Annotated in this window: 89 protein-coding genes and 1 pseudogene (2 of these 90 only partly in view); 47 read left to right on the top strand and 43 right to left on the bottom strand. The window is 36.5% G+C overall.

Translation table 11 applies throughout. The annotated features are described in order from the left end of the window. The 5 genes from WH188_RS09540 to WH188_RS09520 all read right to left on the bottom strand — a co-directional run. Positions 1–98 carry the 5' portion of a RagB/SusD family nutrient uptake outer membrane protein gene (locus WH188_RS09540; protein ID WP_168127393.1) on the bottom strand. The gene continues 1,432 nt to the left of window position 1, outside the view, so only the first 98 of its 1,530 coding nucleotides appear in the window; its start codon is at positions 96–98; the stop codon falls past the left edge of the window. 52 nt (positions 99–150) lie between these two features. Continuing rightward, entirely contained in the window at positions 151–3,273 is a 3,123-nt protein-coding gene (locus WH188_RS09535; protein ID WP_206368463.1) for a SusC/RagA family TonB-linked outer membrane protein, read from the bottom strand. Positions 3,274–3,565: 292 nt separating this feature from the next. Further along, positions 3,566–5,956, bottom strand: coding sequence for a PDZ domain-containing protein (locus WH188_RS09530; protein ID WP_168127392.1), 2,391 nt, complete (start codon positions 5,954–5,956; stop codon positions 3,566–3,568). Positions 5,957–6,312: 356 nt separating this feature from the next. After that, entirely contained in the window at positions 6,313–6,477 is a 165-nt protein-coding gene (locus WH188_RS09525; protein ID WP_168127391.1) for a hypothetical protein, read from the bottom strand. Further along, the gene (locus WH188_RS09520; protein ID WP_168127390.1) at positions 6,464–6,787 is read right to left on the bottom strand and encodes a hypothetical protein; all 324 of its coding nucleotides are present in this window, start codon (positions 6,785–6,787) and stop codon (positions 6,464–6,466) included. The genes WH188_RS09525 and WH188_RS09520 overlap by 14 nt, the downstream gene beginning before the upstream one ends. A gap of 219 nt (positions 6,788–7,006) precedes the next feature. On the opposite strand from WH188_RS09520, the gene WH188_RS09515 reads away from it, so the two are divergent. The 4 genes from WH188_RS09515 to WH188_RS09500 all read left to right on the top strand — a co-directional run bounded on the left by WH188_RS09515 (position 7,007) and on the right by WH188_RS09500 (position 8,695). Continuing rightward, entirely contained in the window at positions 7,007–7,144 is a 138-nt protein-coding gene (locus WH188_RS09515) for a hypothetical protein (RefSeq protein ID WP_168127389.1), read from the top strand. A gap of 147 nt (positions 7,145–7,291) precedes the next feature. Beyond that, entirely contained in the window at positions 7,292–7,549 is a 258-nt protein-coding gene (locus WH188_RS09510) for a hypothetical protein (RefSeq protein ID WP_168127388.1), read from the top strand. Between the two features lie 332 nt (positions 7,550–7,881). Further along, positions 7,882–8,388, top strand: a complete 507-nt coding sequence (locus WH188_RS09505) for a MauE/DoxX family redox-associated membrane protein (RefSeq protein ID WP_168127387.1) — start codon at positions 7,882–7,884, stop codon at positions 8,386–8,388. A 10-nt stretch (positions 8,389–8,398) separates the two neighbouring features. Next, positions 8,399–8,695 (top strand): hypothetical protein, encoded by a 297-nt coding sequence (locus WH188_RS09500; RefSeq protein ID WP_132842028.1) that lies wholly within the window; start codon positions 8,399–8,401, stop codon positions 8,693–8,695. Positions 8,696–8,738: 43 nt separating this feature from the next. Here WH188_RS09500 and WH188_RS09495 read toward each other — a convergent pair whose 3' ends face one another. From WH188_RS09495 to WH188_RS09485, 3 genes are read right to left on the bottom strand one after another with little or no spacing between them, the layout of a single operon-like run. Beyond that, a complete protein-coding gene (locus WH188_RS09495; RefSeq protein WP_168127386.1) occupies positions 8,739–10,208 on the bottom strand; it encodes a TlpA family protein disulfide reductase in 1,470 nt (489 codons plus the stop codon). 5 nt (positions 10,209–10,213) lie between these two features. Then, positions 10,214–11,557 carry a RagB/SusD family nutrient uptake outer membrane protein gene (locus tag WH188_RS09490; RefSeq protein WP_168127385.1) on the bottom strand — a complete coding sequence of 448 codons (1,344 nt, stop codon included), beginning with the start codon at positions 11,555–11,557 and terminating at the stop codon, positions 10,214–10,216. Positions 11,558–11,573: 16 nt separating this feature from the next. Continuing rightward, positions 11,574–15,113, bottom strand: coding sequence for a SusC/RagA family TonB-linked outer membrane protein (locus WH188_RS09485; RefSeq protein ID WP_168127384.1), 3,540 nt, complete (start codon positions 15,111–15,113; stop codon positions 11,574–11,576). A gap of 962 nt (positions 15,114–16,075) precedes the next feature. Here WH188_RS09485 and WH188_RS09480 point away from each other — a divergent pair. From WH188_RS09480 to WH188_RS09460, 6 genes and pseudogenes are all read left to right on the top strand, one after another. Continuing rightward, complete coding sequence (locus WH188_RS09480; RefSeq protein ID WP_168127383.1) at positions 16,076–16,624, top strand: hypothetical protein; 549 nt, start codon at positions 16,076–16,078, stop codon at positions 16,622–16,624. A 615-nt stretch (positions 16,625–17,239) separates the two neighbouring features. After that, a pseudogene (locus tag WH188_RS26325) lies at positions 17,240–17,578 on the top strand (MgtC/SapB family protein); the annotation flags it as partial. Between the two features lie 167 nt (positions 17,579–17,745). Next, positions 17,746–18,540 carry an SGNH/GDSL hydrolase family protein gene (locus WH188_RS09475; RefSeq protein ID WP_339423888.1) on the top strand — a complete coding sequence of 265 codons (795 nt, stop codon included), beginning with the start codon at positions 17,746–17,748 and terminating at the stop codon, positions 18,538–18,540. A gap of 83 nt (positions 18,541–18,623) precedes the next feature. Continuing rightward, positions 18,624–18,863 carry a discoidin domain-containing protein gene (locus WH188_RS09470; protein WP_168127380.1) on the top strand — a complete coding sequence of 80 codons (240 nt, stop codon included), beginning with the start codon at positions 18,624–18,626 and terminating at the stop codon, positions 18,861–18,863. Between the two features lie 644 nt (positions 18,864–19,507). Next, positions 19,508–19,702 (top strand): cold-shock protein, encoded by a 195-nt coding sequence (locus WH188_RS09465; RefSeq protein ID WP_132841998.1) that lies wholly within the window; start codon positions 19,508–19,510, stop codon positions 19,700–19,702. A 335-nt stretch (positions 19,703–20,037) separates the two neighbouring features. Continuing rightward, positions 20,038–21,102 carry a fatty acid desaturase gene (locus WH188_RS09460; protein WP_168127379.1) on the top strand — a complete coding sequence of 355 codons (1,065 nt, stop codon included), beginning with the start codon at positions 20,038–20,040 and terminating at the stop codon, positions 21,100–21,102. A 165-nt stretch (positions 21,103–21,267) separates the two neighbouring features. On the opposite strand, the gene WH188_RS09455 is transcribed toward WH188_RS09460, so the two are convergent. Next, entirely contained in the window at positions 21,268–22,221 is a 954-nt protein-coding gene (locus WH188_RS09455) for a heavy metal-binding domain-containing protein (RefSeq protein ID WP_237682800.1), read from the bottom strand. A gap of 283 nt (positions 22,222–22,504) precedes the next feature. On the opposite strand from WH188_RS09455, the gene WH188_RS09450 reads away from it, so the two are divergent. Further along, a complete protein-coding gene (locus tag WH188_RS09450) occupies positions 22,505–23,071 on the top strand; it encodes a hypothetical protein (protein ID WP_168127378.1) in 567 nt (188 codons plus the stop codon). Positions 23,072–23,150: 79 nt separating this feature from the next. Here the strand turns inward: WH188_RS09450 and WH188_RS09445 are convergent, their stop codons facing one another. Next, the gene (locus tag WH188_RS09445; protein ID WP_339423887.1) at positions 23,151–24,194 is read right to left on the bottom strand and encodes a fatty acid desaturase; all 1,044 of its coding nucleotides are present in this window, start codon (positions 24,192–24,194) and stop codon (positions 23,151–23,153) included. Between the two features lie 326 nt (positions 24,195–24,520). On the opposite strand from WH188_RS09445, the gene WH188_RS09440 reads away from it, so the two are divergent. Continuing rightward, on the top strand, positions 24,521–24,880 hold the full coding sequence (locus tag WH188_RS09440; RefSeq protein ID WP_339423886.1) for a lipocalin-like domain-containing protein: 360 nt from the start codon (positions 24,521–24,523) through the stop codon (positions 24,878–24,880). Positions 24,881–25,189: 309 nt separating this feature from the next. Here WH188_RS09440 and WH188_RS09435 read toward each other — a convergent pair whose 3' ends face one another. Continuing rightward, positions 25,190–27,700: a hypothetical protein gene (locus WH188_RS09435; protein WP_339423885.1), complete on the bottom strand. Its 2,511-nt coding sequence runs from the start codon at positions 27,698–27,700 to the stop codon at positions 25,190–25,192. Positions 27,701–27,890: 190 nt separating this feature from the next. On the opposite strand from WH188_RS09435, the gene WH188_RS09430 reads away from it, so the two are divergent. Continuing rightward, positions 27,891–29,204, top strand: coding sequence for a hypothetical protein (locus tag WH188_RS09430; protein WP_168127375.1), 1,314 nt, complete (start codon positions 27,891–27,893; stop codon positions 29,202–29,204). Between the two features lie 104 nt (positions 29,205–29,308). Here WH188_RS09430 and WH188_RS09425 read toward each other — a convergent pair whose 3' ends face one another. Beyond that, positions 29,309–30,358, bottom strand: coding sequence for an alpha-L-fucosidase (locus WH188_RS09425; RefSeq protein ID WP_168127374.1), 1,050 nt, complete (start codon positions 30,356–30,358; stop codon positions 29,309–29,311). Between the two features lie 309 nt (positions 30,359–30,667). Between WH188_RS09425 and WH188_RS09420 the strand changes: the two genes are divergently transcribed. Together WH188_RS09420 and WH188_RS09415 are read left to right on the top strand one after the other, a co-directional pair. Then, on the top strand, positions 30,668–31,654 hold the full coding sequence (locus WH188_RS09420; protein WP_132841978.1) for a PliI family lysozyme inhibitor of I-type lysozyme: 987 nt from the start codon (positions 30,668–30,670) through the stop codon (positions 31,652–31,654). Positions 31,655–31,722: 68 nt separating this feature from the next. Next, positions 31,723–32,214, top strand: a complete 492-nt coding sequence (locus tag WH188_RS09415; protein ID WP_132841976.1) for a hypothetical protein — start codon at positions 31,723–31,725, stop codon at positions 32,212–32,214. Positions 32,215–32,406: 192 nt separating this feature from the next. On the opposite strand, the gene WH188_RS09410 is transcribed toward WH188_RS09415, so the two are convergent. From WH188_RS09410 to WH188_RS09395, 4 genes are all read right to left on the bottom strand, one after another. Next, on the bottom strand, positions 32,407–34,236 hold the full coding sequence (locus WH188_RS09410; RefSeq protein WP_168127373.1) for a right-handed parallel beta-helix repeat-containing protein: 1,830 nt from the start codon (positions 34,234–34,236) through the stop codon (positions 32,407–32,409). Between the two features lie 179 nt (positions 34,237–34,415). After that, on the bottom strand, positions 34,416–35,321 hold the full coding sequence (locus WH188_RS09405; RefSeq protein WP_206368459.1) for an alkaline phosphatase family protein: 906 nt from the start codon (positions 35,319–35,321) through the stop codon (positions 34,416–34,418). A gap of 403 nt (positions 35,322–35,724) precedes the next feature. Next, the gene (locus WH188_RS09400) at positions 35,725–38,958 is read right to left on the bottom strand and encodes a sugar-binding domain-containing protein (RefSeq protein ID WP_339423884.1); all 3,234 of its coding nucleotides are present in this window, start codon (positions 38,956–38,958) and stop codon (positions 35,725–35,727) included. Between the two features lie 264 nt (positions 38,959–39,222). Next, positions 39,223–41,553 carry a GH92 family glycosyl hydrolase gene (locus WH188_RS09395; protein WP_132770259.1) on the bottom strand — a complete coding sequence of 777 codons (2,331 nt, stop codon included), beginning with the start codon at positions 41,551–41,553 and terminating at the stop codon, positions 39,223–39,225. Between the two features lie 227 nt (positions 41,554–41,780). On the opposite strand from WH188_RS09395, the gene WH188_RS09390 reads away from it, so the two are divergent. Beyond that, entirely contained in the window at positions 41,781–43,091 is a 1,311-nt protein-coding gene (locus tag WH188_RS09390) for a hypothetical protein (RefSeq protein ID WP_132770261.1), read from the top strand. Between the two features lie 54 nt (positions 43,092–43,145). Here the strand turns inward: WH188_RS09390 and WH188_RS09385 are convergent, their stop codons facing one another. Next, positions 43,146–43,883 carry a GntR family transcriptional regulator gene (locus WH188_RS09385; protein WP_231576925.1) on the bottom strand — a complete coding sequence of 246 codons (738 nt, stop codon included), beginning with the start codon at positions 43,881–43,883 and terminating at the stop codon, positions 43,146–43,148. Positions 43,884–43,976: 93 nt separating this feature from the next. Between WH188_RS09385 and WH188_RS09380 the strand changes: the two genes are divergently transcribed. From WH188_RS09380 to WH188_RS09370, 3 genes are read left to right on the top strand one after another with little or no spacing between them, the layout of a single operon-like run. Continuing rightward, positions 43,977–45,299 (top strand): sugar porter family MFS transporter, encoded by a 1,323-nt coding sequence (locus WH188_RS09380; protein WP_132770263.1) that lies wholly within the window; start codon positions 43,977–43,979, stop codon positions 45,297–45,299. A 41-nt stretch (positions 45,300–45,340) separates the two neighbouring features. Then, a complete protein-coding gene (locus tag WH188_RS09375; protein WP_132770265.1) occupies positions 45,341–47,092 on the top strand; it encodes a class I mannose-6-phosphate isomerase in 1,752 nt (583 codons plus the stop codon). 17 nt (positions 47,093–47,109) lie between these two features. Next, the gene (locus tag WH188_RS09370) at positions 47,110–48,405 is read left to right on the top strand and encodes an amylo-alpha-1,6-glucosidase (RefSeq protein WP_168127370.1); all 1,296 of its coding nucleotides are present in this window, start codon (positions 47,110–47,112) and stop codon (positions 48,403–48,405) included. Positions 48,406–48,541: 136 nt separating this feature from the next. Here the strand turns inward: WH188_RS09370 and WH188_RS09365 are convergent, their stop codons facing one another. Next, the gene (locus WH188_RS09365; RefSeq protein WP_132770269.1) at positions 48,542–49,228 is read right to left on the bottom strand and encodes a hypothetical protein; all 687 of its coding nucleotides are present in this window, start codon (positions 49,226–49,228) and stop codon (positions 48,542–48,544) included. Positions 49,229–49,537: 309 nt separating this feature from the next. Between WH188_RS09365 and WH188_RS09360 the strand changes: the two genes are divergently transcribed. Together WH188_RS09360 and cydB are read left to right on the top strand one after the other, a co-directional pair. Beyond that, complete coding sequence (locus WH188_RS09360) at positions 49,538–50,875, top strand: cytochrome ubiquinol oxidase subunit I (RefSeq protein WP_132770270.1); 1,338 nt, start codon at positions 49,538–49,540, stop codon at positions 50,873–50,875. A 6-nt stretch (positions 50,876–50,881) separates the two neighbouring features. Continuing rightward, positions 50,882–51,958 carry a cytochrome d ubiquinol oxidase subunit II gene (gene cydB / locus WH188_RS09355; RefSeq protein ID WP_132770272.1) on the top strand — a complete coding sequence of 359 codons (1,077 nt, stop codon included), beginning with the start codon at positions 50,882–50,884 and terminating at the stop codon, positions 51,956–51,958. 195 nt (positions 51,959–52,153) lie between these two features. Here the strand turns inward: cydB and WH188_RS09350 are convergent, their stop codons facing one another. The 6 genes from WH188_RS09350 to WH188_RS09325 form a co-directional block, all read right to left on the bottom strand. Then, a complete protein-coding gene (locus tag WH188_RS09350) occupies positions 52,154–53,662 on the bottom strand; it encodes a SusD/RagB family nutrient-binding outer membrane lipoprotein (protein ID WP_339423883.1) in 1,509 nt (502 codons plus the stop codon). 50 nt (positions 53,663–53,712) lie between these two features. After that, positions 53,713–56,946 (bottom strand): SusC/RagA family TonB-linked outer membrane protein, encoded by a 3,234-nt coding sequence (locus WH188_RS09345; protein ID WP_168127368.1) that lies wholly within the window; start codon positions 56,944–56,946, stop codon positions 53,713–53,715. Positions 56,947–57,114: 168 nt separating this feature from the next. Then, the gene (locus WH188_RS09340; RefSeq protein WP_168127367.1) at positions 57,115–57,999 is read right to left on the bottom strand and encodes an AraC family transcriptional regulator; all 885 of its coding nucleotides are present in this window, start codon (positions 57,997–57,999) and stop codon (positions 57,115–57,117) included. 597 nt (positions 58,000–58,596) lie between these two features. Further along, the gene (locus WH188_RS09335) at positions 58,597–59,883 is read right to left on the bottom strand and encodes a Gfo/Idh/MocA family protein (RefSeq protein ID WP_168127366.1); all 1,287 of its coding nucleotides are present in this window, start codon (positions 59,881–59,883) and stop codon (positions 58,597–58,599) included. A 347-nt stretch (positions 59,884–60,230) separates the two neighbouring features. Next, positions 60,231–60,815, bottom strand: a complete 585-nt coding sequence (locus WH188_RS09330; RefSeq protein ID WP_168127365.1) for a porin family protein — start codon at positions 60,813–60,815, stop codon at positions 60,231–60,233. A 278-nt stretch (positions 60,816–61,093) separates the two neighbouring features. Continuing rightward, complete coding sequence (locus WH188_RS09325; RefSeq protein WP_168127364.1) at positions 61,094–63,904, bottom strand: NPCBM/NEW2 domain-containing protein; 2,811 nt, start codon at positions 63,902–63,904, stop codon at positions 61,094–61,096. 421 nt (positions 63,905–64,325) lie between these two features. Here WH188_RS09325 and WH188_RS09320 point away from each other — a divergent pair, with 421 nt between their 5' ends. Further along, the gene (locus WH188_RS09320) at positions 64,326–65,012 is read left to right on the top strand and encodes a phosphoribosylaminoimidazolesuccinocarboxamide synthase (protein ID WP_168127363.1); all 687 of its coding nucleotides are present in this window, start codon (positions 64,326–64,328) and stop codon (positions 65,010–65,012) included. 61 nt (positions 65,013–65,073) lie between these two features. Here WH188_RS09320 and WH188_RS09315 read toward each other — a convergent pair whose 3' ends face one another. From WH188_RS09315 to WH188_RS09305, 3 genes are all read right to left on the bottom strand, one after another. Continuing rightward, entirely contained in the window at positions 65,074–66,525 is a 1,452-nt protein-coding gene (locus WH188_RS09315) for an efflux transporter outer membrane subunit (RefSeq protein ID WP_339423882.1), read from the bottom strand. Positions 66,526–66,657: 132 nt separating this feature from the next. Then, entirely contained in the window at positions 66,658–69,813 is a 3,156-nt protein-coding gene (locus WH188_RS09310) for an efflux RND transporter permease subunit (protein WP_168127362.1), read from the bottom strand. Between the two features lie 10 nt (positions 69,814–69,823). After that, positions 69,824–70,948 (bottom strand): efflux RND transporter periplasmic adaptor subunit, encoded by a 1,125-nt coding sequence (locus tag WH188_RS09305; RefSeq protein WP_168127361.1) that lies wholly within the window; start codon positions 70,946–70,948, stop codon positions 69,824–69,826. Between the two features lie 459 nt (positions 70,949–71,407). Here WH188_RS09305 and WH188_RS09300 point away from each other — a divergent pair, with 459 nt between their 5' ends. Then, on the top strand, positions 71,408–72,016 hold the full coding sequence (locus WH188_RS09300; protein WP_237682797.1) for a helix-turn-helix transcriptional regulator: 609 nt from the start codon (positions 71,408–71,410) through the stop codon (positions 72,014–72,016). Between the two features lie 138 nt (positions 72,017–72,154). Here the strand turns inward: WH188_RS09300 and katG are convergent, their stop codons facing one another. Continuing rightward, positions 72,155–74,437 (bottom strand): catalase/peroxidase HPI, encoded by a 2,283-nt coding sequence (gene katG, locus WH188_RS09295; protein ID WP_168127360.1) that lies wholly within the window; start codon positions 74,435–74,437, stop codon positions 72,155–72,157. Positions 74,438–74,984: 547 nt separating this feature from the next. On the opposite strand from katG, the gene WH188_RS09290 reads away from it, so the two are divergent. Further along, positions 74,985–75,536 (top strand): hypothetical protein, encoded by a 552-nt coding sequence (locus WH188_RS09290; RefSeq protein WP_168127359.1) that lies wholly within the window; start codon positions 74,985–74,987, stop codon positions 75,534–75,536. A 257-nt stretch (positions 75,537–75,793) separates the two neighbouring features. Here the strand turns inward: WH188_RS09290 and WH188_RS09285 are convergent, their stop codons facing one another. Further along, entirely contained in the window at positions 75,794–77,269 is a 1,476-nt protein-coding gene (locus WH188_RS09285; RefSeq protein ID WP_168127358.1) for a tetratricopeptide repeat protein, read from the bottom strand. A 224-nt stretch (positions 77,270–77,493) separates the two neighbouring features. Further along, positions 77,494–78,687 (bottom strand): FAD-dependent monooxygenase, encoded by a 1,194-nt coding sequence (locus WH188_RS09280; protein ID WP_168127357.1) that lies wholly within the window; start codon positions 78,685–78,687, stop codon positions 77,494–77,496. Positions 78,688–79,163: 476 nt separating this feature from the next. On the opposite strand from WH188_RS09280, the gene WH188_RS09275 reads away from it, so the two are divergent. The 9 genes from WH188_RS09275 (at position 79,164) to WH188_RS09235 (ending at position 92,378) form a co-directional block, all read left to right on the top strand. Beyond that, positions 79,164–80,120 (top strand): hypothetical protein, encoded by a 957-nt coding sequence (locus WH188_RS09275; protein ID WP_132770293.1) that lies wholly within the window; start codon positions 79,164–79,166, stop codon positions 80,118–80,120. A gap of 784 nt (positions 80,121–80,904) precedes the next feature. Beyond that, on the top strand, positions 80,905–84,123 hold the full coding sequence (locus WH188_RS09270) for a SusC/RagA family TonB-linked outer membrane protein (protein ID WP_339423881.1): 3,219 nt from the start codon (positions 80,905–80,907) through the stop codon (positions 84,121–84,123). Between the two features lie 14 nt (positions 84,124–84,137). Further along, entirely contained in the window at positions 84,138–85,628 is a 1,491-nt protein-coding gene (locus WH188_RS09265) for a RagB/SusD family nutrient uptake outer membrane protein (RefSeq protein ID WP_165902403.1), read from the top strand. A 36-nt stretch (positions 85,629–85,664) separates the two neighbouring features. Next, positions 85,665–86,618 (top strand): DUF4465 domain-containing protein, encoded by a 954-nt coding sequence (locus WH188_RS09260; protein WP_339423880.1) that lies wholly within the window; start codon positions 85,665–85,667, stop codon positions 86,616–86,618. Between the two features lie 17 nt (positions 86,619–86,635). Continuing rightward, the gene (locus WH188_RS09255; RefSeq protein WP_132770301.1) at positions 86,636–87,757 is read left to right on the top strand and encodes a TlpA disulfide reductase family protein; all 1,122 of its coding nucleotides are present in this window, start codon (positions 86,636–86,638) and stop codon (positions 87,755–87,757) included. A gap of 498 nt (positions 87,758–88,255) precedes the next feature. Continuing rightward, positions 88,256–88,810 carry a hypothetical protein gene (locus WH188_RS09250; RefSeq protein ID WP_132770303.1) on the top strand — a complete coding sequence of 185 codons (555 nt, stop codon included), beginning with the start codon at positions 88,256–88,258 and terminating at the stop codon, positions 88,808–88,810. A gap of 102 nt (positions 88,811–88,912) precedes the next feature. Next, entirely contained in the window at positions 88,913–89,827 is a 915-nt protein-coding gene (locus WH188_RS09245; protein ID WP_168127355.1) for a helix-turn-helix domain-containing protein, read from the top strand. A gap of 107 nt (positions 89,828–89,934) precedes the next feature. After that, entirely contained in the window at positions 89,935–91,128 is a 1,194-nt protein-coding gene (locus WH188_RS09240) for an MFS transporter (protein WP_168127354.1), read from the top strand. A gap of 191 nt (positions 91,129–91,319) precedes the next feature. Continuing rightward, positions 91,320–92,378, top strand: a complete 1,059-nt coding sequence (locus WH188_RS09235; RefSeq protein ID WP_168127353.1) for an FUSC family protein — start codon at positions 91,320–91,322, stop codon at positions 92,376–92,378. A 127-nt stretch (positions 92,379–92,505) separates the two neighbouring features. Here the strand turns inward: WH188_RS09235 and WH188_RS09230 are convergent, their stop codons facing one another. Continuing rightward, positions 92,506–93,486 carry a helix-turn-helix transcriptional regulator gene (locus WH188_RS09230; RefSeq protein WP_168127352.1) on the bottom strand — a complete coding sequence of 327 codons (981 nt, stop codon included), beginning with the start codon at positions 93,484–93,486 and terminating at the stop codon, positions 92,506–92,508. Positions 93,487–93,737: 251 nt separating this feature from the next. On the opposite strand from WH188_RS09230, the gene WH188_RS09225 reads away from it, so the two are divergent. The 11 genes from WH188_RS09225 to WH188_RS09175 all read left to right on the top strand — a co-directional run bounded on the left by WH188_RS09225 (position 93,738) and on the right by WH188_RS09175 (position 101,607). Then, the gene (locus WH188_RS09225) at positions 93,738–94,559 is read left to right on the top strand and encodes a siderophore-interacting protein (RefSeq protein WP_168127351.1); all 822 of its coding nucleotides are present in this window, start codon (positions 93,738–93,740) and stop codon (positions 94,557–94,559) included. A 163-nt stretch (positions 94,560–94,722) separates the two neighbouring features. After that, entirely contained in the window at positions 94,723–95,577 is an 855-nt protein-coding gene (locus tag WH188_RS09220) for a helix-turn-helix transcriptional regulator (protein WP_168127350.1), read from the top strand. Between the two features lie 11 nt (positions 95,578–95,588). Next, positions 95,589–96,359, top strand: coding sequence for an MBL fold metallo-hydrolase (locus WH188_RS09215; protein ID WP_168127349.1), 771 nt, complete (start codon positions 95,589–95,591; stop codon positions 96,357–96,359). 152 nt (positions 96,360–96,511) lie between these two features. Further along, a complete protein-coding gene (locus WH188_RS09210; RefSeq protein ID WP_168127348.1) occupies positions 96,512–97,204 on the top strand; it encodes an O-methyltransferase in 693 nt (230 codons plus the stop codon). A gap of 61 nt (positions 97,205–97,265) precedes the next feature. Further along, complete coding sequence (locus tag WH188_RS09205) at positions 97,266–97,535, top strand: GNAT family N-acetyltransferase (protein WP_237682796.1); 270 nt, start codon at positions 97,266–97,268, stop codon at positions 97,533–97,535. 561 nt (positions 97,536–98,096) lie between these two features. Then, positions 98,097–98,720 (top strand): superoxide dismutase, encoded by a 624-nt coding sequence (locus tag WH188_RS09200; protein WP_339423879.1) that lies wholly within the window; start codon positions 98,097–98,099, stop codon positions 98,718–98,720. A gap of 31 nt (positions 98,721–98,751) precedes the next feature. Further along, complete coding sequence (locus WH188_RS09195; RefSeq protein ID WP_168127346.1) at positions 98,752–99,249, top strand: DUF2480 family protein; 498 nt, start codon at positions 98,752–98,754, stop codon at positions 99,247–99,249. Positions 99,250–99,262: 13 nt separating this feature from the next. Further along, complete coding sequence (locus WH188_RS09190) at positions 99,263–99,832, top strand: NADPH-dependent FMN reductase (protein WP_339423878.1); 570 nt, start codon at positions 99,263–99,265, stop codon at positions 99,830–99,832. A gap of 497 nt (positions 99,833–100,329) precedes the next feature. After that, positions 100,330–100,674, top strand: coding sequence for a DUF4870 domain-containing protein (locus tag WH188_RS09185; RefSeq protein ID WP_168127344.1), 345 nt, complete (start codon positions 100,330–100,332; stop codon positions 100,672–100,674). 200 nt (positions 100,675–100,874) lie between these two features. Continuing rightward, a complete protein-coding gene (locus WH188_RS09180) occupies positions 100,875–101,378 on the top strand; it encodes a hypothetical protein (RefSeq protein ID WP_168127343.1) in 504 nt (167 codons plus the stop codon). Positions 101,379–101,430: 52 nt separating this feature from the next. Continuing rightward, positions 101,431–101,607 carry a hypothetical protein gene (locus WH188_RS09175; RefSeq protein WP_021189353.1) on the top strand — a complete coding sequence of 59 codons (177 nt, stop codon included), beginning with the start codon at positions 101,431–101,433 and terminating at the stop codon, positions 101,605–101,607. A 190-nt stretch (positions 101,608–101,797) separates the two neighbouring features. Here WH188_RS09175 and WH188_RS09170 read toward each other — a convergent pair whose 3' ends face one another. Continuing rightward, the gene (locus tag WH188_RS09170; RefSeq protein ID WP_168127342.1) at positions 101,798–102,322 is read right to left on the bottom strand and encodes a GNAT family N-acetyltransferase; all 525 of its coding nucleotides are present in this window, start codon (positions 102,320–102,322) and stop codon (positions 101,798–101,800) included. Positions 102,323–102,478: 156 nt separating this feature from the next. On the opposite strand from WH188_RS09170, the gene WH188_RS09165 reads away from it, so the two are divergent. Continuing rightward, positions 102,479–103,339, top strand: a complete 861-nt coding sequence (locus tag WH188_RS09165; RefSeq protein WP_206368457.1) for a LysR family transcriptional regulator — start codon at positions 102,479–102,481, stop codon at positions 103,337–103,339. Here WH188_RS09165 and WH188_RS09160 read toward each other — a convergent pair. The 6 genes from WH188_RS09160 to WH188_RS09135 form a co-directional block, all read right to left on the bottom strand. Continuing rightward, complete coding sequence (locus WH188_RS09160) at positions 103,336–103,791, bottom strand: GNAT family N-acetyltransferase (protein ID WP_021189351.1); 456 nt, start codon at positions 103,789–103,791, stop codon at positions 103,336–103,338. The genes WH188_RS09165 and WH188_RS09160 overlap by 4 nt on opposite strands. Before the next feature lie 957 nt (positions 103,792–104,748). Then, positions 104,749–105,180, bottom strand: a complete 432-nt coding sequence (locus WH188_RS09155) for an Hsp20/alpha crystallin family protein (RefSeq protein WP_021189350.1) — start codon at positions 105,178–105,180, stop codon at positions 104,749–104,751. A 16-nt stretch (positions 105,181–105,196) separates the two neighbouring features. After that, a complete protein-coding gene (locus WH188_RS09150; RefSeq protein ID WP_021189349.1) occupies positions 105,197–105,487 on the bottom strand; it encodes a hypothetical protein in 291 nt (96 codons plus the stop codon). A gap of 179 nt (positions 105,488–105,666) precedes the next feature. Then, on the bottom strand, positions 105,667–106,035 hold the full coding sequence (locus WH188_RS09145; protein WP_168127341.1) for a hypothetical protein: 369 nt from the start codon (positions 106,033–106,035) through the stop codon (positions 105,667–105,669). 16 nt (positions 106,036–106,051) lie between these two features. After that, positions 106,052–106,597: an RNA polymerase sigma factor gene (locus tag WH188_RS09140; protein ID WP_237682795.1), complete on the bottom strand. Its 546-nt coding sequence runs from the start codon at positions 106,595–106,597 to the stop codon at positions 106,052–106,054. Between the two features lie 456 nt (positions 106,598–107,053). Next, entirely contained in the window at positions 107,054–108,391 is a 1,338-nt protein-coding gene (locus tag WH188_RS09135; RefSeq protein ID WP_168127340.1) for a M60 family metallopeptidase, read from the bottom strand. 353 nt (positions 108,392–108,744) lie between these two features. Between WH188_RS09135 and WH188_RS09130 the strand changes: the two genes are divergently transcribed. Next, entirely contained in the window at positions 108,745–109,047 is a 303-nt protein-coding gene (locus WH188_RS09130) for a hypothetical protein (RefSeq protein WP_021189346.1), read from the top strand. Between the two features lie 20 nt (positions 109,048–109,067). Beyond that, on the top strand, positions 109,068–109,571 hold the full coding sequence (locus tag WH188_RS09125) for a hypothetical protein (RefSeq protein ID WP_339423877.1): 504 nt from the start codon (positions 109,068–109,070) through the stop codon (positions 109,569–109,571). 319 nt (positions 109,572–109,890) lie between these two features. Here WH188_RS09125 and WH188_RS09120 read toward each other — a convergent pair whose 3' ends face one another. The 5 genes in view from WH188_RS09120 to WH188_RS09100 are tightly spaced (at most 14 nt apart) and all read right to left on the bottom strand, a layout consistent with a single transcriptional unit that may run on beyond the window. Beyond that, entirely contained in the window at positions 109,891–111,321 is a 1,431-nt protein-coding gene (locus WH188_RS09120; protein WP_168127339.1) for a phytoene desaturase family protein, read from the bottom strand. A gap of 14 nt (positions 111,322–111,335) precedes the next feature. Further along, on the bottom strand, positions 111,336–112,751 hold the full coding sequence (locus WH188_RS09115; protein ID WP_021189344.1) for an MBL fold metallo-hydrolase: 1,416 nt from the start codon (positions 112,749–112,751) through the stop codon (positions 111,336–111,338). Further along, a complete protein-coding gene (locus tag WH188_RS09110; protein ID WP_031287890.1) occupies positions 112,741–113,139 on the bottom strand; it encodes a rhodanese-like domain-containing protein in 399 nt (132 codons plus the stop codon). Before WH188_RS09110 ends, WH188_RS09115 begins: the two co-directional genes overlap by 11 nt. Next, positions 113,129–114,598 carry a hypothetical protein gene (locus tag WH188_RS09105; protein WP_168127338.1) on the bottom strand — a complete coding sequence of 490 codons (1,470 nt, stop codon included), beginning with the start codon at positions 114,596–114,598 and terminating at the stop codon, positions 113,129–113,131. The genes WH188_RS09110 and WH188_RS09105 overlap by 11 nt, the downstream gene beginning before the upstream one ends. An 11-nt stretch (positions 114,599–114,609) precedes the next feature. Further along, positions 114,610–115,343, bottom strand: partial view of a beta-carotene 15,15'-monooxygenase gene (locus WH188_RS09100; protein ID WP_168127337.1) — the 3' portion only. 598 nt of this gene lie beyond the right edge of the window; the window shows 734 of its 1,332 coding nt (coding positions 599–1,332); its start codon lies beyond the right edge, outside the window; its stop codon occupies positions 114,610–114,612.

Raw genomic sequence — 115,343 nt, 5'->3', positions numbered from 1 at the left:
GTAGTCGGATCTTTATCCAGAAAGTCTTTGTTACAAGAGCTAAGCATACCGATCACGAAAACTGCGATCAAAGATATGCTGGTATATTTTGCTTTCATTGTTGCTATTTTTATATCAATATTCGTTTTTTTATTATCTCAAGAGGCTAGATTAGTATTTAATCTTGATTCCCGCTGTATACATCTTAAGCTGCGGAAATTGCGCAAATCTTCCAGAACCCGATCTTTCCGGATCATTACCTTCGTATTTTGTCCAGGTGATCAAATTGTCGCCCGATACATACACCGTAATTCCTTTAGCGGCTATACGTTTGGTAATGGACTCAGGAAAAGTATAAGATAGGTATAGATTTTTCAACCGTAAGTAAGATGCATCTTGCAAGAAGTAGGTTGACGGGTATCCCGATACGCCGGCATAACCTGACAGGTACACTGCCGGAACGGTGTTACTCGGATTGGTCGGTGTCCATGCATCCAAAAATCTCGTCGGTGGTGCTGACCCCTGCATAAAAGGATCGTAACCCCATTGGCTAACCTGCACCTTTTGTCCTTGTACGCCCTGAAAGAATGCACTTAGATTAAATCCTTTCCAACCTGCATAGACATTGAAAGAATAACTGTAATCCGGGAATCGACTGATCCGTATACGATCTTCTGGACCGATACTTCCATTACCGTCCACATCTCGCATCTTCAGGTCACCAGGTTTAACTGCACCAGAATTTGGCTGTTTCGGTGAATTGTCGATATCAGCCTGACTCTGAAAGATGCCGATCCAATCGTATAGGAAGAAATTATTATAAGGTTGACCAATTTCAATCGTTCCTAAAGTCTCGGCCAATCTATTAGTCACTTTATTGCGGTAACGGTTGAAGATCACATTAGCACCGTAATTGAATTCACCTATCTGATTCTGATGTCTCAGCTCAATTTCTATTCCTTTATTCACCATAGCCCCTGCATTGATGATCGGAGGCATTAAACCCATACTAGCCGGAACATCCGTTCTTGTTTCCAAGATATCCGTCGTATTTTTATTGTACCAGTCAATGGTTGCACCAAAGAGCCCTTTGTAAATATCAACATCTAAACCAATGTCGGTAATCGCTGTTTTCTCCCAGCGTAAATTATTCTCAACAAGACGCCTCTTCATAACACCAGCTTCTAGATCTGCGAATGTATAGGTTGTACTGGAAAGGATATTCTGGTAAGGATAATAATCGAGATTCCCATCTCTTGTTATTTCCTGATTTCCCAAGGCGCCATAAGATGCACGCAGTTTCAGATTATCCAGCCAAGTTGCATTATTTTTAATAAAATCTTCTTCTGAGATGCGCCAGGCGGCAGACCCTCCACCAAATGTTCCCCATCTATATTTTGGTCCTACCCGCGAGGTTCCATCATGACGAATATTACCTTCCAAGAAGTACTTTCCTTTGTAGTCATAGTTTGCCCTTCCAAAAAAAGACTTGAGCGCCCATTCAAAAGAACTACCATTCAAGGTTTGATCTTTAGGAGAACTTCCGTCCAGTTCCATAAGAACATTGTTAGGAAAACTATAGCGTCCGCCTCCTATTGTAGTACTTCTATTATCCTGCTGTTCATATCCTCCAAGCACACTGATATTATGATCTTCAGCTATCGTCTTTACATAGTTTAGCGTAGAGTAAAATGTTTTGGTAATATTACGGTCAGACGATTGTCTAAGCCCATTAAAAGTTGGATTACCATTTCCCGACTGCTCATATTCGCCTTTATCGTTGGGATGAAAGGCGTAGGCAGGGCTACCAAACTGGCGCTGTTTATATTCCTGATTATAAAACGTAAACGCTGCCTTTGAAGACCATTTCAATCCTTCCATAAGGTCGACATCCACAAACGCCTGCGCATTGACATTGTAATTTTTGGTCAGCTGTGCACCTGTATTGTACACTTCCTCTGGCGTACGGTTAGTTCCGCCTGTACTCATATAATCGCGACCAGCCGATCGACCGCTACCATCTGGTAAATAGGGTGAAAACGTCGGTGCAGCCGCATAGGCCAATAATAACAAGTCATCGTTGGTCAACCAGGGCGCTTTAAAATCCTGATAAGAAAAGTTGACATTAGTACCTACTTTTATCCTTTTGTGAACCTGGTTGGTATAATCTGTTAGACCATTATATCTTTTATAAAGATATCCTTTGGTAATACTATTCTGATCCAGATAATTGAGAGAGATATTGTGCGTACTCTTCTCACTTCCACCGTTAACACTGAGATTGTGGTTCTGAATAGGACCTTTTCCGAGCACATGATCTAACCAGTCAAAGTTTGGATATTCGGCGCTATTGGGATTATTTTTATAACTATCGATCTGCGCCTGCGTGTATACCGCTGGCTGTCCGCTTCTGGCTCTTGCCGAATTGTACATCTCCATATAGGTCACCGAATTGGTGATCAGATCTGGGTATTTGGTCGCTTCACTGGTCCCCCAGTTTCCTGTATATTCAATATTACTGGTTCCGAGCTTACCTTTTTTTGTGGTAACTAAAATAACGCCATTAGCTGCTCTTGCTCCATATATAGAAGCGGAAGATGCATCTTTAAGAACAGTAACATTTTCAATATCCTGTGGTGATAAGTTGGACATCGATCCAACAACTCCATCAATGAGTACGAGCGGGTTGGGCGACGCTCCGCTCGACCCAAGCCCCCTTATCCGCATGCTCCCATTGTCCCTGCCAGGCTCCCCGGTAGGTTGTACCACATCAAGTCCAGCGATGCGTCCCTGCAATAGGTTTTGGACATTAGGAACCGGACGCTCAGTAATGGTCTTGCCCGATACACTCGCCACAGACCCGGAAAGGTTGACTTTTTTCTGGGTACCGTATCCTACAACCACAACTTCGTCGATCTGCTCACTACCTTCCTTCAAAGTGATACTGTATGTTTTTGCATCCCCGATCACCACATCCTGAGGCTCATAACCAACAGAGGTAATATGCAAAACATCTTTTGCGGTAGCATTGATACTAAAGCGCCCTTGTTCATCAGTTTTAACCGTTTGATTAGTTCTCTTAACCTGAACAGTGACACCAGGAAGAACTGTACCCCGCGCATCTTTAACCGTTCCAGTGATGGAGACCTGCTGTTGATAAGTTGTTGCATATGCAGCATGAACAGGAAGATACAGCGTGCTTAAAAAGAACGGTACTACCAAAGGTATGGTAGTCTTTTTTAGAAATACCTGCATGCGATATGCACCAGGAATTATAGGTTTGAATAAATACATAGATAAATTGGTTTATAATGTAACTGGTTTGTTACCCTAAAATTATTAAACTAATCTATCCCAAATACACGTTATATTACCCGATTTGCATGCATTATTAACATCTTTTTTAGTAAGGATTATAAAATTCTTACCATAACAAAAGCCTCTCAAAAATTATCTGAGAGGCTTTTATTGTAGATCTAAAGATTTTCTCTATCCGTATGAAGATCTAATCTATTTCATAAAACACAATCAACAGCACGTGGCTTACATTCAGTAGAAATAGCAACAACATGCTTTTAATGATCAACTATTTGATCACAATAGTTTGTTTATTTTGGTTCCTATGAACGATTAAAGTAAATGAATCTTTTGCTTCATCTCGTTTTAAAATTCGCTGAAGGTCGGCTAGATGATCTACCTTTTTATCTTGACACCCTATAATCACATCCCCTATCCGCAATCCGTTTTGATATGCTGTACTACCTTCATCAACCTTAAGTACCAATACACCAGCTATGGACGCTAGGCCAGCTGCAGATTGCTCACCTAAGCTTTCAATAGATTTGAGGGTTGCTCCTTTCCACATATATACATCTTTCTTCGTATCCGCTCTCGTTTCTGCTACCTGAGGAATTTGAGGTCCTTCGGCTAATGCTTTAAGACGAGGATTACGAACTCCCATATGTAGCATGTCAAAATTTTCAAAGCCATCAAGTTTAGGAACATCTAACCTAAAGTCACCCGTAGACGCATCTTTATATTTTGCTAAGATCACCTTTCCATTGCTTTCTATTCCTTTTGATTGATCGCTTAACAATGCCTGACTGCTTGTGTAATAATTATTATCAACCGTATCTCCCCAATATTTAACTTGGATATCCTGATGAGACCTCATAACCACGTTATTTCTGAATACATCATGGCTATTTTTAAACCATACATGTGGATGAAAACCATTATTGATCATCACATTATTATATACTTTTCGATAAAATCCTTCTCTAAGTTTGAGGCCACCGCTTAAACAAATATTATTATAGATTTGGTAGTTCGTCGAACCATCATCCAGATCAATATCCCAACCGTGATCACACTGAAATCTGTTGTCATGTAAAAGAGTCGTCTTCACCGCATCTAACGTTACCCAATTAGGATGTATCGCTACTAGTCGATCCATCTCTTGGCGGTCAGGGTGCCAAAACCGGTCTCTTCCCCAAGAATTAAATGCACCATGATCACTTGTTTCAAGTACGGTATAAAATACATCATTGTAAGCAATTTCATGGCCACCCCACGTTCCATCTCCTACATTTATTCCCGACCTAGGAACTTCATATATGGTATTGTGCAGTACTTTGATAGACGAGGCCATTGCGATCTGAACTCCAGCAACCTGTTTTTCGATCGTTCCTATTTTACGAATCAAGTTATCACTAGCCTCACAATTCATTGGATAATCCTCCGATTTAGGACCAGGAATCGTATCCATTTTGCTTTCCACTACAAAGTTTTCATAACGAAAAGACGGCGATCTTACCGCATCAGGATTTCCAACAAAGTTGATTGCGCCAGCGCCTATACGTTCAATCAAGTTATTTGAAATCTTCACATCCCGGTTATAATTACTGACAAAGATGGCATTACCGCCTAAGTCTACAAATTCCGATTCCTTGATCTCACAGCGCTCAGCACCTTCAATTTTAACTGCTCCCTGCCGATAAATTGTCCAATCACTTCTCAGTAAAGGCTCGGCAGTCTTCATAAAAGTAGGCGCCGTGTAGACAAAACGAATACCTGATACATGTACATCATGCACGTGTTGCGATAAACTCCCTTGAATGGTTAAGATATTCTCCAACTGTGGTGCTTCCAATTGCAGGTTATTAGGATTTACTCCTGAGTCAGGATAATAATATAATGTACCTGAACCTTCATCCAGATACCACTCATTAACGACATCCAATTCCTCAAAAACATTCTCGACAAAACGATAGGTATCGTGCATAGTGCTAGGTCTATTATTCTGTTCGCCTCCCTCCAGTTTCAGTTCCCCATTATTATCCTTACCTACAACACGGTAATGAAACCCACCCCATCGGCCGATATGCAACGCATGTACATAGGCACCTACAGGATTTTTCCAGCCCTTCACACGATCTGGACTAATGGCATCAGCAGCATACCCATTGAACGGAAGTATTGCTGGATCATAATTTGGATATCGTGCACGAATTAACTGCTTTCCATCTGCAAATAGGCTTTGGAAACTCATACCTTTTGGCACCTGAGTTTTCCAGACGCCGTTAGCACCTTTTGTCCAGGACAGCTTAAGTGGTACAGCCCCGCTCCAAGTAACACGTTCGCCATCAATCGCTTTAATCGTAAATGGTGCATCTGCAGTACCAGACAATTCAGCTCCAACCAGAAGAGGTTTGTTAATATAATATTCACCTTTGCTAATCAGCACCTCAACGGTCCCTTTATAACCAGTTTTCTTCAATTTAGCAACACTTTCTATCGCCGCAGAAGGACTTGCATAAGGCTTATCTACAGTTCCTGGATTACTGTCTTTACCCGACTTGGCAATATAGATTTTTGTAGTAACAACAGACTGAGCAATAGCAGTATTCCCCTTCCAAACGACACTAATTAGCAGCATTACCAATATTCGAGAAAAATACGTTAGAACATAATTCATAAAATGAAAAATTTATTAAAATTGATTATTTATAATAAGTTATAGTTTTTATAATGCAGCAATTAAAAACTGCATCGCTATTTAGGTTTTCGGAACTAATTTAACAATAATTACGCAAAGCAAAATTATTTAGTTTACAACCCTCTCCTTTTCCCTCCAATCGGGAAAGCATACTTGATGGAAACTTTGTAAAAAACTCAATATTAAATTAGCACTTCACCTAAATCATTACAGCCACTAGCAGACTTTAAAGGCATATGCCACTAATTATCATCGCAGAAATCAATGGTAAACCTACAGTTATATGCAAAAAATAGATAGGCCTATCCCGCAACAGATAAGCCTATTTATTTACACTATTTACGCCTTATTCTCCCTAAGAACCGGCTAGTCCCATAACTCACGACAGTTCCGACTACAGCCATCAAAGCTGTATGCATGACATCACCAAGCGAAAAGCTCGCCCATATCGAACAGAGCGTTCCTCCTAAAGTACCGATACGGATATCATTGCCTTTCATCCCGCACCTCCTTTTCTTTCTGTGGCAAACTATTCGTCAATGGTGGTGACTCCTCCTCTTCTTTTTTATTTTTATCATCCAGCACAGTTTCCACCACACCAAGACCCAGTGCGATATACTTAATAATATTCAGTGCCTTACTCGACCGAACAGCATCGGATTTTTGACCGCCCCCTTGCCGAGTTGAACAAAAATTAAGGCGAAAATCAGTGTAAAATTCACTTAAAAAATGAGACATCAACAGGTAATTAATTCCTGACCTTTTCCACCATTTTATCGGCTCGGCATCGGGTGCGCTTCGAGTTTTCATGCATGGCCGCCGATGAAATCTCGAAGCCAAGTCGAAGAAAAGTGAAGTAAAAGCAGAAGTTGGTTATAAGAAAATAAGAATCAAGTCACTCTGAAATAGGGTACTATTTTCAAAAAATTCGTCTCTGCTTAAGCCTATATTTCCCAATAATTGATTTTGCAAACATCGTTTAATAAATTGTGGGTCTATTTTATGCTCAATACCAGCCAATACTTAATTATGAAGAAAAGCAAAGAAGAGATTTTAGCCAATTTTTTAAAAGACATCCATGGAGAATGGGTATCTGCCATACCCGAATTGACGGACGCATTTGATGAGATCCGATTTGTTAAGGGCGAGTATCTGACCAACAACTGAGACGAACTTTACCTCATTGCAGAAGGTATATTTGGAAAGTATGAAAAGACATGTCCGGTACGGTATGCCTTCAGTGGCGAATCGCTGATGATACCCAATCATAGGCACAATTATCAGTTTATTGCACTAAGTGACTGCAGGACCTTTATGATCACAAGGAAACAGTTATATACGATAAACGCGAAAAACCCAAAGCTTTTCCCGATCTACGCCAGCCTTATGGACAAACAGCAACAGTATCTGGATTATCGGGCAAAACTGCTTTCATTGCCCAATCCCGATAAATATGACTTTGTGTTTGACAAATATCCGGATATACGCCAGTATATCAAACATAAAGAATTAGCCCAGTATATGGGGATCAGTGAAGAGTTGCTTCGTCGACTTATACGCGAAAGAGAATAGGCCTTTTCCCAATAATTTGGGTTTTTATGCCCAATAATTTGGGCATAAAAACCCAAAACATAGTGTCCAAATTCCCAAAATATAACAAAAAATGCTGCTGAAATTTGTAATAGCAGATCGGATGAAATAATGAATCGTCCTGTAAAACACGAAAATAATTGTATCCGTACCATTTTTTCCGATCTGCTAATTAAAATAACAAATTATGAAACAGTACAAGAAAAAATTTGCACCCTTCCCCATATGCGGGTGAGACCCGCAAACAGGAAATCAGTTGACGGCAGTTGACTATTCCGTTGCATGGATAGAAGAAACATTCACAACGCAAACAAATGGAACATATCATCAATCACAAGGGCAACAAGATACACCCGGCAACATCCACAAAAAACGGTAGTTTAATCCGTCGGAGTGCACGGTGGATCAAGCCTCGCATACCTGCTTTGATTATTTATGGCTATGCTTTCTTATATTTCTATGCAGGAATTGCGAAGCTGCAAATTATCGCTGAATTTATCCGGGGAAACAGCAAAATCCCTTATTTAGCGAAATATGCTGAACTGATCGGCTGGGGCATTCCCACCTTGGAAATCCTGCTGGCTGTACTATTGATTGTCCCGGTATACAAGATAAAGCGTACTGCTCTATGGGTATCTACCCTACTGATGGGTGTTTTTACACTTTACCTGACTTTAATGGTAGCCTTTGTTGAAAAAAAGCTCTGTAATTGCGGAGGTGTGATCGAATCCATGGGCTGGAAAACGCACATTATCTTTAATGTGGTCTGGTTTATCGCCGGAATCTATGCCCTAAAAAAAACAAAAATTATAAACAATTAAAACTAAAGGTATGAAAACCTCATTAAAAAATTTCACAAAAGTGCTACTTGGAGTAGCTGTATTAGGCGGTGCGGCATTGACGCAATCATTTACAAAATCATTAACTCCACCAGCTGGTGATTTTGTCACATTAGATGGAACAACTTGGGAACCTGCTTCAAATTATCCTGCAGGAGAGTGCTTAGATGCAAGTTCAACATGTTCATATCATAAAATTGGTAGTGCTCCAGGACCAATGAATGACCAGTATAAAAATCCTGCTAATTTCCAGGAAGCTGATCAAGGAGTATTCCGCACAAACGAATAATGAAATTAAAAAATAGCACCTGAAAAATTTCAGGTGCTATTTTTTATTTAATACTCTTTATTAAACTAACTAAAGCTGTTGCTTGTTCTTGTGAACTCGGTCTTGGAACCTGAGTCGTTACGATTCTCATTTCTTTATCCAAAATAACTTGTCTCGGATAAGAAATTACATTAAAGAACTTTATAATAGGATGTAACGACTTTTCTCCCATAGTGTAAAGACTAATATCTGAAGAATCACTGTACGATCCAGATTGAACAGATTTCTTCCATTTCTCCATATCTTCATCGATAGAAATATTAACAAAACAAAGATCCTTCACATCCCCTAATTCTTTCCTTACGGCCTTCATCTCCTCGTGTAGTACTTTGCAATTTGCACAACCAGTAAACCAGAAATCAAGAACAATTATTTTCCCGCGTAAATCAGAAAATTGGACCAAATTTCCACTTGTATCCATCAACTTAAAATCTGGCAACAATTGTCCTTGAGTTGTTTGAACTCGAAATAGTTGCACAGCATCTATATATTTTTCACATGAAATATTTGACAGTATTTTAGCCTGCTGGGCGTCATCCATTTTAGAATAATTCTGAAAAAAATAACGATAATATATTCTATCTAGACTTTCTTGCTTCATCATCCCGTAATCCCACTCTTTTTCAAATGCTGTACCCAGCCATTTTCTTAGCCTCATTCTTTCCATAAAATAGTTTTCCATTTCGTTTGCCTGAAAAAAATTCTTATTAGTAACTTCATGAAGTCGTGTATTCCGTCTTAGGTATTCCTGTATAAATAATGATTTCTCATTTTCAAGATTGGGATTTTCTTTACTGATACGATAAAAGACCATTATCAATTGTGTCAGCAAGTTTTGTTCATTTTTACCAATAATATTTAATTTCAGCAATCGATAACTATTCTTGTCTATTTGATTTATATAACGATCTAATACAATTAGTTGACTATCACGCTTCATGTAATTATACTGTAAAAGTGACTGGAGCTTATCATGAAGAATCGAAGACAGTTCAGGTTCTTTTTCTACAAGATCGATCTTTTTATTTACATAATGTGGAAATGATACTGTTTTTTCTATTCGACTAAGTTGATATTGCAAATTCATAATTTCAGCCCCAATACCATTAAATACTAAGCGATCATCTTCTTCGGAAATGACCACGCTATCTCCAAGGAAAATTAAAAAATCCAATAATAATATTTTGTCCGCATTTTTCTCATTACCCGTTTTTAAAGTGATATATCGGTGATCTATTCCTTTATCAAACTTAATCGTAAATATAGAATCATGTTTTAATGCCTTGTTTTTTCTGTGAGGAGTTCGATTGAAAAATTCGAAATTGTCATCTGTCCAGTAACAATTCAATTCATTTTTTAAGTTACTATCTTTCAATTTTCTAATATCAATAGTTGCCGTTTGTGCAAAACCGATATGATGGCAACCAAAAAAAATACATAGGTTAATTAAGTAATGTATTATTCGTATTTTCATGATCATTATTTATTTTTTATGATTAATTCTTGGGGAATAACTGGCAAAGTATATTTGGGATCATTAGGAGGTAATATATACTGTTTACCAGAAAGTGTTCTTGTGAGTGTTTTTGCAAATCTTGAATCCTTATTCAATCTTCTCAAATCTTCCCATCTACAATTACCTGTAAACACAAGCTCTTTACGACGTTCCTCCAAGACCCGGAAAAGCACATCATCAGTCGTTTCATTCAGTGGTGCTGAAAAATCTTTGTATCGATAACTACAAAGATGATTCAATAAATCTCTTCCTTCTTTCCACGAACCAGTTCTAACAAGACATTCTGCCTTAATCAGAAGAATTTCATTATTCGCTAATCCTGAAAACAGACCAACTGTACCTGTATAACGCCCCTTGAAGGATTTTGAACCATCAACGTTCATTCTAAAGAAAGCAGATTTTCGGGTATCATTATCTTTATAGCTATCAAATAATTCATCATTAACCCTAAGATCTCCATACGATACAAAAAAGTAACTGATCGGACCAGCATAGAACACGATCTCTTTATTTCCTTTATCTATGGTTGGAAAAGGTAATGTAGCTGCTGTATTCAAACTCGAAAAATCAATTAGCTCATTATTGTCCTTCAAATACTCCTCTGCATATTGCAATGCTTTATCATAGCTTTGCATCGTTAAATAGACCTTTGCTAGCATAGCTAAAGCTGCAGAGCGAGATGGTCGTGTCTTCCTTGCAGGAACGATTGGCAAGATTTCTAATGAGGCAGTCAAATCTTTAATTACTTGCTCATAGCAAGCTTCTACCGTGATCAGATTACCGTTATCACTGATATCCGATCTAGAGCGCATAGGAAGCACGCAAGATAGTGAAGCACCCTTTACATATTGAGGAGCATAAAGCTGCAATAACTGATAATAGTGAAACCCTCGATAATACAATGCAGAACCTCGAATATTATCCTTTTCGGCACTTGATTTTGTGACTTTATCTGTTCCTTCCATTACGATATTGGCATACGCTATAGCTCGGTATGGTACTGTCCAATCTCCAGTTCCCGTTCCAATTGCGCCTTCATAAATATCTTCTTTCCAGATATAAGCATTTCGTTCCGAAGGATTTCCAACTGTTAAAACAGTATTTTCAAGGAGATGGATATTATCAGCGCAGATAATGCCCATACCGGGCGTAGTATTCATCACTGTCGTATTATCCAATAATGATTGATAGTCATCCAAACTTTTTAGTATGACATCACTATTTTTTGATTTTACATCCAGCCAGTTATCTATCTTTTTACAAGAATAGCTGAAAAACAAGCAGAAAAAATAAATGAGATATTTCATAATCAGAATTTTTAAATTAGAACTGGATACGAGCACCAAGTGAGTAACTGGTTGGGATTGGATATAAACCGAAATAATCGTTAACATCAGGATCTATACCTACTTTATTCTTACGCCATAAGATTCCAAGGTTGTCTATGTAAGAATAAAAATCTACTGTAAATCGTGAAAACTTCATCTGGTACGACAAGGAAATATCCTGTAAACGAATATGATCACCTGATAAAACTAAGGCTTCCGAATTTTGATAAAATGTATTGCGGCTTGCATTAACAGGATAGACCAATGCAGGCATAGTTGTTTCTTTATTCGGGTTCTGAGGATCAAATTCCAACATAAAATCTGCATTTGGCATCGAAAGTACCTCGTTTAAGTTAGTACTACTACTTTTCTTTCTGATGTAGAAACCAGACTTAAGAAGAATATTAGCTGAAAGTGACCACTTTCGGTATGAAAAAGTATTGCGCAATGAACCAAACAACGTAGGCCTACTACTTCCATGATAGTTAACATTATCCATGGTATTACTGGCGGCAATAATACCTGCATAATCTTTAGATTCAACTCCATTTAAATAGCCCATAGGATCTCCATTTTCATCCAGTCCAGATGACCGGTAACTATATACGCCATAAAGCGAATTACCCTCTTTAATGTATAGACCATAGCGTGCAGGTCCGTCAACTGCGGACGAATTAGATACCAAATACCTTGTTGGATATTCTTCATTAAAAGAAAGAACCTTATCCTTGATCAAACTTAATAGATATACGGTACTCCAATTAAACTTATCTTTTGTATTTATACTAGTTAATTGTAGATCCACCCCCCTATTACGGACTGAAGCAGAATTACCTTTGTAACTATTAAAACCTGAGGAAGGTCGAAGCAAGATCTCCTGTATAAGATCCATTCCATCCTTTTGGAAGAGCTCTATCGAACCCGAAATACGATTTCCTTTGGAAGCAAACTGCATTGATAAGTTAATATTGCGGACTTGCTCCCACCTTAACAATGGATTGGGTGGATTTTGAATGGTAGCTTGTCGAAAACCATTAAGTGTGTTCCTATTAAAGCTTGCAATAAGGTAAGCAGATTGATTATAGGAATTTCCATTATAACCATACGTAAACCGAAGCTTTAATGTTGGCAACAACGTTGATTTATAAAAATCTTCTTTTGAAATGTAATATAAAAGTCCGACCGACCACAGTGGTACAAATTTATCATTGGTCTTTACTCCATATAAATTAGCACCATCTTTTCGAGCTGAGGCGGATAATGTATACCGTTCTCGAAATTGGTAAGCACCATTAAAGAAATAAGAAACAGAACGGCGAGTCAGTTCACTCATATTTCCAACACCATCATCAATCAGCTGTGATCCTAATCCATTCGGATTAATTGGATAGTATTGATTAAAGTTTAGATTGCTTAAAATCGTTCCAGTCTCGTGATCATAGCCATAATACCGTCCTGAGTGAGCTGCAATAATTGTCGATTTCATTTCAGCACCCAATAAAGCATTTAATTGATGCTTGTCTGACCATCTTTTATTCATCGCGCTATTAATCCGAAAATTATAAGCTTCTAACCTATCTCGAGTATGATCAAGTATATCCGCATCGGGTATAGGGTAAGTAAAATTTGTACCATTCACTTGCGTATAGCGATTGACTAAATTTCTGACATAATAGCTATTCTTATTCTTCAAATCTTCATACTCACTCTGCTGACGTTCATATTGAAAGAGGGAGGCGAATGACAACCAATTCAAAGGAGCATACATTAATTGACCATTTAAAATTGTATGCAACCGCTTAGCATGGGTATCCTTGAGTTCTTTCTCTTCTAATGGGCGAAGTGACCAGTCTTTAAAGCCTTTACTTTCCATTTCTCGTAGATAGCTATCTCTATAACCACTTGGTACCATGAGCGGAATACCATCCTCACCTGTGTATGAAATATAGGGATAGGGTGAACTGTAGCTGTAACCATATCGTTCTGTGGTATTGGTCACTGATACCGATGGAGAAAAAGTTAGATTTTGTAATAACTTAAACTGCGGAGAGATATTCATTGTCCATCTTTTTAGACCACTCTTTTGAACGACTTCTCGATTATCATTGTAGCCAACAGAAAAATAATTGCTAAATTTTTCTCCTCCAGAGCGAATTCCAAACGCATATTGGTTCTTCACTGAAGTTTGGTAAAAGTTTTCTGAAGTCTCATTTCGACTATCTATCTTAGCAAACTTTTGTTCTGCAAGCTTAAGTATATTTTCATCTATATCACCCGATCGGTGTTGATCCAACAATTCAACATAAGGGCTTACTAAAGGAAAAGTTGTGTTATTGGATAACAAATCACTATAAAAACCTTTATCAAAAAGCTGACGCTCAACAGTCATAAATTCGGCACTGGGAATAAAATTTCGGCTATATTTCAAGTTAGGTTTTGTTCCAATTGTGGTTGAAGTATTAAAGTCAATCTTTGTTTGTTCTCTAAACGCAGCTTTTTTGGTCGTTATCACAATGACACCATTCCCTGAACGTGCACCCCAAATAGAAGCTGCTGCAGCATCACGTAATACCGTTATGCTTTCAATATCATTAGGATTGATTTGATCTAAACTACCTTCAAAAGGAAAATTATCTAGAATAATAAGTGGATCAGCACTTACATCATTATCTATAGTTGATCGCCCGCGTATAGATAGACCAGTCTGCTCATTGGGTGGTAATAAACCTCCTGCTCCACCAGAAGAGCGATTAAAGTTAACACCGCTCGTTACTCCTTCCAATCGATCCAGTATATTCGTACTCACTCTCCTATTTAAAAGCTCGTTATCGATCTGCACAAAACTCCCCGTTGCTCGTTCTTTGGGTATCTTCTGGTATCCGGTAGATACTACCTCTACTTCATCAAGCTGGTTATCTTCAGGTATCAATTTCACAGTCATTGATACTCCTGAGGTATAATTGAGTTCTTGGCTTTTAAAACCGATGGAGGAGAATCCAATCTTTCCTTTTTTATTAGTGACTGTCAGTTGAAACCTTCCATCTTGGGAAGTTTTAATCTGTAAGTTTTCGGCATCGATTCGCACAGATACTCCTTGCAGTGGTGTACCATCGGAGGAGGATACAACAACACCAGTTAGCTCAGATTTTACCTGCCCATTCACCCCGCTGTCCTTGCGGAGTGTCTGAGCTGATAAACATAAACTATGAAATACTGCGATGATCATGATACAGGGTATCGCAATTACTTTTATGGCCTTTAATAAGCACAAGAGCAGATTAAAGGCATGTAGCATTGGAGAAAGCAGGATGCAAAGCACTAGCTTCCAATGTATTTTTATATATGAAACCGTAGGTTGATCATGCTTTTGTAAAGCGTAATCATGTTTAACGTTTTCACTTTTTAGTATAGAACTTTTCAATGTGTTTATTTTTTGGTTTGTTTTTGATTGAAGACCAAAAAATAACTCAAGATTTAGGACAGTATTTTTCCCTGGGGACAGCGCATAGCTCTCCCTGTTGCAAAGTTTTTGCATTTTTTTAGGTTAAATTGAGATTTAAAAAGAAGCTAAAAATTAGACAATAGACTCCCTGTTCAACTTCAATAGTTAAAAAATAAGTTTAGAAAAAATGCAATTATTGGTCTACATCAAGGATTATAACTGGTCATCGCTATTGCATAATTTAGATAAAGAACAAAAACCGACTATTAAAATATTAGTGTATCACGATAAAATTGTAATGACAATTATTTGCTTTACTAAGAGAAACGTCGTACTTTTAAGGTGCAAAATGAAAAGTAGGCCTCCGATCCTCTTTTTGTTGGAACAAGCAATTGTATACCAATAGAATAAAAGTCGGTAACATATGTCTTTTAGGGAATAACAGCTTATTTGCTTCAACCCTCTTCCATTTCCGTTTTTTCAGTATCAAGGTCGGGCCATTACGCCATACTTTTTACAGCAAACGCGCCTTTGGATTTGGCTAGAGCTAACTCTCTCCTATTGGACTATATGTTTATTGTAGGCTCTTATTGGGGAGCGCAAATGACGTTCTTTATAAGATTGCAATGGGCAAACCGATAACCTTGATCCTTGATCAGGTTTAGAGTGGTTCTGTGAATGGTTACTTTTCGTTTAATCATAATTTTAAAGTTTATGTGAACGAAGCTAATCAAACATTGAAGTAGTCAATTTGGCCTAAAACCAATAGGGCGAACTTCAATGCTTTTGAACGAGGCACGACCAAGCACCAATAATCCAAAGATTATTTTCCACAAAAGACTGACATGAAGTCCGCCCTATTAGACTATATCACTAAGATATAAAAATCTAATAGAAATGGCGAACTCACGATTATCTCATGTGGAATTTTGGTCGTTTTCGTTCATGAGTAACATCGCTAAGTTAGGGTTACACCCTACTTTATCGCTATTAATTATACCAAAGATAAGTAACACTTATCTTTGGTATAATTAAAAAAATAATAAGTGTAAAATATGATCTGGAAAACTAACCTTTCAAATATTATTAAAAATTCAAAGTACTTATTATCTGAAATTAGTGCTTGGACTAATATCGAAGTTCCTAAACTTTCGGATATGAAACATAAAAAACATCCAAATTTTACATGTAAGGAATTCTTAACGCTAAAAATATTGCTAAAAAAACAACACGAATCCTTTCTAACAGAAATTTTTGGAGAAGAATATTTTGATGAAATAAGAAGTATTAACTATTCACCTAAACTCACAAAAATGGGTGAAATATTAAAAGATAGACATCAATTCGAAATTCTTCCAAAAAAAGAAGTTGTTCAAAATTCATGCTTAAAATCAAGTAGAATTGACTATTTAATTTTTCAAGAGGATGAAAATATTAAAATTGAGGAAATCACAAAGTTAGAACTAACCTTAGGAGAAGATTTAGGCTTTCTATGTACTCTTAGATTCCCAGATGTAAGAATTAATAGCGAAGAGGAATATTTACATAATTTGGAACAGATTAAAGAATACAATAGAGAAGCAAATAACAGAAGAAAAAAGTAAATAGCATTAATATAATGGAGGTTACTGAAGAGTTTCAAGAAAATCTACCATCCTGAATTTTTAAAACCTCTTTAATTGTATGTTGCTGAATCCAAAACAAAAAGTAGCACTTACGAACAATTATAAAAACCGGGGAATTATGAGTAAGAATAAAAAGGTTAAGGTAGAGAGCAATGAGATTACCATGCTAAAAATTAAGTAGATCTAATACATCGTGGATTTGTGAAGTTTAAATAAGATGAACTTTTTATAATAATGGCAGATAAAATGAAAATAATTTCAGTAAGAGAAAATCCAGAATATAAGGAGAAAGCAATCCAATACTTCCAAAACAGTTGGTCTGAAGTATTACAATTATCTATGAAGATTGCATCTTAAACTGTATAAATACTCCGCAATCATTACCACAAAATATCTCCCCTACTTTCCGGCAGAATATGAACTTAGTAGTAGAGAAAGAAACCTTAACAAAATCAGCCAAAACAGTTAAAAGAAGCAATAAATATAAGAAGATTTACTAATGGATTTTACAGTAGAAATTAAAGACATGATAGCAATAGTTATTTCTATCATATGTAGAGGAGTCATTGGCTTTGAGCGGGATACAAAAATGAGTCTGCCGCCTTTAGAACAATAATTCTAATTTCACTGGGCTCGACAATTTTCACTATAATTTCACAGCATAGTGCAGGTACTGATGACCGAATTTCGGCAAATATTATTACAGGTATTGGATTTATTGGGGCAGGTGTAGTTTTTTAAGACAAAATTTCTATTCGTGGTATGACGACTGCTGCTGTAATCTGGACTTCTGCAGCAATTGGAATGACAGCAGGAATAGGTTATCACGCACTTACTCTATGCTTAACATTAATTACTTTTAGGGTATTATTAATGGTTACCAGGGTGGAACGAATGATTGCAACCAAATCTTTGATTATTCGCGGTCTGTAAGAGATAAAATCTGATTAAAAACGTTTAAATTTACAGTGGAGGTGTGTGAAAATTTTGCGATTTAAATATCGAACCTTTGCTGTATTAAAACAACGCTACTTTCTAAACGTTTAGGACACTACTGAATCATTTTAATGAAAAAAAATAGAAATTAACAATTGTATTGTATGAACAAAATTTTTACATCCAGAAGAACTTTTATTAACAATAGTCTCGCATTAATAACAGGAACAATTTGCTATCCGTCTACTTTATTTCCTGCTAATGTCCGGCTTGACGATAACTTAAGGGCTAAAGTTAAGAATTTAGTTTTTTTATTTCAGGGGGATTCTATTACAGATGGAAACAGGGGACGTAGTCTTGATCCTAATCATATTATGGGACATGGTTATGCCCATTCCGTATCGAGTAGAATTGGCGCCGATTTTCCTGATCAAGGATTTGAATTTTATAACAGAGGAATAAGTGGTAATAAAGTTTCCGATCTTTTGAAAAGATGGGAAGAGGATACAATAGCTCTTAAACCAGATGTATTAAGTATATTAGTTGGTATTAACGATGTGATTTTCTCCGTAAATACTTTGAAAGGAGAATCTATTTTAGCAGATTTTGAACAAGAGTATAGATTTCTACTTCAGAAAGCCCGTAGAAGTAATCCCGAAGTTCTTCTTGTTTTAGGTCTTCCGTTTGTTTATCCTATTAGTAATATTAAAAATAACTGGGACTTGTATGAGAAAGGGGTATCTCAACAATGTCAAGTTATTAAAAAGCTAGCTAATGAATTTGATGCTATTTTACTGGACTACAAATTGATTTTTGATCAAGCCATCAAAAAGATGCCCGTAAATTATTGGATCTGGGATGGTATTCACCCGACTGTATTTGGACATGAACTTATGTCTAGGTATTGGATTGAAAAGGTCAGTGAAAGAATTAAGTTTTTAAAATTTTATGTAAAATGAAAGTGATGAGTTTTATGCAATAACAGATCTGGAGAAATTTAAACTCAGATTATATTTTATACGTATTAGTATATACGACACCCATGATGTTAATCTTATACGCTCGCCCTGGAGCTTATAGACATAGTAAGAACTTTGAGGTACAGGTAAGTGATGATGGTACAAACTTTACTTCAGCAGGCGTGTTTCAAAAGATATATAGCCAAGGCCCGCAATACTTCCACTTCAACAGCGAGCATAGCGTAAAATCATTTAAAATTATTCTTAAATCCTCTTGGGATGGGACAGGCGATGCCGCTATAGCTGAATTGGGGCTTTACTAATTAATTATAAAAAGGAACTAATAATAAAAGGCTTATGAGCGTAAACCTCATAAGCCTTTCACAATGGTTTTTCAATTCGATAAAAAAATCACTTCCGTAGATATCGGACTCGTTCCATAGAATATGATGAATTGATCTCTAAATTGGTAATGACAGAAAAGGTTTAGCTGAAAAATCTGAATTAAAACAATAATCCTTTCATAAAAGAGAATACCATATATGCCTGGATCGGAATTGGTGAAAGTGGACTGGTATATTAGCATTTTACAGGTTCTGACTCTATAACCTTTGAGTATTCATTAATTTGAGTTACAGTTTTAATATTTTACTGAAAATAAAATTGATAAATTTTGAAAAAAATATTTTGATTTTAAATAATTTACACTTATCTTTGTCTTAGAATCAAGCATGATTGCGGTACTAAAAATAGTAGATTTTCCCTACATTGTATGTCTACTTCTCTCAATTGCTAATTTTTGTTATTCATAAAAAGTGCGCAGTACTCTTAGAGCTTGACTCCGATCAACCTTCAATTTACACACATCCTTTTTCTTTCTAGCAGATCGATTAACTTCTGAAAGTCATATATTATGTCTTTTACAGCAGTTCAGAATTAAATAATTTATAATAAAAACAATAATATAATGCAAGAAGGAACAGTAAAATTCTTTAACGTTACTAAAGGTTTCGGTTTTATTACACCAGCAAACGGTGGTCAGGATGTATTTGTACATTCAACAGGTTTAATGGATGATATCCGCGAAAACGAAAAAGTTACTTACGAAGTAGAAAATGGTCAAAAAGGTGTTAACGCATTTAATGTGCGTATAGCAAGATAAAAGAATTCGGGAATTATACTAATTCTCGGTATTTTTGATGTAGTGATTAGCAATTTTGCTAATTAACTACATTTTTTTAACATGTACCCTCCAATCCAAAACCTTTACATAAAAGGACTAGAATGGCATTTACTTTATATTCCTGATCAATTGCCAAATCATATTCCTTCTATTCATTACACCACCTAAGCTGTATTATTACCCTATAAATGAAGTTCATCATCCGCTTCTAATCATAATTATTTTTCTATTGCATAAATTTTTAAGATTTATTATTATTGCGGTTGATTCGATATGATATTGTAAATAATACACACTGAAAAAATTAAATTAACATGTCATTTTTAGATTATGTACTGCAACCGCCTTCCTACGGGTGGCAAGACGAGACGGGTAAACTAATTAAACCAAGCAACAAAGAGATCATCAGTGAATTCTTTAAAAGACTTAACATCTTCAAAGACCGCAGAAACTGGCTACCTTTTTTTAGCTGGCTCAAAATCGCCTGCCTCATTCCATTTTTCTTTATTTTTTTAACGAATTACCTAACTTGGTGGACAGTTTTGGCCGCCTTCGTATACAGTATGATCATCATGGGTACCCACGGAACGATCTGGCACCACCGCTATTGTACGCATGGAGCCTATAAGTTTAAAAATCCTTTTTGGCGGTTTGTTACGCAAAATCTCACAATCAGTGTTATTCCAGAAGAAATATATGTCATATCACACCACGTACATCATGCCAAATCAGATCAACCAGGTGATCCTTATAATGCCCAAGCTGGGTTTTTATACTGTTTTCTTGCAGATGTCAATCACCAGCCGATATCTAAGAACCTGAATGAGCAGGATTATAACAGAGTTAAATCCCTGATGTCACATACGGGTGTACCAGCGAACTCTTATCATCAATATAAAAAATGGGGATCATATGTACCTCCTGTTTATGCTATAGTATCATCATTATTAAACTGGGCATTTTGGTACACTGTATTTTTCCTAATAGGCGGTCATCCACTTGCTTGCAGTTTGTTTGGTGCGGCAGCTTTCTGGGGAATTGGTGTCCGTACTTTTAACTATGAAGGTCATGCCAAAGGAGAAGATAAACAAAAGGAAGGCACAGATTTCAGTGTGAATGACAAATCTATCAACCAGGTATGGCCCGGAATTGTGGCAGGAGAATGGCATAATAATCACCATTTATTTCCTAAAAGTGCACGAAGTGGTTTTAAACCTCATCAGGTAGATCTCGCTTGGTATTACATCAAATTAATGCATAAACTGGGCGCTATATCTAGCTATAGAGATGACAAGAAATTGTTTTACAAACAGTATCACAATCCTTATCTCGAAGCAAAAATGAACAAAAAAAAAGATAATGTTAGTGCTGAAATGTAATCATAAAATAGCGTAAATATCATGATCTCTTTTGTTTTCGAAAATGTTATTGCACTGTAGATCTTATCTCAATCCAGATAATTATTCGCAAAATAAAAAATAATACAGGAACGCCTAACTTTAATTAAAAAGTTAGGCGTTCTTACATTAATTATTTATAATCATTTAATGCTGGTGTCCATGATGCTTTCCTTCATCAGTACCTTTCGCTCCCTGGGCTACGTCGACTGTAAAATCTGCCGTGTGCACTTGTCCCTCAATTTTAAACTGCGCCCACATGCGGTATACTCCCGCTTTTTTAATATTGGTTTGCGCATATATCGGAAAGCGCTTGTCTGATACCGGATGGCTATGAAGGAAATCTTTATCTTTTGCTCCGATCATAACAATATGAGCCGTTGCTCCTAAATAATTTTGAAAATCGCTTTCCACGAGTTTCTTGCCATTCTTTTCGACTGAGAATTGCAGATCCTGTGTCTGATTTGTTTTTAGATCATTAGCATTAATCAAAGTAACGGTATATCCTGCTGTTGTTGAAACTGCTTTTGGATTCAATTTAAAAGAACTGGTAGCCACATTACCTGTTACTTCAAGTTTCTTCATCGTAACTTCTCCAGCCAATCCCTTAGGTTTGTAATCTGTAAACAGCAGGTAGTTGCCTGCGGCAGGAAATATTTCTTTCACACTATAACTACCATCCTGCTGTTCTTCGGGATGAATATGATCAAACCAAGATAAATCTTCATTTACAACCAAGAGATGCATTTTCATTTCATGTACCTCCTCAAGTGCAACATTTTTTTCATTTTCCTTGATCGAAATCGACAGCGCTGTTTGTTTTCCGGCTTCTATAGGCCGCGGCGAAGCTAAAATACTAACCGCCAACTTAGCCTCATCCTCCTTATGAATAGGCTGTAATTCCATACCACATTTGGTACATTTTTCACCTTTATGTCCTGTTACTTCAGGGTGCATAGTACAGGCATAAGTATGATCGTGATTGTGAATCGAGTCTTGTTGTGCTGTCATGGTTTCTGTTGTACTATTTCCGGGATTGTTACAAGCTACGACTGTTGTCATGGCCGTCAATCCTAAAAATATAATTTTAAAATTTTTCATATATGCATAGTGTTTGTAGATTAAATCTTGAAATCTACCTTTTTGTTTTCCGTCCTACTTAAATATCTACTATCGAAAGGACAATACAAAGATGAGCAAAAGTTGGGCTTTCTATTTTACGGTATTTTGAGTTTGATTTGTAAAATTTACTGATTCCACTTTTGCTAACCCCCCATAACATTTCTTTGCATGCTATGCGCCATCACTGCAAACTGTATTAACTGAAGATTAAATTAGGGATGTCTGGCACGATTTTCAACGTACTTAAATTCAACAAATTAATATGATGAAACTTATTCTATTAACAGGTATCTCTCTTTTCACCCTCAGTTTTAGTGCTTGCGCGCAACAAAATGGAGCAAAAAATGAAAGTACGGCTATATACACCGATAGTCTGGAACATGATCAAGAACTCGGACTAACTCCTCAACAGGAAGAAAAAATTAATGCGATAAATAAAAGCACAGCGTCTAAGTTTGAAGCAATTGGTCGCAATTCATCTTTATCTGGCTATCAAAAGGGACAAAAGAAACGCGAACTTGCATTGCAACATAAGAACGAAATTTTTAACATATTAACTGCAGAACAACAAAAAACCTGGTTGGAAAAATATGGTGATGAACGAGCCTCCATTAAAGATAATGTGACCGACAAGGCAGATGAGGCATTAGAAAAATTGGAAAATCGTTATGATGCCGACAAAAAACTTATTGAGGCTGATCATTATTTAAGCAAAAGCGAAAAGAAAATACGTCTCGAAAAGTTAAAAAAAAATTATAAAAATGAAAAAGAAAAGTTAAAAGAAGCGAAAGAGAAAGCGACATCGAGTGGTTTGCTTCAAGGAAGATAATGGCACAGGAAGATAGTAATAAGACCTACATCCAAGCGCCATCAATCAATTTCATTCGCAATTCATAGACTTATAAAAGCTAACTTATTTCATTAAAACGATTTGCTCTTCTAAATGTTCCCATATCATTAAAACGGACACCATGTGCTTTCATGATTTCATGTGCTTTTTTACGGGCGATATGCCTTACATAGAACGATTCATTAACGACAAAATGATGAATACCATGTGTCCATCCGAAAAAGAAACAGAATATCTGAAATGGATAAGTCCACCAAACGGTTAGTATCTGCGTCTGTTCGATTACGTTTCCTTTTTCTACATCTCCAAAATAATGTAAATTTGAAGTGATAAAATGGAGACAGAACTGGCGCAATAAATTTGGTAATAGGATAATATAAATAATAGGACTACACCAACTTAATATTGATTTAATCATTGCTGGAAAAACGAAGCCTATTTCAAATTTTCGATTTAAAAAGTCAAGTAATAAATCTGCACCAAAGAAATACAAAATTAGATGTGAAACGATGGTCAGAGAAATTAATCCAAAGACACCGCACAGTTTAAGTTTATGAGCAGTTTCAAATTTCAAATTGCCATTGTCTACTTCACGTTTAATATCAGAGAATAATCCTCTGACGCGAAGTAAATTTCCTAAAACCAAATCCGGAGTAAACAAAAGACGTTTCAATGTCCATTTTTCACCATTAGTAACACCTCTTTCTTCGACATCATGTAAGGTACCCGAAAAACGATGGTGATGTAAATGCAGTGTGCGCCTAAACCAAGGATTTAAAGTAAGAGGTCTTAAGATCCATACAGAAAATAACATCACATTATGAATGGCTTTATTACCTTTAAAGTACATGTAATGAATTAAATCATGTTCCAATTCATGCAAAACGCCAAACAAAAATGCATTTACTACGATTAAGATCCAAGCTGGAACAACATCAATATACCACAGATATCCCAACAGTAGACTCACGCCCACACAGAGCAAAAAAATGCTGAGTCCGATCGCATTTTGGTATTTTAGCAAAGGATATTTAGATTTTAATGCTTTATAAGACTCAATTATCTCTTTTCTGATTTTACTTGTCCGTTCTTGATGCGTCACAATTTTCTCACTTAAAATTTCCTTGCAAGATACCTAATCTTGGACAAATAAATGGTTTTAAGCTCAAAAGCAAACACAGAGCTGACATAAGCTGATGTTTAAAACACTCTAACATTACCTTTGAAGTGTTTCTTTTCTTTATTTTCCATGAGCTGCACTTAAGGGGAAATAAACTGCAGTTTCAATTTTTCATTTCACAACTGTAAAATACTGTAAATCATACAGTTACCAGGAAAAACTAAACGATATCTTATTCAAATATATTAAGATTCATATAAGAAAATTAAAGTAAAAATCTTAAATTGCCTATACAATTTATGCAATCTATGAAAACTTTACTTACACTTATTCTTTGTTTGACTGGCTTATTAAGCTATAGTCAAACCTCAAAAGAGCTCATCGGAAAATGGAAACTTGTCAAAGAGACTAAAAATGGTGTCGTGACAAATCCAAAAGAAACCTACCAAATATTTATGGAAGGGGGAACATTTAAAGGAGTTAGCGGAGAAAATTCCCGTAAAGGAAAATGGAAACTTTCTGATGACAATAAATCACTTACAATTAAAATCAGCATCATTTCTATAACTTTCAAAGTAGATCAATTCGATGCTAAAAAAAGGGTGATCAGCAATGACAAAACCGGAACATTAGAATATGAAAAAGTTTCGGACAATCCGGAAGAATAATTAATATCCAAGAATATATCGTTTCTAGGAAGTCACTAAAAGAAAGTTTTTATTGAACACAAAATAATCTTGTCCGTCAGCAAATCTGTTGTCGGTGTACTATTTTCTTTTTTAGGTCATAAAATCTTTTATGATATAAAAAGACCATAAAATACGTAAGCACTTGCAAATAGTAATAGTCTTATATAAATAGATTTAAGTGATCTTAAGCCATTTAATATGTTACGGATATTAATAAATTTTGTTTTAATCCATATTCTCAGTTACAGGATGATAATCTTCCTATAACTGAAAATAGAATTATGCATATTATTTATAATCTAACAAAGCTGTCGCCTCACAATTTTGATCACTTACAAAGCGGATCCATCTTGCTTGGAAGTCTTTCGGAAAATCAAATTTGAGTGTCTGTCCATTTTTCACCGCTAGTGTTTTAAAAGTCATCCAATTATCATCTCCACCAGGGTCAACCTCTAATGTTATATTGACAGTTCCCTTTGCATTATGCGAGAGCGCTAATGATTTATGGTCATAAAAACCAATCAGGTAAGGATCTGAAGAAGTTCCTTTTTGAACGGCAGTTTTGTACCAAGGCCCGCCATGCCCTTTTGGTTTACCCAACTTCCAAAGATCATCAATGGCACCTGCCCATACCGCAGCTTTTTTATCAGTTGAAACAAAGATGTGCTCTGAATTGGATTTTGCTTTTTCCAGATCTAACCCCGTCATGATCAGCATACCGCGATAAGAAGCGTAATCATTGATTTTCAGATTGTGTGATGATACAGGACGTATTTTTGCATATCCATCTGCATTTTCAGCAGGAAGTTCATAAAATGTACCGTGCAGATTAAACAAATCGCGCTCGGTTGCAACTTCTCTACAGATCCGCAGTGCTCCATCATTGGTCAATGATGTAAATGAATCGTCTCCTAACGGCAGTCTCCAACGGCGTCCTTTGTCATCGACTATCAAAGCCGATGATGGTTCAATATTGACAACCTGCTGTGGGATGCTGTACTTTGTTTCGATTAACTGTTCCGTTTTTGCATCCGATTTTGGAACTAAATTGAATTTATCATCCATTTCATAATAGCCGACTTTCTCCTTCTGTCCCTTATGATTATAATCGTATGCTAATAAGCCTAAACTTCTGCGATTTTGCCCCAAACTGTACAAAAGACCACCGGAAAACTCTCTATCTGTAGATATACCTGTAAATATTTTATCCGCTTTTGTTTCACGCTTATCTGCATCGTGATAGTTAAAATGCACACTTAACTGAGCATCTTGGTCTGATTTGAGACGAATCCACTCGCCCTGCTCTTTTGAGGAGAAAGATTTATGAAGCGTTTCACCTGCTCTTAGGGGATATTCTCCTATTTTAGACCATTTACCATCCCCGTTCAGATCGACCTCTGCCGTCAGTACAATAGACTTATCACTGTGGTTGTGCATCCATGATGAACGGCTGCTCCAGCCTACGAACAACATCGGATCGGAGTACACGCCAGCTTTTACATCGTCCTGTTGCCATACTGAACCTTCTGAGGCGTTTGGTCCTAAATGATCAATCGTACTGCGATCGGTAAACCAAAGATTGGAATGTGACTGCCCAGGTCCTTCCAAGTTTCCCTTTGCTTTTCTTTTATTTAAAAATTCCTTTTGTGCAGAGTCGTCGGTACCAAAGACAAGTTTATCGTTCCATCTTGTGAAATCACCAATTACTTTTAGATAAGCTGACTTAGGACGTATTCCTGCTGTCGTGTTATTAGTAAATGTCCCCGGGAATGACCAGAACATACCGTGCATAGTCATGATATAATCGTTCTGTCCTTCTTTTCCGACATTACGAATACGAGGCCACTCGGTATTCCAACCATGAGCACCATCGTAACTACGGCTTGCTTTTGGCAATCTAAAAAAGGTCCATTGTCCCGCTCCTCTTACACCTAGCAAAATAGATTTATGGTCCCAACCTGTTGCCCATATAGCATCTGTCTGTGGATTTGCATTTCCTTCCACACCTCCAGGTCCTGTCACTTCAACGAACTGATTTCGACGGATAACTTTCCAATTAGTTCCATCCCATTCTGATAAACTTCCAGAAGGTGTATCAAATTGTGTAAGCGCTTTATCTCCATATTCGCCATTATTACTATAAACCAATACGCCTTGCCCAGAATACAATCCTTTGCCGTGATACCCGGGTAAGTTTGCTGTTGGAACATTGCGCCTGTCAGAGGGTTTTAGATTGGTATCTGAATAGAGCCATTTCACATTTAAGCTCTTTACATCGACCTCGTAAAATCCTTCCTCCATAGTACCGTAGAAGATCTTATTGGCAGGATCTGTCAAGTGACGTGCATTTCCTGTAAGCCGGCCGGGCATTTCTTTATTTGGGATAACTCGTACTTCACCTGTTCCGCTGATGGCATAGGGGCCCATAAAAAGTTGCTTGCTTTCTTTATGGATCATGCGATTGGCAGGAGTACCGCCAATGCTTTCTTTACGAACATTCTGATTGAGGTTGGCATCAATTTCATACAATTTATCTGAAGATCCGTGCGGTAAATGAGGCCCATAAGTAATCGCCCAAAGCTTACCAGCCCATGGCATAACAGCTCCAGTACCAGCCTCCCCTTCTTCGTTATACATCGCCAAATGTGGATAAATACCACTTACAGATTTATAGCTTTGTTTTTGTTGCGCATGTGCATTTTGATAAACCAGTGCACCTGAAAAGATTAAAGCAAAAGTTACCTTATTCTTCCAAGAAACGATTCGATTTTTCGTTAATTCAGTCATTGAGTGATTCATGTATTAAAGTGGCTTATAATAAAAGTTTTTAATTCTTATATTTGGTTTGTACTAATCAGGATATAACGCATGGAACGATCATCCTACGAGCAAAATTAATTAAGATTATCCTGATTAAGGAAGCCATTTCTGTACAAACAAAAACCATTATTAACAACAACTTAATATCCTTATTACCAATAAATTAATCATGAGTAAAAACAACTTTGGACAAGACAAAATTGGTAATGACTTCAGATTGTTGGAGCTTTGTTGTCAAGAGGTTGCTTCCAAATTTGGAAAGACGAAAAGTGAACTATGGAAGAATAGTGATTATGTTCAATTGAGTGCACAGCTGAGGCGGGAAACGAAAGTACTGATCAGTGAAAACACGTTAAAAAGAATCTTTGGAAAACTCAAAACGACTGAACGTTATTATCCACAAAAAGCGACAAGAGACGCTCTTGCTGCATTTGTCGGATTCCGGGATTGGCAGGAGTTTGAGAAAGTCCAAAATGCTAAAGAAACTTTCGAACCTTTGGAAGTTGCCGATAATAGAATAGCTCCTGAAACGAAAACAAATGAAATAAGTCCATCAAAAAAAACAGGTGTTAATCGTCTCTTTATTTTTGCGTGTTTAGTTGCTCTCGTACTGCTGACTGCTGTTTGGACATGGTGGCCAAGAAGTGAAAAAAATCCAGCTGTTTATTTGAAATGTCTGAATCCGGAGGGCCATACCCCACACTCGGCAATATTTAAACTTATACCAAAAGACGATGAACATATCCGTTTATCAGACTACGAAATTGAATTTAAAGATGGAAAACGGGGCCGGTCTAGATTTTCAGACAGCACTTTAATACATTACTACGAATTACCTGGAGTTTATTTTCCTATACTATATTATAAAAATAGAATAATCGATACAGCAAGAGTTTTTTTAGCTACTGATGGTTGGGAGGCTACTGCTCAGATCCAATATGACACCACCCGTGTTTATCCAATTTTATTACCCAAAAGTATTAATCGGCAGATTCCCCCTAACCTTAGTATTCACCAAATATTAACCGCTGGAGTTGATACCGTACGTACTTTTTTCACACATTATGCAAACATGCAACCAACAGCAATATCTGGCGATAATATGATGCTGGAGGCTTTCATTACAACTTCTAAAGAAAGACCCGGAGTAAGGTGTTCTCAGGTGGATATTACGTTATATGGAGAAAAAGACCGGCACGAATTATCACTTATGAAACCCGAATGTACGGCATGGAGCTCATACAAGTTTTCGGAGAAGTATAAAAGTGGCAAATCTGAAGATTTACGGACCTTAGGACATAATCTTTCTAATGGAGGACATATTAAGCTCACTATTATCAACAAAGTGGTTACGCTATATATTGAAGGTCAAAAAGTATTTCAAACCCATTATGAAAACTCAATCGGCAATATCTTAGGTGCCAATCTTATGTTTTCCGGAATAGGTAAATTTTCTAATTTCAAAATGGAAAGTCTGCCTTAGGTAATATACGATGCTATAAAAAAACATCATCAAAGAAGACCCATAGTAGTCGCTATGTCCCTTCTTTGATGATGTCAATTCCTTTGGTTAGATAAAATATGTTATTAAAACCCTAGATTTACTTTTAGTTTTTGCAGTACATCAACGTCAGTATCTTTGACACGACCTTCACGATTTGGACCTACGTTTAGAATCAAAATATTATCCTGGGCAGTTGCTTTATGATATAGATCGGCTAGTTCTGCAACAGGACGAGGCGTATTATCATCCGTATGGTAAAACCATCTTTTTCCCAAAACTACTGTTGTTTCAAACGGCATATAATAAACCTGCCCTTGGTTAACAAATAATTTTGGATCTGGATCTTTAGGAAGATAGGGATCCCCTAAGCGGAAATCACTCGGAAAATAACGGATCGGGAAGTACTCCTGCTGGTCATTTGGAAGTACAGGATGCTGGTCAACATTTTTTGGAGAACCGATGGTCCAATTAACTCCTACTTGACATTGCGGCGCACGCTCTTTTACATTTGAATAAAGTTGCTGAATAGGCCAACGGTAATTTTCTTTTTCCCAACCTCCATCTAACCATAACTCGACCACTTTAGTATGTTTCTGCGCCAGCTCCAGTAGTTCATTGATTTGGTTCAGCATATATTTATTGTAGGCAAAGTCTGCTTTAACATTCTTTACATCTCCATTTTCTTTCCGGTCCCATAGTGAATAATAAAGTCCTAAACGGATACCTTGTTCCTCACACTCTTTAGCTATAGCTGCTACAACATTTGTTTTATTACCAGAATTGGCAACATCATACTCCGTATATTTACTATCCCAAAGACAGAAACCATCATGATGTTTGGCAACTAGGATAATATATTTCATTCCCGAATTTTTGGCTGTAGCTACCCACTGCTTCGCGTCGATTGTGGTTGGACTATAAGAGGAGGCTGGTTTTGATCCATCTGTCCATTCCTCATTATGAAAAGTATTGATACCAAAATGCACGAACATGCCATATTTACGCTTGATTTGCTCCAACTGATATTTGCTAGGCTGTGCAGATGATGCCGGCACATGTACCTTTGATTGCCCAAAGGTATAGGAACCTATCGCTAAAAGCATCAACACGAGGATGTTTTTCTTATTGATCATAATTTATTTTGAATGCTAAATTTTAAATCGTTTATAATTTCTACTTGAGCGTAAGAAAATTTGTAACATTATGGCAGATACCATCAATCATTTTTTTATCTCAGGCAATCATTGATAATCAGGATAAAGTTAGTCGGATAGAAAACAATTAAATGAAACTATATTAACCCGTTATAATGCTATATTATCCGATCTTCAATAATACAGGCTACAGGGAATTTTAAAATCATGATATTTCTATGTTTCTTCATTTATACATCAGTTTGGTCGGCCTTTTGCTATATTAAAGTAACTATAAAATCACATCAAATGTATATTCTAAAAAGCATGATTGTGTCCGGATTTTTCCTTTTGACACTTAACAGCTGTAATCAACCAACTTCCAAAACCCAAGCCCCGGCAGCACCGTCCGAAACGGCACCAACATTAACCATTGATGGCAATTATGTTACTGCTGAATATGATAAAAGAGCGGAGGGATTTGACTGGGTTGGTGTTACTATTAAAAGCGAACAGGACAGCAGCATTACGATACAGGTTAGGTCCCGTGCCGACAATAAAAAACCGACTTGTACACTTGATGCGAAAGCAACGAAAACAAAAGATAATACATACAGAGCAACTTTAGAAGGGAAAGCAGTATTATTTGCATTTGATGCAACTAGTTTGACGATTACACCAGAAAATCCTGCTGATGCAGCAGTATTAAATTTCTACTGTTCAGGTGGAGGATCTTTAGCTGGAACATACAAGAAAAATGCTGAAGCACTGGATCCAACGCAAATAGATAAAACCTCCTATCAAAAAACTTTAAGTCTTCAAGGTATCACTTTCGATATACAAAGTATCAACAAAGATGGAAAAGAACAATTAAGTATTACTCCTGCCGGTCTTAGTGTTGACAACCAAATCGTAACTCATGATATCACTGGAGAGACAGTTTTAAATGCAGAAATAGAAGATATGAATAGCGATGGATATCCAGAATTACTTATTTATACGCAATCTCATGGCAGTGGAAGTTATGGAAATGTAATTGGCTATTCCGTTAATAACGGTAAATCGATGAGTACAATATTCTTTCCCTCAGTATCTGAAAACGCTAAGATAAATCAAGGTTATCAAGGGCATGATGAGTTCGCTATGGTAGAAACATCTCTGGCACAGCGTTTCCCGATATATAAAGATCGTGATACAAATGCAAAACCAACAGGTAAAACACGTCAAATCGAGTATGAACTAAAAGATGGAGAGGCTTCCCGAAAATTGGTAGTCAAGAAGGTTAGCGAATTTTAATTTTTTTTCATTTAGACGTAGTTTGGTCGGCCTTTTGCTATACTAAAGCAACTATAAAATCACTTCAAATGTATATTCTAAAAAGCATGATTGTGTCCGGATTTTTCCTTTTGACACTCAGTAGCTGCAATCAACCAACTTCCAAAACCCAAGCACCGGCAGCAGCGACTGAAACGGCTCCTGCATTAACCATAGACGGTAATTATGTAACTGCTGAATATGATAAAAGAAGAGAGGGATTTGACTGGGTTGGTGTCACGATTAAAAGCGAACAGGACAGCAGTATCACGATACAGGTGAGATCTCGTGCTGACAAGAAAAAACCGACTTGTACACTTGATAAAAATGCAACCAAAATTAAAGAGGGAGTTTATCAGGCCTCACTTCAAGGAAAGAATGTATTATTTACTTTCGATGGTACTTCTTTAACGATAGCACCAGAAAAATCTGAAGATGATGGAGTTTTAAATTATTACTGCTCGGGTGGCGGATCGCTAGCAGGCACTTATAAAAGGATTACTGAAGCATTAGATGCTACGCAGGTTGATAGTCTTAAATAAGATAAAATTTATAAAAAGCAAAGCGGGCTGGAATTATTTCAGCCCGCTTTGCTTTTTATAGTGTATTTCCTTTGGCATACAGTTCATAAAATACAATAGTTGCATTAATATTGTTTCTACAAAATAAACAACCCACACATTTACATTCAATCACAATTGCCTAAATATTTTACAAACTGGATCCTATTCTTATTAACGTATTTTAAGATCTGTCTTAACATCACTTTTACTCATATTATGGATACCTAGTGACAAATCATCTCCTGCTGTCGCTGTATTATTTTTGATCACCACATGCTGGCAGTTATCCAATACGATGGCTGGAATAGTCTGGTTTGAATCTACAGCTAAAGGAAAATTAGAAGTACTAACTGCTATCCGATTTCTTTCAAATTGAAGACCATCAACACTTTTTGCCCGTAACACATAAGGAGAAAAAACCTTAAAGTCATTGTCAAGAATGTTTATATTACGGTGAACATAATGTCCTTTTAGCTGCACTTTGTTTTCAGGAAGGATGGCGATTGCATAATTAAATCCAGGTAGATTGTAGCCACATTCAACAAATGAATTATTTTTAATGGTCACATCGCTAACAGCCCCTGACTCAAACCAGCTGTTCACATCTCCTGCGATCAAAATACCGTGCATCCCTGTCCGGTAAAATATATTACCTTCAATATGTACCTTACGTGGAGTTGTTACCAATATCCCCCTTGCATTAGTCCGTTCAAATCGACTGTTACGAATATCGACTTCGGGCGTCCATGTTAAGTTTTCAACGGCATCGCCAATTTTTGTATTTGTAGGTATACTACCATTCAATTTCAATCGAATTTTAGTTAAAGATAATGTTTCAATACCTGTAACCGTTAACTGTCCCAATGGTTGTATAGCCTCTCTACTCACAATACTAATCGTATCATGAAGTGTAAAAGCATCAAAGCCGTAAGATTGATGATGTTTAAATTCGACTATTAATTCTTTCGGAGATACAATTTCAGCGATCTGTAGATATGTTCCGTGAACATTGATCGGATCATCATGCAGGCCTTTAAAATGACAGTTGGAAACTTTGATCTTCCCTTTGCAACCCGAAAACTGCATCCCGTCAGCAAAAGCAGCAATAGACCTTCCTTTAACGGGCACGACTTTTACTTGTTCATAATCCAGATTTTCGGAAAACTGAGAGGTAATACCAATGCCATGCATATAGTTCATGGTGAGATTAAAGAGTTTGATGTTTTTAGACCGATAGATAAATCCCCCAACTTCGTCCCGAACAGTATTACGCATACTTAATATACCCCCAACTTTATAATCAGCCTTTAGTTCCCCCTCAAAACGCAAAATATTGGGTGCTATTTCTTTTACTCTGGCCTTGGCTAATGGTTCATATTTACTATAAAGACTTATCCCCTGTGCCGTATCTACCATCATCGTGTGTAAATGGTCTCCGGGTGTCCAACCCTCCCCATACCAAAATAACTTATTATTCTTGAGCGTGTAGGTCGATGTGGGATTTACTTGAGCGACCAGATATCCTGCACCTACTTCTTTTATGGTCATTTCGGACATCGTAGGTCGTTCAAAGGTAATAGTCAGATCCTGCAAACGAATATTCTGACTTCGGATAATGGAAAATGTAGTCATTTTACCATAGAATACAAATTCGGCACCATTTCCTTCTACCACCAGATCATGCATATCTTCTATTAACATTCCGATATGTTTGGTTTTATCTGGCCATTCTGTTTCTGAGGAACTATTGGTAATATATAATTTTCTTTGCGCAGCTTTCTCAGGCCAAAAATCATAACGTCCCGGTTGTAAGACAAGTTTCTTCGCTTTTTTATCTTTACACTGCTTTAACACCTGTTGCATCGCAGCAGATACATCTACAAATGTATTGGGTTGTAGGCCATGCTCATTTGCTTGAATTGTCTGCGCAAGTGCTCCATGACCAACCGTTACAAAGAATACCATCAAAAAAAGAATCGCCTGGCCCAATATTTTATTCATATAGTGTTTCTCCAATTACTTCTAAAATAGCGCTTTCCACTAAAAGTAAAAGACACTATTTTACCATCTATTAGTGCTATGTTGACATTAAAACATGCCCATTTAACATAAACATCAAAAAAAGCCAGTTAAAGAAAATGGATTTCCTTTGACTGGCTTTCATCACTATAACTATTTCTCTATTTAAACACAGATTCCAGCACTTCCCCTGTCCACGCTAAGGGCTTTTTAAGTCCAAACAAATGCAAGATCATAGCTGCCGTATTTACCGTATTGTTAGGTTCTTCAATTTTTAATCCTTTCTTAATTTTTGGTCCTATAACTCCCCATGGTACGATCATCTCATCGACACTTACACCGCCATGTCCATATTCAATACCACCATGATCTGATAAGAACATAAAATTGGTGCCCTCATATAGACCTTCTTTTTTCATTTTCTCTAAAAATATGCCTATTTGCACGTCAGCTTCTTCAATCGATTTGATGTATTCTGGAGACATCCATTTATGACTATGCCCGGCATGATCGGTATGTACTGAGTAAAGGAATACAAGGGTTGGATCTTTCTTATTTTTCACAATAAAATTAAATGCTTTATCGTAATTTTCAATATAGGCATCATCTTTTAAGTAGCTAACTTCATCAAAATTTTTCTGATTATGCGGGTAGAAGAGATTAATCCAGTTATAGTAAAAGGCAGTTTTAACATTTGGCATTTGTTCTTTGACAACGGTAAATACAGAAGGGTAATAGCCCTGAGCATCTTTTACCACTGCCGGTAACTTAAATTTATCGATCTGCCAGCCATTATCTACTACTCCGTGCTGTTCTGGCCCACTTCCAGTAAGATGACTGGTCCAATTTGGAAGGGTTACGGAAGGCATGACCCCCCTAGTAGTCATCGATAATGCTCCTTCTGCCATTAAAGCATCAAGATTTGGTGTATGTGCCTGCTTGAATCCTTCGACAGAAATTCCGTCCAATGCGATCATTACTATTCGCTTACTTTTAGGTCCACCAGCTAGCGCTGTACAAACAGTGGTCAAAATCAACAATAAATTAATTGCGATAATTTTTTTCATTTTCATCATAAATATTTGGTTCTTTAATTACGTTAATTGCCATTAATTGTAGTTCTTCCCATTATTAAATCATTCCACTTAAAGATGTAAATAGCATACAAAAAACAACATGGATTAATTTCAAATTTATAAACAAAAATTTAACATAAGTAAACTCTAATGTAAATTTTATATTAATAAACAGTCAATTACATATTAAAAAACACAAAATGTTTAGCAAAACTAAATACAACATCTATCTGTTGACGTATTACAAGGTGCTCCACTGATTTAAATTTCGTTATCAAATAGGTTAATATATGATAATTTTTAATCGAGATATCCATTTTGACATATCATAAATGGATGATACGTAAAAAGGCCTTCCGAATAGGAAGGCCTTTTTATAACACGTTGATATATATTATTCGACATCTTCAACAAGCGACAGCTTAGAAAGCATAATATTAGGTCCTTTCGTTCCTTTTATCTTAAGCTTTAAGTTGCCATCGTTAGAATCTTCTCGCATTACATGAAGTTTAACCCATTTACCCTCTTTATCATGGCGTGTGAGTGTATAGTCACGTCCTTCGAAATTGATATCTGCCTCACGCCCATTACTATTCCAGTCATGGAAAAACAGATAAAGAGAACCGATCATGCCTTGCGGTACTTTTAGGTCTACCTCTATTTCCTTTCCCTCCCAAGCGGCACTTGTTTCGTCCTTCCAAACACCATCTGCTTTAACAGTATAGGTTGTCCCCTTTTTACTCTCACTCTGATCTAGATCTTTAGTCCAGTCAATATTTTGATTGATTTTCTTAGACAATTTACCTGCTTCTACATATAAAACTGCCTTTGAAAATTCAGAGGGTACAGCTGTCTTTAAGGGCTCGATATAAGTAAACGTTTTACGTAACAAAGAAGCATCACGACCGTAACTAGGATCAAAATCGTCTGAAGCTGCGTAAGCTAATAAGCTTGAACGAAGTTGCTGACTTACAATATTTTTTTCATCTTGTATATTAAAACCTGTCACCAATAACTTTCCATTACCCACTTTCAGTTCAAATATAGATGCCAATTTATTATTTCTATGAAAATCATCTACAGGTTGTGCCAATGGTCTGTATGAGGCAGGAAACTCATTGATATAAAATGCTCTTGCTCCACCATAAATATGCTGCCACTGCCAGTCACTATGTGAATCTGTAGGAAAACTTTTGAATGCAGGATGCTTATCTCTTACGATCATACCAATGGTATTTTTCCCTTGTCCCGGGAAGAACGTTAATGACCAGTACAATGGATAATAACTGATGATATCAGAGCTCTCTAAGTTTCCAAGATCGGAAGCATCCAGTAATACCGTCCCTCCATTTTTAAGGACTTCTTCAGTTTTTGCATCAAACCTATTTGCAACATAGACCTTTTTCGTTTCCTCCTTTTTAACTGTAGGATATACCCATATTTGCCATTCATTTTTATTGGCTCGATTTTCTAAACCTACTTCGATTGTCAATTTACCCGCTTTTTGAACCGCAGATAAATTAGTTTTAATTTCACCAACGAGATCTGAACTTCCTCTAGCAAATGTTCTTTTTGCAAAGGTACCTTTTGCAATTACACGACTCTCTTCATCTTTGATACTCCAGTAGATACCATCCTGTATATCGGTTGATCCATAATGTGCCAGTTGCACTTTGGCTAAAAATGGTTCTTCGGCCTTCCATACAAATTTGGGTATACGCAAGAGGGTAACAGTGGTATCATTATGCATTCTAAATTTATCGGGTGTTGTGATTCCCTTACTATCGTAAAATACGTCCAACCAGCCTATCAGTGCTTCGCCTTGACCTTGATAATCCTGCATACTTAACAACTGTATACCTGCCGCAGACGGTGTTCGTAAGAAAGATTCGATTTCATGTTTATACATGATTTGATTCAACGCTCCTGATGCCTGAACAAATTCTTCATTCTGTTCCTCAATATTGTTCTTGCGCGCCTGCTCTCTGAATTCTTCAAAATTGCGTGCTTTTAATACTCCGGTATATTTTTTTATCTCATCCCATTTCGGATATACGGGCCACTGCCCAATTTCATGTGCAATGACAGGTATTTTAGACTGACTGTATACTTTTTCAAAATCCCAATCGGTGTGCGCTCCGATTATACCTCGCGTGCCACCAAGCTTATCAATATAATGTGTCGCGATAAACTGGTCCATATCAGTGATCTTACGTGCGGATGAAACTGCGTACAATCTTCTGTTATCATTTTCCTTATAAGGTTTTAACCATGACTCCATCACATCGAAATTTGAATTACCCAACTCATTACCGATAGACATCGTTGCAAAAGATGCATGATTACCATAAGATGCAAACATACGGTAAATCTCTTTCTGCGTGAAAGCATCTGCTGAAGGATTACTGCCCAGCCCTTGTGGTCTACCTTTTGTATTCATCTCTTCACGACCTGGGTTATCTGCGGCCATCCACCAGTCTAACCAGATTACTTCAGGTTGTAGGTATAAGCCTAGACGATCTGCCGCCTGAAATGCGGCTTCAGGAGGACACCAAGAATGAAAACGAACATGATTTAAACCATAATCTTTGTATATTTTAAAGATACGTTCCCATTCTTCAACGTGCATTGCTGGATATCCTGTCAAAGGAAAATGGACACAATCTAGGTTCCCACGAAAGAAAACAGGTTTGCCATTAACCGTAATTTTTGACTTAGACGCTTTGATCTCACGAAACCCTATTTCCATTTCCTTCCTATCCAGTAAATTGCCTTTCCTATCTAGAACTTGAATAGAAAGCGTATACAAATTTGGGTTCATATCATCCCATAATTTCACTAAATCCGGCATCTGCTCTTCTATATCCAATACTTGTCGTACGCCCCGCAGATCAATATTCTTTTTTGTCTCAAAGACTTTATCCTTCGTTTTACGATCTGATAATATAATGGATAGCGAAATATTTCTACTCTTTCCGCCTTCATTTACAAGTGTATCTTTTATCTGTAGTTTTTTTGGAGAGATCTTCGTAAATATTTGTGGATTTTGAAATCTTGTCGCATTTTTAGCAATTAATTCTACCTGACCAACCATTCCATTCCAGATACTCTGTGTGTATTCTGTATAGACGTGACCTTTGTCTCCTATATTATGGATCATATCGTTATTGACACGTACTGTCAAACGATGCTTTCCAGGCGATACATACCCAAGGTCATGAAGATGCGCAGAACTTAACGCATCGTACGTTGCAATTTCTTTATCATCAATAAAAACCTTAGACTCCCACATAACACGTTCTAGGTTTAAATACAAACGTTTATCTTTCCAATTCGCAGGTACAACAAAGTCCATTTGATACCATGCGGGACCGTAATATTTATAAGCTCGGGTCAAGATCCCAAAATCTGAACCCGTAGTTTTTTCACCATACCTGGCCTGATCGGTTGTCCCCGGAATAGTAATACGTTTATCTAAATCTTGCTTTTGCCAACCTTGTGCCAGCCCTACATTTTTTTCATCCAACCGGAAACGCCATACCCCATCCAATTTCTGATGTTCCTGAGCTGTAGCAGAAAAATGTAGCGAAAATAGGAACAGAAAAATCCCTAGGTATTGTTTTATCATAATAATCAGTGAATATAAATTAAACTCTTATTACAAATGTAACCAAGTATTCAAATCTAATAAATGGATAAAAATATGATTATCATGCAATATATTATGAATGTCTATCATCAGTAATATTACTTTCTATTTCTCTGATATCATTTCTAATATCCAAAAAAACAGCCCCAAAATGTTTCAATTTTTGGGGCTGTTTTTTTGGATAAAAGACAATCTAATATTATGCGGAATGATTTAATCTAAATATACGATGAAACTAAAAAATTATTTATTCTTTAAAACAATACTCATCTTCCCTCCTTTTACCAAGTCTTGAAACGGCAACTCCTGACCAGACAAGATCTTTCCATTCAATTGGATCTGATCCAGATATATCCTACTTGTATCTTGATTTTTAACTTCGATCTCAAATTTATTTTTGCGTAGTGTTTTAGGCAACGAGATGGTTATACGATCAAAAAGAGGAGCCCCAACTTGAAAAGATGGGTTTTCACTGGTTAAGCTTCTTACATCAAACAACCCTATGCTAGACATGACGTACCAGGCCCCCAATTGTCCCTGATCTTCATCTTGTCCAAAACCGTAACCGTGTATTGCTTCTGTACCATAGAATTCATTACAGATTGCACGTACCCACTTCTGACTCAGGTCTGGTCGTCCTGAGAAATAAAACAACCAGGAAATATGTAAATTAGGTTGATTACCATGATTATAGAGGCTTTCAATCCCCGCAAAAGCATCAATATGTGCACCTCCTCCAAAGATATTCTTTTGCGAAATTGTAAAGATGCTATCCAGACGTCGATTAAACAAATCTTCGCCGACAAGTTTTACTAACTCCTGCGGTACGTGTGGAACGTAAAAAGTGTATTGCCAGGCATTTCCTTCCTGAAAACCGCGCCATGATTCATAGGGATTAAAATTTTGAATGAATCTTCCTTCACTATCCTTAGGTCTCATAAATTTGGTTGAAGGATCATACAATGTCCGCCATGCATCTGATAATTTATTGAGCACACTGTAGTCCGACTCATGTTTCAAAGACTTGGCAAATTGTGCCGCTGCTGCTGCTGAAAAGGCATACTCTAAGGTATGCGAAGCACCAAATGGAGACCCATTGGTTAAGAGCTCTGGATTACCTGTTTCATCTTTTATATAAGGGGAGTATCCCTTATCGACAAAAACCCCTACATCCAATTTGCCTGCACCCGGAAGCCGATCTTTAGATTCTAATTCATTTTTTCTAACTGCCTGATAGGCTAAGTCAACATCATAATTTCTGATTCCGACATTATATGCGGCAGCGATTGCCAAACCAGTAAAATTAGTACCCACACCTGACACATATTTACTATTAGCAATACCATCTCCTAACCAACCTGCATCTTTATATACGAGCAATTGACTTTGGATCCAATCATTATAATAATCAGGATATGCAATAGACCATAATTGTGTCAGATTCCAAAAAGCTCCCCAGATTGCATCAGTATTATAATGATGATGTACCGGAATACCTTTCCCATTTAAAGGAATCTGTCCGATACTACCGTCATTCTTAGGATATGCACCATTGACATCACTAGCTAAGCCTCTTCCCAATAAGGCATGATAAAGCGCTGTATAGAACTTAGTCCGGTCTTCAATTTTACCCCCTTCAACAAGAACACGCCCCAATTCGGCATCCCAAATCTGAATCGCATTCTTCTTAGCTTCTTCAAAATTTAACTTTTTAGCTTCCTGAAGCAGGTTCAATTTAGCATTTTCAATCGAAGTATAGGATAGACCTGTCTTTAGTTCAATCGCTTCCCCTTTTTTGGTCTTAAAGCGTAAATAGAGACCTGCTCCTTTACCTTTTATCGTTTTTTTATCCGCAAAAATTTCTGAATCTAGAAAGGTACCATAAGCGACAGGCAATTTATCAATCTCAGCAAAAAAATACATTTTTATATCGGCTCCTTTTTGATATTTCTGTACATAAAGCGGACTTGTTATCACATAACCCCATACATGTTGCTGATCATAAGTAACCTGAGCATCAATGACAGGACCGCTTTCCCCCATGACATGACCAATATCAAAAATTACATTTGCTGAATCAGTTGAAGGAAATGTATATTTATGGAAACCTACCCTTTTTGTGGCCGTTAATTCTGCCTGAATACCATAATCTTTTAATTTTACACGATAATATCCTGATGTGGCAAATTCATCTACTTTATCAAAAGAAGAAAGGTAACCACTATGGGGCATATCCACTTTACCAGCATTGGTTTTTATTTCCCCAACCGTTGGTGCAAAGACAACTCCACCGATTTGAAATTCATGAAAATGAGGAAATCCTGCTATTGAATGATGTCTATCATCATAACCAACAGCCTCCCAACCGGAGCGATTTCCATAACTACCATCTGTACTAGGTGCTAATTTAGCCATTCCAAAAGGCACTGCCGCTGGAGTATAAAAAAAATACCGACTATGAACTGAACCTATATTGGGTTTAACATATTGGGTTAAATGTTGTTTTTGCTGTGCGTAAGAGCATGTAATAAAGGTCAATACTCCACAGCAATACATGATTATATTTTTTATCATCTTTATTTATAAGGTTTACACACAAACTTATAAAATAAATTTCAAATGTATAGACATAGAGTAAAATTAAAGATCAAAAAATAAAGCATTAAAAAATAAAAACAGATATGAATAATTGTAAAATTATGAATACCAAACAATTTAAAGCAGGATAATTTGGAATTAAAGATTGTTTTTTTATACTTTTGAATGTATATACATAAGAATAAACCAAAATTTAATCCGTTATGAAAAGATGCATACCGATCCTTACTTTCGCGCTACTGCTAGCAGGCTGCACATCGAAACAGAAAAGTCAAGATATTGAACTTGCAAAAACTATTTTAGCTGATCAAAAATTAGCTTTTGTTGACAGCCTAGCGAGACAGGTCATTAAAGAAGGCTTCAATGCCGGAAGCGGCTACTCGCAAATATGGGCGCGCGACTTGAATACTTTTATCGAAACCGCACTAGAAGAACGTACTAAAGAGGAGGTAAGAGGAGCTATCTTAGTATTCTTTAAGATGCAGCAAAAGAACGGCGAAATGGTTGATGGTTACGTCTTGAAAAAAGACTTCACCTGGCACGATGATACTCCTTATTATTCGGAGAACGACCCTGAACATGTGGGCTTTAAGAATACCGTAGAGACTGATCAAGAAACCTCGCTTATTCAACTTCTGGGCAAATACATTACAAAAACAAAAGATCATAGTATCCTTGAAGAAAACATCGGTGGTATACTTGTAAAGGACCGCATTCAACTGATGCTGGATTATTTACATCGTGAGCGATACAATAAAGAATATAAACTCTTGTGGGGAGCAATGACCGCAGACTGGGGAGATGTCCAACCACATGATGATTTTGGTTGTGACTGGAATAATCTATCCAATGAAGCGATTGATGTTTACGACAATGCCATGTACATCATTGCTCTAAAAACACTTATTGATATTATGCCCGACGCAAAAAAAATAAACGAATGGAAAAGTCTGAAAAAGGAAATTGAGATCAACACCATGAAACACCTTTGGGATAAAAAACAACAAAAATTCATTCCGCATATTTATCCTAAAGATTCGCCACTGCCTGAAGGATTTGATGAGAATAAAATTCATTACCACGGTGGAACAGCCATAGCTATTGAATCGGGACTTTTAAGTAAAGAAGAAATTAAAACAGTCAATGATCAAATGTTGGAAAATGTACGTCTATCTGGCATGCCAAGTATCGGCCTTACACTATATCCGACCTATCCTGAAGGATTTTTCAAAGGCTGGATGTCAAAACCTTACGCCTATCAAAATGGTGGAGACTGGACCTGGTTTGGTGGTAGAATGATACAACAATTAGTATTAAACGGCTATCCAAAAGAAGCCTATGAAGAGATTCAACCGATGATAAACCGAGTGGTCAAAAATAAAGGATTTTACGAATGGTATGGAAAAAATGATGTTCCTAGTGGTTCTGGTAAATTCAAAGGCTCTGCCGGAGTTTTAAGCAAAGCGATTCTATTAATGAACGATTGGGCTAAAGAAACTTTAAATAAAAACTAAAAACTTTGTTACAAATGAATCTGGATAATTAATTATCCAGATTCATTTTATATACTAATAATCGCGTCTACTTTCTACGGTATACGTAAAACTCTCAGCACGATAATATCCAAGATTGTATTCAATAGGCCTTCCTGATTGATCAAAGACAAATCTCTTCCTTGACAAAATAGGTGCACCAATAGCTATTTCAAGCTTGTCGGCGATAAATTTATTAGCTGCCATCGCATCCAGTTCTTCCTGAGACAGATCGGCTACAATATGAAAATCGGCTTCTAATATTTCATAAAGCGGACGTTTAAAATCTTCATCTCCGGTCAAACCAATACGCGGATGGAAGTAAGAGATAAAATAAACAAACGGATCGTCTTTTTTACCTCGCAAACGTTCTAATTTAAGTAACTTCAAATCTTCTGGTACATCAAAAAATTGTGAAACTGCTTTATCAGGAATTTCCCAACTAACATGAAGTTCAAAATTTTTCACCTCGAGACCCCGATTTTTCATCTCTTGCGAGAAACTTAACCAATTTTTAGACTTTGAACTAAATTTAGCACTTGCTACCTTGGTACCTATCCCCTTCTTCCTGATTAACAGCTCTTCGTAAACCAACTTATTGATTGCCAGCCGTAATGTTGAACGTGAAATTGCCAAGCGCTTAGCCAGTTCAATTTCATTTGGCAATAATTTCCCATCAATATATTCCGGTTGCTTGATCAGTTCACGCAACAAATTCTCGGCCTGTATATGTAATGGTATCGGACTTTTATGGTCTATTTTAAGATTCATCATATTTATTACTTAGGCTAAAGTAAGATTTTTTGCATTATTAAAAAAATAAATATATGTTTGTATGTATATACATACTAATTATAAAACCTTAATATGAATAAATTTTTCATCCTTATTCTATGTATCGTGTCGCTAGGGGGGCTACTTTTCGGATTTGATATGGCCGTTATAGCAGGAGCATTACCTTTAGTAAAGCAATTTTTTGGATTAACACCAAATCAAGAAGGCATATTTGTCAGTTCAGCTTTAATTGGCTGTATAGTGGGCGTGATTTTTACAGGTAGCTTTAGCGATAAGTACGGCCGCAAGCCTGCGCTTATCGTTGCATCTATTCTCTTTTTAGTATCAGCAATAGGCTGTGGACTAAGCACGAGCTATATGATGCTTATTCTTTTTCGTGGACTTGGTGGCATCGGTGTCGGCATTGCTTCTATCGTTGTTCCGCTATACATTGCAGAGATATCCCCAAGTCAATTTCGAGGCCGAGCCGTGACTTCCTATCAACTGGCAATCACTTTTGGTATTCTGATCGCTTATATTAGTAATTATCTGATTATTCAACATCTTCCTTCACAAACTCATGGACAGTGGCGGACTATGTTCTTAGTTGGTGCAATACCTGCAATATTACTTTCTATTGGAGCATACTTTGTTCCAGAAAGCCCACGTTGGTTACTAAAAGTTGGAAGAAATGCTGAGGTAGCTGAAATAAGTGCTAAACTTAATCTCCAAAATTTACAAAATAGCCCACCTGAAACAAAAGGAAAACTAAAAGACCTTTTTTCTCCGGTTTACAGAAAAGCATTCTTACTGGGTTTACTCCTACCGCTATTCTCACAACTTAGTGGTATTAATGCCATTGTTTACTATGGTCCGACGATTCTTCTGGATTCGGGCATTTCGATGAGCAATTCCTATCATGCGCAATTGTTCTTTGGTCTTGCAAACGTACTTTTCACATGCTTTGCAATATGGAAAGTGGATAACTGGGGACGAAGACCTCTATATGTATTTGGAACATTGGGGGCTACCCTCAGCCTAATTGTGACCGGGTTTCTATTTGCAACAAATCAAGAGATTAACAATACGGCTTTAATCATTTCGATACTTTCGTTTATGTTTTTCTTTGCCTTTTCTATTGGTCCATTAAAATTTGTAGTTGCTTCAGAGATTTTCCCAAATTCCATCCGAGCGCGCGCCATGGGTATCAGTATCTTGGTTATGTGGATTTCAGATGCCATTATCGGTCAATTGACCCCCATCATCCTAGATGCTTGGGGAGCTCGCTACACCTTTTGGCTATTTGCATTCTTCTGCGCTATTGCCTTTATAACCGTACTCCTATTTTTACCTGAAACTAAGGGTAAACCCTTGGAAGAAATAGAGAAATATTGGAAAGATAAAGCCCGTAAATAAGTTAGCTATACATTCAACAGATTTCAATAAAATAATTAAATATGCATACCATTAAAGACTCAGCAATAGGCCAGTACAATATTATGCCCGCTTTCCCTGCTACAGGTGAAATCTCAAGCTCATTTCAAAAATTAGTTCGTGTACTGCTCGACAATAATATACGTATCATCGATGGTTTTGTTGGTGTAGATTGGAAATTTGTCATTGGAGAGATTTCAAAAGAATTTAAAAATTACGACATTAAACCACGCTTCATCGCTATTGATGAGGCACTTTTATCAGAAGAGATTATTAATAATCAGGTAGCACCTTATCTTGGTGGAAATGATCCCTTATTTGGAAAAAAATCCCCTCTTCCATTATCTTCTTATTTTAACGCTGAAAAATTAGCGAAATTCCATGATATGCTCGCAAATAACCAAGAGTATATCATCTTTTACGGACCTGGAGCAGCTCTTTTAGATAATGAAGCTTCTATCATGTATGTTGATTTGCCTAAAAGTGTTCTAATTCAGCGCATGAGAGCTGGAAAAGCATGGAACTTAGGATGCAGCAATTCAAAAGATCCAAAACAGATTTACAAACGATATTATTTTGTGGATTGGCAAGCGTTAAATAGCCACAAAAATTCAATTCTATCTCGGATAGAAATCATGGCAGATCAGCAATCTGACAACACATTACCTTGGATAAAGGGATCTGATTTAAGACAGACCTTGCATCAAATGTCTGTCAATTATTTTAGAGTAAAACCTACATTTGAATCTGGTGTTTGGGGTGGACAATGGATGAAAGATCATCTAACAGGGATAGATCAAAGTGCAAAAAACTACGCCTGGTCCTTCGAGATGATTGTTCCAGAAAATGGCTTGTCATTAAAATTTAATGATCTACTTCTGGAAATTTCATTTGATCAATTGATGTTCACTGAAAGCAAAAATGTCCTAGGCTTGGCTGAACCAAGATTTGGTGTAGATTTCCCAATTAGATTTAATTTCTTAGATACCTTTGATGGAGGAAATTTATCAATACAGTGTCACCCTAGCCCGAAGTATGCAAAGTCACAATTTGGAGAAAACTTTACTCAAGATGAAACCTATTACATTGTAGACAGAAAAGGAGATGCACAAGTATACCTAGGTTTTCAAGACGATATCAATAAAGATAAATTTCAAAGTGCTTTAGAACATAGTTTTAAAACCGGAGAAGCCATTGAGGTAGATCAATATATTCAAAAATTTGAATCTAAAAAGCATGATTTATACTTGATACCGCATGGTACAGTGCATTCATCTGGTATCGATAATTTAGTTTTAGAAATTAGTGCGACTCCATACAACTTCACCTTTAAAATGTATGATTGGGTAAGACCGGATTTGGATGGCAAACCACGTCCTTTAAATATCGACCGTGCTTTTGACAATCTTAATTTTGAAAGAAAAGGACAAGTGGTCAACGATACGTTAATTGCGAAACCTGTTTCCCACAAAATTGATAATCAAACAACTAAAGTTCATTTAGCTACACATGAAGATCATTTTTATGATGTCGTACGCTATGACTTTGACCAAGAGGTAACGATTGAAACAAAAAATCAGTGTCATATTCTGATGCTTGTTGAAGGGGAGGCTGTGGAATTAACAACTTCAAATGGTATGAGGGAAGTTTTTAATTATGTTGAGACATTTGCCATTCCAGCTGCAACAGGATCATATTCACTTCGTAACCTTGGAAAACAGCCGGTAAAAGTGATCCAATCATACGTTAAAGATTCAAAATGCAACCAATTTTAAACTAAACATCTAAAAATATGAAAAACTTATTTTTTGCAATAGCTTCCTCTGCCCTTTTATTTTCCTGCAATCCAAGTGGAAGCAAAGGAACACAAAACAGTTGGCAGGCCGATATGAAAAAAGACAGTAGTTTTCAACTAGTCAAAGATATGGCAACCAATACCATAAAATCCGGTTTCAATGCTGGAGATGGATATGGAGAGGTATGGATCAGAGATTACAATACCTTTATCAATTTAGCTACACAAGTGCATCCTCATGAGCAAATCAAAGATCAATTGCTTATATTTCTAAAACTACAGGGGCCAGATGGGAATATTGCAGATGGCTTTGTTAAAAAAGCGAGCTTAAAAAATGGCACATCTGACTACTATACGATAACAAATGTATTAGCTCCAGATTATGCGGGGCATAAAAATACCGTAGAAACAGATCAGGAAACTTCTTTGATTCAGGCTGTTTACAAATATGTGAAAGCATCCCAGGATACATCTTTCTTATCGGCCAAGGTGGGTAATAGTATCGTTAAAGACAAAATGGAAAATGCCCTCCAGTTCTTAATGAATGAACGATACAATAAAACTTATGGTTTACTTTGGGGTGCAACCACGGTTGATTGGGGTGATGTACAACCGGAACATGATTGGGGTGTGCATTTAGATGAAAATTCTCATATTGCATTAGACATTTATGATAATGCAATGTTTCTAATTGCATTGGATAACTATATGGAACTTGTTCCTGAAAAAGCATCCCAGTGGAAACCCATCCGCGATGAAATCGCTGCCAATACAATAAAGCATCTTTGGGATGAGAAAAATCAAAAATTTATCCCCCATATTTATATCAACGGATCACCATTTTCTTCAGATTTCGATGAGAATCAGATCTACTATCATGGTGGTACTGCTATTGCTATCGAAGCCAATTTACTGAGTAAGGAACAAATAAAAACAGCCTTAGATAAGATGGTCAAAAATGTGAAAGATTCCGGTGCCGCTACAATCGGCTTGACGATCTATCCGACTTACCCTGCAGGTTCATTCAAAAATAAAGGTATGTATCCATATGGATATCAAAACGGTGGGGATTGGACCTGGTTTGGTGGCCGTATGATACAACAGTTGGTCAAAAATGGTTACGAAAAGGAGGCATATGAACAAATGAAACCGATGTTGGATCGGGTAATAAAAAATAAAGGCTTTTATGAGTGGTATACAAAGGATAATAAACCTGAAGGATCAGGCACCTTTAGAGGTGAAGCTGGCGTATTGTTTGATGCTATTTCACTATTAGAAAAATCACAGGGCTAATGATTTTTAGGAACTAAAACAGTCATAGATCCTACGAGCAGAAAAATTACTTCTTAAAGTAACGCAATATGATTTAAAAGAGGTGTAATCAAAATGGTTACACCTCTTTTGCGTTTTTCAGATTAAATAAAAGACCTTATTTAATATCAAATTTTAATTCGAGCACGTTTGCACCTTTAAATTTGCTTGCATAGCCTGGATCAAGTAAATCGACACGTTCAATCGTAGCTTTTACCCCAGGCTCTATTTTACGCAAGGAATAAATTAATTTTTTAGTTTTTCCCTTGTTTTCAGAGCCCAACGTAAAAAATGCCTTCAGACCTGTCATCTCATATTTACCATTAACTTTAGTTCCATCAGCATAATCAGTTTCTCGTGGTTGAAAAATAGCACCTCCATTTGTTTCCGTATTTGCATTTGCGATTAATTTATCTCCTATTAAAAATGCCTTGTAATCGCCGGCTGTTGCCTGATTCTTTACAAAATTATCTTGAATTTCTATTCCTTTTTCATCGTAAACTTTTAAATCCATTTTGTACGCGAGCTCAGCATCTAAGTTAATCGCACCTTTTGTTAAAGCGTTACCAGAGGCATCAAAGTTTACAGTAATTACAGCACCTTCCTTAGCAGTGGTAACACCGTGAAAATGATCCCCATGACCTGCTCCTTTAGTGCCCTGAAGCTCAGTAAACTGTAGAGATGCCCTAATTTCTTCCTTCTCGACAGGAACCTGTTCATCCTTTTTGCAAGACGATACTCCAATTAAAAAAACCACCGAAGCCAATAAAAGTACAGTAATACGTTTGATAAATTTCATTTTCATGATTAGATTTTGATTTAAGTAAAACAATTCGAAGTCGCCATATACGCAACTATGTTGCAAATATAATAATTAAAACCTTACATGCAACTATGTTGCTTTAATAGTGGTTTATATTTTATAAATCTTTATTAAAATAAAGCCATAATAGAAATCAATAAGTGTTTCATAATATCATAATAGCCATTCCGCATCCAACTCAATCTGCAGGATGGTTTATAAAAATCATCACAAATAAGTAAAAGCACTTTATTGTTTCCCATATAAAAAACAATTATATTTAGGTTATATTTTAACCTCATATAATGTCGTATGGAAGACATGATTCTTTACAATCGGTTACAGTTTGCTTTCACCATTACCTTTCACTACCTGTTTCCGCAATTAACGATGGGCCTCTCCCTGATGATCGTTTACTTCAAATGGAAATTCTTACGAACGAAAATTGAAGAATACAATCATGCTGCAAAATTCTGGATGAAAATATTCGCTTTGAACTTTACAATGGGTGTCGTCACGGGTATTCCAATGGAATTTCAATTTGGTACGAACTGGGCAAAATTTTCCGAATTAACGGGTGGCATTATCGGACAAACATTAGCCATGGAGGGTATGTTCTCCTTCTTTCTAGAATCGTCCTTTCTAGGGATGTTTCTTTTTGGAGAAAAGTTACTTGGACACAAACTCCATTTCCTCTCTGGATTAATGGTATTTATCGGTTCTTGGGCGAGCGGCTTTCTCATCATTGCAACCCATTCCTGGATGCAGTATCCGGTGGGATATGAAATATTAGAAAATGGAAAATTTGTATTAAATAATTTTACTGCGCTTTTTAATAATCCATGGCTATGGCCTTCCTATTTACATAATCAGGCAGGTTCTCTGATTACGAGCTCTTTCTTTGTAGCATCCATAGGTGCTTTTTACTTATTGAGTAATAAACACAGCAAATTTGGAAAAATGTTCGTTAAAACTGGTGTCATTTTCGGTGTTATATCCTCTATTGTAGTTGCTTTTCCAACAGGTGATATGGCTGCTAAGAATGTTGTCAAATATCAACCGGTCACCTTTGCGGCTATGGAAGGTATTTTTAAGACCGAAAAAGGGGGATCAGAAATCGTACTTATTGGTCAGCCAGATATGCAAAATAAAAAATTAGATAACAAAATTGCTGTTCCAAATGTCCTTAGCTTTCTTACCTATCAACGTTGGGATGCAGAGATCAAGGGTTTGAATGAATTTGACGAATCCATACATCCTACCAATGTACCTGGACTGTATTATGGTTATCATATCATGGCGGGCCTAGGCACCATTTTTATTGCAATAATGGTAGCGGCCACGTTTTTACTTTGGAAAAACAAATTATTTCAGACAAAATGGTTGCTCTGGATCATCATGTTTATGATTCCTTTCCCCTATATCGCTAATACTGCAGGATGGTATACAGCTGAACTAGGAAGACAACCCTGGCTTGTATACAACCTGATGCGCATGGTAGATGGCGTTTCTCCAACCGTTTCTTCTGGCAATGCCCTATTTACTTTATTAGGGTTTGTTGGACTTTATATTTTATTAGGATTATTATTTTTAATGCTTGTGTTAAAAATAATAAGAAAAGGTCCTGAGCCTCAAATCTCCTTAACGTAATTGATCATGGAAATATTTTGGTTTATCGTATTAATGGTCATGCTAGGAATCTATGTTATTCTAGATGGTTATGACTTTGGAGCAGGAATTGTTCATCTCTTTTTTGCGAAGACAGAAGAAGAAAGAAAAGCAGTAACAAATTCTATCGGACCTTTTTGGGATGCTAATGAAGTATGGCTCATCGCTTCGGGAGGGGTCTTATTTTTTGCCTTCCCAACGTTATATGCTTCAGCTTTCAGTGGCTTCTATTTACCCTTGATGCTTGTTCTCTGGTTGCTTATCTTTCGAGCAATAAGTTTAGAATTAAGAGGTCAAGTGCATAACCGCATGTGGGAAGCATTGTGGGATAAAGCTTTTGGCTTAGCCAGTCTCCTGCTTGCTTTATTCTTTGGAGCGGCTTTAGGTAATGTTGTCCGGGGAGTGAACCTTGGTATGGTCGAAAATGGAGTCTCTAAACAGGAACCACATTATTTCTTTCTGGCACTTTGGAACCCAACATTTGATCCACTGGCAGAACATCAAGGTATCATTGACTGGTTCACCATACTATTAGGCCTAGTCGCAGTTGTTACACTGACTATCCACGGCGCTAACTGGATTATATTAAAAACTTCTAGCTCTTTAAGCCAGCGATTAAAAGAGGTCATATTTAAGCTCAACTTTGTCTTATTATTTTTAGTAATCTTATCCGCTTTTGTGTGGCACTATGTGAAACCAATTTCACTGCATAATTTTGGAACTTATTATTGGCTTTGGATTTTCCCGATCATTGCTTCTATCGGACTAGTTGGGCAGTTTCAAATTAAAAAATTCAAAAAAGACTTATCAGGATTTATATTTTCATCCCTATTTATCTTCGGAAGTTTCGGCTCTACTATAGCATCTATGTTTCCAATCTTACTTCCATCGACAAATACTGTAAACCCATCTTTAACGGTGCAAAACGTAGCCGCACACGAGTATGGATTATCTGTTGGACTAGGCTGGTTTTCTATCGCCGCTGTATTGGTTATTGTTTATTTCATTATCCAATTTAAAGTGTTTAAAGGTAAACTGGATGATGTTGGTTATGGAGATCACTAATTGAGATTAGTTTTTTAATACAAAGGAGCTATTAGAGCAATTTCTTATTTAGGAATTCTAATTAAAGCAGATTAAAAAGTCCTTTGAGATGACAAACCAAAAACTATGTTGATCTCTATAAGATCAATTAACTGAAAAAGAAAAGCGAGGTGACTTCTGTCACCCCGCTCCTCAGTAAACATAAACACATGAAATTTAGTTCTTGCCATTATCTTTTGCCCACCACAATCTTTTACCCCAAGATTGGTCAACCACTCCAGCTGCTGCAGCCTCCGTATTAACCTTATTGTATAAATATTCATTATTCGGATAAGGCAATCGCCATGGTTGATCATTATGTTTTCCTTTAAATACTGAATTTAAAGAAGGATAATTTGTAGAAGGAATCCCTGTTCTTCTGTAGAGTGCCCAACCCTCATAATTCTCCTTAAACAGGGCAACCCACATATCCCACCATATTCTCTCCTTTGTATTATTGAACTTTCCTTTACCTGCTAAATAAGCTTTTGCATCAGCTTCGGAAATGCCATTATCTTCCATGGAAATCATGACCGCCTTATTATATGCCGCTTCGGCTGTTATTCCAACATTATAACCTAGCATTGCTGCTTCCGCTAATATATAATAGGTTTCACTTGATCGATAAAATGGTGTATATCCTCCTGCATTGTTAATGTAATGCTCACCGATCCATGATACCGACCTTAAAGGACTAGGCGATGCTGTTAATCCATTTTGATAACCAACATATGTTCCTACATTTGTCTTCTGTGCTACTGAAGCAATTCTTGGGTCTCCAACTTCATTTAAGTAATTTATAAATATGTCAAACATACCCCAGTTATCAATACGTTTCCCATTGATACCAGATTTATACCACGGTTCCATATAAGGTAGCGTTCCTGGGTAATATAAATAACAGTTTTCGGCATTAGTTTCCAAAACTGGATATTTATCTTTATTTCCAGCAATCTCTTCAATTGTCGATTTGGCGAGAGCTGGTGATACCGCAGAAATACGCATAGCCATACGAAGACGCAAAGAATTACAAAATTTCTGCCATCTTAACATCTCCACATCTAATGCTGTATTATTATCTGCATTATAGATAATATCATAATTTCCAATTATATCTTCTCCAATCCCTTTATCCATTTCATCTGCAATCTTTTTCAAATCAGCTAACACGGCAGGAAAAATATCTTCTTGTTTATCATATTTAGGTTTCAACAAACTCCCATCTCCTGGCATCCCTTTAAACGCCTCAGAATAAGGAATATCTCCCCACCCATCCAATAAATGCGACCACATATAGTTTTGCCAAATTCGTGCGATGGTTCTTACATTCTTAAATGCTTGCTCTCGTTCTTCGGTTTTCTTTAAAAGATCATTCATCTGCGTAATGTTATAATAACAAGCAGCCCAACGATTTCCATAAGAATTATTGGTCGGAATCAACCCACTCATATTGTCTGGATATTGAATTTTAACAATATAACCAGCAAAGGTGCCATAACCGTCGATATCCCCGCCAAATTGTTCTCCTGCATTACGGAGTACATTGATCAACATATTTTGAGGTGGAACATCAGGTAATGCATCTGGATCCGTATTAATTTTCTCAAAGTCTTTTGTACAACCTGCTAGACAAACTATCGCGAGTATCGAAGCAAATTTTATATTAAATAGTATTTTTTTCATCATTCTGATTCTTTAATTCAATTGAAATATCATTTTACCGAACGGAACAAAGGTTAAAAAGTAAATCCTAGTTTTAAACCAATGCTTCTAGAATTTGGAACCGTTGCTTGTTCAAAACCAACACCCCTAGAATCACTTGAAACACCTCCTGATTCAGGATCTATTCTCATGGTATTTGACTTATCTACCCAAAGCAAAGCCAAATTAGATCCGATTACAGATAGATTTGCCCGTTTTATCCCTTTAATTCGACTATAAAGATGTTGAGGTAAATTATACGTAAAATAGGCTTCCCGTAATTTCAAAAATGAACCATCAAAAACATACATAGCTGCAATACCGCCACCCTCATACCAATCCTGAGCGGTCGTTTCAATATTATTTTCTATCCATCCACCCTTACCATCAGACATCGCAAAGCGTTCATTTGTCATTACATCTCTTCCTGCAAGTATTGCACGTTCGCGTATTCCATTGGCTGCTGTAATCTCTGCTACACCCGTTGTATAACCATGTGACATCGTTTGTGACCAAATGTCTCCACCTTTACGAAAATCCAACATAAAGCCAAAACTAAAGTCCTTATAAGTAAAATCATTACGTAAACTTGCTAAGAAATCTGGAACAACATTACCTATATTTTGCGCAGCTTTACTTTGAACTAAACCTGCACTTGTAACCTTAATAGCCCCTTTCATTGCTCCATCTTCAACACGATCATATCCTGGTCCTACTAATGTTCCCCATGGTTGACCTTCTCTAGCCATATTGGCAATCCCCCAAGTCCATCCAATTTGATAATCCTTCAAATCTAGAGCTGGATATAATTCCAAAACTTTACTTTTATCTTTTGAGAAGTTTGCTGTCGCAGTCCAGTTCAAACCAGTTTCCTTCTTTAGAATATCACCTCGTAATTGAAGTTCAACACCTTTGCTTTCAATATTACCCGCATTCAAGAACATTCTTGTAAAACTTACTGTATTTGATGTATTTACAGGAAGTAATTGATTTTTCGCATTTTTATGATAATAAGTAAAATCGGCATGTAATCGATTATTGAACAATCCTAATTCTACTCCTGTTTCCCAAGTATTTATAGATTCTGGAACCAAATTCTCAATCGCATAAGTCATGCTTTTATACATCTGCGCTAAATCATTAAATGCATCAGTTTGTGCATAATAATAATTTCTATTGCGATACGGATCTGTGGCATTACCTACCTCTGAAATATTCAATCTCAATTTCATAAATGACAAGAAATCCCCTTTAATACTTTCAAAAGAAGTTGTTGGGATCCAGCTCATACTTACTGATGGATAAAAGAATGACTTTGTTAAAGTTGAAGACCAATCATTTCGAGCAGTCACATCAACATATAATTGATCTCGCCAGCCAACGGATGCCTGACCATAAATGGAATTAGAGCGATTGTGCTCATTATCCATTATTGTTTCAGCAGGTCCAATCTTATTCGCGATCGTATAAACTCCAGGGACATTCAGACCTGTTGCTCCAAGTGTATTTAGATTCATTTGATAATCGCGGTAATTTGCACCCGCTGTAGCTAATATGTTGAAATCCCCATATTGTTTATTAAAATTTGCTATAAAATCAGCGTTAAACTCTGTTCTATTATTTTTGTTTTCGCTAAAACTACCATTCAAATGGTCAAAATTGAAGTAATTTCGTTCAAACCTCTTAGCGTTAGCATAATCTACACCTACTCGCCCCTCAAATTTCAAAAAATCAAAGGGTTGATAATAAAGCGAACTTTTTCCAAAAATACGATTCATTTGCAAAGAGTTTAGCGATTCATTCATCGTGTAATATGGATTCATATGATAATTCGAATTCCAATTATAATAGGTATAATTACCTTGAGCATCACGTTGATCCCAATTTCTTTTCAGATCTTTCATATCGACTTGTCTACCGAACCAAATCAATCCATTCATAGGATTAGCTCCATCATACCCCTGCATAATCAAATTATCACTTTCAGTCCGGGTATAATTCGACATAATGTCGAATGTTATCTTATCACTGATCTTATATTCGTTATTCAGTTGAGCTGTGTATTTCTTCTGATCCGTATTTGGAACTGTTCCTTTTTGATCTCTAAAAGATATTGAAGCACGGGTTGACGAACGATCGCTTTTTGCTAATAAGGAGAGGTTATGATTTTGAGAAAAACCTGTCTGGAAAAAATCTTTAACATTATTTTTATGGGATATCCAAGGGGTAGCTTGTCTAACACCATCAACGGTAGGACTATTGAATTGAGGAAGCATTAATCCGATATCTAAGCGAGGTCCCCAAGATTCATCAAATCCATCATTTATTCCTCCTCCAGCCCCATCCACGTATGAAAAAGAACTATCTTGCGCAAATTGTTGGTAAGTTAATCCATTTCCCTTAGCTAAAAGTCCATAATTATATTCGTCACCGCGTGACCCCTGGCCGTAAAGGTTTTGATACTTTGGAATAGTTGATGCTCTATCTATACTGAAATTAGCATCATAGGATATTTGCACACCATTATTAGCGCGCTTACCGGACTTAGTAGTGATCATGATGACACCTTTACCACCTCGCATACCGTATAAAGCTGCGGATCCACCTTTTAATACAGTAATATTTTCAATATCTTCTGGATTGATATCATTTAAACCCGAACCATAATCAACACCTCCATAGGTATTATCCCCACTTCTTTGTGAGTTATTAGTAATTGGTACTCCATCGATTACAATTAAAGGTTGTTGATCATTTAAAAGTGATGTGTTTCCTCGAATAGAGATCCTCGCAGAAGAACCTACTGCTCCACCAAATTGATTCACCTGAACCCCAGCAACCTTACCTGTTAAAGCTCCAGTTACACTTAATTGCCCAGCATCAGTCAACTCTTTGGCTTTTACTTCTTGAACGGCATATCCCAAAGATTTTTTATCTCTTGAAATACCCATGGCTGTCACCACCACTTCGTCCAAACTTTCCGTATTTGAAGCTAATGTAATAGAGAGGTTGGTTTGATTTGTAAGGTTAATTTGTTTTCGTTCATAACCAATAGCCGAAACATTTAAGATACCGGCTTGTCTATATGAAATAGAAAAATCACCATTAGGCCCAGTTTGTGTTCCTGTACCGTCCTGTAAGGAAATGGAAACCCCTGGGATTGGTTTTCCATCTTGACCGACCACCTTACCTTTCAGTACGGTCTGCGCATAAATAGCCGAACTGACCAGCAAGTTAGCCGCTAGAAATGTAATAGCTGTTTTTTTCATAAAATAGTGATTCAAATGTTAGTTTATCATGTCTATGTAATAACTAAGTTATCAATAGTAACCTTCAAATCTTAACCTTATCTTAACAAAGATGAGCCGTTTTTTAACATAAAATGTTAAATATTATTATAGCTCTACAGCAGCATTATCCAGCAAGATACATTTTTATTAAATTCCAGTAAAAACAGTATTTTTGTAATTATCCGTATATTCTTTCGGATTGCACCCTCTTACTTGTTTAAAAACACGATTAAAATTAGTGATGCTATTAAAACCACAATTATAGGCAATAAAGGACACACTCTCTAGACCACCTTCATTTAAATGGTTACAGACTTCCTTTATACGAATGCGGTTTAAGTAAGATACAAAAGTCACCCCGCAATGCTTTTTAAAATACCTACAGAAGGCCTGGGGGGTTAAGTTTGCATAGTTGGCGACATCTTCTAAACTCAGTTCCTTTTTAAAATTCTCTTTTATATAATTGCATATTAAATTAATTCGACTTACACCACTTGGCCCATCCCGATTAAATTCAATTCTTTCTATGCACAGCGGATCTGTTTCTTTAGAAATTGAGGCTAATGATCGTAACAAATAAAAGAACTGCATCAATTTATCAAGCTCATCAACACTCTTTAATTGCACTACTCTTTCCGAAATTTGATTAAAATAAGCATCTGGAACTTTAAATCCACGAGAATTACTGTTAATAAACTGGTTCAAAGAATCAAACTCACCTAACGAAAACAAGGACTTCAATTTACCATGTGGATCAAAAAAAACAGAAATAGATCTTGATTCATTGAATAAGCCATCTTGTGACATCGATTTAAATACGTGAGGCTGATTTGCTCCCAAAAAGAATATATCATTTTCTTTAAAAGGATGCAAAGTATCTTCGACAACTAAAACGCCCTTACCCTTTTTAATCCACATCAGCTGTGCTTCTTGATGCCTATGCAAATAAGGATAAAATGAATCCATTACATCTTCTTGTATTGTTAAACTTTGTCCTTGGGCTGTTGGCACATTAAATTGGAGAGTTTTCATAGCATGTTAAGAATTAAACTTTACAAAAATTTATTATTTGGTTGATCTAAATATAACAACTAGATTTTAATAAATAAAAATATGATATAAACATATAACAAATAGTACTATGCATTTTTAAATAATTTTGAGACAAAAAAACAATACTGAAGAATCTTTTTTCTAATAAAAAATAATATAACAACTCAAACAGCTTAAAATCAATTTCTGTAACTATTTATAATAAAAATTACTAAAAATGTTCCGATACAGTTTTTTTAGTTCTCTTAAATTATGCAACAGTTATTGTAACAACTATGTAAAACCTAAAAAGATCATATTTTTGATCAAAAAGATACAGCGTGAATTAATACATTCTAAAAAAAAGTAGATGAGAACAAGGAAACCCAAATAATTTGAATCGTATAGATTTACAATAAAAAAGTAACAGGAAGTATATCTTGGTAGGAAGACAAATAATATTTTTGTTCTGATTACATTAAATGGGTCATCTTCTCAATAAATAAAAATACTATTTATTGAGAAGATAGCAATGCAATAAAAAATGATAAAATAATAGTTTTATATTTCCAACCAGTAACTATCAATCCTAAATAACTACACTTTGGGGTACGAATAACCATTATGATATTTTGCAACCAAATACTCATTCGCTTCTTTATCTGAGAACTGACGTTTGTCTTTATTCCAGTACAATTTTTTCCCCGTTCTGTATGCAATATTTCCCATTTGAGATAAAATGGCAATATGCGCACCCGCTTCAACAGGGGCTTTCAGAATACTTTTATTTCGCGTAAGAATTGCTTCAACAAAGTTGTCCATATGCCTTTCCAAACCATTATCTTTAGATTTTTGAAATGGTACCGCAGCCATTCGATCCCCTTCTGGCAATACTTCCCACCCCTGTCTATTCAGTACTAAAGTACCATTGTTTCCAATAAAAGCCACACCATGGCCTTTGTTATAAGGTCCACCATCAATACCTATTGCATGTTCCCACTGCACATTAAACCCATCAAACTCATATAAAGTTGTCAAAGTATCTGGTGTCTCCTCAACATCATCAGGATAAGCAAATTTTCCTCCTGCTGCCATGATCGAACGTGGATCCGAAACTTTCATACCGATCAACGCAAAATCCAGCATATGCACGCCCCAATCTGTCATCAGACCGCCGGCATAATCCCAAAACCAACGGAAATTAAAATGAAAACGATTTACATTAAAAGGCCTTTTTGTAGCAGGGCCCAGCCATCTATCATAATGTACACCTGCTGGAATTGCTGAATCCGGGACAATTGGAACATCCTTCTTCCAACCTAAGTAGGCCCATACTTTAACCATTCTTACCTTACCGAGACTACCAGCATGTAGAAATTTCATAGCATCCTCAAAATGCTGTTGACTACGTTGCCACTGCCCTACTTGAACAATAGCATTATACTTTTGAGCGGCGGCCACCATGAGCTCACACTCTTTGATCGAATTGCCAATCGGTTTTTCTACATAGACATGTTTCCCTGCCGCAACGGCATCCACCATCATCAAACAATGCCAATGATCGGGCGTTCCTATAATCACAGCATCAACATTATTATCTGCTAATAATTGCTTATAATCAATATATGTCTTAACGTTTATATCACGCTTTTTCAATTCGGAAACACGGGTATTTAGAACATTTTCATCTACATCACAAAGTGCAGTGCATACTACATTTGTATTTTTTAATATTGCGGTCAAATTGGACCATCCCATCCCATTTACGCCGATTACACCAATCCGTATTTTTTTTGTATCTGCCAACACATTTGTTCCTTTAAATAATAATGCAGATGCAGCTAATAAAGTAGAAGTTTTAATAAATTTTTGTCTATTCATCATAATGTAGGCGTTGATTGCCATTACAAAAGTTTACCTATAACTATCCCCACCAATTAAAATGAATAATTTAACATTAAAGGATCAGGATATGATAAATCAATTGATTTCAGGTTTATATTTAGTTTACTCTTCCTAAGATATAAAAAATAAAAGGAGACACAAACAGACTAAGCGAGAGCCCTTTTATAAATTTCCGACATATTTCCAACAACTTTTCTATACAAAAGACTCTTAATCTACCTCTGAGCAAATACTATATTATTTTTCAACAAAAAAAGCCGTGCTTAGTGGCACGGCTTTAACTTCGTTATATATTAAATAAGTTACATTAAAATCTATCAATATATTTAAAAACGGTAACTTGCGCCTAGTGCAAAAATGCCTTTAAAACCATAACCGGCTTCAAGAAAACCACCCCAATCTTTACCAATTCGCAAACCCAATGGATTTACCTGAAAAGCAAAGATTATATCATTGGTAGTGGTCTTTTCATGATCTGTTCTATCACTACCGTTAGCCAATATTGCTCCAGAAGCAACTGTACCATAAAAATCAATTATTCCGCTTTTCACATATGAATATTTAGCGGTAGGCAACACCATGTAAAAATTACTCTTTCTATAGGTAATCTCATTTGTGCTCTTGTTTTTCATATCTGAAGAAGCATTAGCATAGCTTAGATCGGCTCCTATCGAAAATCGATTACTCAGCGCATAGCGATATCCCGCCGACAGCATACCAAATGCTTGTTCATTTGAACTTTCGCTTCCCGATATTGCACTGACAAAAGCATTTGTAAAGACATCTGCTATCACCAATGGAGTCGCATCGCTATAGTCAATTCTGATTTCATGTTTCTTGTACTCTTGAGCCTGAGTATTAAAAACAAACCCTACTACAGTAGTAATCGCTATAAAAATTGATTTTTTCATTGAATTTCTATTCTATTTTATTAAATATGGAACAAATATAGATGAACTATACCTTTTATTTTTGTGAAAATCCATTATATTATCGGAAAAATCAATCAACTTCGATACTTGTGCTTCATCAAATAAACAGTATATAAACTTGTAATAGAAACATACGTTTTATAGAAAACTTTCTAAAGAAAAAATTCACAAGCTACGTTACCTTAAAAAACATGATTAAAAAAAGCGCTAAAGCAGGAAATTTGCTTTAGCGCTTTCAACCTGTGTATAAAAGTGGATTATTCTACTACGTACCAAGTATATCCATTTGCTGGTATTTTAACCGTCAATTCTACCGTGTAATCACGGTTCAATTGGTAAGTCGTTAAACTTCCTTCTTGTTCTCGGATTTTTGCTGTTGTGCACAATCCAGTATAATAAAGCGGTACTTGAATTTTACGTACGATTTCTTTATCTGTAGGGTTAAAAAATAATGCAAAAGCTTTCTCTTTTTCATCAGGATTCACGTGCATCATTCCGTCCCAGTCCCGAGCATCAGGTTTACGTAAGTGGATGATATCACTGTTCAATATATTGCGATAACGCTTATACCATTTAATCACATCGACGACCATTTCTTTTGTTTTTGGTGTATCGTAGAGACGAGGCCCTCGGTAACATGCTTGCACACCTGCACCATAATTTTGGATCATATGCATCTTATATTCATGAAGGTGGTCATTCAATGGCTCTAAAGTCGCATCTTTTCCTCCTCCTTGGTACTCTACTAATGGCACAAAACTCCATAAAGATGATGGAATTCTATCCCATGTACAGTCATAATTTAACTGACGTGCATGTATGAGTTGACGATCGCGAGGTAAAGACCAGTTCGCTTCTCTGTAGCCAATTCCAACTTTATTAGATCCATTCAAGAAATAAAAATCGGGTACATTCATGTATATTCCCTGCGTAGACATCCAGTGATAAAGTTCAGTAACCTTCTGAAATTGTTTCCATTGTGAATCTGCTAAACCCTCGTGATGTGCATGGGTAGTCGAAGCACAGAAATCTCCGGGATAAGAACCATCATGTTCAAAACACTTCATGCCTGTCTTTTCAAAAAAGTATTTTATTTTCTCAAAATACTCATACCCCCAATCACTAGCCAGACAGGGGGAACTACCAAAGCGCATCCCTCCACGTTTACCTGTCTCGGGATTAATCACATCGACCTCATCACTGATCCATCTGCTGGCTAAAAGGGAATAACATCCCATATCAATGCCTTTACTACGTGCATAATCAACAAAACCCTTGAATTTCGCGATGTTTGCATCGGAGATATCTTCCGCATTTAACCCCGAACCAAAGCTAAGTATAATCATCTCATAACCTGTCGAATCGCACTGATCTATGGCTCTATGTACCACTTCAGGATCTGTGGATGTTAAATGCATAAAGATAGGATTCTCGCTAGTCCATGGCGCTATAGTCCGATACATCTTACGCGTAAACAATCCTTTACGCTCCCGATCATCACTATCAAATGGCATTTCATAAACAGTGAATGATTGGAAAGTACCTTTACTTTCTAAGCTGTAATTCGGACCAAGCTTAGGTGATACATCCAATACACAAGGAGTCTCCAGGAGATAATTACGTTGCGAGGTGTAAGCAGGATCTGTCACCCATTTTTCTGTAATATCGGTTGTTTTCTCAGTAAAGGCCCCTCCTGCGGCGAAATCACTCTCAACATGAATATTGGGTAATCTAAAAACTGAAGGATCACCATCTCCGGGTGACTCAGGTTCTGAGAATGCCAAATATTCCAATTGAAAGAAGTCAATATTGATTGGTAATGTAGATTCATTAATCACTTCCATTCTTTTACTAATCACCGGAATATGATCATAGATGCTAAAATAAAGCTTCACTTTCACATCCTTCAACTCTCGTTCACCACGAAGGGTAAATACAAGTTGCTGACCTGATATTGGTTCTTTATTAAGTGCCCAGCGATTGCGGGCCCATTTGATTCTTTCTTCCAGTGGTTTTATTTCGAAATCTTCTACCATAAACGATTCCGGTAATGTTGTCATTTTATCTAACCACTCATTCTTAAGATATCCCCTTTCTTCTTGACCATTTAAACCGCCAATATTCCATTTTTTACCGTCAATCTGTATCGTTCCCTCACTACTTACTGCCCTGATCAAGCTTTCCCCTAACATACGGTTCGTAATATCTACCGTCGCCAAATTAGGGAAAATCCGAAAAGTTCGTGACACCATCGCATTTGCTATTATGATATTTTTACCATCTGCCGAAGTGTAAATTCCAGCTTTAGATTTCTGAGGAGTAATTAACCAATCAAATGCCGTCTTGTCTGATGACAATTGTTTCATTAGTGGCAATGCTTTGATTTTCGCAGCAAGTTTCTTACTGATTCTAGCATCCATATTAGCACCAGGGCCCACTGTTCCCACGTCAACAAGTTGGGGTTTTATAGTTTTATAATCAATCTTCGGTGCAATCCAAACGGCGTGATCACCACTAGGACCATCATCAGTTGTTTCGGCCACAAGTTCAAGATACATCACGTCTTTTAAAGGAACGTCAATCTGCTGAGGACGATCTCCTCCTTTAATTACTGAACTTACAAAAATAGGTTTACCATCACCTTTCAAAGTAAATTTTACGGAACCTTTTTCTAAGACAGGATTACTTTTTGTGACACCGACAAACTGTTTCTGTCCTTGCTTTTCAATGAAATGCAATTTGGTACCGTCGACTAATGGTATAATGGTCAAAGATTTATCTTTAACATCAATTTTAGATTCAGCTATACCTACTTGAGCAACAAAACGCGTTGCATTTTTTTCCAACTTAATCTTGATAATACTTTTCGCTTGCACTCCAAGCACATCATCATAAACTGTCCCATTAATCGTTACAGGTTCGCCTGTAACTGAACTTCCCTTCTGCAAAATACCATACTCCTGCCAAGCATGAGATAGATCCAGATCTTTCAACTTGATAGATTCTTGTGCAAACAGAGATTGCCCTATTAAAAGCCCTGCACTGATCAATAATATAGTTTTTAACATATTTTAAGATTCCTCTTTTTTAAGGACAGTGAGACATACAACTGATCACTGCCTTTGTAAATAATATTAGGTTATAAATTCAATTTTTAATCAATAAAATTAAAGTTCCACTGTCCCCTCCCATTCTTGGCAATATTTACCAAGTGTTCCTTATTTACTAAATTGAATAGAGGTGACATTATTTTAAGATTATAATTGTTTATAAATGCTAAACTTAGATAATTTTGATTACATCCGCAATAAAATAGCACTGATTATAATCTTTAAAGCTATATATCGGTATTTATTCACGAATCTTAAAGATATGTCGACTTGTTTATCAATTCAAAACCTTCATTATTCATAATTATGATCTAAAACCAACTTTCTTTATAATATTTACATTATTTTTGTTAATTACATTGATCTATTCTTATTATTTATGAATTTAATTTACAAAGGTAAAACCAAAGATGTCTACAGTCTAGAACAAAATCAAGTACTATTGAAATTTAAAGACGACGTAACTGGTGAAAATGGTGTATTTGATCCTGGAGCAAATACTGTTGGGCTAACCATTGATGGTGCTGGAAAGTCAGGACTTAAAATGACCCAGTTCTTCTTCGAGCGTTTAGCTGAACAGGGTATTGCAACACATTATGTCTCCGCTAATTTAGATGAGGTTAGTATGGTGGTTAAAGAAGCGACTCCATTTGGGAAAGGATTGGAAGTCATTTGTAGATACCGTGCTGTAGGCAGTTTCTTGAGAAGATACGCTGCTTATTGCCAAGAAGGTGATGCGCTAGATGCTTTTGTGGAAGTAACGATTAAAGATGACGAAAGAGGCGATCCTACAATTTCGGATGATGCTTTGGAATTATTAGGTATTTTATCAAAAGCTGATTATCAAGAATTAAAATCTTTAACAAAAAAAATCTGTGGAATCATAAAAACGGAATTGGCAAAGAAGGATTTAGAACTTTACGATATCAAATTGGAATTCGGAAGAGATAAAGCTACGGGAGATCTATTATTAATCGACGAGATTTCAGGTGGAAATATGCGCGTATACAAAAATGGAAGCTATATTGCCCCTTTAGATTTAGAAAAAGACTTTTTAGGAGCTTAATAGCCTACAATCAATAGTATAAGGGCTACCATTATCTCAGGTAGCCCTTTATTATTAGCCGTTAATCCCAACCGCCGCCAAGGGCTCGATACAATTGAACCACAGCATACAATTTTTGACTTTGATCTGCTATATTTTTCAATTCTGCACGTAACAGATTTTGCTCTGCTGTTAGTACGTCGGTATAATTGGTGTTCTGGTGGTTCAGAAACAATTCTTTATTAAATGCAACGGCCTGCGTTAATGCTTCAAGTTGTTTTTTGCGGGATTTCATTTTTTTGATTGCCGTATCATATTCAAAAAGTGCATTAGAAACTTCCTGGCTGGCTACCAATAGAGATTTCTCGAATTGATACAACGCCTGTTGCTGTTTTGCTTGAGCAGTTGACAGTCTTGCTTTATTGACACCTTTATTGAAAATAGGCTGTGCAATCCCCCCTGCTATAGAACCAAATAAACTTGCACTCGAAAACCACTGATTCCAACCAAGATTTGAAAAACCTCCAGCAGCTGTTATAGATAATGCAGGATAGAAATATGTACGTGCTACATTCGTTTCCTCAAATGCCGCTCTAAAATTAAATTCTGCCATTTGAACATCAGGACGGTGCGCGAGCAATTGTGCGGGAATTCCAGGATTTAAATCATAATTCACCTGTTGTTGCATTAGAGACTGTCTGAGGATGGCACTAGGATGTCGGCCTACTAAAAAACTAAGCCTATTTTCAGTTTCTTTAATCTTTTGCTCAATATCCGGCACATCTAGTTCTGCTTCATAATAGATTGCTTTACTCTGTACTACCGCTACGCCATTAAGCATTGCATTTTCAAAAAGTTCCGCTATTGCGGCCGCATCTTCAGCACGGTTCTCAGCAGTTTTTTTAATTATCATCAACTGTTGATCCAGAGCCAGTAATTCGTAATAATCTGAGGCAATATTGGCAATTAACTGTGTTTGTACCGCACGCTTTGCGGCATCAGTCGCTAAAAGCTGTGACAACGCAACACGTTTAGCGCTTCCAAGTTTACCCCAGATATCAATTTCCCAGTCCGTATATAATCGCATATCATATTGGGTATTATTACGCGGATAACCAAAACTCTGAAAAGCGGGCATCTGTTGTGCATTGGCAGAGATACTAGCTTCTAATGAAGGCAAAAATGCCGCTTTTTTTAATCGCACATTTACCTGCGCCTCCGTAATCCGCTCAACTGCAATTTTGATGTCTATATTCGCTTGTAACCCCTCTGTGATCAATTGCTGCAACATAGTATCTGTAAACATATCAGACCATTTCACAGTAGCTATATTGATCGTATCATGAGCTATATTCTTCACATAACCTGAATCAAGAGCACTATAAGTAGGTGACCGAAAGCTGTTTTTAACTTTATTTTCCGGCACACTATAGGGACGGGTTACGTGACAAGAACTCCAGGTCAAAAGTCCCAGTATTGACATGAATGCCAATCTATAGGATTTTTTTTTCAATTGACTATAATAATGTATCATATCTTAATTTTTAAATTTTCACACTAGCCTTTTTCTGTTTGATCAATATGAAGCTAGCGTAAGATTATATGCGCTAAGCACGAAAATTTTATTTATTTTATTAAGCGACCGAATAAGTCGAAATCTAGCATGTTAATGTTCATCTTCTAATATACGAGGTGTATGGCTTGGCTCCTTGACACCAAATAGTCTTTCCTGTAATGCCTGGAAAACAATAAATAAAATAGGAATAACAAACACACCAAATACAGTCCCGATCAACATCCCTCCTACAGCCGCAGTTCCGATAGATTTATTACTCAATGCACCTGCACCAGTAGCTAACATCAATGGAATCAATCCGAAAATAAATGCGAAGGAAGTCATTAAAATAGGTCGTAACCTTGATTTTGCGCCATAGATTGCGGACTGCACCAATGTTCTTCCGCTCAATCGATGCAAAAGTGCAAACTCCACAATAAGAATCGCATTTTTAGCCAATAAACCGATCAACATGATGAGACTGATCTGTAAGAATATGTTATTATCTACCGAAAATAACTTCGCAAAAATAAAAGCTCCAGCTAAACCGATTGGCAATGATAAAAGAACGGAAAGTGGCAGGATGTAACTCTTATATTGAGCGCTTAAAAGGAAATAGATAAAAAGAAGACACAGTGAAAATATTAATACTGTTTGACTACCGCTAGACAGCTCTTCGCGGGTCAAACCCGAAAACTCATAGGTATAGCCACGGTCTAAGGTTTGAGCTGCTGTCTCCTCTATCGCTTTAATAGCATCTCCAGAGCTATATCCTTCATTCGGTATCCCTGTTATGGTACTTGAAGTAAATAAGTTAAAACGTTGAATAAATTCAGGTCCATACGTCTTCTTCAAAGTAACAAATTCAGATATCGGTGCCATATTGCCTTTAAAAGTTCGCACATAAATCTTATTAATATCTTCTTCTTTTGCTCTATAATCAGCTCCTGCCTGCATCATGACACGATATTGCTTTCCAAAGCGATTAAGGTCAGAGGCGTAGATACCTCCAAAATATCCCTGAAGTGTCGTCAGTACCGTATTAACACTTACACCTGCGGCCTTACATTGGGCTACGTTGACATTAATTTCTAACTCAGGAAAACCAATATTAAAAGAACTCGTAGCATAATTGATTTCAGGGCGTTGATTTAAAGCACCAATGAACGTATCGATATTTTTATTAAACTGTAGATAATTTCCACCTGTTTTATCTTGTAGCTGCAACTCAAAACCATTACTATTACCAAACCCCTGCAATGTCGGTGCAGCAAAGAAAATAATATTTGCTTCTTTGATATGAGCAGTTTTTTGAAATAACTTCTGTACAACAGCTGCGGCACTTTGCTCTTTTCCGGCACGTTCTTTCCAGGGTTTTAACCGAATGAACAATGCTCCATAGGAACCTCCAGTACCGTGCAGTAAGTCCATGCCTGAGAGTGTAGAAGATAATTCGACTTCCGGTATACTGCGCGCAATACTGTCGACTTCAAATGCAATCTTTTCCGTACGTTCTAGAGTAGATGCCGGCGGTAAAACCACATTTCCATAGATAGCACCACCATCTTCATTAGGGACAAAACCTGTCGGTGTTGTTTTTACCAAGAAATAACATACCAGCGCAAATGTTGCAATACCTGCAAATGAAATCCATTTATGACGGATTAAAAGGCGTACGACACCAATATATTTATTGGTTACTACTTCAAAAGCCACATTAAAACTGGTAAAAAACTTTGGCAAGAAACCCTTTGGCTTTTCAACATCTGCTACATGGGGTTTTAACAGTAAAGCACATAGAGCGGGACTTAATGTTAACGCATTTATTGCTGAAATAATAATGGCCACTGCCAATGTCAGTCCAAACTGTTTGTAAAATACTCCAGCAGATCCTGTAATGAAAGTGACTGGTACAAAAACCGCCGACATAATCAACGTAATTGAAATAATGGCACCACTGATTTCGCTCATGGCATGCAATGTAGCTTTCTTGGCCGATTTAGCCCCTTGATCTAATTTTGCATGTACTGCTTCGACCACCACAATAGCATCATCAACCACAATGCCTATGGCCAACACCAGTGCAAACAAAGTAAGGAGGTTGATGGTGAAACCAAAAAGCTTTAAAAAGAAAAACGTTCCTATAATGGCGACCGGTACTGCGATCGCTGGAATCAAAGTCGAACGCAGATCCTGTAAAAAGAGAAAGACCACTAAAAAAACCAATATAAATGCTTCAATAATTGTATAAATAACCTTCTCAACCGAAGCATCCAAAAAATCATTTGCATTCAAGAAAGTATGATATTCCACTCCTGGAGGAAAATCCTTTGACGCTTCTTTTAAAATATTTTCACAAGCAATGATCAAATCTCTTGCATTAGATCCCGAAATCTGGCTAATGGCACCTCCGGAAGAAAGTTTTCCCTGCGTAATTAGCGATGTCGTATAATCCAGGGCGCCAAATTCAATATCTGCGACCTCCTTTAAACGTAAGTAATCGCCCGCAACACCACTTTTCAAGATAATATTTTCAAATTGTTCAGGATCTTCGAGGCGCCCCGTATATTTCAATGCATATTGTAATGATTGACGGCTATTTTCACCTATTTTTCCCGGTGCAGCTTCAATATTTTGTTCCCTTAATGCTGCCATAATGTCTTCCGGTATAAGACCATGAGTGGCCATAACATCCGGTTTCAACCAAATACGCATCGAGTATTCCTGATCACTATAAATCTCTGTAGCACCAACACCCTCAACCCTTTTCATCTGAGGCATAATATTTATACGCAGGTAGTTATCCAGAAACTTCCTATCGTATTTTCCATCTTTACTGTAAAGCAAAAAACTAAAAGCCGTACTGCTCAACTGCTTGCTTGTTGTAATTCCTGCTTTAATAACCTCCGCTGGTAGCAAGCTAGTAGCTTTACTGACCCGATTCTGTACATTCACTGCGGCCATATCTGCATTCGTTCCCTGTTTAAAAAAGATGGTAATAGTTGCAGTACCATTATTACTACCCGTAGAAGTCATGTAAGTCATATTCTCTACACCATTAATCTGTTCCTCCAAGGGTATAATCACACTTTTCATTACAACATTCGCGTTTGCTCCTTGATAAGAGGCTGTTACAACAACTGTCGGAGGTGCAATTTCTGGATATTGTGAAATAGGAAGTGACATCAGTCCCAGGATTCCCAGCATCACAATTATTATCGATATTACCGTCGATAGAACGGGATTTTCTATAAATTTTTTCAGCATTTCTTCTCTATTATTTTGTGGATACAGGGTTAGGTTGAATTTGCATACCATCTTTTAGGTTTCCAATTCCTTCAGTGATAACCATATCACCAGGCGCAAGCCCATATTGCACCACATAGTGTTGTTCTGTTGCTATCGGCAATACCTTTATTTCGGTAAGGTGTACGGTATTTTTAGCCTCTACCGTGTAGACATAGTGATTTCCCTGCATTTCAAAAACCGCTTTTTTAGGAACCTTCACTGCTTCATCAATTGTTGTCGGGAGCTGTAAAGTTGCGCTCGCTCCGCTCCATAATAAACCATCAGGATTTGGAAATAATGCTCTAAAATTTGCAGATCCGGTTTCTAAACTTATGACCCCGCTCAGACTCTGAATTTTTCCTTTAGACCCGTAATCTTTTCCATCAGCAGTCCGTAAATTAACGTGAGGTATATTCCTTAACTTCTCAGCCATGCTCTTACCTGGATATTGATTTAGAAAGCTATTAAGCTGTTTCTGACTCAAAGAAAAATGCGCATATACTTCCTTCGTATTCGCAATTGTGGTCAAAGCAGTTTCAGAAGTACTACTGACTAGACTGCCCTTTTTAAGTGGCAACCGTCCTACTATACCTGATATTGGGCTAACAATCTGTGTAAATGCTAGTTGTGATTGTGCATCTGACAATGCTGCTTTTGCCTGATTAAGTTCAGCCTTTTTAACCCTTTCTACATTCTTCGCTGTCGTCAGTTCAAATGAATTTACGATTTTCTTGTCCACAAGAGACTGCGTTCTCAACACTTGAATACTAGCCGTTTCTAGGGCTGCTTCCACTGCTAATACTGCCGCTTTTCGTTGATTCACATCCTGCACGAATCGATTGGCATCTATTTTAAATAGCTTTTGCCCAGTGTGCACAAGACTGCCTTCTTCGATAAAGACTTCCTCTATATAACCATCTACTTTTGAACGAATCTCTACTGTCTGCAATCCTTCTAACGTCGTTGGATACTCTACCGACAGAGTCGCTTTTTCAGATTTTAGTGTAAGTACAGGATAGGCAATTATTTCACTTGTTGCTGTTTCTTTCTTTGAATCGCAGGAGACCATTCCCGAGACGAGAAATAACAATAGATATAAGTGCATTTTTTTCATGATAATAATTTAGTAATGAAACAATAAGTAATAAACTAGGCATGAGCTTTTGCCTGAGATTCCATACATATTATCGTTAAAAGACTAGACATAGGAATTCCGCTCCCCGCTCAAACCTGTATTTAGCTTGGGGATATTTTTACTCTTTTCTAGTGATAAAAACTAGATTTTAATCTTTATAGTAGTGAAATTACCTCTTCAGTATATTCCAATAGGGAACAACAGTTGTAAAGGCAAGAAATGCTGACTGAGCAATCTTTTTCGGACGGTGTATTTCTGGTGTATCTATCCACATAAAAATAATTATTACAATTCTTACTTAGCATTTACCAAATTTGATAATCAGAAGAAGTAGACTTACATGTATCTATTTTGATAAGTGTAACAAAAGTAGTAATTTTGAATAATAAAACAACCAAATACTTGTTTTATTATTTTATGACGACAAACCGAATTTTAATGTTACTGAAAATGCGAGGTCCGTTAACGGCACTCGACATTGCCCATGAATTAAAAATAACCAAAGAAGGTGTTAGGCAACAGCTGGTTAAATTTATGGATGAAGGCTTGATTGAAGTAGAGACAGAATCAAAGGGAGTCGGGCGGCCACAAAAATATTTCAATATTTCAGAACTCGGAAACAGCAAATTTCCGGATACCCATGCAGAGTTAACGGTGAAATTATTGACAATAATTAAAGAGTCAATAGGGACAGAAGCTTTACAGACGATCATTGAAGTCAATGAAGCAACAGGAAAAAAAAGATATCATGAAGAGATCGACCCTTTACCCAATCTAAAGTCTAAGATTGAAAGATTAGTCTCCATTCGTACCCGAGAGGGCTACATGGCAGATTATACTGAAGATGACGAGGGATATCTGCTAGTAGAAAATCATTGTCCTATTTGTGCAGCGGCTAAAGTCTGCCAAGGATTTTGTGCTTCAGAACTTCAGATTTTTCAATCCGTCTTAGGCGAATCCGTCTTGGTACAACGTACCGATCATATCATAGCAGGGGCGAGACGTTGTGCATACCGTATCGTATCTTCTGCAAAAGGTTTCGAATAGCATTACACAGAAAATCCTCTCAAATTAAATGAGAGGATTTTCTGTATAAATAGGAATTAAACAGTATCGGTGGCTGAATGACTTCATCCAAGCCAAAGCAAATCGATATGCTCTAAAAGGTATTGATTAAACCCTTATTTAAGATATCTTATCAAAACGATCAGCATTCATCACTTTATTCCAAGCTTTTATAAAAGCATCCACAAATGACTTTTCATTGCCAGACTCAGCATACACTTCTGCAACAGCCCGAAGTTCAGCATGCGAGCCAAATACGAGATCAGCACGTGTCGCAGTCCACTTCGGTTGACCCGATTTACGGCAACTACCTAAATACAATTCTTTCGTTTCATCCATTGGCTTCCATTGCGTTGCCATATCTAAAAGATTTACGAAAAAATCATTGGTCAGCTGTCCTGGACGTGAGGTAAATACACCATGTTTAGATTCGTCAAAATTGATATCAAGTACACGAAGACCTCCTATTAGAACAGTCATTTCAGGAACTGAAAGATTTAATAATTGTGCTTTATCGATCAATAATTCTTCGGTAGATACTGCTTTGTTTTTTAATTTACGATAATTTCTAAATGCATCTGCTAGTGGTTCTAAGAAGGCAATCGACTCTACATCAGTTTGGTCTTGACTAGCATCTGTACGCCCCGAAATAAAAGGAACTTCCACATCGTAACCCGCCTGGTGTGCCGCTTTTTCAATAGCAGCCGCACCCGATAAAACAATCAGATCAGCAATTGAAACTTTTTTCCCTCCAAACTGTGCATTATTAAACCGTGTTTGAATGTCTGTTAATATTGTTAATACCTTATTTAATTGCATCGGTTTATTGACCTCCCAGGCATTCATCGGAGCTAAGCGGATTCGAGCTCCATTTCCTCCTCCCCGTTTATCCGAATTACGAAAAGTTGAGGCCGAAGCCCATGCTGTAGATACCAGTTCCGAAATCGATAGACTTGTATTTAAAATCTGTGCTTTTAGAGATTGAATATCTGTCTCATCAATCTCAGCATAATCAACCTTAGGAAGTGGATCCTGCCATATAAACTCTTCATGAGGCACATCGGCACCTAAATAACGCGAACGAGGTCCCATATCACGGTGCGTTAATTTGAACCAGGCACGAGCAAATGCATCAGCAAACTCTTGTGGATTATCCTTGAAGCGACGTGATATTTTTTCGTATTCAGGATCAAAACGCAAAGACAAGTCTGTGGTCAGCATAGTCGGTTTTAATTTTTTATTCGGATCGTGCGCGTGCGGAATAATATCACCAGCATCTTTAGCTACCCACTGATGAGCTCCAGCAGGACTTTTTGTTAACTCCCATTCAAAATCAAACAAGTTTTCAAAAAACAGATTTGTCCACTCTGTAGGTCTACTTGTCCAGGTCACTTCCAGACCTGAAGTAATGGTATCTCCACCTCTCCCTGTACCAAAAGAATTTTCCCACCCGAGTCCTTGAGATTCTAAACCAGCAGATTCAGGTTCCTTACCAACATGATCAGCAGACGCTGCTCCATGCGTTTTACCAAACGTATGCCCGCCGGCAATCAATGCGACCGTTTCTTCATCATCCATAGCCATACGTCCAAAAGTATCCCGGATATCTTTTGCTGCCGCAATAGGATCGGGATTACCATCAGGTCCTTCCGGATTTACATAAATTAAACCCATTTGAACTGCTGCCAATGGGTTTTCTAAATTTCGGCTATGAATCTTACCATCAGCGTCATCGTCAGACACCAATACGCCATGTCCTTCCTTTACTCCCTCAGATCCATCTGCATAACGAACGTCGCCACCAAGCCATGTTTTCTCTGAGCCCCAATATACATCCTGATCTGCTTCCCAAACATCCTCACGTCCTCCTGCAAAACCCAAAGTTTTAAAGCCCATTGATTCCAAAGCCATATTCCCGGTTAAAATCAATAAGTCTGCCCAAGAAATCTTACGTCCATATTTTTGTTTTATAGGCCATAACAATCGTCTTGCTTTATCTAAGCTCACGTTATCTGGCCAGCTATTTAAAGGTGCGAAACGTTGCTGTCCTCGACCTGCTCCCCCACGTCCATCGCCAACACGGTAAGTCCCTGCACTATGCCAAGCCATACGAATAAATAATGGTCCATAATGACCAAAATCCGCAGGCCACCAATCTTGAGATTTTGTCATTAATTCCTTTAAATCATTTTTTATTGCATCCAGATCCAAACTTTCAAATTCTCTTTTATAATCAAAATCCAAACCCATAGGATCAGACTTTACATCATGTTGACGCAATAAATTAACTTTTAACTGGTTTGGCCACCAATCTTGATTTGTTGTACCTCCACCAGCAACAGCCTTACGCAATGTTCCATTATGAAATGGACACTTATTAATGTCATTGAATTCGTTTTCCATTGGTTTCTAATTTTTCAAATAATTAACGTTCTATTTTGGCTATCTCAACTAACTAAATTTAAACAAAAAAAAATAGCAAATGAAATTTATCTGATCTTTAGGCTCTCCTAATAAATTAACCTTCAATAGAATATAATTTACACAGATAAAATTATTAACAAATCCTATAAACAGATGAACTGTATATTCTTTCCTATTAAAAATACAAGGTTATTTTACGCAAGAACATCATTCTTCTTGAAAGTAACTAATGCATGACACTTTAAGATCCCTTCGCGCAGTTTCCATGAAGTAATAATAATTACATCATAAGATAAATTATTAAATTCTATTTCGTATATTAACCCAATAATTATATACTATTTTTAAAATAAATCTAATAGACACTTTAAAGTTTATATTTCGCATTATTTATGAAGATCAAAACAAGGTTTAAGACAAACTTTGTTAAGGATTCACGATCGTATGCCATGTAATTTAAATCATCCGAAAGTTTTGATACATCAAGGCACAACAAACAGTTAGTTACCTATAAATACCCAATATTATGAATAAAGAAGAAAATCGAAAGCCTAAATTAAGATTAAAAAAAGAGATTCAGGATAAGCTTGAGGCTGAAAACATTACTCTAGAAGAGTTTTTTGAACAGAAGGAAAAAGAGAAAAATGACAGATTCACCCAGGAACTCCAAGATTACCGTTTAAAATATCCTGAGCCTCCACAAATAGTGGTTGAAATAGAATTGGCTGAAAATATTCAAAATTTAGGTTATAAAAAACAATTTTTTAACCGTAAAGATGCTGATTTTTTGGTTAGAGAGATTGAAAACTGGGAAAATGAAAATAGCTATATGGAAATAGAACCTTTCACCGATGATCAAAAAGAAAAAATGATTCAGACCTATATTACCACAGGTATACGATATGATTTTAAAAACATAGGTATCACATTATATTATGCTCCTATATTCTACCAAAACAACTATGACAATGGAAGATCTCTATTGAATTATGGCACTTTATTGTATAAATATGATCATTTCAAAAATGAATTCTCAATTGCCGATAACGATGATTTTCACGACATAACGTTTTCATAATCGATCAGTTAAATATCTCAATTCACCGATCTTCATCAGATGTACAAAAGCAAAAAAAAGAGCTAAATCATAATGAAATGAATTAGCTCTTTTCTAATTTTACCCTTAAGTTTATCACAACTTTAGTCAAACTACCTATCTAAATTCTTACGGTATCGATTATAAATATTGTTAGACGGTATATTTGTACCCAAAAACAGCAAATATTTTATGATTTTATTTTCGGATCGATTTAATTCTCGTAATTTTTATATCTGTTATTTCAGACAATCGACTAGCAAAGTATCTTCTACTTGAATGGCCATTTCTTTTGCTTTGAGCAAATCGGAACAATAATCTACGTCATTCAAAAACCGTTTAATTTGCCCCCTGACATAATATGAAAACCCATTATTTGGTTCCAGCTCAATTGCCTTATTACAATCTCCCAAAGCATTTAACAGATTTGGTTTGTCTTTTTTAGATTTCATAATCCAGTTTATTCGAAAAGGTTTATTCGGCAGTTTACTGCTCATAATTATATTTGACTGTTTGGATTTTTCAGCTAAACATACTTGAGCAATTGCTCTATTGACATAAGCTAACGCATATTTTTCATTGCTCCGGATACTGTGATCAAAATCTTCTAAAGCAAGTTTATATTGATGTTGAAGCAAATAAATATGTCCCCTCCTATTCCAATATAGTTCCTTTTCAAAACTACTGCCATTAGGCATCAGCTCTATCGCTTTATTTATAGCAGATAACCCCTCATCCAGATTTTCAGATTGAACTTTACATTCGGCATCATTATAATATATACCGGCAATTGATACATTGTAATAAGAATTGATATCTTGCTCGCTCGCATTTGTAAACCGTGGATTTTTTTTTAATTCCGTCATCATCCCCTCTTTATTGGCTAATGCATGATCATAATTTAGCGATGCATTTTTAAAATCTTTTAACGCTAGGTATGTGTTACCTCGAAAAGATAAAAGCATTGCATTATTGGGAAATTTATTGAGCCCGGCATCATAAATTTCCAGCGCTTTATCAAATTTTTGTAAATTATAAAAAGCCACTCCTCGCTGGTAATAAAAACTGGCTTTACTATTATCGCAAAAATCCAGCAATGCATCATCTATCCTTTTAAAAAATGCGGAGTCATTAATTTTCACCTGCTGTGCGAGATCTTTTGCAGTAGTAAAATCCTGACAGGAGGCATCCATATCTTCCATTTCAAAATACACTTCAGCTCTGTTCAAGTAAGCTCGAAAATGATTCGGGTTTAATTGGATCGCCTTAGCATAATCTTCTAAAGCCTTTTCAGGTTGTTTTAAATGATGATAGATCGTACCTCTAGCATCAAACAGTCGATCATCCTGTGGATCAATCGCCACTGCCGTATCCAAGTAAGTTAAAGCTTGAGTAAAATCGTTTTTAGCCGCATAAATTAGACCTATATTTAAATAGCAACGTGAACAGGTGGGGTTCATGGAAAGTGCTTTACGATAATATTTCTCTCCCAACACCATATTGCTTATCTGGAGGTACTGGTATCCCGTTAAGCGTAACAAAATCTCATTTTCAGGATGTTTTTTTACCTGCATCTCCAAATAACGGATGATCTTTTCAGATTGACCAATCAGATTTAAAGAATCTACTGTCTTTTCAAAAACACTTTTATGCTGCCCAAATACCTGTGCAGTAAACAAAAATGAAAAGAAAAACATAGTAAACATCAATCTCATAATGTAAAATTTGATATAATTATCACAGATTAGGTCTTGTAAATCGACAAGCCATAAAAGTGCTCACCGTTAAAACAATTCCTGCATTAATCATGCCTAATTTTAATAAACAACTGCTTAAATCCAAACGCAATCTGACTCATAATACATAAATCAAATAACCAAATTCGCTAAAAATCTTTTAACAGTAATTTACTTATATACTATGTTCCCCAATCTCTTTGCTAACTATAATAAGGTAATTGGATACGCTCTTTTATTTCTTTTTTCCCTTTTGCGCCAAAGAGCTTTGCTATTTTTTTCACCAATTTACTTGATGCAATTCCTAGCACAGTATTGAACACTTTGATTCCAAACTTTGTTTTCGGATGTGCTAGCCATGGTACTCCCGGGGGTAGATTCTGAATATCTTCAACATAAGGGCGCATTAACTTTTCATAAGCTTCAAAGGCATCTTGATGATTCTGGTGTCTCGACAATTCTCCAGCCAATACATATGCACCAACTATAGAAAGACTTGCCCCCATTCCTGACATCGGAGTTGGACAATAAGCCGCATCCCCAACCATAGCACATCTTCCATTGGTCCATCGAGGTGCCTTCACTTGACTTATACTATCAAAATAAACATCTTTACTTTCCTCCAATCCTTGTAGCAGACGTGGTGCCTGCCAACCAGCATCAGCAAACTTTTGCTTCAAAATTCCTTTCTGCTCTTGCAAACTAAGTTTTTCGTACCCTTTCTCTGGCGATAGAAAAGAAAATGATGCACGGGTGGTTCCTACATTATCTGGTCTTAGGTTTAATACTCTTGATTCTGGTGCATTATACCAATAAGCCCATGACGTGTCAGAATCAATACGTGGAATAGTCAAATAAGAGCAGTAAACTCCAATATATTTGATCACGGGCTCATCTCCAAAAATTAGCTTCCGTGTTGACGAACGAATTCCATCAGCAGCAATGACCAAATCAAAGGAGCGCGGAGTACTATTTTTAAAAGTAACATTCACTTTATCTTTATCTTCTACTAAAGCTAGAATCTGATCTCCAAAAATATAGGGAATATTATCTTTAGTCGCATTAAAAAATACCTGCGCAAGATCTCCACGCAAAATCTCAAGTTCTGCGGTTCCGAATCCACCATTAGTTTTAGGAAATTCAGCTAAAGTATGATTGTTAACATCAACAAAACGGATTCCTAGTTCACCTGTATTTGCTGCTCTGATTTCATCTTCGAGCCCCATTAGCTGTACTACTTTCTGAGCTTCATCTCTAACATCTATATTTTGTCCGCCTAATCTCAATTCTTCTGCACGCTCTACGATGGTGACATCAAAACCAAATCGATGTAACCAAAATGCTAAAGCCGGACCAGCAATACTAGCGCCTGATACAAGTACTGTTCTTTTTTCCATTGATTTTTATGTTTTATGACTCATCTACAATACGAATAACAGTTGAAATTCACATCGTACTGAATTTTCACACTGCTCCCTTTATGTACCGGTTCAATTAGTCCAGAAATATTTTCACTTTCTCTAATGTAAACCTATTTTTCCAAAACTAATAATTCTTGCTATATGATTATAAATTACAAATGCATCATCATGATGATTAAATATCAAGCCACTGCGGCAGCCTGCTATTAAATAATGAAACCTAAAATTCACATTTAATTAATACCACTTACCTGCCTATCTGCTTTTTACTTCATCCAAATCACTCAACTAAAACAACCTACATATTAAATCCATATTAATTAAAAACACACTTTATGACAGATATTTTACCGATAAGCAACAGTAATAAAATAAATTCGGTATATTCAGTTATTATTAACCGTACAGAATTATAGTGATTTGAGCCAATAATATACAAAATCAGCATCATTATGTTTTTAGCAACCAAATCGAAAATCATTACAACAGCCTTATTTATAGGGTTTATGACGTCCTGCTCTGTTAATAAGAATACAGCATTTATGCTGACCCTTAAAAATAGTTATTGCATACCACCAACCTACTTTCTAAAGGCAGAGCAGACATTACCTAATTACGCTATAGATTCTCTAGCCATCCACGATGAATTAAACAGTGTATTCTCAAGACAAAATATCCTTATGCTTTATGCTCTTGGACTGACCAAGGAGATAAAAGAATTACAAAAACTTAAAGGCAATACTAGTGTTAGTGCAGAAATTCGTAAGCTAACGATCAACAATAAGGTCAATAGAACACTGCTTCTAGCACTATCAGATATCAATGCCGCAGCAGCCGAACTAGATTGTGAAGCAGAACGCGTCGATCAGGTCGCTGGATATATAGATAATATCAATGCTTCAAGAAATAATAAACTTGTCGTGGGCTCTATTGCACTGGGTGCGGCTGCATCAATAGCCGGAGCTCTCATTACCAATAATAATGTCAATAATGCAGTAGGTATTACAGGTGGGGTACTTGGTGGAGGCCTTGGTTTTTTCACCTTGAATCCCAAAGGAAAAAAGATAGAGTTTTTTCATCCTCATAACCTATTGCGAAATGTATGGACTGAAAATGATTCGGATCAAAGCTTTTCACCTTTTATCTGGTATATGCTGAGCGAGAAAGAATTTAGTAACGATGGTAATAGCTCGCTATTGCACAATCTCAAAACACGATGGATCGATTATCAGTTTGACAGCAACGAAAATCAGGGAAACCAATCTGTTATATTTTCGGATGGAGGCATTTACTTTGCTGATGATTTACACTCCAGAGCAGCTATGATCAACCAGTTACAAGCCGTTATCCGCTCCATTAACCAAAGTATCAACAACTTAATACTGGAAGCAAATAAAACACTTGAATAAATTAATTACCCAACATACTCACGCTAAAATCAATAATGATAAAACTTACCTTATTAGTTGCTTTAATATTCATTTACTTTAATCCGCTTGCTAGTGATATATATTATCTTCATGAATATTATAAGTTTATGAAGATCTTTTCCCGAAGCGTAATATTCTTGAACGCGCTTTCCGTTTAATTTAACCAATTAATACTGCTCTAAATCAAAACATAAAGAGAAATAGTCTAAGCGTAGGTAATTAGTAATTATAATAATGGTTTGGCCCCAACTTTTCATCATTTACTTTTCTTCCTGTTGTTAGATTTAGAGATGCTGTACTTGTAAGCTTATCTTATAAGGACAGAAAATTACCTCCTATCACTATATTTTATATAAAATCACTTATAAAAATCACGCAATTATTTGTCAATAATAAAAAAATATATCACAACAATAATTGACTTTTCCCCGATTTGATAGTTATAAAAAGCTATTTTCTAAAAATAATTTAAATCCATAAGTAATTGCAAATGAACACATTTGGTTCAAATTAAAATATTTTTAAAATAAAGACTACCAAAATGGTAGATTTAATATTTTTTTCTAATATATTTACATCACAATCAACAGAAATTAGCTAACCCTATGCCTTATAAAAATCATTTCTCACTGCTTCGAATGTGCCACTGGCACTTCACTAATTCTACCCCAAAAGCAACAAGTGTCTATACATCGACATTTCCATAAAAAAACATTTAGTTACTACTAAACAAATCGTCGTTTACTAAAAATTTAAATTTTCAATGAAACATATTCAATTTTCTAAATACACCCGTATTTGGCCGGGGATACCTTTGCTCATATTTACCCTCTCCACTGTAGTGGCATATGCACTTGAAAATCCCCAGTTGAAAGGCAAACAACTACAATTACCTGCATCACCTCATACTAGGTATTCCCAACTGTCAGATCAAAAAACAGTAGTCCGTGGCAAAATCCTTAACGAGTCGAATAAACCCATACGTGGGGCTACAGTTAAGTCGAAAACCTCCGGCGTGCTGGTACATTCTGACGCAGGGGGAAACTTTGAGATTCCTTCCAGTAAAGGAGATATACTAATTATCTCCTATATTGGATTTGAGACCGTTCAATACCCTTTACACAACCCGAAGGAACGAATTGATATTACGTTACGTATTCGTCAAAATGCACTTGAGGAGACCGTCATTGTCGCCTACGGCCGTTCCAAAGCAAAAGATATTACCGGATCAATGACACGTCTTACTGAAGCTGATCTAAAAAATGCTCCTATGGGGGCCAACATCCAAAGTCTGCTTCAAGGAAAAGCTGCAGGAGTCAATGTAGCCATTCAGTCAGCCTCCCCTACATCACCAGTCAGCGTCATTATTCGAGGAGCATCTTCTTTGACCGGAAACAACCAGCCACTATGGGTCATCGATGGTGTACCTGATTATTCGAACAATACATCTGGCAATATAGCCAATACCCTTTATAATCTGAATCTCGAAGATGTTCAAAGTGTTGACATTCTAAAAGATGCATCTGCTACGGCTTTATACGGATCAAGGGCCTCAAACGGTGTCGTTTTAGTAACTACAAAAAAAGGTAAACAAGGTCAGGCACCGACTATTGAAGTTTCTTCCCGACTGGGACTACAGACTCAGAATTTCAATGATTACTCTTACTTTGACGCACCCCAATACATTGATTTTGCCGATAAGGCGGCACGCGAAGAAGTAATAAGTAGAGGATCCTTCGATTATTTCACTCGCTTATATTTAGATGAGCAAGCATTTTTTAACTTACGTACTAGCGAATATGATAAATCCGATCTCCGTATATTACCAGGCGCTTTTTATGAAGGGAACACCAACTGGTTAAACGAAATGACACAATCCCCTTGGAACCATACCCACACATTATCTTTACGTGGAGGAACACAAGATGTAGTTTATTACGTTTCCCTCAACAATCAGAATTATTATGGAGTAATACAATCAGGAAAAAGTCGACTTTATGGGGGCCGTGCAAATCTAGAAGCAAAGCTTAGAAAAGGATTAAAATTTGGTCTACAGATAAACGGTTCATCCCGCAACACTGATGATAAAGATTATATGCTCAACGTGATTAAAAAAATAAGACCTGACATTCCATTTTACAATCCAGACGGAACACTTTTCACCCGAGATCCTTATACTGAAAACCCCTATACTACTTTATTGAATACACAAAATGGGGAGAACAAAAATTTTAATGCTACTACTTTTTTAGAAGTAAATGTATGGAAAGATTTCCTCTTTAGAACTGCCTATACCGCCAATTATAGCAATAATGAATTTCTTAAATACATGCGACGGGGCAGTACCTTTAATTACGACGGCAACCGAAACTGGCAGTATCAAAAAACGAACTCTCAAGTCTGGGAAAACACACTTACGTATGCTAAACAACATGGCAACCATGATGTGCTGGCCTTATTAGGTTATTCCTTTGAGAAAACAGGTCTCACCAATTTTGGCATGATAGCATCTAATTTCCCTGACGATGACATCCTCAATAATTTTTCTTCGGGAGCAAACAGAGGTGCTTTGGCAGAGGATTACACAGCCTACGCATTGGTATCTCAGTTCTCAAGACTACAATACAAATATAAAGACCGCTACATCCTAGGTGGAACCTTAAGAAGAGACGGCTCATCCCGTTTTGGTCCTAATAACCGTTGGGGAATTTTCCCCTCCGGCTCTTTTGCCTACCTGATCCACGAAGAATCTTTTTTTAAGAACGCAGCTATTAAAGAAAAGATCTCCTACCTTAAATTAAGGGGATCAATCGGAACAGCAGGATCACAAAATCTTGGAAATTACAGTTGGCAGACTTACATCGGCTCGGCTCGGTACAATGAAAGTCCGGCCATAAGTCCCAGCTCGATCGGCAACCTTGGCCTCAAGTGGGAAGAAACAAAAATGGTCGATATTGGGCTAGACTTTGGTTTATTCAAAGAGCGTCTCCGTGGTTCCTTTGGCTATTACTCCAAAAAATCCAACGACCTCATATATTCCAAACCCCTACCGCCCAGTTCATCATTCAGTTCCATCAGCTCTAATGTTGCTTCAATCAAAAATGAAGGAGTAGAATTTGACATCAGATATGATGTTATTAAGCACCCTAATTTCACACTTACTGTAGATGCCAATATTGCCAGCAACAAGGGAAAGGTTCTTAAGATCAACGGATCCGCCACAGAACTCAATTTTGGCAACATCGTAATCAAAGAAGGAGAACGTACAGGTCAATGGTTTGGTTATGAAACCTATAATCGTCTTTTCGTGACACAAGAAGAAATCATTGCGCTTCAGAGCACAAATGCAACAGGTGGCAAACAATATTATAGAAGTGCACAAGAAAGTATCGGAGATCTCTACTTTAAAGATCAGAATGGGGACGGTATCATCAATACCGACGACAAAGTCTCCTTAGGAAGTGCCGAACCTAAATATTTTGGAGGATTTGGTCTGACTGCTATTTACAAAAATTTCTATGCCAATGCCACTTTCACTTATGCATCAGGGATGAAAAGACTATGGAGCATGCCTATGGAGGATGTAGGCTACGTGGGCAACTACAACCAAAGTAACAAGATTGCTGGGCAGAGTGCTACTCTATTGAATCCCTACACCGCCACTATCCCTCGGATGACACAGTATGGTGATGGAGCAAACAGTACTTTTTCAGATTTCTGGCTTTATGATGCTTCCTATATTCGCCTGAGTGCGCTTAACCTAAGCTACAGAATACCGCAAAAAACACTTGCCAATTCGTTAATACAAGGCATCGACTTAACTTTTCAGGCAACCAACCTACTGACCCTTACTTCATATCCAGGGTTTGATCCACAAGGAAATTGGTCCAGCTCCAGTATTGGTACTGGAATGGGGACAGACAACAGTGCATATCCAGCTGCCCGGAATTTCAACTTAGGTGTAAAACTAACTCTTAGATAATAACAATGATACTTATGAAAAAACTTACCATACATATGTTCTTGGTTTTATTTTTTGCATCGCTCGTCGGTTGTGAGAAATACTTAGATCAACAGCCTAAATTTGCCCTCACAGAATCCAATGGCATTACAAATTATGCTAAAGCTAAAGCCGCTGTCAATGGGATATATTCCACTTTCCGCAATGACAGCTGGTCTGGAGCTCTTTATGTAGCTCAAACCACCAAAGCTGGTTTTATTAACTTTTCAAGTGTAGCAGATTACAACTTATCTTATACACAGGAGTCAGGAGGAGGATCTGCCATCTGGAGCGCCTTTTACCGCAGCTTAAATGCTGCTAATTTCGCTATAACAGGCATTGAAGCACTTCCACAAACCGCTTTTACCAACAATGAACAGCGCAACTCGTTACTTGGAGAGGCTAAAGCTGTACGTGCATGGATCAACCTTAACATTCTTTGGAATTTCGGTTACTGGTGGGCTGAAGATGCTAGCCCTTATGGACTTGTCTTTAGAGACAAACCCGCTTCTTTAGACAATGTCAGGGCTCCTCGAATATCCGTCGGTGAAAGCTATCGCATCATTAATGAGGATTTAGATTTTGCAATACAGCACGCATCGCAATTTGATAGCCCACGTTATATTTCCAAGCAATTTGCTCAAGTATTAAAAGCCAAAGCACTTTTGTATCGGTCAGGCTACCGCAATGAAACAGAACCGCTCAAACAAGCTCTTACTTTAATAAATAATGTCATGGAACAAGCTAGTAGTAAATTCCAGCTTCAGAGTGACCTAGCACAAGTATACCAAAGATCCTGGGAATCACCCGAAAATCTATTTGTCAAATACTTGGAGGACGATGGTTCACGTACTTCTGCAGGTGGTTATTGGTACACTTACGGCATCATATACCAAGGCAATACACTTCCTTTAGCACCCGGTGGGGCACGTACCGCTGGTCTCCGCTACGGTACAGACTGGTTTACTGGCGACCCACGCTGGCCTATTGCTACCGGAGAAGTCCGCGCTCCTGAAACATGGGACAATACTTTTCGGTATACCTTTAAAAAACTAGCGCGTTTAGGTAGCTATCAGGGCAAAGTCAATTCACCAGTTGATGAAAAATATGCGACCTATTATTTTCGTTTTGCAGAACTTTATCTGCTCAAAGCCGAACTGTTAGCACGTACAGGCGCCAGCGTAGCACAAGCTATCGCGCCGATCAATGAGCTTCGACAAAAAAGAACAGCACAAGCTTTCAACCTCCTTCAGCCTGGTAATCAGGAACAGCTTTATGACGCTATTTTTAAAGAAATATTTTTAGAATTATGCTTAGAAAATGGAAGTGAATTTTTCGCTAGTATCCGATTTAAAAAAGATAATCAACCTTGGATTGTAGCAATCAAAGATGGCTTAACTTTCGATATCACCAGAGTATCTTGGCCAATCCCAAATTCCGAGATTATCAATAATCCTGCTGCATTTCAAAACCCAGGGCAAGAGTAAACAACACTATTATTTTTACAATTATTAATTCAAAACATGAATATATTTAGAACACTCAGTTATCTCTCACTATTGGGTCTGACATTTCTCACAGCATCATGCAAAGATGAGGTCAAAGATGCTTTGGTTCCTTACCCGGAAGATATCACCTTCAATGAAATCATATTGGAAAGGTTTTCCAGCCGCATACCAGATGCACCTTTTCGATCAGGCGCCACATCCACAGGCTTTGTACAGATTAATATCCAAAAAAAAGGTGCTACAGATTTCAGTGGTTTTGCATTGTCCAATAAAAACTACCGTTCCTACCCTTGGATCCTAAGTCCAGATTTCAGACCATCGACAGGGGTATCGGCAGATTTAAAAAGATCAGCTATAGATTCGACAGTATTTAGCGTCTACACGACCACCCCCAATAGAACAGAAACTTACCTCATCGGACACGCAAAAGATGATCAGGCATTTTTATCGTTTGATGACGCTGTCGCGCCTCAACATGTACTAATTGCTAACACAGCTTATACATATCTTCTGGCAAACTATGGATCGAACTATTCGGGCACATTGGATCCTGCCACCCAACAGTACAAGCTTGACGGAACCAAAGTTCGGAATCCCAACATTTCAAGTACCTCCACAGCAGACTATGGCCGATGGTATCTGCCCACATTAGCAGGAAAAGATCTCACCCGAATAGCAGGCTATACTGCTCTGAGCAAGACTCCAACTTATATCCGCTTGCTGATAACAGGATACCTTAAAGGTTCGCTGACAGGAACCACAACATTCTACCTGGGCACGACCAAAGGTGGTGATATTCAGAACCCAACGGTGGAGACCATTCGTTCCAACTGGACAAAAGTTGATTTGCAGCCTTTAGGGCGGGTTGACAAGATATTATTTACAATTGATGGAAATTATCGGGATGCGGAGCAAACATTATTAAGTCCCGCATATTTTGCATTAGACGGCTTACGCATTCAACATTAATACTAAAATATACAAACATGAAAAAAATCACAAAACACATCTTGCTTTTATTGCTTGCTCCGATTGTTTCGCAAGCACAGGTTTCAAAATTTGAAATCCAGGGCCATATTCCTGTTGTAAAAAAGGAATACAAAGCTTACCTGCTTAAAGGCAGTCAAACAGATTCTGTAGACATTAATCCTCAGGGTAAATTTATATTTTCCGGAGAGGTAGAAAGCCCTATAAAGGCACATCTTTTGGTTGGCTCAAGTCTAAGACAGGCCTACCGATATGCCTTTCCATTTTACATCGAGGCAGGTAAACTTGTGGTATCCAGTAAAGACTCTATAAACAACGCTACTATCAAAGGCGGTGCAGTCAATGCCGATGATCAAAAATTAACAGCACTGCTCAAGCCGTACAACGACGAGCAGACCAAACTTTACGAATGGTACAGAAACCTACCTGATACAGAAAAAGAAACCTTAACTGTGAAGCATAAAATTGATGAAACAAATAAAGAGATCAACCAAAAACGAACGACTATACGCAAGGAATTTTTAACCAAAAACCCCAACAGTCCCATTGCCTTAGATGTAGTGCAGGCAATCGGCGGGTATTCGCCTGAGTACAAAGAAATATATCCGCTTTATGATAAACTATCATCTACTGTTAAAAACAGCACTGCAGGAAAAAAATACTACGAACAGTTATTATTACACAAAGCCGTAGGTCTGGGGAGTATTGCCCCTACTTTCAGTCAGCAGGATACTTCCGGCCGAATAGTAAAATTAGAAGAATACAGAGGCAAATATGTGCTTTTAGATTTTTGGGCTAGCTGGTGTGGTCCATGTAGAGCTGAAAACCCAAATGTCGTAAAAGCATTTCATACCTTTAAGGATAAAGGTTTTACTATTATCGGCATCTCTTTAGATGATGAAAAAGGTAAAAATGCATGGCTTAAAGCGATCAAAGATGATAAACTTCAGGATTGGACCCAATTATCTGATTTAAAAGGCTGGAAAAATGATATTTCTACTCAATATGGTATCCGCGCAATTCCTTCTAACTTTTTACTAGATCCCGAAGGAAAGATTATTGCCAAAAACTTAAGAGGAGCTGATTTAGAAAAAAAACTAGCAGAAATTTTGAAACCTTAAGTATTTATACTTATAAATCCTATTACCATTAATTAAAACATTTATAAGGGTCGCCAGCCATGTGCGCTCTTTATAGATGTTTTAATTCCCAAAACGTCTCATCTTACTTAATTAATCACTCTTCAATTCGTTCACTCAAATATCATATGCATTCCTGATATATGTGTCTACAATACATTAACACGCTCTCCTTTAGAATCAACCGAAATATTATTTTAATTGATCTTCCAAATGCGAATCCAGTTTAGATTACGCTCCTGTAAACGGCATTCTAAGGTATGTTAGCTTAGCACCAACAAAAACTATAGCATAGTTGTTTTCTTGATAATTATCGTGGCACCTATCTACGGTTATTAAACCAAAGAGCTAAACCACATATCCTTTAAAAAATAAATTGTTATATTCAAAAAGACTGAGAAATAGATACACAAAGAGGCACATATTAAATATCGATTTGATACAGTAACAGAATTGATAAAATATTAAAAAACGAATAACATGAAGTTTAAAACAATAATCGGTTTACTACCTTTTTTGATCTTAAGTTGCAACAATTCAAAATCAAAAAAGGTAGATGAAAGAAAAATTAGTAAAGACAGTTTAAGAGTAGATACAGTTGATTTTCCAACAAAAATAGAGGTTCCAAAAATCGATACATTAGCGCGCATAGAATCAGAAAACAACGCATCTGTTACAGTTTCTGCAGATGATGTAACAAAGGCCTACGTGGATCTGAATACTTCGGATAGCATCCTAACGCTAAACGCCAATATGAGACTTGATCATCGTATATTTGGCTATGAAAAACCTGACACCAATTCCAAAAGACTATTTTTACTATCCATTTTCACCAACGACGTTAAGAACAATCCCTTTAAACTTCCATTAGGCGCCTATTATGAAACTTCCGGCTTGGATGAGAAAGGCCTAAAATTAAAATATAAAAATATCACTGGGAACTTTGTTCAAGCCACATTTATAGATGCAACCAAAATCAAAGGAACGACCCTATACTTGGAAAAAAAATGGGTAGAAATTATCCCTAAAAAATAATTAAACTATGCAAGCAGCTGTAATAAATACACAACATTTCAACTACTCTCTCCGTATAAAAAAGCAATTCACTATCTTTGAATTATGTAATTAATTAAAAAGATGCAAACAGAAGATTTATTAGGTTATTATACCAATATAAAGAAAGAAATCCCTTTAGATCTCATCCATTCTCAACGGAATGCTTTACATTTCAATGTCATCAAAACGGAGAGCTGTATGCTAAGTCTCCCCTATGCACGCAGAGACTATTACAAAATAACACTCACACAGAATCCCGGAATTTTAATTACAGATCAGGGTGAGCTAAAAGTAGACCGGCCCACCATATTCTTCTCACGCCCGGAAGTCAATTATGGCTGGGAACCACTTGCTGCAAATCAGGACGGTTACGTCTGCCTTTTCAATGAATCATTTTTAACCAAAGAAATGAAACTAGAATTCGACCGCGTGCATGAAGAGATGATAGCGAAACCGTTTACCTACATCCATCTCGATCAGGCAAAATTCCAGGAGCTCTTTTTTTATTTTGAAAGACTTGCGTCAGAACATATGGATGGACATATGTTTAAAAATGAAATCATTGACAGCATACTGCGTCTCATTATCTACAACGTTATCAAAGTACATCGCGAAACCATCGATGGACAGCGCATTCCGGCAAGCAACCGGTTAGTACATCAGTTTTTCACCCTATTAAATAATCAGTTTCCACTAGAGTCACCGCAGCAGATTCTGTATTTAAAAAGTCCTGCTGATTATGCCAATCGTTTAAATACCCATATCAATCATCTCAACCATCTGCTTAAGGCAATGACCGGAAAGTCGACTTCTCAGCATATTCAGGAACGCTTATTATTAGAGGGTAAAAAACTATTGGAAAATAGCGACTGGACCATCGGACAGATCGGTCAGGGTCTAGGTTTTGAATATCCGCAACACTTTACTTCCTTCTTTAAAAAACATGCGCTTATTACGCCTAAAATTCACCGCGTAAGATTTATGAAACAAGTTTGATTTTCGTAAAAATAACTTTGAATCCTGTCTTTTTAATACATCGATCTTCCTTTAATTTTGCTGACAGCATTAAGGAAACAGGTTGATCAAGATAATATGATTTTAGGATGAGAAGACAAGAAAAGAAACACGAGGGTATCAGTACTATTTTGACATTTATGCTTATACCGCTTTCCGGTTTTGCGATGGACATTTACATCCCTTCTTTTCCGGATATGGTAACCGCATTAGGAACCTCCATATCAAGTGTCCGATTAACCCTGACAGTTTATCTCATTTTTTATGGCCTGGGACAACTTCTTCTAGGAAGTTTAGTGGACAGTTATGGCCGTTACAGATTAAGCATGTTAGCATTAGTACTATTTATCCTGAGCAATATCTTACTGATCAACTCTTCCAATATTTATTTTATAATCGGTATGCGGGCCATCCAAGGCTTAGTCATTTCTATTATTATGGTATCCAAACGTAGCTTTCTCGTGGATGTTTATGACGGTGACAAATTAAAAAATTACACCTCATTACTATCTATTGTATGGTCGTCCGCCCCCATTCTTGCACCATTCTTAGGCGGGTTTCTGCAAAATTATGTTGGCTGGAAAGGAAATTTTTATTTCCTTGCTATTTATGCACTCATCATGTTTTTATTGGAGTACCGGTTTACAGGAGAAACACTAAAAGAACAAAAACCCTACCGCATTTCGGGTACAGTTAATGCTTTTAAAGTGATGTTGAGCGCTAAAGACTTCAGCATGGGCATAGTGCTATTGGGATTCAGTTACGCTATGGCTATTGTATTTGGGATGTCTGCACCTTTTATGATCGAGCATGACTTTAATTTTTCTCCTGTCATGACCGGAAATATGTCTCTTCTTTCTGGCTTATTTTTACTGTTCGGAGGCTTACTGAGTAAAGCTATGTTAGCAAAGCCTATGCTAAAAAAACTACGGCTAGCAACAATCGGACAAGCCACATTAGCCTGTTTAATGTTTGCAACAGCATTCTGGTATTACAGCTTATTTTCTCTGATGTTTTTTGCTTTATTAATGCATTTCCTGATGGGATTTATGTACAACATCTACTTCACCTATTGTTTGACACGGTTCCCACAATATGCAGGCGCAGCAGGTGGATTAACCAGTGGCGGGGCTTATATCGTGACTTCTTTTGCCAGCTACAGCCTGGTCAGTATATTGAATGTTGGTGACCAACAGACATTAGCGATCTGCTATTTTATCTTATCCATCTGTATAGGTTTAACTTTATTAGTAATCGGAAATAAACTAAAGAGAGCAGACTGACAATAAGCTGTCCATTATAAATATTCAATTAAAATACAAGCTACAACTTCCTGCTTTTTGCTTAAACCGTCAAAAGTCTAAAATGAGAATGGAAAATTATCAGAAATAAAAAACATCATTACCTTTGTTTGGTTTTTAAATTAGAGCGACAAACTAATTCGTTAGAGAAACCGGGTCAAAAAGAAAAACTCATGGAATCGTTTTTTAAATTTAATAAAACAAATAGACAATGGCATCTTCCCATCGTCGCAGGATTAAGTGTAGGCATTCCTATGATTCTGGGCTGGTATATGGACAACATTGAAGCTGGAAAGCTGGGATCCCTAGCTGGACTATCAATCTTATACATTCAATCAGATAAGCTTATCGAACGCATGATCTTACTGATGACTTGTTGTTTTGGGCTTATGCTATCTTTTTCGGTTGGATTGTTATTTTCGTTCAACCCAATGATTGCCCCTATTGCATTGGGTCTTTTCTCCTTCGGAGTACATTACTCCCTGCATAAGCTTCAACTTACCCGTCCACCAGGCAATTTCTTCTTCATCATGCTGGCATCTACGGCCATTTGTTCTCCCTTTCAACCTGAAAATATAGCCGAAAAAATTGGTTATGTTGCAATGGGAACCATATTAACCTGTGGTATCGGTTTAATATATAGCTTACTTACTCTAAAAAAGAATAATCAGCCCGAAAATAGCATTCATCTGAAATCGAGTTACACCAATATTGTAGAATCTCTCATTTTTGGACTCATTATGGCTTTCTCCTTAGCTGTAGCATTTTCGTTAAACATTGAAAAACCATACTGGATCCCCATCTCTTGCTTAGCGGTAATGCAGGGAAGCAGCTCTAAGCATGTTTGGCTCAGAGCAACACAGCGTATAACCGGAACATTAGTTGGTCTTGGAATTACCTGGCTAATTGCGTCAGGAAACCCAACGCCACTTATTATGGTCATAAGTATTACCCTATTGCAAGTCATCGTAGAATTCTTAGTCGTAAGGAATTATGCAATTGCAGTTGTTTTTATTACGATCCTAACTATTTTCCTCTCCGAATCTGGTAAACAGTTAACTCAAGACACCAACGAGATCTTTTTTGCACGTATGATTGATATTTTTATTGGAAGCGTCATCGGAATGATAGGCGGATGGATTTTATATAATGCCAAATTACTCCATCATGCCACGATGCAATTAAGAAAAGCTAGAATATTAATGAAGAAGACAAACCGCGGTACAGAATAAATAATAAGAAACGATATCGGTGCTTTACATATTTGTACGCTAAACCTTTATTTACTATTAACAATAGTGAATAAATTTAACACATTATGTGAGGATGGTATTCAGCTAAAAATGAGACCGATGTAGTTTACTTTTTAAACTGGCTCGGGATAACACCAAATTTTCTTTTAAAAGCCGCCGAGAAATGACGTGGATTTTTATATCCTATACTGTCCGAAACCTCACTGATACTCATATCCTGTTCGGTAATCATCAGTTTAGCCTGATTCATTTTAGCATCCGTCCAAAATCCAAAAACTGTTGTTCCAAACAGCTCTTTAAAACCCTTTTTAAGTGTAAACTCATTTGTACCCACATGATGTGCCAGCTCAATCAATGAACAAGCATTATTGAGATTATTCATAATAAACTCCCGCACCGCATACACTTTATGAATATCTTCCTTTCTTAAAGAAACATGGATGTGAGCCACTTCGCTCAGTTGTTCAAACTGCAGCAATAGGAGCTCAATTACCTTTGCCTCGAGAAACATTCTTTTAAAAACATTTTTTCTCTGACAGTTCATAATGTCATCTATAATCTCATACATCTGACGACTAATTCGATTATTTTCCACATTTATTGTCTCAGAATATCCCTTCTCAATTGCATTTCGAAATCTGTCAAATAAAAGAGTATCCTCCGGAAGAAATCTTTTAAAGAATGACGGAGCCAAATTAATCTCAAATAACTGAAAAACATCACTTTCCCATTTCATCTTCCCATGTAGCTGGTTGGCATATATGATATTATGTTGGTGAGAATCAAAACTTACCTCTTTTTTAAAATGCTCTGTGATCGCAGTACTTTTACCTTTTAGAGCAAAATGCATCTCTACGGTTTCAAAATCACTTTCAAAATACAGCATTAGATTATTGGACAAAATAGCATCACCAAAACCAATATGTACTCCCTCAAAATATATTTCACGGTAACATCCCTTTCCGATTGGAAGTTCGAGATGAGTTGTATATTCCTGTATTCGACCATCCGATGCAGATAAAACATCCGGATACTCTTTTTCCAAAAGCAAATTAGAGATGTCGGTATTGTACAATCGTAGCGTCATTATATGTTAAATTTTGATTCAGTTTCTCCTTCTCGCGGATCTTTTATTCCTTTTCACAGACCTTTTTAGGATAATTAACTTCTTATATTTGCACAAATATATAAATTATTTAGAATTATTCTTAATAGTAAGATTGAATATGCAACGCGCCGCTTATCATTATTCCCATCAAGTGCAGATGCGCAAAATGAATAATCACGTTGCAGGTTTTCAAGAGACCATTGAGCAAATAAGTTAATCAAACGTATAAAATGAGTAAACAAAATTTCAAACCCCTACAGGCTACATTAACGGTAAGCCGTAAAGCATATATTACACCGCATTATATTCGCATATACCTCACGGGCGAAAGTGTTCCATCATTCAGTAATACGACAATCGGAGTCAATAACAAGATACTTATACCTCCCGCGGGAATCGGCACTGTTTATTTTCCAGAATTTGATTATGACAAAAAGCAGTGGAAACCCCAACCCGATGAGATTCGCCCTATAGTTCGAACCTACACACATAGGGGTATCAATCTTCAAAAAAAAGAAATTTATATTGACTTTGTTGCACATGGTGATGAAGGACCTGCAACTTCTTGGGCCATTAATGCTCAAAAAGGTGAGCTACTGGGTGTTTTAATGAAAGATGGTAAAAGTGAATTATACGGTAAAGCAGCGAACTATCTCTTAGTAGGCGATGCAACTGCCATTCCGGTACTTGGAGCAATATTAGAGGATCTGCCCGAGACAGCTAAAGGTATCTGTATCATCGAAGTACACAGCAAAGAGGATGAACAGCAATTATCGACCAAAGCGGATATCAAATTTATTTGGCTCTACAACTCCAGTCCTCAATTAGGCAGTAACATAGCAGCAGTTGTTAAACAACAATCACTTCCAGAGCACTCCCGCTCGGGTTATGTAGCGGCAGAATTTTCTTCTGTGAAAGAAATACGTCATTATTTACGAAAAGAAAAAGGCTGGAAACAAGAAGAACTTTATGCGTACTCCTACTGGAAATCTGGTGTAGCAGAAGATAAATCGGCCACAGAAAGACATGAGGAAAATGAAAGTGGAAAATGATAAAAATGAATGCAATAACTATCTTAGTTAAATGATTATCACAGGGGTGATTTACTTGTAAACACCCCTTATTTGAGATTTGGTTAGTGTAGAATTGCATAGACAATATTAAAATGCTTTTTGCCCATGCATAACACAACAAATTCATTTTAAAGGTCAAAATATGAAAATATCAAAAATACAGCCTCCACCGGATCTAAGAAGTGTAGTTTATGAATTCTGGCACACTGTTGTCCCTAATTCCTCTTCCGCTATTGAATCCTATAAAATCTTTGCTGACGGAGCACCGGGTATAATTTTTCAGCATAACAACGGAAATTCAAACTTATATAGGGATACTGTCCCGCTACCCATTACTTTTATGTACGGTCAAAAGAGCGCCAGCCCTTGTACCAACTTCATACATGGACAATCTAGCATCTTTGGCGTCAGTTTTCAACCTGCCACAGTCAAACAATTATTTTCGATTAACAGTTACGAACTGACCGATTCACTGGTGGATATGAATATTTTTTTTTCAAAAAACTTCACCGAAAGATTATTAGAAGCTAGATCTGTCCAGCATCTTGTTGAGTTATTCAGTCAAGAAATTTATCAAAAGCTCTTACGGGCAAAAAAGGAGCACATCATCCAAGAAAGTGTCCATAGAATCCGTAATTGTGAAAGTAACATTGATTCCGCTTTATTGGCTCAGCAATATTGTCTATCCAGAAGGCAATTTCAGCGTAAATTCAAAGAAGAAGTAGGTGTCAGTCCTGAATCATATTTCAGAATTGTTAAATTTCAGAAATCCCTCCAGTTATTAAGAAACGGGCAGTACAATAGACTAAGTGATATTGCATATAAACTTGGATATGCAGATCACTCACATTTTAGTAGAGAATTTAAATTATTTTCCAGCTTTTCTCCAAAAGAATTTTTAGAATTACAATTGCCCAAAAATAGTTATGAAACATTAACAATAATGTCGCTACAGTTCTATGATACCAACAACAGGGACCTTTTCTTTGTTTTATAGAACAACTCATAATGGAAAAAATAAAAATACATCATCTAAATTGTGTAGAAATCCAGTCTCCAATGGATCTTAGGGCTATAGGTCACTGCCTATTATTGGAAGCTAAAAATAGACTCATAATGATCGATACAGGAATTGGATTAGCTGACATACAAAATCCTATGGAACGGATTGGTAAAGAAGCTATTGAAATGGTTGGCTACCGATTTGACGAATCTCAAACTGCTATTCGTCAAATCGAAAAGCTAGGTTTAGATCCTTCAAGAGTTACCGATTGTATTATATCACATTTGGACAACGATCATATTGGAGGTCTTCCCGACTTTCCGAACGCAACAGTTCATGTTGGTTTAGAAGAATATATTAATTTCAACTCTGGAAACCCAAGATATCTGCAAACACCCTTGCTCCATAATCCAAAGATCGTAACTTATGGGCCATCAGAAAGTAATTGGTACGGGCTTGAATCCAGACCCATCAACGTCGGTTCAATAGGCTTATCGTTCATCCCTTTGTTTGGACATAGCCACGGTCATTGCGGGATAGCAATAGATCTTGATTCGAGTAGCCTTTTTTACGTTGCAGATGCCTATTATCTTCGAGAGGAGTTAAAGGATGATACTCATCCGGTGTGTAAGCTCGCGGAAAATAGAGCCGACAATAATGAGCTCAGAATAGCAACATTAAACAACATACGTCAGTTTGTCGCTCAAAATCCTGAAATAAAAGTTTTTGGTTATCACGACATTAACGAATTCAATCAATTTAGCATTAATTTATAAGGTAAACGCATGTCATAAAAATAACTACCTTTAATATGTCCATAAGCAAGCGGAGCACAAATTTCCGTAAAAACGTATAGAAATCAAAGTTAGCATTTAAAGAAATCTGCTTCATTAATTGAAAAACAATATTTACGCTTAACCAAAATAATATGCCTAAAGTAAAACCGGAATTATTCGCTTTTTTAGATGATTCAAAAATAGAAGCCACACTTTCCAGACTATATACAGAAGCATTGAAACAAGGATGGTCAATGGTATTTCATTTCCTACCAAAGGCAGTCAAAATGTTTGGAAAAGGAATTGATTGGAAAACGGAAAAAGAATCTTTTTATGATGACAAATATATCCCCATATTGCCTTACCAAGGTACATTTTTATATATGCAGGCTAGGGCATTAAATGCCAAAAACATTGTCGAATTCGGAACTTCTTTTGGGATTTCAACAATCTACCTTGCAAAAGCGGCAAAAAACAATGGTGGAAAAGTGATATCCACAGAATATATGCCGCATAAAGTCAAAATAGCGCGACAAAATATTGAAGAAGCAGGATTATCCGAGTACGCAGACATATGGGAGGGCGATGCTAGAGAAACTTTAAGAAACATAAACGAACCTATTGATTTTGTACTGCTTGACGGATGGCCGGATCTTGTTTTTCCTATTTTCAAGTTATTGGAACCAAATCTAAAAAAGGGTGCAGTTATTATAGTCGATGATGTCCAGGGCTTTCAGCTATCTATGCAGGACTATCTGGATTATATCAGAAAGCCTGAAAACGGCTATATATCAACTACAATACGGCCTAAAAAAGCGATGGAATTTACCATTAAAATAAGTTAAAAGACTAAGAAGTTAGATTTATAAGGAAAATAATAGTTATTTATAGATTATAAGCAAGCATATGTGGAGCATATTAAGAACAAATTCAGATCATCAAGATTTTAAAACTCTAACAATCCAATTAGACCAAGCTCTCGCTATTAAAAATGGTGATATAAATGATTTTTTTGCGCAGTACAACAAAATAGAATTGATTAAGCATGTTGTCATTGTTTATATAAATGACGAACCTGTGGGGTGTGGTGCATTAAAAGAATATGAGGAAAGCACGATCGAGATTAAGCGTATGTTTGTTTCTATTGGACAAAGGGGAAATGGAATTGGATTATAAACGATGTATTTTAGAAACCGGTAATAAGATGATTGAAGCCATTGGTTTATATAAAAAACATGCATTTACTATTATTCCAAATTATGGTCAATATACAGGTATCGCAAGTAGCATTTGCTTTGAAAAAAATATTTAACTTTATTTTTTCCACAGCAAGTGCTAAACAAGTAATATCATTCCCAGAAACTTTTGATAGACTAAAACAACTAAATTTAATGTGAATCCAAATCTATTGAACTATACTTAGCAATCTATATTAAGATAAATAAAATATTATACCTTTTATAATATCTAAAAACTGTTGTTTAAATTTGCTTTCCTCAAGATTTTAAACTCCGAATATTCCATGCCATGAGCACCCATACTTGAATTTAAGAACAGTTTTTCTATAGGTACATCGTTGCAATTCTTCTTCGCTACTCAACAAGCTGTAATTTTTACGTGCCAAATTGAAGCCTATATCAACATAATTTCTAGCTCCATAATAAAACAAGATTAAACTTGCTTTATTAAGTTAATCTCTTTAAATTTGTTCAAGGATTTAATTAAAACAGTTATACTATGAGCAAATTTGAACTCCCCGCCCTTCTCTATACCTACGAAGCACTAGAGCCACACTTTGACACCCAGACTATGACCATCCACCATAGTCGCCATCATCAAGCATATGTGGATAATTTAAACAAGGCACTTGAACAAGATGACATCAAAAACCTGGAACTTCCTGATTTAATTAAACATATCAGTAAATACAGTCCAGCGGTGCGTAATAATGGAGGCGGTCATTATAATCACTCCCTTTTCTGGAGTATCCTTTCACCCACAGCAAAAACTACTCCTGAAGGAAGATTGGTCGAGGCCATCAACCGGAGTTTTGGTAGTCTTGATCAACTTAAAGAAGAAATTAAAAAACTAGGGTTAGGACAGTTTGGTTCAGGCTGGGCTTGGTTATTTGTTTCCTACAGTGGTGCGCTAGCGATAAGCAGTACGCCAAATCAAGATAATCCACTGATGGATATTAATGTAACAAATCGAGGATTGCCTATACTAGGGGTGGACATCTGGGAACATGCCTATTACCTCAAATATCAAAACAAAAGAGCCGATTATCTAGATGCTTTCTGGTCAGTATTAGACTGGGCTGCTGTTGAAAAAAAATACGAAGAGGCTCTTTCAACAATTTAAATTAGTGCAACCATCTATAAATAAACGCAAAATGGCAGAGGAACAATTTATAAATAAAGTAACTGTATCTGGCATAATCGCTTTCGATCTGCTGGACTTTATGCCAGCAGATGAAATAGCAGAATTTGATATTAAAAACCTACTTTTTATGGGCATGATTGTAAAAGAGAAAGAATTCAAAATAGCTATTTCAGAAATTGATTTTTCCGTATTTGTGGCAAAAACAGTTGCAGTGTACTGTTCAGCTGATGCCATTATTCCACCCTGGGTGTATATGATTATAGCCGATAAACTACAACCTCATGCCGCTCATTTTGATTTCATAGATGTTGATTCTATGAAATTAGAACTGTGGAAATCAAATATTGAAAATGCATCTATCTCATCATTTAAAAATCAAAAAGTAGTCCTCCGCGCACGGCCTGATTTACATCCCGCACTCTATATGTTAGCAACTCAACGTTTAAAACCTATTGTAAGAACACTTATGTATGGTGAAATCGGTCTGCCTAAAGTCATTTTTAAATAATAAAATAAGCGCTATGAAAGCAATAATATTTAACGGAGCATTAGAACGAAGATCATCTTCTACCTCAAACCTATTATCCAGATACATAAAATCAGGATTAGAAAATTTCGGCATTGAAAATCACTTATTTGACCTTGCAGATAGTGGTATTCCGCTATTCGACTGTACATTGACCAGAATACCTAATGGTGTACAGGTTATGAACAACCTGTTTCGGGAGGCCGATATACACTTCTGGTTAGCTCCATTATACCATGGAAGCATCCCTGGGGTCATGAAAAACTGTTTAGACTGGCTAGAGGTAAGTGCTAAGAAAAATAATCCATACCTAACGGATAAAACAGTGGGGCTAGTATGTTGGGCGGATGGGGTACAAGCGATGCAAGGAATCAATACCATGGATGCGATCGCCAAATCACTCCGGGCATGGCCACTTCCTTACAGTGTGCCAATTTCAAAAAAAGAATTATTTGATCCGAACATAAGTGGAGAAATTTCGCAGACATACAAAGACAGACTAAATCTTTTGATCAATTTAGCTACAACAAAAATCATTACAGCTATACCAGCAATAAATCAATAAGAATGATCAAAATAGTTTTTTTAATAATTGAAATAGCTACAACAGATCTATTTATGTTATTCAAGACCGATTTACATGTCTATTACACTGTATAATGATCATTGCTAACGATACACAGCACAGCCACTGTTATGTGATCAAAATTTCACCTTTCAAAAAATAATTATCAAAATCTAAGATATAAGCTTTAGATTTTGATAATTAACAAACCATACTTTGATTCATCTCGTTAATATAGATTACATCATAAAAAGGTTTATATCGCGATGTTTTCTATTGGAGCGTGGATAGTGATTAACCAAAAATAGTACTGAACATTTCATCAAAAGAATTAAATATTGGTCTAACCAACTCTTTTCATTATATAGTGCCGACTTTCTAGGTTATTGAAATCATTTTAATCCCAATACTATTTTCATATTATAAATACCCCCAATTTCGGCTATAGTTTCAAAAAGGCAAAGCTTCTAAATTTGGAGAAAATAAAATAATTAGTTATGAGAGAGAATAAAAACATTTCGGCAGACACAAACAATGGAAAGACAGTTGCAATAATAGCCTATTTAACCATCATCGGCCTTGTCGCCGCACTTGTTATGAATAGTAAAAATGCGACCAATTTAGGAAGATTTCATATTCGCCAAAGTATCGGAATAACCGTTACTGCACTAATTGCCGGCATTTTAAGATTTATTCCCATGGTTGGTAATATTTTAGTATCTGTCATCGGAATTGCTATTCTTGTGATGCTTGTTTTAGGTATCCTAAGTGCTGTTAAAGGAGAAGAAAAAGAGTTGCCATTTATTGGACATCTTTACCAAAAATGGTTCTCAGTGATTTAACATCATAAAAAAGGAAGTGTTCTAGTTGAATACTTCCTTTTTTATACACTCCTTCACAATCACCCTCTTTTACATAGAAGCCCATCTTATAACGAATTTAAATTCATCTTTAACGAATTTAAAATGCTGTTCAAAATTTATTCAATAACATTGTATTTTTATAAAAATAGAGAACTAACCATACAATAATAAAACGCTATATGGCATCAAAAATAAAAATACCAGCTCTGCTGTTAGCATCCCTTGGTCTTATATCCCTATCCTCTTGCAATGGTTCATCCATCGATACCATTAAAGCAATGGAATCCAATTATGACAATGAGGATAAATCTATAACATTAATTGGTGAATTTCATGCTCCCCTATTTACTTTCTCATCAGGTAAATCAACGTTCATACCGATGAATTTCGTTGTAAAATCCAGTGCATTCAGCTCGGAAAAATTTACTGCAACCAGTGTTATTCTTCCTATTGGAACGAATAAGAATAACGTGTTATTTGAGATTCCAATGGACCAAAAAAAATACTCACTTAAAGATTTTTACGTTGTTGATAATACTGGAGAAAAGATTAATCTCGAAAACCATACGACATATAAGATGACAGGTACAGTACATTACACTGAGTTAGAAAAACCTGAAAGCGAACGAGACAACACTAATTTCAATTATAAAATAACCAATGTTATAATTGAAAAAGATTAAATAACATTCATTTTACAACATCATCAACATTTAAATCAATACTAGAATTATAATGGAAATTAAACTTGGAAATAATCTCTCATTTGGCTGGATTATCATTGCCTTTGCTATTATTATGGCCTGTGGTATTTACATTGCTTATCGAAAACAACAAGTGATCAAAATAAAATATGTAATTGCTGTCATCATCATGTTGGTGGTAGGAATTAATTGGCTTCTGGAAAATTAACATAGACTTCCCTGTATTAAGCCTCTCCTTAAAAGATAGTAGCAATTCTAGATTTACAGCCGATCGCATCAATGCTTCCTTCTCAATAGAAATCTTTTACGGGTAAAAAGACGCAAAGAACCTATTCATGTCTATTTAGAAACTTATGAAGTTACAATATGATATTAAATCACTTAAAAAAAAACGATCGTTATATGGTAATATTTTTTTTCATCATAATATCAGTCTGCGCGTCATTACCCAACTTAAAAATATGCTTATCAAACTCGATAAAATCATTTTTTTTGTAAAAATTAATCGCTCGCAGATTTTGTTCCCAAACACCTAACCATACATATTTGACCTGTTTATCATGTGCAATCTGAATTGCTTTTTGATATAGTATTTGGCCAATTTTTTTTCCTTGATATTTCTGTAATACATAAATTCGTTCGATTTCCAAACTCGCTTCATTTTTCAATTCGGTTTGTGACCTTCCATAATTTAGTTTTAAATAACCAATAACGTATTCATCATGTACCGCAAAATAGAATTCAGAGTTCCTATTCCCTAATTCTTCCGTGAGCTTTTTAACAGAAAAACCATCTTCTAAATATTGTTGCATATTTTCCTCCGAGTTGCTGTTGGAGAATGTTTCAAAGAATGTTTCTCTGCCGATTTTCTGCAGTACAGTAATGTCATCAAGAGTGACTCTTTTTATTGCTATATTTTGCATAGTGTTATCTTATCTGGTAAAAATTCCAATTCATATTTAAACATTTCATATTTTCTTTAGCTTCTACAATGACAAAAATTCTACCTTACGTAAGTGCTAATACAGGTATTAAATATCTCAATTATCAATGACATATCCGATTTTTGATTAAATTGCATGATGGATATTCAGCAGATTAAATACTTTCTTACATTAGCCGATGAACTACATTTCTGGAATACTTCTGAAAAAGTAGGTATTACTCAATCAGCACTTAGCAGGCAGATTATGGCCTTGGAAAGCGAATTGAATCTCAAACTTTTTTATAGAGACAAGAGAAATGTAAAATTAACGGCCACAGGTGTGTTTCTAAAGGATAAGTGGCAAGCAGAACTCATTAATCTTGATATCATACAGCAGCAAGCTCTTCAAATCCATTTAGGGGAGTGTGGCACACTCAAGTTGGCATATCCAGATTCCTTGTCTTCAGCGATCCTGCCCGACATGATATCAAAAATTTCGTCCGTTTTTCCGAAATTAAAAATAGAGCTGCTACAGCTTGCTTATGAAGAGGAAGAAGAATCACTAAAAAATTACAAAATTGATATGTTATTCAGCAGAGATATCAACCACTCCCCATTTATTAATTCGAAAAAACTGAGTACTGAAAATCTTTGTCTTGTTGTCCCTGAAGATCATGATTTTAAAACTAGCGACGATATTTCTAACGCTAATCTCAGTGCTCAAAAGTTTATACTCACCTATGGAGGATTAAATAGCAGTTATGCTACTCTAATTAAAAAGGTTTTTGCCCATTATGACATAGATTCAGAATCCTACATTTCTTGTCAATTTGGATCAACTATTATACCTCTGATTAGAAAAAGGCTAGGTGTTTCTATTTTACCCCAATCATATGATCTCAACAATGCAACAGGTGTTCGTTTCATTTCACTACCTTTTTATACAGATCTTTACATCAACTGGCGTAAAGATGATCCCAATATCATTATTAAAAACGTCCTTAACCTAATCTAATTATTTGAATTCCTTACCATTTCAATATGTACGATACCATCCTCAATGTATACATCACCAATTTCCACAAATCCGAATTCGTTATAGAATTTTTTCAGATAAAGCTGTGCACCAATTCGTATAGGCGTAATACCAAACAGCTTTTCACAAACCGCTATTGATTGTTCCATTATTTCTTTTCCTAATCCAAGCCCCCTATAAAGCGGAGATGTAATTACTCTTCCTATAGATACTTCCTCAAAACTCAATCCTTCCGGAAGAACTCTAGTATATGCAGCTAACTTGTCATCTATATAGCACATAACATGTAAACTCTCCTGATCTTTGTTATCCATATCCTGAAAAACACAATGCTGTTCTACCACAAACACCTCGCTTCTAAGCTTTAATATTTGGTAGAGCTCCTCATTAGATAGTTCTTTAAATGATTTTATTGCATATATTTTTCCCATAATCAATTTTTCATCTTATTTTTAAGCTATTTTGTAATTTGTATTTTTTTACCCCATTAACATGCTGTAAAATTACCCAAATAAAAAGTTTTGAAAAATGCTATTTTGTGATTATCTAATTCAATTTTTGCATCAAAAAAATGACTCTATTTTATTTCTCACCCCTCATATTTCCAACCCTATGCGCATAAAAAATGGAGACAACCTAAGAAAAAAAGCGAAGCATTCCTAAGTCGCTCCCAAAATATATAAAATAATATACCCCGAAATCACAAGAAAATAAGGGTAATAAAAAAAGATTAAATAAATAAGATCTGCTCGTCAAAAAACCGTCCTGTTCATCCTATGGGGCTTTGATAAATACAAAGATCTCAGCGCTGTCAATTCCAAAGATTCGTTAGTTAAAGTTTGGTTATCCATTGCCAATCCAAATTGCTTTCCAACATTCCCAAAACTATATATTTCAATCTCTCATGATATGACTATTAAAATTTTGTTGTCCAAAAAATCAAAAATATCTCTGGAATTTTACATATCTTGATTTTAACAAACAATCAATACGGCTTCCTAAACCATATATAATAACAAAAAAGTATCAATCAATTAATAATTGATACCTAAAAAGTATAACTCATTTATTTCATTTATCTCCCTGTCGCTGGATCAAGAGAGTAATTTCAATACGACACATGATCACGTTGCTGAACAGTAAAATATCGTTGCATAGAGAATCATGTTAATGACAAAAAAGTTATTGTTAAATCTAAAATGTCCCTAGCTGAGTAACTTGACCGACTCTATAAGGCTAAAAAAGTATGTGCTCCCTCTTACATTGAGAAAAACATACAACTGGTCAAGGCTTCAAAAGTTAATAACAAACGATTCATATTATTTTTATGAAAAAATGGCCTAGTTTTCACTAAGCCATTTCTTTTATTACAAAACCACAAGTAATTATCAACCTACCTTAACATGTTGGGCTGGTCTATAAGATGTGCTGTCTTTTGGAAGGATCACAGTTAAAACTCCCTCTTCATAACTTGCTGTTAAATTGACATTGGAGACCTGCTCGTTCAGCTGGAACGATCTGCTGAAAGATTGCGGAATAAATTCACGGTACATATACTGCTCTTCGCTCTGTTCCTGCACAGGGGCTTCATACGAAATTGTCAATATTTTATCTTTTATTTCAATTTTAAACTGTTCTTTCTTGAGACCAGCAGCATAGAGTTGAAGTGTAAAAAATGAACTATTCTCTTCGATATTGACAAGTGGACGTATATCACGAGAAAACTCATTTCTAAACTTTCCAAATTGCTGCTCAAATTGATTTTTTAAATTGCCGTATTTAGCAAAACAGTCTGCGGTGTTATTATTTCTATTAAACATTGTCTTTGTATTAAAATTAATTGATCGGGATAATGGCGAAATTAGTGTGTTGAACTTCGTGAGAAACTGGACGCAATGGCGAACTGTTATCTGTTCTAAAATCAGGTGCAACGGGGGTCCAATATTCCCGCAACATTTTTTTAGATTTCTTATTACGCATCCTGCTTGCTATAAATATCCCTACCGCACTCAAGATCGTAGCTGCTACTAATAATTTAAAAAGCAGTCCGATGACGAAGGACAGTAAACCTACAACGATTGTTACTCCTAAGAGCTTTGGTATGATAAATCGAATTTTATTTTTCATGTCTTGTTTTTTTATAATTATTTTAAAGGCCTTTTGATAGAAGACGCACTTGAATCCATAATACTTTAAAAAAAATATCTTTTTTCAAAGTATTATGGGCCTGAAAGAAATTGTAGCGTATAAAAAAAGAGCAACAAAATGAATTTCGTTGCTCTTTTTTACTTTAATCTATATTCCTTTTACTGCTTTTTAATTTCATCATCATTTCTATTCCGATCGTGGCAAGCTGCTGAAAATCTACGTTTCCATTCTGCTTTGAATCTGGATCTATCCTCATCACTGAACTGTTGTGAAGGGTTGTTAAAATCATGTCCATGACACATGTCACCTCTACGGCCTTTAAATCTAAAACCACCAAAAAGAATCTTCGATAAGAGTAGAAGACCAAAAGCCTGCCAAAAAGAGATTATCTTTAAACCAAATATTTCGGGCATAAGTACATTCCAGAGTAACTGTACTCCCCATACAAATAATAAGGCAAGTGTGATTCCGCAAGGGATCATAAAAAAAAGTTTTTTCTTTTTATTGCCACTAAATCTATTGTTCATAAGTTATCTTTTAATATTAAATTTCATTATAAAGCACGCGAAGCCTTTCTCTCAGATGCTTCACAGCATATCCTTTACGACTGATGATAGTCTTTATGCTTTCTCCTTCCTGATCTGCTATTTCCTGTAGCGTCATATCTTCAATCTCATGCCATAAAAATGTATTTCGCTGTTTTTCGGGCAATTCATCCAAAGCTTTCATAAGCTGATCCCAAAAAAGATCTTTGAACATTTTCAGCTCGGCATCATTTGTATCATCAGCCAGTAATATTTCTTTAATCTGTATCTTTCCCTCATCATCTTCATAGGTATGATCTTCCAAAGATTCTGGTTTCTTTTTACGATATAGATCTGTTATCTTATTTTTAGCCACCGCATAAAGCCATCCACTCATATTCTCCAACTGGTCGATATTAGAAAGCCGGCTTGTCTGATACCATACTTCTTGCAAAATATCTTCAGCATCCTCTATCTTTTTAACCTTTCCATTGATGAAACGAAGCAATTGTGAGCCATAGTTTTTGACGACCTCGGATATTGAAGATGTTTTTTTATAAGACATGTTTAAGGTATGAGTAGCATCCATGCATTTGTAGACGATCGTCACGGGTTATTACTTTAAATAATTCAAATTAATTTGTACTAGTCACTTAAGCATACTTATAAACGATGATGATAAAGGTATTGTTTTAAATATAATATAGTTAAAACATTTTTGCCATCACAATTGCTGCGCCATGTTTTAACTCGAAGAAATTTAGATTACAAAGGGACGATTTTTTAGATGTATTAGAATATAAAATCAGGGTAATGAAATATTCTATAATATAACAGCAATATAACTCTAAAAATTAGTTTTTGTCCAAACGAAAGTAGCTCTGTTTATTCAGTCAATCTGCTTTACTAATAAACCTCTCTTGTCGAGAAATAATTTCTCAGACAAGAGAGGTTTAGGATACAATGCAATAAATTTTCCAGAATTCTGAATGCATTGCATCAAAGTGATTAGAGCATGAATTTAGTCCCTAAGACTAGTAAGATCCTGAGCAGGTATAGGTAATTGTAGATTAGCTATTTCTGTATAAACCGATTCATTAACTTTTAATCCCCATTTTCTAAAAAAGTCCGATAAATCCTTTTGTGTGATTTTACAAGTTGTAAGCATAAAATAACGCATTTTGTCTTCATCGCTTGAAACGTTAGACCTTTCCTCTCTATTTATTCTACTTAATTGAATATATAGATTATCTCCGAATGCCAATTGTAACTGATAGAACATAATAAGTTTGAGATCATTGTCTCCAGAATTATAATTTCGTTCAGATAAAGGTTTGAGAAAATAGTTACTTAGCTTCGTCCATAAGTTATTAGCTGTAATTCGACTTATTGGAAGGCCAAAACCTCTTTCAGAAGCCAACGAGTAAACATTGACCGTTGTTTCCGTTAATCCACCCCAGGTCCATCCCTTTTGTTGATAAGTATGCCCAACTTCATGCCAAATACCCCAGCCATTCGTATTGGAAAGATATTTCGGTTGTAACATACGATAAGATAGTCCTTCTGTATAATAAATAGAAATACCAGCGGCCATATAGCCGCCCGACGCCGAATCTCTTACAGTAATCAGGTGTTTATTATCTGGTATTGCATGAAGTCCGCTTGTACCACTTAAACCACTGATGTAGTTGGAAAAATTAATAATAGAATCTAAGCGATTGACAATAAGCTGCTGATCTTCATTTTTAAATAATAAAGCCTCGTCCATATTTGCGACTAAAACTGTTCGGTCTGATGAAAACACAACATCTGGCACATTATTCTTTAAAGAATCGAGCGTTCTTATCCACTGTTGATGTGTAGTCTTACCCTTTTGAAAGAAAGGAACAGGAATAAATCCTTGATCAAAGGAAATCTCGATTTCCCCAGTTGTTGTATAATTATTAGCTGTATAGATTAAATAAACCAAACCACCATACTCATCAACCGTAAATGTCTGCTGACCGGAAGTGAGATTGAAATACTGCCTTACAGGTCTTATGTTATCTCTAAAAGGAGTACCTATGGCAAGTCGAGCCGCTGTATTACCATTAATTACATGAACATTTACAGTGATCGTACTGTTTGGAGCTGCATAATAACCTGTGACCTGCATATCGTTGTGATTGGCACGAAACTGTAATCGATCTGCTACCGTCGCCGCTGATGGAGTAACTTTAAAAAGCTGGACCGAATCTGCAATAGCTAAACCTTGTGGTTCTGGATCAGAAATGACAGGTTCCCATCCCTCAGATACTTTGCATGAGGATAGATAACTAAACAAGGATAATACAAACGCATAAAAACATAATTTTCTCATCGATAATTTAATTTAAGTTTATAATATTTCACAACTATAATAGGTTTTGGTTACCTTCTAGTTTACTATAAAAGTGATTCTTTATTTAAATTTGACAAAATAAAAACACGAAACAAACGATTGCATAAATCACGAAAACGTTGTTTTGAAGAATCAAGAATATTCTAAATCATTCATAAAGAAGTACTAAAATGAATACCTTATAAAACTTTAAATCGGAGAAATTATTAATGAATAACGATTTATAAATAGTAATCATAGAAAGATTATAATAGAATTTTTCCAGTATTAGACCTCAACATTTTAATTATTAAAATTGTAGCATTACTTCGTTTTTCTGCGTTTATTTAAGTATGAAAAAGATCGTGATATTATCCATGCTCGTAGGCCTACTTTCAGGCTGCACAATGAAAAAGACTGGTGGTATGAGTACAATAGTTCTAACAGGAGAAATAACTCCGTTAGGAATGACTACTTTTCAATATGGAACACATAAGATAAATTCGGAAAATAAAACCTATGCATTGCAAAGCTCTCGCGTCAAGTTAGATGAATTTGTTAATAAATCAGTCACTCTAAAAGGTAAAAAAGTTTTAGGTTATCCAATTGAGAGTGGTCCTGAATTAATAGAAGTATCGGAAATTTCATTCAAATAAACTACCAAAGCTCAAAAAATATGCTTCGTCAATTCTCTTTAATAATTGGTGTAGGAATTATAATGTTTACAGGTTGCCAAAATCAAAAAACAGTAAGCTCTGCAAGTAAAACAAAACAAACTCTTACAGTAACTCCCAAACTGGCAACACATTTGAGAGCCGATTCTAACAATTTAACCACCGATTCTGTGATATTATCCTTCACTGTGGCAAACCACTCAGATACGATGCAGCGTTTTTGTAAATGGGAAACACCTTTTGAACCCTTTTTAGGTAAATACATGGAAATTATAGATGTTCAAGGGAACGAAGCCGAATTTACAGGCCCTATGGCCAAACGGATGATGCCGCCTCCTGAGGAAAGTTATATTCAAGTACCTCCTCATGATAGCGTGAGTACTGTATTTAATCTAGCAAAAAACTATTCCATAAAACCGGGAAAGTACACCGTCAAATACACTGGAGGAGGTATTAGTGGTCTCGAACCAGATAATGAAATCAAGATCGTAGTACTTGGCAAGTAATTTAGTGGAACGCAATATAGAATTTAAAGTCCAAGTTTTACCAACACTTTCAGTTATTACAATAATCAATTAGATAATGAACATTTTTTCTTTATATATATATAAAAACACCTGGTAAATTAAAAATCCATCACAAAGATATCTCTGCAGATGAATTAATAAGTTTAGATGTCTGAGTTAAACACAATAAAAATCTAGCTTTCAAAATGAAAAGTAACTATAATAATAATAACGATTAATGAGCCATTCTATTAAATCATGAAGTGATGCACTTAATTGCGATTTTCGCAATGATGTACGACATCATTTAAAACTACCTTTATAATAAAATATTGAAACGATCTTTTAGTACTGTTTTAGCGGCATGATAACCACACATACCGTGTACTCCTCCCCCTGGAGGAGTAGAAGATGAACAAATATAAATCTGTTGATTGGATGTTCTATAGGGTCTTAACTGTACCGTTGGTCTGGTAAATAATTGCCGGATATCTATAATACCACCATTAATATCTCCTCCAATATAGTTTGGGTTGTAGGCTTCCAATTGTGCTGTATTCATTGTACTTTTTGCAGTGATTCGTTCTTTGAATCCCGGTGCAAAGCGTTCAATCTGATTTTCAACTGCAACAGAAACATCTCTGATCGAACCATTAGGTACATGACAGTAAGCCCAAACAGTATTTTTACCGGCAGGTGCTCGGCTGTTATCGAATTTACTTTGCTGAGCGAGCATTACAAATGGTTTTTCGGGATATCCGCCTTTTGATGTCAGGGATTCAGCAGCAGCTATTTCTTCATAAGTATTACCTAAATGAACAGTAGCAGCATCTCCACATCGCTCATCTAAAAACGGAATTTCTCCATCAATAATAAAATCCATTTTAAAAACCCCCATGCCGTAGCGATAAGATTCTAGCTTTTTTTTGTAGGCAGTTGACAATCTATGTCCTGCTATTTTTAAGATCTGCTTCGGTGTTAGGTCAAACATAACGGTATTATACGGTGCCAGCTCATCAATATCTTCTACAAAATAATTAAGTTTTAATTCGCCTCCTAAAGAAGTGTACAAGGAAACTAATGCATCGGCAATAGCCTGTGATCCGCCCTTAGGAATAGGCCATCCATATTTATGTCCAACAGCACTTAATATCAACCCTATTGCTGAAGAAGCCATATTAGTAAATGGCTGAATGGCATGCGCAGACATACCTGCCCATAATCCTCTTGTATGAGTTTCCTTGAATTTATTGACCATTGTAGCCGCTGGTTTTAAAACCTGCAGTCCAAATTTAGCCAATAGAAGGGGGCGTTTCGGAAATTCAAAAGGACCCATTGTTGCAGAAGCGATATAATCCCATTCGGAAACAATAGGGTCAATCAAATCGCGGTACACCTTTCTGTCCAAACCTAATCCCTCGGCAGTTTCTGAAATAGAGCGACTTAAAAATGCCGAAGAACCATTATCAAAGGGATGAGCAGCCTGGTACTTCGTGAAAATAAATTCCAGTCCGTGCGCCCTCAAATCCAAAGCGGTAAAAAACGGAGAAGCCAAAGCCATTGGATGGATAGCAGAACAGATATCATGTCGATATCCCGGTTCAATCAAATCGGCCGTACGCATGCCTCCTCCAACAGTATCACGACCTTCAATGATGAGCGTAGATAATCCTGCTTTCTGTAATGTAATACCTGCGGCAATTCCATTAGGTCCTGAACCGACTATAATAACATCATATGTTTTAGACATAATCGAAGATAATGTTAAAATTTAGTAATCGCATTGGAAATATCCATAATATTTAGCTCAGGTCTTAAACGCAAAATTAAACTTGCCGCTATTCCTGAGCGATAGCCAGAAGCACAGTGTACAAGTACCGTTTTTCCATCAGGAATCTCTTGCAAACGTTCCGTTAACTCTGAAAGTGGAATATTGATTACCTTATCGAAATATTTATCCTTGGCTTCTTTTTCAGTTCTAACATCAATAATGGTATATCCGTCTTGATTAGCCTTAAGAAGATCCGAATCAAAATTATCTATACTTAAATCTGCGCTGTTTTGATTATAGACAAATATACCCTTAACAAATGCTTCATATCCAATCTTTGCGGTTTTCAATAGCATAGGCTTGATTTCTGACACCTCTGAAACCACGATATAGAATCCCTGATGAGGGGCAATTAAAGTGCCTAACCAAGTCTCGAATTTATCAGCATCTGGAATATTTAGTGCTCCCTTCCTGTGTGCTATTCTAAAAGCTGAAGAAAGACGAGTATCAATAAAAAGCGCACTTTCTTCCCAATAATTATTGTCAAGTATTGGAACAGCTGACAATGCTTTATGCAACTCATTCGCCCCTAATTTATTGAGTTCTACATTATAAGGGAAATATTGGGGAATATCGGGCTGATCGAGCAACAGTTGCCTTACAAATTCATCCTCATCGAGCCAAGTGAAAGCAGGGTTGGTTCGTTTCTCTTCCCTAATTGTACTTTCCTTCACATTGCGAATAGCATTACCACAGTGAGAGCCTGCCCCATGTGCAGGATAGACAACGGTTTTATCTGGAAATAGTGCGAAGATATCCTGCATCGTATGAAACTGCTGCTTTGCCAATTGCTCACGCTGAGTAGTAAATTCGCCTGAATATGTTCGTAAATCTGGCCTGCCTACGGAGCCAAACAATAAGGAGTCGCCCGTAAAAACAGCATGTGGCTCTTTGTCTTTTTCTAATACAACAGAAATACTATCTGGAGAATGTCCAGGTGTAGAGAGCGCTTTTAAACTAATAGATGGACTTAATCTAATGGTGTTCCCTGTATCGAAAGGCTCAAACTCAAAACTTGCTTTCTGTAATTTACTAATATAAATCTTCGCCTTGGTATAATTAGCGATCTCGAGATGGGAACTGACAAAATCAGCATGCGGGTGAGTTTCTATAACACCAATGATCGTTGCCCCATGCTCTTTGGCAAAAGTATAATAAGATCCTGCATCACGTGCAGGATCTATTAAAATAATTTTTTTATCTACTAAGACGGCGTAGGAGAAATGTGCTAAACCTGAATCAAAAAATTGATAAATAATTTGTCTATCGTTCACTTTTTTTGTCTGTGCCCATATACCTGTCCCAGCTAGTAGTAGGCTTTGCGTGAGAAAACTTCTTCTATTTATCATCTGCTTTAACTATTTTTCTTCCTGACTGTTCCCAGCCGATTATCCCATCCTGAAGATTGTATACTTTTTTAAAACCATGCTCAATAAGCCATGATGCAGCCTTACTACTTCGGTTGCCAGATCGACAATAAATGTAAACAGGTCTTGATTTATCTAAAACCCCAATTTGAGCAACAAATACTGTCGAATCTTTCCAATCGGCCTGGGACGCTGCTTCAAGATGCCCTAAGGCATATTCTTTTGGAGTCCTCACATCAACGAGCTGATGCCGCTTTCCAGAGATCCCTTTCTCAAATTTTGTCACGGTAAGATTTTCATACGATTGCGCATTGACACCAGAACATGCTATCATTACCAAGACAAATAGAACAATTAATTTATTGTACATAAGTATATTTTTTATTTTCTGAAAACCAGCCTTTTCCAAGTAAAGGTTGCTCTGGAATTCTATCTAAAACGACTTTAATAGAATCAAAACTCACATCTTGACCGGATAGCACGATCTGTTCTGTGGAAGGTCGTTCATATTTCCATTTGAGAATACCAATGCTATCACGGATTGCTGTTTGATAAAGTTTTTTGAGATTAACTTCATTTTCTTTTTTATTTTCCTTTTCGAAGTTTTCATTAAACTTCCTTCCTTTATTAACGACATAAATCGCATTCTCCAAAGAATCAATTTCATAATATAGATATACTCTACCGCCGGCACGGCCAGTAAACTCATAATCTTTAAAAAGATCTGTCTTATGGGGAGTTCCATTTCTTAGATCTATAGGTTGTTTTTTATTAACTTTATACACTAGTGTTGAGTATCGTTCAAATACGGCATCATGCCAACGCACTGAATCATAAGGCGAATAGGTTAAGGTATCGCCATTTAAGATAAATTGGCTAACCGTATAATGGCCTACTGCCTTGGAAAATCCTGGAATAACGGGTTCTTTTAATCGCCCCTGATAATAATGAAAATCATAGCGGTAAGCACCATACACAAAGACAAATACCAAGATAAAAAGTGCTTTAGCAAGATAATATCCACGCCTTTTAGTCCTACTGTCCAACTTTATACGATAATACTGTGGCGTAATTGCTTCTTTTTTGATAAACAACCGATATAAATCTGGAATATACAGGATCAATAAAAACAAGGATAACAATACAAAGTAAGAACTATAGACATGAACAGCCCCGTCATAGGCAAAATTAGCATGGGCAATATTATATAATACACCTGCATTGATAATAGCTCCAATGGCCGTCGTGGCTCTAAAAAACATCAATGTACCCGCTCCTATTTCTAAGAAACCTAAGAATATCTGATACCAAACAGAAACTCCTACGGACTGCCAATATAATTTAAAAGGTGCGTAATCGCCCAGATCGGTATGCAGGTTTGCAATTGAAGGAAAAGGCATCTGCATCGGATAAAATTTAATAAAACCGAATGCAATCAATCCTAGACCGATACGATAGCGAACCAGTACTCTAAGCCAATAATAAAGTTGATTGTATGACAAGCGTTGGCGCCCACTAGCTAACCAAGTCCAGATTGCGGTTCCAATAGCCGAAATAATTGCCGCAATAGCCCATGTGGCATAAGAATCTATTCCCCACTTACCACTTTCTGACGAAATCTCTATAAATTCCGGTCTGAAACCGGAGACATTCGCCAATAGTCCATAAAATGAAAAATCTTCAAATAACTTTTTATACCAGGAAAATTGAATGGGAACTACCAGTAGTATAAAAAAAATAAAAGCAAATCTAAAACTTATTTTCTCCCAAGTAGACCAAGCACGATATATAGAACTTCTCTCCGGATACATATTTTTTATAGCTGACATTGTGAAATAATTTAATAAATGGAAATTGGCTTTCTACGGCCTTTGTCTAAGAGGTATTCTTTATTAACCTTGCGCAATTTAACCTGTAGGGACTCTCCTTGTTCATTCTTTCCTAACAGCAATAACACATTTTCACCACTCTTTTGCAATTCAAATTGAAATGATTGTATTGCATTTCTCTTATTTATTGCACGGATCTGATACCGTCCATCTGGAACCTGAGCAAAGGTATAACGGTAAAATTCCCGACCACCATTTCCGATATTTTCAAAATTGCGAAGTGAATCAGCTTGCCAAATAATACGAGGTTTATGAAGATCTGCTTTGATATCTGATTTTCGTTTTATACTAAAAGTATTCCAAGATTCAAACACCACATTTTGCCACCGACTACTGTCGGTCAGGGAGTAGGCTAATGTATCTGAATTAAGAACAAACTCATCCACGTTGTATAAACCTCGGATATGCGCTATTCCAGATTCCTTTGGGTATGGGTAATTACTACTTTTCCAGGAGCTGTAGGTCAAAAATCCAAAAAGTATAAAAAATAGTAAAAACCCACCTTTGAATAGTACCCTTAGTTTTTTGAGAGGCTGTGAAACTAGCGGATTAACAATCTCTGGCTGTGTTTTCACCTGCCGAAATACTGCATTAAAAAAACGTGGTAAATCATAGGAAAATAAGGTAATGGCAATTAATAATAGGAATAGACTATACACCTGTTCTCCCAATTCATACACAAAAT

It is taken from the genome of Sphingobacterium sp. MYb388 (assembly GCF_037479535.1).
Taxonomy (GTDB): domain Bacteria; phylum Bacteroidota; class Bacteroidia; order Sphingobacteriales; family Sphingobacteriaceae; genus Sphingobacterium; species Sphingobacterium anhuiense.
Note: the sequence above shows the minus strand (reverse complement) of the source record. Positions and strands in the feature narration are given on the sequence as shown.

Bases quoted from the DNA above. Each gene is read 5' to 3' on its own strand.
- WH188_RS09475 (WP_339423888.1), top strand. From the start codon at position 17,746: ATGAACAAAATTTTTACATCCAGAAGAACTTTTATTAACAATAGTCTC.
- WH188_RS09365 (WP_132770269.1), bottom strand. From the start codon at position 49,228: ATGAAAATGAAATTTATCAAACGTATTACTGTACTTTTATTGGCTTCG.
- WH188_RS09440 (WP_339423886.1), top strand. From the start codon at position 24,521: ATGAAAACTTTACTTACACTTATTCTTTGTTTGACTGGCTTATTAAGC.
- WH188_RS09195 (WP_168127346.1), top strand. From the start codon at position 98,752: ATGGCAGAGGAACAATTTATAAATAAAGTAACTGTATCTGGCATAATC.
- WH188_RS09510 (WP_168127388.1), top strand. From the start codon at position 7,292: ATGATCACAAGGAAACAGTTATATACGATAAACGCGAAAAACCCAAAG.
- WH188_RS09145 (WP_168127341.1), bottom strand. From the start codon at position 106,035: ATGAACAATAGATTTAGTGGCAATAAAAAGAAAAAACTTTTTTTTATG.
- WH188_RS09340 (WP_168127367.1), bottom strand. From the start codon at position 57,999: ATGAAAACTCTCCAATTTAATGTGCCAACAGCCCAAGGACAAAGTTTA.
- WH188_RS09325 (WP_168127364.1), bottom strand. From the start codon at position 63,904: ATGTTAAAAACTATATTATTGATCAGTGCAGGGCTTTTAATAGGGCAA.
- WH188_RS09395 (WP_132770259.1), bottom strand. From the start codon at position 41,553: ATGATAAAAAATATAATCATGTATTGCTGTGGAGTATTGACCTTTATT.
- WH188_RS09200 (WP_339423879.1), top strand. From the start codon at position 98,097: ATGAGCAAATTTGAACTCCCCGCCCTTCTCTATACCTACGAAGCACTA.
- WH188_RS09435 (WP_339423885.1), bottom strand. From the start codon at position 27,700: ATGAATCACTCAATGACTGAATTAACGAAAAATCGAATCGTTTCTTGG.
- WH188_RS09460 (WP_168127379.1), top strand. From the start codon at position 20,038: ATGTCATTTTTAGATTATGTACTGCAACCGCCTTCCTACGGGTGGCAA.
- cydB (WP_132770272.1), top strand. From the start codon at position 50,882: ATGGAAATATTTTGGTTTATCGTATTAATGGTCATGCTAGGAATCTAT.
- WH188_RS09345 (WP_168127368.1), bottom strand. From the start codon at position 56,946: ATGAAAAAAACAGCTATTACATTTCTAGCGGCTAACTTGCTGGTCAGT.
- WH188_RS09515 (WP_168127389.1), top strand. From the start codon at position 7,007: ATGAAGAAAAGCAAAGAAGAGATTTTAGCCAATTTTTTAAAAGACATC.
- WH188_RS09120 (WP_168127339.1), bottom strand. From the start codon at position 111,321: ATGTCTAAAACATATGATGTTATTATAGTCGGTTCAGGACCTAATGGA.
- WH188_RS09480 (WP_168127383.1), top strand. From the start codon at position 16,076: ATGATCTGGAAAACTAACCTTTCAAATATTATTAAAAATTCAAAGTAC.
- WH188_RS09105 (WP_168127338.1), bottom strand. From the start codon at position 114,598: ATGTCAGCTATAAAAAATATGTATCCGGAGAGAAGTTCTATATATCGT.
- WH188_RS09235 (WP_168127353.1), top strand. From the start codon at position 91,320: ATGGAATCGTTTTTTAAATTTAATAAAACAAATAGACAATGGCATCTT.
- WH188_RS09240 (WP_168127354.1), top strand. From the start codon at position 89,935: ATGAGAAGACAAGAAAAGAAACACGAGGGTATCAGTACTATTTTGACA.
- WH188_RS09455 (WP_237682800.1), bottom strand. From the start codon at position 22,221: ATGAAAAATTTTAAAATTATATTTTTAGGATTGACGGCCATGACAACA.
- WH188_RS09265 (WP_165902403.1), top strand. From the start codon at position 84,138: ATGAAAAAACTTACCATACATATGTTCTTGGTTTTATTTTTTGCATCG.
- WH188_RS09375 (WP_132770265.1), top strand. From the start codon at position 45,341: ATGCATACCATTAAAGACTCAGCAATAGGCCAGTACAATATTATGCCC.
- WH188_RS09175 (WP_021189353.1), top strand. From the start codon at position 101,431: ATGGAAATTAAACTTGGAAATAATCTCTCATTTGGCTGGATTATCATT.
- WH188_RS09310 (WP_168127362.1), bottom strand. From the start codon at position 69,813: ATGCTGAAAAAATTTATAGAAAATCCCGTTCTATCGACGGTAATATCG.
- WH188_RS09500 (WP_132842028.1), top strand. From the start codon at position 8,399: ATGAAAACCTCATTAAAAAATTTCACAAAAGTGCTACTTGGAGTAGCT.
- WH188_RS09160 (WP_021189351.1), bottom strand. From the start codon at position 103,791: ATGGGAAAAATATATGCAATAAAATCATTTAAAGAACTATCTAATGAG.
- WH188_RS09305 (WP_168127361.1), bottom strand. From the start codon at position 70,948: ATGAAAAAAATGCACTTATATCTATTGTTATTTCTCGTCTCGGGAATG.
- WH188_RS09315 (WP_339423882.1), bottom strand. From the start codon at position 66,525: ATGATACATTATTATAGTCAATTGAAAAAAAAATCCTATAGATTGGCA.
- WH188_RS09385 (WP_231576925.1), bottom strand. From the start codon at position 43,883: ATGATGAATCTTAAAATAGACCATAAAAGTCCGATACCATTACATATA.
- WH188_RS09400 (WP_339423884.1), bottom strand. From the start codon at position 38,958: ATGATAAAACAATACCTAGGGATTTTTCTGTTCCTATTTTCGCTACAT.
- WH188_RS09505 (WP_168127387.1), top strand. From the start codon at position 7,882: ATGGAACATATCATCAATCACAAGGGCAACAAGATACACCCGGCAACA.
- WH188_RS09450 (WP_168127378.1), top strand. From the start codon at position 22,505: ATGATGAAACTTATTCTATTAACAGGTATCTCTCTTTTCACCCTCAGT.
- WH188_RS09190 (WP_339423878.1), top strand. From the start codon at position 99,263: ATGAAAGCAATAATATTTAACGGAGCATTAGAACGAAGATCATCTTCT.
- WH188_RS09260 (WP_339423880.1), top strand. From the start codon at position 85,665: ATGAATATATTTAGAACACTCAGTTATCTCTCACTATTGGGTCTGACA.
- WH188_RS09390 (WP_132770261.1), top strand. From the start codon at position 41,781: ATGAAAAGATGCATACCGATCCTTACTTTCGCGCTACTGCTAGCAGGC.
- WH188_RS09230 (WP_168127352.1), bottom strand. From the start codon at position 93,486: ATGACGCTACGATTGTACAATACCGACATCTCTAATTTGCTTTTGGAA.
- WH188_RS09250 (WP_132770303.1), top strand. From the start codon at position 88,256: ATGAAGTTTAAAACAATAATCGGTTTACTACCTTTTTTGATCTTAAGT.
- katG (WP_168127360.1), bottom strand. From the start codon at position 74,437: ATGGAAAACGAATTCAATGACATTAATAAGTGTCCATTTCATAATGGA.
- WH188_RS09330 (WP_168127365.1), bottom strand. From the start codon at position 60,815: ATGAAAAAATCAATTTTTATAGCGATTACTACTGTAGTAGGGTTTGTT.
- WH188_RS09425 (WP_168127374.1), bottom strand. From the start codon at position 30,358: ATGATCAATAAGAAAAACATCCTCGTGTTGATGCTTTTAGCGATAGGT.
- WH188_RS09470 (WP_168127380.1), top strand. From the start codon at position 18,624: ATGATGTTAATCTTATACGCTCGCCCTGGAGCTTATAGACATAGTAAG.
- WH188_RS09485 (WP_168127384.1), bottom strand. From the start codon at position 15,113: ATGCAAAAACTTTGCAACAGGGAGAGCTATGCGCTGTCCCCAGGGAAA.
- WH188_RS09490 (WP_168127385.1), bottom strand. From the start codon at position 11,557: ATGAAATATCTCATTTATTTTTTCTGCTTGTTTTTCAGCTATTCTTGT.
- WH188_RS09430 (WP_168127375.1), top strand. From the start codon at position 27,891: ATGAGTAAAAACAACTTTGGACAAGACAAAATTGGTAATGACTTCAGA.
- WH188_RS09165 (WP_206368457.1), top strand. From the start codon at position 102,479: ATGATGGATATTCAGCAGATTAAATACTTTCTTACATTAGCCGATGAA.
- WH188_RS09380 (WP_132770263.1), top strand. From the start codon at position 43,977: ATGAATAAATTTTTCATCCTTATTCTATGTATCGTGTCGCTAGGGGGG.
- WH188_RS09300 (WP_237682797.1), top strand. From the start codon at position 71,408: ATGTTACTGAAAATGCGAGGTCCGTTAACGGCACTCGACATTGCCCAT.
- WH188_RS09335 (WP_168127366.1), bottom strand. From the start codon at position 59,883: ATGATGAATAGACAAAAATTTATTAAAACTTCTACTTTATTAGCTGCA.
- WH188_RS09180 (WP_168127343.1), top strand. From the start codon at position 100,875: ATGGCATCAAAAATAAAAATACCAGCTCTGCTGTTAGCATCCCTTGGT.
- WH188_RS09115 (WP_021189344.1), bottom strand. From the start codon at position 112,751: ATGATAAATAGAAGAAGTTTTCTCACGCAAAGCCTACTACTAGCTGGG.
- WH188_RS09275 (WP_132770293.1), top strand. From the start codon at position 79,164: ATGTTTTTAGCAACCAAATCGAAAATCATTACAACAGCCTTATTTATA.
- WH188_RS09285 (WP_168127358.1), bottom strand. From the start codon at position 77,269: ATGAGATTGATGTTTACTATGTTTTTCTTTTCATTTTTGTTTACTGCA.
- WH188_RS09420 (WP_132841978.1), top strand. From the start codon at position 30,668: ATGTATATTCTAAAAAGCATGATTGTGTCCGGATTTTTCCTTTTGACA.
- WH188_RS09320 (WP_168127363.1), top strand. From the start codon at position 64,326: ATGAATTTAATTTACAAAGGTAAAACCAAAGATGTCTACAGTCTAGAA.
- WH188_RS09225 (WP_168127351.1), top strand. From the start codon at position 93,738: ATGAGTAAACAAAATTTCAAACCCCTACAGGCTACATTAACGGTAAGC.
- WH188_RS09410 (WP_168127373.1), bottom strand. From the start codon at position 34,236: ATGAATAAAATATTGGGCCAGGCGATTCTTTTTTTGATGGTATTCTTT.
- WH188_RS09245 (WP_168127355.1), top strand. From the start codon at position 88,913: ATGCAAACAGAAGATTTATTAGGTTATTATACCAATATAAAGAAAGAA.
- WH188_RS09155 (WP_021189350.1), bottom strand. From the start codon at position 105,180: ATGTTTAATAGAAATAATAACACCGCAGACTGTTTTGCTAAATACGGC.
- WH188_RS09530 (WP_168127392.1), bottom strand. From the start codon at position 5,956: ATGAATTATGTTCTAACGTATTTTTCTCGAATATTGGTAATGCTGCTA.
- WH188_RS09415 (WP_132841976.1), top strand. From the start codon at position 31,723: ATGTATATTCTAAAAAGCATGATTGTGTCCGGATTTTTCCTTTTGACA.
- WH188_RS09220 (WP_168127350.1), top strand. From the start codon at position 94,723: ATGAAAATATCAAAAATACAGCCTCCACCGGATCTAAGAAGTGTAGTT.
- WH188_RS09535 (WP_206368463.1), bottom strand. From the start codon at position 3,273: ATGTATTTATTCAAACCTATAATTCCTGGTGCATATCGCATGCAGGTA.
- WH188_RS09270 (WP_339423881.1), top strand. From the start codon at position 80,905: ATGAAACATATTCAATTTTCTAAATACACCCGTATTTGGCCGGGGATA.
- WH188_RS09405 (WP_206368459.1), bottom strand. From the start codon at position 35,321: ATGAAAAAAATTATCGCAATTAATTTATTGTTGATTTTGACCACTGTT.
- WH188_RS09370 (WP_168127370.1), top strand. From the start codon at position 47,110: ATGAAAAACTTATTTTTTGCAATAGCTTCCTCTGCCCTTTTATTTTCC.
- WH188_RS09215 (WP_168127349.1), top strand. From the start codon at position 95,589: ATGGAAAAAATAAAAATACATCATCTAAATTGTGTAGAAATCCAGTCT.
- WH188_RS09255 (WP_132770301.1), top strand. From the start codon at position 86,636: ATGAAAAAAATCACAAAACACATCTTGCTTTTATTGCTTGCTCCGATT.
- WH188_RS09140 (WP_237682795.1), bottom strand. From the start codon at position 106,597: ATGTCTTATAAAAAAACATCTTCAATATCCGAGGTCGTCAAAAACTAT.
- WH188_RS09135 (WP_168127340.1), bottom strand. From the start codon at position 108,391: ATGAGAAAATTATGTTTTTATGCGTTTGTATTATCCTTGTTTAGTTAT.
- WH188_RS09170 (WP_168127342.1), bottom strand. From the start codon at position 102,322: ATGCAAAATATAGCAATAAAAAGAGTCACTCTTGATGACATTACTGTA.
- WH188_RS09205 (WP_237682796.1), top strand. From the start codon at position 97,266: ATGTGGAGCATATTAAGAACAAATTCAGATCATCAAGATTTTAAAACT.
- WH188_RS09465 (WP_132841998.1), top strand. From the start codon at position 19,508: ATGCAAGAAGGAACAGTAAAATTCTTTAACGTTACTAAAGGTTTCGGT.
- WH188_RS09350 (WP_339423883.1), bottom strand. From the start codon at position 53,662: ATGATGAAAAAAATACTATTTAATATAAAATTTGCTTCGATACTCGCG.
- WH188_RS09520 (WP_168127390.1), bottom strand. From the start codon at position 6,787: ATGAAAACTCGAAGCGCACCCGATGCCGAGCCGATAAAATGGTGGAAA.
- WH188_RS09290 (WP_168127359.1), top strand. From the start codon at position 74,985: ATGAATAAAGAAGAAAATCGAAAGCCTAAATTAAGATTAAAAAAAGAG.
- WH188_RS09125 (WP_339423877.1), top strand. From the start codon at position 109,068: ATGCTTCGTCAATTCTCTTTAATAATTGGTGTAGGAATTATAATGTTT.
- WH188_RS09280 (WP_168127357.1), bottom strand. From the start codon at position 78,687: ATGGAAAAAAGAACAGTACTTGTATCAGGCGCTAGTATTGCTGGTCCG.
- WH188_RS09210 (WP_168127348.1), top strand. From the start codon at position 96,512: ATGCCTAAAGTAAAACCGGAATTATTCGCTTTTTTAGATGATTCAAAA.
- WH188_RS09150 (WP_021189349.1), bottom strand. From the start codon at position 105,487: ATGAAAAATAAAATTCGATTTATCATACCAAAGCTCTTAGGAGTAACA.
- WH188_RS09525 (WP_168127391.1), bottom strand. From the start codon at position 6,477: ATGAAAGGCAATGATATCCGTATCGGTACTTTAGGAGGAACGCTCTGT.
- WH188_RS09360 (WP_132770270.1), top strand. From the start codon at position 49,538: ATGGAAGACATGATTCTTTACAATCGGTTACAGTTTGCTTTCACCATT.
- WH188_RS09495 (WP_168127386.1), bottom strand. From the start codon at position 10,208: ATGAAAATACGAATAATACATTACTTAATTAACCTATGTATTTTTTTT.
- WH188_RS09185 (WP_168127344.1), top strand. From the start codon at position 100,330: ATGAGAGAGAATAAAAACATTTCGGCAGACACAAACAATGGAAAGACA.
- WH188_RS09110 (WP_031287890.1), bottom strand. From the start codon at position 113,139: ATGTACAATAAATTAATTGTTCTATTTGTCTTGGTAATGATAGCATGT.
- WH188_RS09130 (WP_021189346.1), top strand. From the start codon at position 108,745: ATGAAAAAGATCGTGATATTATCCATGCTCGTAGGCCTACTTTCAGGC.